Source organism: Pseudoduganella umbonata, assembly GCF_014192225.1.
Classification (GTDB): Bacteria; Pseudomonadota; Gammaproteobacteria; order Burkholderiales; family Burkholderiaceae_D; genus Rugamonas; species Rugamonas umbonata.
Genome location: NZ_JACHXS010000006.1, coordinates 1 through 113,190, shown reverse-complemented (window position 1 = coordinate 113,190; position 113,190 = coordinate 1). Strand labels below are relative to the sequence as shown.

Sequence of the window (113,190 nt, the reverse complement as noted above, 5' to 3'; positions counted from 1 at the left end):
GTGTAAATAAGAGCGACATGGACACTTTGACGCAGCGCAAGGTTGGCTGCGGAGTTTCCGAGCGGACTAAGATGACTTCCCATGCAATGGGACGGTCAGCAGCACGGTGCCGGGCTCGCTCCCCGGCTGCACCGTGCCGCCGAAACGGCGTACCAGTTTCTGTACTCCAACGTTTTCCGACAGGGCGTCGCCGGCCAGGCTGCCGGTGCCACGGCTGCGGAAGTAATCGACCAGCTTGCCGAAAAGAATTACGCCGAGGCCCTTGCCCTTCAGGTCGGAGCGCACGGCGATCGCGAACTCGGCACGCCGCTCGTCCGGATCGGCGACCGCCCGCACCACGCCCAGCGTCTCGGCGGCACCGTCCGGGCCCGGCCGGGTGGCGATGAAGGCCATCGCACGGTCGTAGTCGATCTGCGTCAGCCGTGCCAGCTGGGCCGGCGGCAACTCCCGCAACGCCGAAAAGAAGCGCAGCCGTACGTCTTCCGGATCCAGCGCGGCGAAAAACCGCAGGTGGGCCGGCGCATCCTCCGGGCGGATCGGCCGCAGCACCAGTGGCGCACCGTGCCAGTCGATTGTTTCGGCCAGCGCCTGCGGGTACGGCCGGATCGCCAGCGCCGCTTCGGGCCGTGGCGGGCCGAGCACGATACGGGCGGCCGGCGCTGCCAGCACCCAGCCCGGCGGTGCGCCATCGGCCGGCGCGGCCTCGACCAGGCGAACCGGATCGAGCTCCAGTTCGGCCACCTCGGCCAGGTCGGTCACCAGGTCCGCCACCTGCACCAGCGCGCGGCAGACGGCGTCCGCCCCGGCCAGCGCGGCGCCGGCGCGGGTGCGCGCCACGATGTCGCGCGCCAGCACCATGTTCAGCGGCGGCAGGCCGGCGGCGCGGTCGCGCGCCACGCGCCCGGCGGCGCCACCCAGCCCGAACTCCAGCGCGGGGCCGAACACGGGGTCAGTGTGCACCGCGATGCGCAGCAGCGGCGTGTCGCCGAGGCCCGCTTCGCCTACGGACGGTCCACGCGCCCCATCCGATTGCACCCCCGATTGCACCCCCGATTGCACGCCCGGTTGCACCCCATATGCCGCCAGCACGCTGGCGCATTCGCCATCGTCCAGCGCGGACCGGCCGGCCTGCCGCGCGGCGGCGACGATGGCCCGTGCCGCCGACCGTTCCGGCTCGCCGGCGGCCGGCACCCCGGCCGGTACTTCGATCAGCAAGGCCTGGTTGCGGCGGTACTGAACGATCTGCCGGAACGCCCGCACCGCCTTTTCCGGCGTGTCGTAGGTGGCCAGCCCGGCATCGGCAAACACGGCCCTGGCGTCGGCCGCCTCGTCGCCGCCCAGCCAGCACGACAGCACGGTCTGCCGGGCCGCGCGCACCAGCGGCACCAGCGCGCGGGCCACGTCGCTGCTGCCGGCCGCCGGCGTCGGCACGTGCACCAGCAGCAGCGCGTCGGCCTGCGGCTCGTCGAGCAGCGCGCGCACGGCCACCACGTGGCTGGCCGTGTCGGCGCGGGTGCCGATGTCGAGCGGGTTGGCGGCCGCCACGCCGTCCACCACCACGGCTTTCAGCGCGCGCAGCGTGCCTGGCGACAGCGGCGCCAGCTGGCCGCCGGTCCATGCCAGCGCATCGGTGGCCAGCAAGCCCAGGCTGGCCGCGTTGCTGACGACGGCCAGCCGTTCGCCCGAAAGCGGCCGGGCGCGCGCCACCGTCTGCACCGCGTCGAACAGGTCGGCAGACGAATACACGCGCAGCATGCCGGCGCGCCGGATCGCCGCATCCACCACCCGGTCGTGATGCTCCGCGCCGCGGCCCGACTTCAGTACCACCACCGGTTTGCCGCGCGCGGCGATACGGGCGGCGGACATGAATTTTCGTGCGCCGTTGCGTGCCGCGCTCACGCTTTCGATGTGCAGCACGATCGCCTGCGTGTCGGCATCGCCGGCCAGCCAGTCGAGCAGGTCGGCCACGTCGACATCGCCGCCCTCGCCCACCGAGACCACGCGCGAAAACCCGATCTGGTGCTGCTGCGCCCAGTCCAGCACGGCCGTCATCAGCATGCCGGACTGCGACACGAACGCGGTACGGCCCGGCCGCGCCCCGGTATGCGCGACGCTGGCGTTGACGCCCGCCGCCGGGCCGATCAGGCCGATACCGCCGGGGCCGAGGATGCGCAGCAGGTGCGGCCGCGCCGCCTTCAGCATCGCCGCGCGCAGTGGCGGCGGCAGCGCCGTCAGCACGACTGCCGCGCGGGTGCCGCGCGCCCCCAGTTCGGCCACCAGGCCCGGCACCGTTTCCGGCGGCGTGCAGATCACGGCCAGGTCCGGCGCGGCCGGCAGCGCCGCCACCCTGGCGTAGCAGGGAATGCCGAGCAGCGTGTCGTACTTTGGATTGACGGGCCACAGCGCACCGGCAAAGCCGCTGCCGGCCATGTTGTCGAGCACCGTGGTGCCGATCCGCCCGGGCTTGCGCGACGCGCCGATGACCGCCACCGAGCGCGGTTCGAACAGGCGGTCCAGGTGGCGGGTGCTCACGGGTTCACCAGCGCGCGAAGTGCTGTTCGGTGACGCCGGCCAGGTGGCTCACCATCCGCTGCGGCGCATCGGGCGTGCTGCGCACCCAGCCGGAAAACGTGCCGAGCGGCTGTACGTAGCGGCTGGCGGCGATGCGCAGGTTGCGGTTTTCGTGGCGTGCCGCGACCGGCGTGAACACCAGGTCGAGGCAGTCGTCCTCGGTGAACACGCGCCATGGCTCCATGGGATCGGCGGCGGCGTGGATGAAGCGGGCCGGGCCCAGCGGGAACAGGCCGCCATCCAGCCACAATGCGTTCTCATTGGCGCCGAAATAGCCGGCCTGCAGGTTGAACCCGATGCCGCCGCCATGGGCGGAGGCCCAGCGCCAGGCCGTCTGCCGCGCCAGCAAGCCATTCGAATAATCGATGCTGGCGGTGCCGCCGTGCAGCGCAAACTCGCCGCGCCACGTGCGCACTTCGCCTTCCAGCGGCAGGCCGCCGGTCTTCTGGGTGGCATGCACGGCGCCGCCGTCGACCAGGGCGGCGGCTACCAGCGCCGGCGCGGGCGCCGTGCCGAAGCTGGCGTCGATTTCCAGCCACGGGCTGCGCAGCGACAGCCCGGACGGCCCCAGGTCGATGGACACGCCGCGGCGCGCGAACGTGCTGGTGCCGCGCGCATCGGCGGCCAGGGTGGCCGACAGGCGGCCCGGCAAGCCGTCCTGCGAGAAATTGGCCAGCATGTCGCCGTCGCCGCGTTCGAAGGCGTACGCGAAACAGGTGGTCATCCAGCCCAGGTCGACGATGGCGACGGCGCAGAACATGCCTTCGCTGGCTAGCGCCACGTAATGCCAGCGCTTGTGATGCAGCCGGCGCCACAGCGCGCTGCGGGCAAGCGGCGGCGCCAGCCGCTCCCAGTCGCAGCCGCGCAGGATGCCGGCGTGGCGGCCCAGCACGGGCCGGCCATCGGCGCCGACGATGCGTTCCGGTGCCGGCGGCAGCATGGCGTGGACCGCGTTCATGCGCCGCGCTCCAAAACCGTCGGGCGGCACATCCTTTGCGGCAACATGAGGTTCAAGTCTGTCAAGGCGATCGTTCCAGTGGCAAGGCGAGTCATTCTAAGGGATGTCGGCACCCGGCCGCACCGTTCCTGCCGGCCGGGACGATTCCGGGCAGAATACGTTCAGCCAATCAATCAGCGGAGAGCCGGTGGGGACGGATGGAACGAGCGCATGGCGCAGGCTGTACCGGGCAATGCTGCTGCCGGCCTTCGCGGCCGTGGTGCTGGCGGCGATGTGGGCGGCGGTGTACGGGCAGGTGCGGCAGGAACGCGCCGCGGCGCGCCACGAAGCGCTGCTGCAGAGCCATGCGCAGGCGCGCACGCTGGCCGAGAACACCGGCTTCCTGCTGCGCCAGGTCGATCATGCGACACAGCTGTTCAAGCTGAAGTTCGAGGAAACGGATGGGGCGCTGCGCCTGCCGGAGTTCGCGCGGAAAAACGGCATGCTGGCATCGCTGCTGCCGCCCCGGCTGACGCTGCCGGTGGCGCTGTACGGACCCGACGGCCGGCTGGCCGACAGCGTGCAGGGTAGTTTCGCCGCCGAGGCGGGAGCCGCCGGCTGGTTCCGTGCGCTGGCCGGGTCGCACGGCGACATGGCGCAGTTTTCCAACCCGGCCATCGCCCCCTCGCATGAATGGCGCATCCGCATCGCCCGCCGGCTGGATGGCGCCGGCGGCCGCTTCGCCGGTGCCATCGTGATCCTGGTCGACCCGGCACTGTTCGTCGACGACTATGACCGCGTGGAAGCGGGACCGGGCGGCTATGTCGGCCTGCTGAGCCGCGACACCGGCCTGTCCACCAGCCGCGTCGACGATCGCGTGTTCAACGACGGCACCCTGGCATTCGCCGCGGTGCGCCACGGCGGGGCCGCCGATTCCGAGGAAGCGGTAGCGCGCCAGCCGGTGGACGGCATCGAACGCGTCTATGCGTTCCGCGACATGCCCCGCTACGCGCTGACGGCGGTGGTCGGCCAGGCGAAAACGCATGCGCTGGCCCGCTTCGAACGGCGCCGCACGATGTACATCTCCGCCGCCGCCGTGGCCTCCGCCGTCGTGCTGGCCTTCGTGGCCGCGCTGCGGCAGCAGGCGCGCCGCCTGCGCGACAGCACGCTGGCGGCGCATGAGGCGCAGCGCCAGTTGCGCGCCGCCGCCGATGCCAGCCTCGATGCGGTGTTTTTGCTGAAGGCGTGCCGCGACGCGTGCGGCGGCGACTTCATCCTGGTCGATGTCAACGAACGGGGCGCCGCGATCCTGGGCCATGCGCGCGCCGAGCTGCTGGGCCGCCGCATCGGCGTGCTGGTGCCGTCATGGCGCGCCGAAGGCTTCCTGGACAAGTACCGCCGCGTGCTCGACACGGGCCAGCCGCTGGAAGAGGAATTCGAAACCCGTACCGGCACGCCGCGCTGGCTGCAGCACCAGATCGTGGCGATCGACGACGGCGTGGCCGTCACCACGCGCGACATCACGGCCCGCAAGCAGGCCGAGCTGGCAAGCCGGCAGCAGCAGGCGCGCCTGCGCACGCTGGCCGACATGATGCCGGCGATGATCGCCTACGTCGACGACGACCAGGTGTACCGCTTCCAGAACCTGGTCTACGAACAGGAATTCACGCGCATGGGCGTGCAGGCCATCGGCCGGCACGCCCGCGATGTCATCGGCGAACCGCGCTATGCGCAGCTGCAGCCATGGGTGCGGCGCGCGCTGGCCGGCGAGGCCGTCACGTTCGAGGAAGACGAGGATCCCCGGCCGGACGGCACCCAGCGCAGCTTCGAGGTCCACTACATTCCCCAATGGGACGAGGAGCACCGGGCGGTCGTCGGCTTCCACGTGGTGCGCACGGACGTCACCGCGCGGCGGCGCGAGAAGCAGCACCTGCTGCGCCTGTCCACCATCGACGCGCTGACGGGCCTGACGAATCGCGCCGGCTTCATGGACCGGCTGGACGCCGCCATGGCATACAGCCGCGCGCACGATTCCCTGATGGCCGTGATGTACCTGGACATCGACCGCTTCAAGCCCGTCAACGACACCTACGGCCACGCGGTGGGCGATGCGCTGCTGAAGGCGTTTGCCGGCCGCCTGACCCATGCACTGCGCGACACCGACATGGTGGCGCGGCTGGGCGGCGACGAGTTCACCGTCATCCTCGAGCGCCTGCACCGCTGCGAGGATGCCGAGCGCAGCGCCGCCAAGCTGGTGGCCGCGGTGGCCGCGCCGTTCGACCTCGATGGCGTGCGGGCCGACATCTCGACCAGTATCGGCGTCGCGTTCTACCGCGGTGGCGATCTCGATGCGGCCGGCCTGCTGGCGCGCGCCGACCTGCTGCTGTACGAAGCCAAGCAGGCCGGGCGCAATACTTTCCGCACCGGCGGCACGCTGGCGGGGCTGCAACCGGATGTGGCGGCATGAGGGCGGCATGAGAAGCGGGCTGGCGCCTTGAAAGAGGCCTCCCGAAGCGGCCTTAACAGTGCGCCGCGGTAATGCTCATCTTTGTACACTCCCGGTGATTGCCGCATGCGGCCAGAACCCCAGGAGTCGACGATGAACGCTTTTCCCGATAACCTTCCGCTGCCGCGGCGCCGCATGCCGGCGGCACTGCGCGGCACCGCGGCCCTGCTCGTCGCGCTGGCCGGTGCTCCGGCAATGGCGGACATCTATACCGTCACGACCCATACCGCGGGTTCGACCGCGGCATTCAACCTTCCCGGACTGTTCCCGCAGGCCGATATCGTCGGCAGCCGGGCCTTCGACCTGACGGTGACGAGTGTGTTCGACAGTGCCGACGTCCTCGCCAGCGCGGACAACAACTGGATGCAGGCCACCGATGCGACGCTGCAGATCTCGCTGCAGCTGGACGGGCAGCTGTACACGCTGGACGCGACCGGCCAGGTCAGCTCGCATATCCTGTCCGACACGGACGGCACCGGCCGCACGACGAAGCGCTTCTACCAGAGCATCAGTTTCGATCCCTCGACGTTCGGCGACCTGGCAACCATCCAGCAGTACGTGTTCCTCGGCGCCGATCAATTCGCCATCGGGTCGGTATTGGAACCGGCCACCGCCTACTATGCGGACCCGCTGACGAAGGGTTTTTCGGTCTTCAACTGGCGATCGATGCCGGACGACACGCTGCGCCTGCTGGGCGACGGTACCGGCCTGGCCCAGCGGTTCGACTACCACCTGGCCGTGGCCGTGCCGGAACCGGCCACGTATGCGATGCTCGGTGCCGGCCTGGCACTGCTGGCCGGCGCGGCGCGGCGGCGGACGAAGGCCGGCTGACCCGCCACACACGCCGTCCCGCGGGCGCTACCCGCCAGGGCCGCGATGCGCTACACTGTCGCGCTTCCGGCCTGCCCTCCATCGGGCTCCGCTCCCGACTGGTACGTTCCGTCAATTCATGCGCCTGCTGCACACCTCCGACTGGCACCTGGGCCAGTCACTCCACAATTTCGACCGGCATTACGAACACCAGTGCTTCCTCGACTGGCTGCTGGAAACCATCGTTGCCGAACAGGCGGACGCGCTGCTGATCGCCGGCGACGTGTTCGACAACGCCAACCCTTCCGCCGCGTCGCAGCGCCAGCTGTACCGCTTCCTGCGGCAGGCCAGGGCCGCGGCGCCCGGCCTCGACATCATGCTGGTGGCCGGCAACCACGATTCGCCGGGCCGCATCGACGCCCCCGGCCCGCTGCTCGAGGAACTGGGCACGCGCGTGGTCGGCAATGTCGAGCGCGACGCGGACGGCGCGGTCGACGTGGCGCGCATGGTGCATCCGCTGACCAACCGCGACGGCGCGGTGGCCGCGTGGTGCCTGGCGGTACCGTTCCTGCGGCCGTCCGACGTGCCGCGCGTGGAAGGCGGCGGCGACGCCTACCTGGCCGGCATCGCCGAACTGTACCGGCTGGCGCTGGCCCATGCCGAAACGCTGCGCCAGCCCGGCCAGGCCATCGTGGCGATGGGCCACTGCCACATGGTCGATGGCCAGATGTCGGCCGACTCGGAACGCCGCATCGTCATCGGCGGCACCGAGATGCTGCCGGCCGGGATCTTCGGCCCGTCGATCGCGTACGCGGCGCTGGGTCACCTGCACCTGGCCCAGCAGATCGGCCGCCATGCCCACATCCGCTATTGCGGCAGCCCGCTGCCGCTGTCGTTCTCGGAAGTGCACTACCAGCACCAGGTGCTGCGCATCGACCTGGACGGCGATGCGTTGCGCGAGACCGTGCCGGTGCCGGTGCCGCGCGCCGTGCACCTGCTGCGCGTGCCGACCAGGCCCGCGCCGCTCGAACAGGTGCTCGACGAACTGGAAGCGCTCGACTTCCCGCTGGCCCCGGCCTATGCCCAGCCCTACCTGGAAGTGCGGGTGCGCCTCGATGCCCCCGAGCCCGGCCTGCGCGCCCGCATCGAGGCGGCGCTGGAAGGCAAGCATGTGCGGCTGGCGAAGATCGAGACCAGCAGCGGGCGGCGCGGCTCGCTCGACGAGGCGGCGGTGTCGCTGGACCAGCTGGCGCAACTGCAGCCGGCCGACGTGTTCTCGCGGCTGTACCGGCAAAAATTCGGCAATGACGCGCCGGACGACCAGATGGCCGCCTTTGCCGAGCTGCTGCTGGCGGAGCCGGCACGATGAGGATCCTGCGTATCGGCGGCCGCAACCTGGCCTCGCTGGCCGATGAATTCTCGGTCGACTTCGGCAGCGACCCGCTGGCATCGGCCGGCCTGTTCGCGATCAGCGGCCCGACCGGCGCCGGCAAGAGCACGCTGCTCGATGCGCTGTGCCTGGCACTGTACGACCGCACGCCGCGCCTCGTGCATGCGCGCGGCAAGACGCCGGATGTGGGCGACCCGATCGGCTCGGACGACCCGCGCACGCTGCTGCGCCGCGGTACGCCGGAAGGCTACGCGGAAGTCGATTTCGTCGGCAGCGACGGCATCGCCTACCGGGCGCGCTGGAGCGTGCGCCGCTCGCGCACGCGCGCGACCGGGGCGCTGCAGCCGACGGCGATGACGCTGCACCGGCTGCCCGAACTGCAGCCGATCGGCGGCACCAAGACCGAGGTGAAGGCCGAGATCGAGGCGCGCATCGGCCTGAACTTCGACCAGTTCACACGCGCCGTGCTGCTCGCCCAGAACGAGTTCGCCACGTTCCTCAAAGCGCAGGACGACGAGCGCGGCCTGCTGCTGGAAACGCTGACCGGCAGCACGATCTACAGCGACCTGTCGCGCCGCGCGCACGAGCGCCACAAGGTCGAGGCACAGGCGCTGCAGCAGGTGCACGCGCGGCTGGCGGACCAGCGGCCGCTGTCCGGCGAGGAACGTGCGCAGACGGAAGCGCAGGTGCGCGACGCCGACGCGGCGCTGGCCGTGCTGGACGGCCGCAAGGCGGCGCTGGAGACGGACCTGCGCTGGCACGAGGGTGCGGCGCGGCTGGCCGACGGCATCGCCCAGGCCGAAGCGGCGCGCCAGGCGCGCATTGCGGACGTGGCGGCGGCCGCGCCGCGCCGGGCCGCGCTCGACAAGCTCGATGCGGTCCAGGAAGCGCGGCCGCTGCACGACGCGGTGCAGCGCGTGGCACTGGAAGCGGCCGGCGCACGGGCCACGATCGCCCGCTGCGAGCAGGAGGCCGGGCAGGCCGAACGCGCGCAGGCCACCGCCGCCGCCGCGCAGCAGGCCGCCGCGCACGGCGTGGAAGCGGCCGAAGCCGCCCGGCGCGACGCCGGCCCGCAACTGGACCGGGCCAAGGCGCTCGATGCCCGCATCGAAGCGATGCAGCCGCAGCACGCGCAGGCGCGCGCCGCACGCGATGCCGCCGTGGCGGCCGTGACGGCGGCCACGGCCGCGCTGACCGACAAGCGCAACGAGCGCCGCGGCCTCGTCGCCGCGCAGGAAGCCGCACATGCCTGGCTGGAGGGACGCCGGCACTGGGCGGTGCTGGGCCAGCAGTGGCCGCGCTGGGACGGGCTGTTCGCGCAGGCGGCCCGCGCCGCCCACCAGCTTGCGGCGATCGCCACCAAACTGGCCGACGCGCAGCGCCGCGCCAGCCATCACCGCGACGAGGAAATCGCCGCGCAGTCGGGCCTGGCCGCGGCAACGGAGAAGCTGCGCGCGGCCGAGGCGGAACGGGTCGCCGCGGTGGCCGCGCTGGCCGCCTTCGACGCCGACGCGCTGGGCACGCAGCGCACGGTGCTGGAAGCGCGCCGTACCGCGCTGCAGGAAGGCGAGCGGTTGTGGCTCGACCTGGCTGCGAAGCGCGACCGCCACGCGGTGCTGGCGGCGCAGGCCGGGCAACTGGACCAGGCACGCGCCACCGCGCAGGCGCTGGCCGACACGGCCAGGGCTGACCTGGCCGCCGGCAAGGCCGCGCTGGCGCAGGCCGAACGCGCGCTGGCGCTGGCCGAGGCGGCGTGCGGCGAAAGCGTCGAGCAGCTGCGCGCCACGCTGGAAGACGGTACGCCCTGCCCCGTGTGCGGATCGGCGGACCATCCGTACCACGGCAACGACCGGCTGCGCGGCATGCTCGACGCGTTGCGCGGCGACGTGGCGCGCTGGCGCACGGCGCAGGAGCGCACGTTCGAACAGGAAGCGACGCAGCGCGCGCTGGTGGCATCGAACGCCGACCGGCTGGCGCAGGTGCGCGAGGAACTGGCCGGGCTGGCGCCGGCGCTGGCGGCGCTCGCGCAACGCTGGGATGCCGCGCTGGCCAAGCTCGACGATGGCGCCGGCGTGGCCGATGGCGCGCGCGCCGCGTGGCTGTCCGCCCGCCTGGCCGAAGCCGCCGCGGCATTGCAGGAAGTCGCGCGGCAGGAGCAGGCCATGCGGCAGGCCGCCGCCGTGCGGGACCGCGCCCAGGGTGCCTGCGAACGTGCGGCCGCGGAGCAGGCCCGCTGCCAGGCCGGCCAGGCGGGCGCCGCGACCGCGCTGGCGCAGGCGCAGGCCCAGGCCGACGCGCTGCAATCGCAGCACATCGATGCGCTCCATCACCTGGATGCGCTGCTGGACGACCTGGATCCCGCGTTTGCCGATGCGCCGGAAACGGGCACCGAGGACTGGAAGGATCACTGGCGCCAGGACCCGGGGCATTTCCATGCGCTGCGCCAGGCCGAGAGCCGCCAGTGGCAGAAGCAGCACGCCGACCTGGAGGAGCGCGCCGCGAAGATCGCGGCACTGGACATCGAGCTGGCGGCGCTGCAGGAAGCGCATGCCAGGGTGGCGGCCGAAGAACATGCGGCGCGTGCCGCGTTCCTGGCGGCCGACGAGGCGCTGCAGGCGGCGCGTGCCCAGCGCGTGGCGCTGTGGAACGGGGCGCCCGTGGGCGAAGTGGAAACGCGGCTGCGCACCGCCTGCGAAACGGCCCACGCCGCGCTGCGCGCGCAGCAGGAGGCGGGCCAGCAGGCCGCCCAGGCGCGCGCGCGCAGCGACGAGGCGCTGGTGCATGCGCGGCGCCGCCTTGCCGAGCTGGACGAGGCGGCCGGCGTTGCCCACGAGGCACTGGCCACGTGGCTGGAAACGTTCCGCCACGCCCATGCCGAGCCGGACCTGTTCGCCGCGCCCGTGGCCGGTGTCGGATCCGTGGACGAACTGCTGGCCTTGCTGGCGCATCCGCAGGACGAGATCCGCGCCGAGCGGCAAGCCCTGCAGGCCCTGGACGGTGCGGTGGCACAGGCGCTTGCCGTGCTGCGCGAGCGCGAAGCCCAGCTGGAACAGCACCGGGCCGGCGCGCCGGCCGGTGCCGAAGCCGGTCCGCAGGCCTTGCGCGAGGCGCTCGACGCATTGGCCAGCGAGCGCAACGCGGCACAGCAGGGAGCATCGGCGCTGAAGGTGGCCCTGGCGCAGGACGACGAACGCCGCCGCCGCGCCAGCGCGATGCTGGCCGAGCTGGAAAGGCAGGAAGCGGCCGAACGGCGCTGGGCCCGGCTGGCTGAACTGATCGGCTCGGCCGATGGCAAGAAATTCCGCAACTACGCCCAGCAATTCACGCTCGACGTGCTGCTCGGCTACGCCAACGCCCACTTGCGCCAGCTGGCGCCGCGCTATCAGCTGCTGCGCATCGACAACCCGACGCAGCCGTCGCTGGGCCTGCTGGTGCGCGACCTGCACATGGGCGACGACCTGCGCTCCGTGCACTCGCTGTCCGGCGGCGAATCGTTCCTCGTCTCGCTGGCGCTGGCGCTGGGCCTGGCCTCGCTGTCGTCGAATCGGGTGCGCGTGGAATCGCTGTTCATCGACGAGGGCTTCGGCAGCCTCGACGCGGAGACGCTGCGGGTGGCGATGGACGCGCTCGACAACCTGCAGGCAATGGGGCGCAAGGTCGGCGTGATCTCGCACGTGCAGGAAATGACGGAGCGGATCGCCACGCGGATCGTCGTGCAGCCCGGTGCAGGCGGCCGCAGCCACGTAAGCGTGTCCTGATAGAATGGCGGCTTAACGTTTCCCGTTCCTGAAAACATGTTCAAAGCACCACGTACCCTGACGTTCAAGTGCGCGAAATGCGCCAAGGCGGTCAAAGTGACCGTCCAGAAAGTATCCGCCTGCTCGCACATCACGCCGTATTCCGGCGTGTGCTCCTGCGGCGAAGTGAAGCTGCACGCCGTGGGGCAGCCGGATGCCGTGCAGGCATACCTGGCCTCGAACGGCCTGTGGACCCATCATCACTGATTTCCTCAAGTAATCGGCGCACATGCCGATGTAGAGGGATATCGTCAAAAGAGGCCAGCCATGTCGTCGCTCTCTCCACTCGGCACCCGCCAGTACCAGAACTCCGCCCTCGCCGGCTCGACCCAGCAGCCGGCGCGCGGCAACAGTGCCGTAGCGCAGACGGCGGCCGGCAAGGCCAGCAGCAATGTCGCCCTGTCGTCCGGCGCGGTCGACCTGCAGCAGCGCATCGATGCGCTCGGCAACGACACGATCGACCTGGCGCAGAATTTCCTGGGCAAGTTTGCCCAGCAGTTGCTGGGCGACAGCGCGAAAGGCGCGACGATCGCATTCGATTCCGTGTCGCTCGACACGTCGTCGACCTTCGCCGCCGGCACGCTGCGCAGCGAGGGCGCCGAAGGCGTGAGCAAGGCCTCCGCGTTCAGCCTGAACGAGAGCTCGCACTTCCTCGGCAAGGGCACGATCACGCTGGCCGACGGCAGCAAGTACGATTTCGAAGTGGAAGTGCAGTACGAGGCGTCGATGACCGCCGGGTTCGCCGGTAGCGAGCAGGCCAGGCCGGCGGAACAGGACGCGGCGAAGGGCTTGCCGACCTTTGAATTCCCCGAGATCGACTGGCCGGGCAGCCTGGGCGACCTGTTCAAGCTGATGGACAAGCAGGTTTCCGGCGACGTGAAGGATGGCGACAACGGCGGCATCCTGGGCAACCTGTCGGTGCGGCTGATGCAGCTCGTCAAGAACACGCAGTCGCTCGACACGTATGCGCCGCCGTCGCCCGTGAAGGCTTACCAGGTCGAATCCGGCACGGAATCTCCGTTCGGACCGGCAACCGACAAGACCCAGATGCCGATCAAGGTACCGACCGAACCGGCCGCCGAGCCCGTCGCGGAGGCGCCGGCTGCCGGGCCGGCCGACGTGCCGATCGTCAAGTCCGCCGGCGACATCCCGCTGACCATCTCGACCACGCCACCGAAAGGCGACGCCGCCTGACCTTACAGTCCGACCACGCAGTCCGACCAGCGCAGTTGTAACGCGCAGTTGTAGAGCGCAGTTGCAACGCGCAGTTGCAACGCGCAGTTGCAACGTATAATAGGTGCCGCAATCCGAAACCGCCGTGCAGGCGGTTTCGCCGTTTACCACCCCCGCAACTCCACCCTCGCAACGGAAGCACATGGACACATCCCTCCTCCACTGGACCGAACAAGGAACCGAGCGTTCCGCCCGCTGGCATTCGGAGGCGGGCATGCCGCCGCCGAAGCGCGTGGTCGTTGCCGACGACACGCTGAACGCCGATACCGCCTACCGCCTGGCCTGCGAAGGCACGGCGCTGCTGTGGCGCGGCGACTTCCAGAACGCCCGGCAATTGCTGCAGGCGCTGGCGCGGCGCGCCGACGGCAAACAGGGCAAGGCCAAGCCCGGCAAAGGCAAGAACAAGCCGGCCAAGGTCGCGGCCAGCCCGACGGAAGCGTTCCACCTGCACCGCCAGGCGCAGTCGCAGCGCGCCCGCACGCTGGCCATGCTGCTGATTCCGTTCGAACCCGGCTACACGATCCCGCTGCGCCGCGCGCCGGACGTGAAGCTGGCCTGCAACGAAGCCTATGGCCGCGGCGAGGACGCTTTCGTGATCTCGCTGCGCGAACTGCTGGGCCTGGTTGGCGCGCACGAATGGCGCAAGACCGGCGTCGAGATCCCGGCGCTCGGCGCCCGCATCCACCCGCACTACGGCGTGTTCTCGCCGGTGCGCGGCGAATACGTGCAGCTGGTGGCGGAAACCCCGCTGCCGAAGAAGACCGGCGTGGCATTCGACATCGGCGCCGGTACCGGCGTGCTCAGTGCCGTGCTGGCGCGGCGCGGCGTGCCGCGCGTGATCGCGACGGAGATGGACCGCCGCGCCCTCTCCTGCGCCCGCGACAACATCCACCGGCTGGACCTGGAAGAGCAGGTCGAAGTGGTGGAAACGGATCTGTTCCCGCCGGGGCGCGCGCCGCTGGTGGTGTGCAATCCGCCATGGGTGCCGGCACGGCCCAGTTCCTCGATCGAACACGCGGTATTCGACCCGGACAGCCGGATGCTGAAGGGTTTCCTGGCCGGCCTGAAGGACCACCTGGCCGAAGGCGGCGAAGGCTGGCTGATCCTGTCCGACCTGGCCGAGCACCTGGGGCTGCGGCCACGCGAACAGCTGCTCGAGTGGATTGCCCAGGCCGGGCTGGTGGTGCTGGGCCGGCAGGATGTCAAACCGGTCCATCCGAAGGCCGGCGATGCGGAAGACCCGCTGCATGCCGCGCGCGCCGCCGAGGTGACGTCGCTGTGGCGCCTGGGCGCGGCCTGAATCGGGGGCAACCGCCCCGTTCTTCGGGCATGGAAGAACTTCTTTCATGCCTGCTTGCAAAATCCGGCACAGGCATATATAATTCTTGCCTCAGACGCGGGGTGGAGCAGTCTGGCAGCTCGTCGGGCTCATAACCCGAAGGTCACAGGTTCAAATCCTGTCCCCGCAACCAGATTCAAAGAACCGCCGGTTTCCAGTGATGGAACCGGCGGTTTTTTCTTGCCCGGCCGTCTTACCGACCCGGCTGGCACCATCGTCTTGACGCTGCGGGACGCCATGCCTACACTCAGCCCTTTGTTGCATTTGATAAAGGAGCCGCGGTGTCGGACCAGCACGATCTTCCATCGAAACCTTCGCGCCGCCGCCTGTTCGGTGCCGCCGCCGCTGCCGGTGCCGTGGGCATCCTGCCCGCCAGCACGCCGTCCGCCGCGCCAAAGCCGCGCCAGGCGGGCGGTTCGCTCGACGCCAAACTGAAGGCGCACGTGAAGAACGTGGTCGTCATCTACCTGGAAAACCGCAGCTTCAACAACCTGTTCGCCGGCTTTCCGGGCGAGGCATCGCCGCTTGCCGACGTGCCGGCGGAACGCTACGTGCAGCGCGACTACGACGGCTCCGTGCTGCCGGAACTGCCGAAGGTGTGGGGCGGCACGCTGGCCGCGCCGCAGGAACTGGCCGGCAAGCGCTACGAACTGAAGGAAGATGACGTGAAGGGCTTGCCCAACGCGCCCTATGCATTGAAGGACGCCGGCGGCAAGCCGCTGCCCGAAGCCCTGATCACGCGCGACCTGCAGCACCGCTTCTACCAGAACCAGATGCAGATCAACGGCGGCAGGAACGACGGCTTCGTCGCGTGGACCGATGCCGGCGGCCTGGTGATGGGCCACTACGCCCAGACCAGCACCAACCTGGGCCTGTGGCAGGTGGCACGCGACTATACGCTGTGCGACAACTTCTTCATGGCGGCTTTCGGCGGCTCCTACCTGAACCACCAGTTCCTGATTGCCGGGCGCACGCCGGAGTACTTCCATGCCAAGGACACCAAGGCAAGCAAAAAGATCTGCGTGACGGCGGACGGCCCCACCGGTGCGCGCCTGGCCCTGGCGCCGGACAGCCCGAAGTCGGCGCTCGACGGCAAGCCGAAATTCGTCAACGACGGGGCCATCACGCCGGACGGCTATGCGGTCAACACGATGGCCACGCCCTACCAGCCGAGCTGGGTACGGCCGCCGCTCGATGGCGACCCGATGCTGGCCGACCCGGACGACGCCGGCGTGCTGCCGCCCCAGACCTACGACACGATCGGCGACCTGCTGTCCCGCAAGGGCGTCAGCTGGGCGTGGTATGGCGGCGCATGGCAGGCCGCGCTCGATGAACTGGGCGGCGGTTCGAAGCCGAATTTCCAGTCGCATCACCAGCCGTTCAACTACTTCAGGAGCTTCGCACCCGGCACCGCAGCGCGTGAAAAACACCTGCGCGACGGCGGCCTGGGCGACAGCCCGATCTCGAACAGGTTCCTGGCCGACGTGGTGGCCGGCAAGCTGCCCGCCGTCAGCTTCTACAAGCCGCAGGGCAACCTGAACCTGCATGCCGGCTACTCGGACATCGAATCGGGCGACCAGCACATCGTCAACGTGCTGGCCCACCTGAAAGCCTCGCCGCAGTGGAACGACATGGTGGTGGTGGTCACGTTCGACGAGAACGGCGGCTGGTGGGACCATGTGGCGCCACCGAAGGGCGACCGCTGGGGACCGGGCTCGCGGGTGCCGGCCATCATCGTGTCGCCCTTCGCCAAGCGCGGCAGCGTCGACCATAATTTCTACGACACCACGTCGATCCTGCGCTTCATCACGCGCCGCTTCGACCTGCCGCTGCTCGACGGCCTGGCCCGGCGCAACCAGGCGTTTGCCGAACGCGGCGCGCAGCCGCCGGGGGACCTGACCGCCGCGCTGGCGTTCCGCTGAAACCCGGCCGGCGCCGGCCCGCCGGCGCACAAACCCGTGGCGCTGTGTTACACTGCGCGCCGCTTCAGATGAAAAGCCCGACTGCCAAAGCCGGGCTTTTGTTTTTGCACGCCACACGATGAGAGACAAGAAAGACAACGCGACACTCGACCTGCCCGGCTTCGGCCCCGCCGAACCGATGGAGCCGGAGCCGAAGGCGCCGCCCCCGCCACGCTTGCGCGCGCGCCGCGCGCAGGCCAGGCAGGAACAGCTCGAACTGCTCGAAGCAACCGATGCCAGCGGCCTGCCGGTCTGGCAGCGCGATGCACAGCTGGACGTGACCGGCCTGCCCGTCTGGCGCAAGGACTGAGTTCTCCCCCGTGCGGCGCACCTCGGCGCCGCTCTGATAGACTGATTTACCCTTTTGCCCCACGGGCCTGCCATGACTTCCTTCGCTTCCCTGCCGCTGTCCGACGCCTTCCTGGCCAACCTTGAAACGCTGGGCTACAGCACGATGACGCCGATCCAGGCCGAGAGCCTGCCGCCGGTGCTGGAAGGCCGCGACCTGATCGCCCAGGCCCAGACGGGCAGCGGCAAGACCGCCGCCTTCGGCATCGGCCTGCTGTACACCATCAACCCGGCGTGGTTCGCCACGCAGGCACTGGTGATGTGCCCGACCCGTGAGCTGGCGGACCAGGTGGCGAACGAACTGCGCCGGCTCGGCCGCAGCATCGCCAACCTGAAGGTGCTGGTGCTGACGGGCGGTTCGCCGATGCGCCCGCAGATCGCCTCGCTGGAGCATGGCGCGCATGTCGTCGTCGGCACGCCAGGGCGCATCCGCGACCACCTGTCGCGGCAGACGCTCGACCTGTCGTCGATCCGCACGCTGGTGCTGGACGAAGCCGACCGCATGACGGACATGGGCTTCTACGACGACATCGCGGCGATCGTCAAGGAATGCCCGAAACGGCGCCAGACGCTGCTGTTCTCGGCCACCTACCCGGACGATATCCGCCACGCCACCGAAGCCTTCCTGGCCGACCCGGTGGAAGTGGTGATCGAGGCGCAGCACACGTCGCTGACGATCGAGCAGCGCTTCTACGAAATCGGCTTCGACTCGCGTGACGAGACGGTGGCGCGGCTGCTGCGGCACTTCAAGCCGGCGTCGGCGATCATCTTCTGCAATACCAAGGTGCACTGCCGCGAACTGGTCGATACGCTGCGCGCGCAGGGCTTCTCGGCGCTGGCGCTGTACGGCGAACTGGAACAGCGCGAGCGCGACGAGATCCTGGTGCTGTTCGCCAACCGCAGCTGCCAGATCCTGGTCGCCACCGACGTCGCCGCGCGCGGCCTCGATATTACCGACCTGGAAGCGGTGATCAACGCCGACGTGTCGAAGGACGCCGAAGTGCACGTCCACCGGATCGGCCGTACCGGCCGCGCCGGCGGCAGCGGCCTGTCGCTGACGCTGTGCGCGCCGAACGAAAAGAAGTGGGTCAAGCTGATCGAGGAATACCAGAACACGCCGGCCGAATGGCACGAACTGTCGGAACTGGACGAGGACGATCCCGGCCACGGCGACCCGGCGCCGATGCTCACGCTGTGCATCAGCGGCGGCAAGAAGGACAAGCTGCGCGCCGGCGACGTGCTGGGTGCGCTGACGGGCGATGCGAAACTGGCCAAGGAACACGTGGGCAAGATCAACGTGACCGAGTTCCAGACCTACGTGGCGATCGACCGGCGCATGGCGTATGAAGCGTTCGACCGGCTGAGCGCGGCCAGTAACCTGGCCGGCGACTTCGGCAGTTTCAAGGGGCGCAACTTCAAGATGCGCTTTATTGACGTATAGGCGTGAAGTGTAATTTCTACCGGCCCATCTTCGGCAGCAGTGCGGCCAGCAGGCCCAGCAGCGGCAGGAACGAGGCGATGTGGTACACCTTCTCGATGCCGGCCACGTCGGCGATGTGCCCCATGGCCGCGGCGCCGATGCCGCTGACGCCGAACATCAATCCAAAGAAGATGCCGGCGATCATGCCGACCTTGCCCGGCACCAGTTCCTGCGCGAACACGACGATCGCCGAGAACGCCGACGACATCACCAGGCCGATCACCACCGACAGCACCGCGGTCCACGCCAGGTCCGCATATGGCAGCGCCAGCGTGAACGGCGCGGCGCCCAGGATCGACGCCCAGATCACGCGCTTGCGGCCGACGCGGTCGCCGATCGGGCCGCCGGCAAACGTGCCGGCCGCCACCGCGGCGAGGAACAGGAACAGGTACATCTGCGCCGTGTCGACCGACACGTGGAACTTCTCGATCAGGTAGAACGTGTAATAGCTCGACAGGCTGGCCATGTAGATGTACTTCGAGAACACCAGCATGGCCAGCACCGCCAGTGCGGCGATCACGCGGCCGCGCGGCAGCGGCGCCACGGGCTGCATGCCCGCCTTGCGCACGGTGTTCTTCAGGTGGCCGCCATACCAGCGGCTGACGCCGACCAGCACCACCACCGCGACCAGCACGAGCAGCATGAACCAGGCGATCCTGCCCTGCCCGTGACCGACGATGATGGCGGCCGCCAGCAGCGGCCCCAGTGCCGAGCCGACGTTGCCGCCGACCTGGAACAGCGATTGGGCAAAGCCGAAGCGCCCGCCTGACGCGAGCCGCGCGACGCGCGATGCCTCCGGGTGGAACGTCGACGAACCGACGCCGATCATCGCCGCGGCCAGCAACAGCATGGCGAACGTGTCCGCGGTCGCCAGCAGGCCGACGCCGGCCAGCGTCACGCACATGCCGGCCGGCAGCAGGAACGGCAGCGGGCGCTTGTCCGTGTACAGGCCGATCCACGGCTGCAGCAGCGAGGCGGTGCACTGGAACGTCAGCGTGATCAGGCCCACCTGGGTAAAGGTCAGTGCGAACTGGTCCTTCAGCAGCGGGTAGATGGACGGCAGTACCGCCTGAACGCAATCGTTGAGCAGGTGGACGAAGGCAATCGACAGCAGGATCTGCATGACGGCGCCTTGCTGCGCCGGGGTGGTGGTTGCCGCGCCGGTGGTCGCCGTGGTGCTGTTTGTCGTGGTGTTCGTCGCCGTGGTGGTGTTTGCCGTGGTGGTGTTTGCCGTGGTGGTGGTCGCCGCGCTGGCGGCGGCCGGGGCATTGGATGCGGAAGTCATGGCTGGTATATCGATGATGGTGTGACAGTGTAAGATGTTCAGCTCGAACGCTTCTTCCAATTTTCGTCGCCTAAGTGACACTCGCCCCTTCGACGCTCTACTGCCCGAAATTCCAGGCACTGCCGCGCACGGTGACCGCCGTGCCGTCGGAAGCGCAGCATGGCGAACACGTCGTGCCGCACAGCCACGGCTGGGTGCAGCTGCTGTATGCCAGCGAAGGCGTGGTGCGGGTGCGCACGGAGCTCGGCGTCTGGATCATCCCGCCCCGGCGCGCGCTGCTGATCGCGCCCGGCATTGTGCACGAACTGACGATGCTGTCGCGCGTCAACATGCGCACACTGTACATCGATGCCGCGGCGGCCACCGGTCTCGTCGACGGCTGCCGCGTGCTGGAAGTGAGCGCGCTGCTGCGCGAGCTGATCCTGGCGCTGTCGGCTGAACCGGTCGAGTACGCCGTGCCGGGGCGCGGCGAACAGCTGGCGCAACTGATCCTGTCCGAGCTGGGCTCCATGGAAACCGTGCCGATCGCCGTGCCATGGCCGCGCGACCGGCGCCTGCGCGCGCTGTGCACCGACATCATGGACGACCCCGGCAGCCGGCGCGCCCTCGAAGACCGCGCCCAGGACGCCGGCGCCAGCGCCCGCACGCTGATCCGGCTGTTCCCAAAGGAAACCGGGCTGTATTACCGGCAGTGGGTGCAGCAGGTACACCTCGCCCACGCCTTCCCGATGCTCGCCCGCGGCGAAAGCGTGGGCGCCATCGCCGCCAGCCTCGGCTATGCCAGCCCCAGCGCCTTCACCAGCATGTTCCGGCGCCTGCTCGGCAAGACCCCGCAGCACTATTTAACCGAATGGCGCGGCCCGGGCTGATGGTCGCACCCAGGGAACGGGGACTGTCCCCATTTATTTCCAAAAACCGGGGTCAGACCCCGGTTTTTGGAAATATTGCCGCGCATCACTGAGGACTCGGGCGAAAAAAAACGCTGCGCGAGGCAGCGTTTTTGGCAGCGATGCGATCGGCTTAGTTGCGGACCACGCGCTTGTATTCGTTGGTGCGGGTGTCGATTTCGATGGAATCGTCCTGGCTGACGAACAGCGGAACCTGCACGGTGTGGCGCTTCGATTCGATCGCGTTTTCGATCTTGGCTTCCTTCAGCACGTTACCCGAGGTATTGCCCTTGACGGCCGGTTCCGAGTAAACGATCTGGCGCACGATGGTGGTCGGCAGTTCGACGGAAATCGCCTTGCCGTCATAGAACACGGCTTCGCATTCCATACCGTCTTTCAGGTAGTTCAGCGCGTCGCCCAGGTTCTCTTCTTCGATTTCGTACTGGTTGTACTCTTCGTCCATGAACACGTACAGCGGATCGGCGAAGTACGAGTAGGTCACCGGCTTCTTGTCGAGGACGACCACGTCGAACTTGTCGTCGCCGCGGAAGACGTTTTCCAGCGGTGCGTTCGTCAGAAGATTTTTCATCTTCCACTTGTAGGTGAAGCCCGTGCGGCTCGAACCGTTGACGTCGGAGCGCAGCACGATGAAGGGCTTGGCGTCAACCATGATGATGTTGCCAACACGAATTTCTTTTGCGGGTTTCATAAGAGAGAGTACCTACTAAAAATGGGTTTCACTAACCGCTCATCATATCATGTTCTCGATAAGGCGCCTACCGCATGGAACGCGCGAATGCGAGCAGGTTCGAGGCCAGGTCGCCATTTTCCAACAGCGCATTTTGCCAATTGGCAGAGCGGCATGCCAATTGGTCGAGACGGCCGGACAAGCTTTGCCAAAGGCCCGGCCAATCCGCGTTTTGTTCGACGCCGTTGAATGCCAGGGCGAATCGCTCGAGCGGCCCGGCGTCGTCGCCATACTGCGCGGCGCAATACCGCAAGAGGAAAGCCCGCAGTTTTTTATGGTGCAGGTTTTCATCCTGCGGATAAATGTGCCATGCAAATGGACGGCCCGCCCACTGTGCCCGTACGAAGGAATCCTCGCCGCGCACGATATTGACGTCGCAAGCCCACAGCAGCCGGTCATAATCGGCCTGCGGCACGAACGGCAGCACGCGTACCGTCAGCATGCCCTGCGTGCGCACGGCGCCGGCCGCCGGTTCGCCACCGAGGAAGTCGCGCACCTCGTCCTTCGCCACACCCTCCGGTACCAGGCACGCCACCGGCGCCGCTCCACGCTGCCAGGCATCGAACAGGCCCGCTACCGGCGCATGGGGATAGCAGAACAGCGAAACCTTGCATGCCGCCTGTTCGCCCGCATCAAGGCCCAGCCCGCCGAGGAAGGCGGACCGTGCGGCGGGATCGCGCTGGAACCGGTCGCGCTCGTCGAACAGGCCGGCCTCGCGCAGCAGGCCGCCTGTCCTGGCGGTAAAGCCGGGGAAGAAGAAATGCTTGGTCAGCGGCAAGCGCGGATGCATCGACGGCAACGTGTGGCAGCCCTCGACCCACTCCTCGGCCGTCAGGCCTTCCAGGTTCAGCCACACAGGCTTGACCTGACGCTGCGCCATCGCCGTCACATAGCCGGGCGGGATGTCGACCGCGAAGAATTCGATGACGATGTCGGCCACGTCTTCCGCGTAATACGTGCCGTCCTGGTCGCGCCAATGGTAAATGGACACGCCCGCCACCTGCTGGGCCGCGGCGGCTGGATCGACCTGCGGGCAAATGCGGGCAAAACTGCGCAGGTCGTCGACCCACAGCGTGACGTCGATATCATGCTCGCGCACCAGTTGCCGCGCGAGCCGCCAGCAAATGCCGATGTCGCCGTAGTTGTCGACGACCTTGCAGAACAGTGCCAGCGTTTTAGTTTGATTCATGGCGGGATCGGTGGTGTGCAAAAGGCGGAGTGAAGATGCCGGATTCAAGGAGCGGCTCAGGCGCCCTATTCAACCCTGCATTTCGGGAGCCTGGATTCGGGAGCACCATTCCAGGACTTGATACCGGGGCTTGATACCGGGGCTTGATACCGGGGCTTGATACCACGGCTTGATTCCAGATCTCGAGTCTTCGGGTTTATTCAAGAACCTGACTCGGGAACCGAACAAAAAGCCGAACAAAAAGCGAAAAACAAAAAACCGCACTGAAACTTGGCGTTTCGAGTGCGGCTCGATATTCTTGGCGTCCCCACGGGGATTCGAACCCCGGTACTCACCGTGAAAGGGTGATGTCCTAGGCCTCTAGACGATGGGGACCCTGGACTGGCTTTACGCGTTGCATAAAAACCGTCGATACACAGTCAAAACCGGGGCAGAACCCTGGTCAAAAACCGGTAAAACGACCGCATGCGAAGCTTGGCGTCCCCACGGGGATTCGAACCCCGGTACTCACCGTGAAAGGGTGATGTCCTAGGCCTCTAGACGATGGGGACGTCGTAAAAGCGTGCGCGCATTATAGCACCGGGCCCAACGCCGTTACAAGGGTGAAACCGTACTGTCCGGCAATGCCGATTGCCGGCATCGGGGCCCAACAGCGAGTATCGAGGACTGCAGGGACTACGGGGACTACGGGGACTAACGGGAGTACATGCTGCGCAGCATAAACACGTAATCGGATTCGGCCGCCATCAATCCCGCCAGCACCAGCAGTGCCGCCGGCGGAATCACGACCACGCAGACGAGCGCCAGCCTTTCCCAGCGCAGGTGCATGAACACGGCAACGATCAGCCCGGCCTTCGCCATCATCAGCGCCAGGATCAGCGTCCAGCGCAGTCCGCCCTGCACATGCAGTATGTCGACCAGGTATGACAGCGCGCTGAGCACGAACAGCAGCCCCCACACCTTCAGGTACAGCCCTACCGGATGCTGCTGGCCTTCCATCGCGCCTCCTTACCACAGGTAGAACAATGCAAAGATGAAGACCCAGACCAGGTCGACGAAGTGCCAGTACAGGCCGGCAATCTCGACGATGCCGTACCCTTTGCGTTCATACGCTCCGCGGGCGACGCGCCGCGCGACGACGGCCAGGTAGACCACACCGGCCGTCACGTGCAGCCCGTGGAAGCCGGTGATCATGAAGAAGCTGGCGCCGAATTGCGCCGAGCCCATCGGATTACCCCAGGGCCGCACGCCCTCGGCGATCAGCTTGCTCCACTCGAATGCCTGCATGCCGACGAACGAAGCGCCGAACAGGGCCGTGAGCGCCATCAGTGCCGCGCAGCGCCTGCGCTCGCCCCGGTAGGCGTAATTCACGGCCATCGCCATCGTGCCGCTGCTCGAGATCAGCACGAAAGTCATGATGGCGATCAGGATCAACGGCAGGTGCACGCCGCCGATCGTCAGCGCGAACACTTCGCTGGGATTCGGCCAGGGGGTCGTGGCCGCCATCCGCACCGACATGTAGCCGGTCAGGAATGTGCCGAAGATGAATGTGTCGCTGAGCAGGAAGAACCACATCATCGCCTTGCCCCAGGGGACGTGGAACATGGCCCGGTCGCCCGCGAGGTCGGCGGCCAGGCCGGCGAATTTGCCAGCGGACACCGTGGGCCGGCCGGCTAGTGCGCGCTTCGGCACCGGGGCATCGGGTTGCGCGGACATCGCTCCTCCCCTCAACGTGCCGGAATGCCGAGCGTGGTGCAGATCTCGCGCACCAGTTCCGGTGTCATGCCGAACAGCAGGGCGAACACCGCGCACCACAGCAGCAGCAACACATGCCAGTAGCGCGCGCACAGCGCCAGGCTTTCGCCGAACCGCACAGCGTCATCCGGCCGCCGCCGCGCCAGCACCCAGGCGGCGGCGAGCATGCCGCCCGCCACGTGGACGATGTGCAAGCCCGTCAGCATGTAGAAGAACCCGGCGGCCGGCCCCGCGGTGACGACGATCTTCTGCGCGGCCATCGCACCCCATGCCCACAGCTGGCTCCCGACGAACGCCGCGGACAACAGCCAGCCGCACATGCCGAGGCGGTACGCGCGCCGCGGCCGCCGCGCCGCCGCCCGCGCCGCCAGCGGCCATGCCGCATCGCCGGCCGCCAGCAGTGCCGTCGACAGCCACAGTTGCCACGGCACCGGCGGCAGCAGGCGCCAGTCCTCGTAGCCGATGCGCATCAGGTAGGCCGCGCCGAACAGCGCGAACAGGGTACAGACGACGCCGATGAACGCCCACAAGCCCACTTCGCGGGTACCGTAGGGCGCGGGGCCGGAACCGGGCCAGTACCCGTCCGGCTGGAACGGGCACCGCATCTCGCAGAACCACAGCATGCGCATCGTCATGTTCGCTCCCCTCCTTCGATCGGGCCTGCCGGGCCCGGCATTGGCATGCCCGCGCGCCCCGCGCCGCCATCGGCTTCGTCGGGCTCGTCGGGACCGACGTTCTGCGGCAGGTAATCGCCCTCGGGTCCGCTACGGCCATAGCCGTAAGGTCCGCGGTACACCACGGGCAGGTGCGCGCCCCAGTTGCCGTGGGCGGGCGGTGTTTGCGGCGTGTGCCATTCCAGGCTGCCGGCGCGCCAGGGATTGGCGCCGGCCGGCCGGCCGCGCCGCGCGCTCCAGGCGAGGTTGAACAGGAACAGCAACTGGGCGATGCCGACGACCAGCGCGGCCACCGTGATGAAAGCGTTCAGCGCCTGGGCCGATGGCGGAATGAAGTTGTAGTTGTCGTAGGCGTAGTAGCGGCGCGGCATGCCGAGCAGGCCCAGGTAATGCATCGGGAAGAAGATCGCGTACGCGCCCAGGAACGTGATCCAGAAATGCCATTGCGCCAGCTTCTCGTGGTACATGCGGCCCGTCACTTTCGGGTACCAGTGGTAGATGCCGCCGAACACCGCCAGCACCGGAGATACGCCCATCACCATGTGGAAGTGGGCGACGACGAAGTAGGTGTTCGACAGCGGGATGTCGACGCTGACATTGCCGAGGAACAGGCCGGTCAGCCCGCCGATCAGGAAGGTGCTGATGAAACCGAGCGCGAACAGCATCGGCGCGGTCAGGTGGATGTCGCCGCGCCACAGCGTCAGCGTCCAGTTGTACACCTTCAGCGCCGTGGGCACGGCGATCACGAGCGTACTGACCGCAAAGAAGAAGCCGAACCACGGATGCATGCCGGACACATACATGTGGTGCGCCCACACCACGAACGACAGCGCGCCGATGACCACGATTGCCCACACCATCATGCGGTAGCCGAAGATGCACTTGCGCGCATGCACGCTGATCAGGTCGGAAATGATGCCGAACGCGGGCAGCGCGACGATGTACACCTCGGGGTGGCCGAAGAACCAGAACAGGTGCTGGAACAGCAGCGGGCTGCCGCCGCTGTAGCCCAGCTGCTGCCCCATCGAGACGATCGCCGGCATGAAGAAGCTGGTGCCCAGCACGCGGTCGAGCAGCATCATCACGCCGGACACGAACAGCGCGGGAAACGCCAGCAGCGCCAGGATCGTGGCGATGAAGATGCCCCACACGGTGAGCGGCATGCGCATCAGCGTCATGCCGCGCGTGCGCGCCTGCAGGATCGTCGTCACGTAGTTCAGCCCGCCCATGGTGGCTGCCGCGATGAAGACCAGCAGCGAGACGAGCATCACGACGATGCCGGCCTCGACGCCAGGCGTACCCGGCAGGATGGCCTGGGGCGGATACAGCGTCCAGCCCGCGCCTGTCGGCCCGCCGGGCACGAAGAAGCTGGCGACCAGGATCAGCACGGCAAGCAGGTAGAACCAGAAACTCAGCATGTTCAGGTAAGGGAACACCATGTCGCGCGCGCCCACCATCAACGGGATCAGGTAGTTGCCGAAGCCGCCCAGGAAGATCGCCGTCAGCAGGTAGATCACCATGATCATGCCGTGCATCGTGATGTACTGGTAGTAGCTGGCCGGGTCGATGAAGTCGAACTTGCCGGGGAAGCCCAGCTGCAGCCGCATCAGGTCGGACAGCACGATGCCGATCACGCCCACCACCAGCGCCGTCACCGTGTACTGGATGGCGATCACCTTGTGGTCCTGGCTCCACACGTAGCGGCGCAGGAAGCCGGTGGGGGCGTGGTCATCCGCCCCTTCCCCGTGCCCGGCCGCGTCGGCGGCGTCGCCGCCTCTCGCGTGGCTTTCCTCGATTTCGTCGGACATTCTGCCTCCGGTCCCGGTCTCGGTGAACAGCTCGGTGCGCGGCGCATTGCGCGGTTCATTGCGAAGTTCAATGCGCGGCCCAGTGCACGCTTGTGTAACGGCTCAGCGCACCGTCTTGATATAGTCGACGACGGCCGCCAGCTCCGCGTCCGACAGCCCGGCCGGCGGCATCACCGGCGGGTAGCCGCGCACGATGCTGGCCTGCGGCGCGTTGATCGCCTGCCGCAGGTAGGCATCGTCCACCTTCGCCGTGCCGCCGCCTTCCAGCGCCTCGGTACTGCCATACAGGCCCTTCCACGACGGACCCACGCCACGACTGCCATCCAGGCTGTGGCAGGCGATGCAGCCCTTCTGCTGCGCCAGCAGCCGGCCAAGCTTGCCCGGCTCGGCCGGCCCGCCGGGCACTCCCGCCGTTACCGATGTTCCCGCGGCCCCGGAAGATCCGGAAGGGCCGGCGCCGCCGAACGTGGGCTGCTGCGCCAGCCAGCCGGCATAAGCCCGCGGCTCGTCGATGACGACCCAGCTGCGCATGTTCGAATGCCCGACGCCGCACAGTTGTGCACACAGTACTTCGTAGCGGCCGGTGCGCTCGGGCGTGAACCAGAACTGCGTGGTCATGCCGGGCACCATGTTCATCCGCGCGCGGAACTGCGGCACGTAGAAGTCGTGCAGCACGTCCTGCGCGCGCAGTCGCGCCAGCGCGGGACGGTCCAGCGGCAGATGCAGTTCCTGGCCCTGCACCAGCACGTCGTCCTGCCCGTGCGCATCCTGCGGATCGATGCCGAACGGATTCGCGCCGGTAATGAAGCGCGCGTCGGCCATGCCCAGCCTGCCGTCCCGCCCCGGCAGCCGGTAGTGCCATTGCCATTGCCGGCCCATCACCTCGAACACCTGCGCCCCGGCGGGCGGATCGATGAGCTGTGCGTAGACCGTCAGCCCCGGCGCCAGCAGCCCGATGATGGCGACCGTGGTGACCGCGATCAGCCACCATTCGAGCCGACGGTTGCCATGTTCGGGCGATGCCCGGTGGCCCGCCCGATGGCGGTAGCGCACCAGCGCGAAGGCCATGAACAGGTGCAGCACGACGAATGCAACGCCGGTCATCACGAACGTCAGCCACAGGGCATCGTCCATCGCATGCCAGTTCGATGCGATCGGCAACTGCTGCCACGGACTGGCGAAGTGGAACACCACCGCGCCAAAGGCGATCAACACCAGCGTCGCTGCCAGCGCGATGGTCATGGCAGCCTCAGCGCCGCCGTTCCAGCATCCGGTAGATCAGCCCCGCCATCACGCCGAACTCGACGTGACCAAGGACGGTGACCCATCCGCGCATTTCTGCAAACCACGGTAATACGCTCGTGATCACGTAAAAATTGAACAGGTACAGCAGCAGGCCGAATACGGCGCCGGCAACAACGGCCATGACCACACTGGAATCGAGATGGAATGGCGCCATCAGCGCGGCCAGCACGAGGCCGAAGAAGGTGCCGAGCAGGTAATGCACGGCGAGCGCGGCGACGAGGACTTCGAGACTGTAGCCGCCCACCTGCAGCACGGGCGAACCCAGCGCCAGTGCGGCAACCAGCCGCGGTACACGCCACGGATCCGTGCCGATGGCCGCGGCGAACGCCAGCTCCATCAGCATCACGATACCGCCGGCACCGAAGCCGGCCAGTGCGCCGATCGCCCAGTCCGGCTCGCGGGCCGTCCAGCGATGCGACTGCACGCGCATCCGGTGAAGATAGGCGTTCAGGTGCGAACCCAGACGTAAACTGAAACCATGCGTTTCCATATGCGCCTCCCCAATGCATTCACAACGAGGAACACTTTGAGTGTAGGTCGGAACCGCGCGGGAACAAGGAGAGAATTTCAAACGGCAAGGGGAACTTCGGAACAACCGGGCGGACAACAAAAAAGCCGCTCGCGGCGGCTTGATCATCGATACTGCTTTGGCGTCCCCACGGGGATTCGAACCCCGGTACTCACCGTGAAAGGGTGATGTCCTAGGCCTCTAGACGATGGGGACCTGGAACTTCCGATACTGCTGCTGTTTCTGTTGCTGCTACCGCATTTGTCTGCCCGGTGGTGGAGGTAAGCGGGATCGAACCGCTGACCTCTTGCATGCCATGCAAGCGCTCTCCCAGCTGAGCTATACCCCCTCTGGTACAGACAATCTACTGCCACTGCTACTGCTACTGCCAAACCTCTGGCGTCCCCACGGGGATTCGAACCCCGGTACTCACCGTGAAAGGGTGATGTCCTAGGCCTCTAGACGATGGGGACCCTGGACTGCTGCCTACTCTTCCAACTATTCCGCCTGCGCCTTATTGGTGGAGGTAAGCGGGATCGAACCGCTGACCTCTTGCATGCCATGCAAGCGCTCTCCCAGCTGAGCTATACCCCCGCTGGCACAGACAAAATAAAAGCCGCTCACGCGACTTTTGTTACCACTGCCGCGACCTGGCATTACTACTTGCCGCGACAGTTACAACAAACTTCGACTACCAACTACAGCTACCAACTTCAACTGCCAAAACCTTGGCGTCCCCACGGGGATTCGAACCCCGGTACTCACCGTGAAAGGGTGATGTCCTAGGCCTCTAGACGATGGGGACCCGGAACTTCCACGCGGCTTCATTACTACTGAATTACCGCGGTTACCACTTCAACTTCTTCGCCAAACTGGTGGAGGTAAGCGGGATCGAACCGCTGACCTCTTGCATGCCATGCAAGCGCTCTCCCAGCTGAGCTATACCCCCGTTTGCGAAGAGACAGAAGTATAGCAGCGGTTTGAGAAAACGCAAATACCCAGATGAAAGATTTTCAGAGGTATTTGCCGACGCGCGCCTGCACGACATCGCGGCCGAACAGCTGCAGCACGGCATCGATCGCCGGCGTCTGCAACTGGCCCGTGACGATCAGGCGCAGCGGCATCGCCAGCTGCGGCATCTTCAGGCCATTGGCGGCCAGCACTTCCTTGATCATCGCCGCGATCGCTTCCTTGCTCCACTCGACCGTGGCGATGCGTTCGGCGAACAGCGCCAGCGCCGGCTTCACGGCGTCGGTGAAATGCTGCGTCATCAGTGCCGCGTCGGGTTGCGGATCGCGGTAGAACAGCATGGCCGCGTCGGCCAGTTCGTTGATGGTATTGGTGCGTTCCTTCAGCAGCGCCAGCACGGTCGGCAACGCGGGAGCACCGTCGAACACGGCACCGGCGTCCAGCATGCGCGGCTTCGCCAGTTCGGCCAGGCGGGCATTGTCGGCCTGCTTGATCCAGTGGTTGTTCAGCCACGCCAGCTTCTCGTTGTTGAACTGCGCCGGCGACGCCGTCAGGTGCTCCAGGTTGAACCATTCGCAGAACTGCGCCATCGAGAACACTTCGTCGTCGCCATGGCTCCAGCCCAGGCGTGCCAGGTAGTTCAGCATCGCTTCCGGCAGGAAGCCCTGGGCCGGGTATTCCATCACGCTGACGGCGCCGTGGCGCTTCGACAGCTTCTGGCCGTCCGAACCGAGGATCATCGGCAGGTGGCCGTATTCCGGCAGCTGGGCGCCGATCGCACGCAGGATGTTGATCTGGCGGGGCGTGTTGTTGACATGGTCGTCGCCGCGCAGCACATGGGTGATGCGCATGTCCCAGTCATCCACCGCGACGCAGAAGTTGTAGGTCGGCGTGCCATCGGTGCGGGCGATGACCAGGTCGTCCAGCTCCTTGTTGGAGATCGTGATCGGGCCCTTCACCACGTCGTTCCACGTAACGTCGCCGTCGAGCGGATTCTTGAAGCGCACCACCGGCTTGCGGTCGGCCGGGATGGCCGGCAGCGTCTTGCCGTCTTCCGGGCGCCAGGTGCCGTCATAGCGGGGCTTTTCGCCGGCCGCGCGGAAGCGCTCGCGCATCGCCTCCACCTCTTCCGGCGTGCAATAGCAGTGGTAGGCGGTGCCGGCTTCCAGCATCTGGCCGATCACTTCGCGGTAGCGGTCCATGCGCTGCATCTGGTAGAACGGGCCTTCGTCGTGGTCCAGGCCCAGCCACTGCATGCCGTCGATGATCGCCTGCACGGCTTCCGGGGTGGAGCGTTCCAGGTCGGTATCCTCGATGCGCAGCACGAAGGTGCCGCCGAAATGGCGCGCGTAGGCCCAGGAATACAGCGCCGTGCGGGCGCCGCCCAGGTGGAGGAAGCCGGTCGGGCTGGGGGCGAAGCGGGTGCGGACCGGGGTGGCCGGGGAAGTTGCTGGTGCAGTCGTCATTTCGGTCTGAGGCAATAGCTGTAAAGGGCCTATTTTAACCCGCAACCGCCGGCCGCCCGCCCGCGCCTCGCTTATACTCGGGCGTACCGACACTCGTGGAGCCAGACCTTGAACCACCGCCTGCCATTGCTGCCATCCATCCCCTTCCTGCTGTTCGCGCTGCCCGCGCTGGGCGCCGACGACCCGGGCCTGGCGGCGCGCATCGCCGCCGTCGAAGCGGGCCTGCAGCCGGCCATCGCGATTGCCGGCGCGCCGCCCGTGCAGCGCCGCCTGGCCGATGAAATGGCCCGCCTCGGCGTGCCGGGCGCCAGCATCGCGGTGATCCATGCCGGGTCGATCGAATGGGCCAAGGGCTATGGCGTGGTGACGCCGGGTGGCGCGGCCGTCACGCCGGGAACGCTGTTCCAGGCCGGCTCGATCAGCAAGCCGGTGACGGCGCTGGCCACGCTGAAGCTGGTGGAAGGCGGCAAGCTGGCGCTGGACGCCAACATCAATGGCTACACGCAGTGGTGGAAGCTGCCGAACAACGCCGGCGATGCGCCGATCACGCTGCGCCAGCTGCTGTCGCACACGGCCGGGACCACGGTGCATGGCTTTGCCGGCTACGCGGCGGGCGCGAAGGTGCCGACACTGGTGCAGCTGCTGAACGGCGCGGCGCCGGCCAATTCGCGTGGCGTGCACGTGTCGACGAAACCGGGCACCAGGTGGCGCTATTCGGGCGGCGGGTATGAAGTCATCCAGTACGTGATCGGCGAGCGCACCAGGACCGGCTTCGCGCAACTGGTGCAGGACACCGTATTGAAGCCGCTGGCGATGAACGACAGCACGTTCGCGCAACCGCTGCCGCCCGCGCTGCTGGCGCGCGCCGCCCTGCCCCATGACGCGGCCGGCAAGCCGATCGCCGGCGGACCGCACACCTACCCGGAGCTGGCGGCGGCCGGCCTGTGGAGCACGCCGTCGGACCTGGCCAGGCTGGCGATCGACGTCAAGCTGTCGGCCGCGGGCCAGTCGAACAAGGTGCTGTCGCAGTCGATGACGCAGCTGATGCTGTCGCCGGTACGGGACAACTTCGGCCTCGGCTGGCGCATCGACGGCACCGGCCAGGCCCAGACCTTCGGCCATGGCGGCGCCAACGCGGGCTACCAGAACCTGCTGGTCGCGTATACGGAGCGGGGCGATGGCGTGGCCGTGATGACCAATGGGGACCGCGGCGGCGAGCTGGCCGGCGCCATCGTGCGCGCCGTCGCCAGCGCCTACAGCTGGCCGACGCAGCGTGCCAGGGTACGCACGGCAATCGCCTCACCCGCCGCCGCGCTGGCCGCGCTGCCCGGAAAGTACGTGATCGACGGCCTGGGCGACTTCACGATCGCCCGCAGCGGCGACAGCCTGACCGTCGCGCTGCGCGACGGCGCCTCCGAAACGCTGTACGCGGCACCCGACGGCAGCTGGTTCGTCACGTCGATGGAGGCGGAACTGCGCTTTGCCGCCGGCAACGAGCGCGGGCGCGTCATCGCGCCGGGACTGGATGCGATATTCGAGAAGGCGAAATAAGGCGCCGTGCGGCGCCTTGGAGCGTGCTCTTATTTGACGATGACGGTGATGGTCCTGCTCAGCTCAGGACCGTAGGATTGCCGCTCGCCGTTGGCGAACTGGGCGGTCAGCCGGTAGGTGCCGGCGGGCAGCCGCACCTTGTCCTCGGCCTGGCCGTTCTTCCAGTGCAGATGCATGGCGTCGGCGGGAATCGCCTGGCCTTTTGCAAACGGCGCGCCGTCGACGATCAGCACATGGTGCCCGGCATTCGGTACGTCGGCGCCGGCCCTGGTGACTTCCTTGCCGACGACATCGAGCCGCACCACGAACGGGCTCCGGACGGTGGCGCCGTCCCTGGGTTCGACAAAGGAGATGGACGGCGACTGCGCCAGCGCCGCCAGGGGACCGCAGGCCAGCGCGGCCATCACCAGAATGCGTTTCATACATTCCTCCTCATTCGCCACGTACTTGCCGCGCATCGACGTGTTTGCCGATTATCTGTCCAGCGGCGCTCCCGTGTACTTCAGCACGAGACCCTTCGGTCCGACAGCCCAGCCGGCCGTCGCCGATGCGAAGCCGACCGTGTTGACCGGCGTGCGGTCCAGTATTTTCCAGCTCTTGCCGGCATCGGCAGAATATCCCGATCCCGCCAGGCCCGCCGCCACGAACGCGTCGGCCGCGCCGCGCACCGGCACCACCACCGACATGTAGCCCGCCGGCAGCACCTGCAGCGGCGTCCAGCTGGCGCCGCCATCCTCGGTACGGGCGCCGTTAACGCCCGCCAGGGTTGTTTCCTTGTAGTCGCCGCCCGCCGCGATGCCCACTTGCGCATCCCGGAAGCCGACCGAGAACAGGCCGCGCGCCGGCGCGCCGGCGGCAACCGGCACGGGCGCGGCCTGCCACGTGCGCCCGCCATCCTTCGAGTGGAACACCCGCGGGTTCTGCGCGCCGCCGGTGGCAAACCACGCGTCGCCGTTGCCGGCCACCGTCAGGCACGTGCCGCTGGCCGCGAACGCGCCTTCGTCCGGCAATGCGCGCAGGCCCTCCTCGTCGCTGACCGGCTGCCACGTGGCGCCGCCGTCGTGCGTGACGCGCACCTGGAAGCGGCCGTCAACCGGGTCGCCGAACAGGATACCCCGGCGCGCATCCCAGAACGCGATTGCGTCCCAGAAGCCGCGCGGGTCCGGATTGATGATGGCCAGTTGCCAGGTGGCGCCCCCATCCGCGGTGCGGTAGATGCGCGATGCTTCGCCGGGCCCCGCGCTCATCGCGATCGCCGTATCGGCATCGATCGCGTGGATGTCGCGGAAATCGAGCTTGTCCGCGCCCGGCACGGCCAGCACGCGCCACGTATTGCCGTCGACAGTGCGCAGCACGGTACCCTTCGCGCCGCTGGCCCACGCCACCGTGGGGCTCACCACCGACAGGCCGCGCAATTCCACCTGCGTGCCGCTGGCTTGCGGCTGCCAGGCAGCCTGCTGCGAGACAGCCTGCCGAGCGCTGGCCCGCGCATCGGCGTGCGCGTTGGCGTGCAAGAACGCCGGCGCCGCAGCCACGACGGCGGCGAGAGCGAACGACCGGATCATCGTCCCCGCCTCAATCGTTCTTGACGACGATGGTCGGGAACTTGCTGGTCATGTCCTTGGCTTTTTCCGCCACGCGGATCGCTACCTTGCGGGCGATCTCCCGGTAGATGCCGGCTACCGCGCCATCGGGGTCGGCGACCACCGTGGGCCTGCCCGAATCGGTCTGCTCGCGGATCGACATCTTCAGCGGCAGCTTGCCCAGGAAGTCGACCTTGAAGTCCTGGGTCATCTTTTCGCCGCCACCGGCACCGAAGATCTCCTCGACATGGCCGCAGTTCGAGCAGATGTGCGTGCTCATGTTCTCCACCACGCCCAGGATCGGAATGCCGACCTTTTCAAACATTTTCAAGCCTTTGCGTGCATCGAGCAGCGCGATGTCCTGCGGTGTCGTCACGATCACGGCGCCCGTCACCGGCACCTTCTGCGACAGCGTCAGCTGGATATCGCCGGTGCCCGGCGGCATGTCGATGACGAGGTAATCCAGGTCGCGCCAGTTGGTCTGGTCCAGCAGCTGCTGCAGCGCCTGCGTGACCATCGGGCCGCGCCAGACCATCGGCTCGTCCGGATCGATCAGGAAGCCGATCGAGGACACCTGGACGCCATGGCCTTCCATCGGCTCCATCGACTTGCCGTCCTTCGTGACCGGCCGGCCCGAGACGCCCAGCATCATCGGCTGCGACGGACCGTAGATGTCCGCATCGAGCACGCCGACCGTGGCGCCTTCGGCGGCCAGCGCCAGTGCCAGGTTGACCGCGGTGGTCGACTTGCCGACGCCGCCCTTGCCGGAGGCGACGGCAATGATGTTCTTGACATTGGGCAGGGGCTTCAGGCCGCGCTGCACCGTGTGGGCAATGATCTTGCTGTAGACATTCAGGGTGACCGGCAGGCCGAAGGCCGCCAGTGCCGCCAGCACGCTGGCGCGGATCGGCTCGATCTGGCTCTTCGCCGGATAACCCAGCTCGATGTCCAGGCCGATCTGGCCATTGTCGACTTTCAGGTTGCGGACCGATTTGGTCGTGATGAAATCCTTGGTGGTGTTCGGATCGACCACCTTGGACAGGGCTGCCTTGACGTCTTCGACTGTGATGCTCATGTAAATCTCCGTGATTGAAGCGGAAGTCTAGCGCAAATCGGCTGGGGACATGAGACGAAGAGCCTGCGCGGCAACCCCGCACACCGCCGCATGGGCTGGTAAAATGGCCCTTTTATATCACTTCCTTCGCGCTGACCATGACTCGCAAGCTGTTCGTCACCACCGCCCTGCCCTACGCAAACGCAGCCTTCCATATCGGCCACATGATGGAATATATCCAGGCCGACATCTGGGTCCGTTTCCAGCGAATGCAGCGCGACGGCGTGGACGGCGAATATCGTCCGCGCGAGGTGCATTTCGTCGGCGCCGACGATACGCACGGCACGCCGATCATGATCGCCGCCGAGAAGGAAGGCATCACGCCGCAGGAATTCGTGGCGAAAATCGCCGCCGGCCGTGCCCAGTACCTGGACGGTTTCCATATCGCCTTCGACAACTGGTATTCGACGGATTCGCCGGAAAATGTCGAGCTGTCGCAGGGCATCTACCGCAAGCTGCGCGACAATGGCCTGATCCAGACGAAAACGGTCGACCGCTTCTTCGACCCGGTCAAGGGCATGTTCCTGGCCGACCGCAACATCAAGGGCGAATGCCCGAAATGCGGCGCCAAGGACCAGTATGGCGACAATTGCGAGGTATGCGGCGCCGCCTACCAGCCGACCGACCTGGTGAATCCTTATTCCGTGTTCACCAATGCCACGCCGGTATTGAAGCCTTCCGAACAATATTTCTTCAAGCTGTCCGACCCGCGCTGCTTTGAATTCCTGCGCGACTGGCTCAATACCCCGGGCCGCCTGCAGCCTGAAATGGTCAACAAGGTATCGGAATGGCTGGGCGAAGCCGGCGAAAAGCTGGCCGACTGGGACATCTCCCGCGATGCGCCCTACTTCGGCATTCCGATTCCGGACGCGCCGGGCAAGTTCTTTTATGTATGGCTGGATGCGCCGGTCGGTTACCTGGCTTCGCTGAAGAATTACTTCGGCAAGCAGGGCATCGACTACGACGCGTTCCTGCGCGATCCGGCCGCCGAGCAGATCCACTTCATCGGCAAGGACATCGTCTCGTTCCACCTGCTGTTCTGGCCGGCGATGCTGAAATTCGCCGGCCACCCGGTGATCGACAACCTGAAGGTCAACGTGCACGGCCACCTGACGGTCAACAATGAAAAAATGTCCAAGTCGCGCGGCACGGGCATTTCGCCGCTGCGTTACCTGAACCTGGGCATGAACCCGGAATGGCTGCGCTATTACATTGCCTTCAAGCTCAATTCCAAGGTGGAAGACCTGGACTTCACGGGCGAGGATTTCGTCGCCCGCGTCAATTCCGACCTGATCGGCAAATATGTGAACATCGCCAGCCGCTGCGCCGGCTTCATCGCCAAGAAGTTTGACGGCAAGCTGGCCGGTGAGCTGTCGCACCACGCACACGACTGGATCAAGCGCGCGCTGACGAATGCCGAAGGCCACGTTCGCGCCGATGCGATCGCGCTCAGTTACGAAAACCGCGAGTTCGGCAAGGCGCTGCGCGAAATCATGGAAATCGCCGACGTGACGAACCAGTACGTGGACGAAAACAAGCCATGGGTGCTGGCCAAGGATGAAACGAAGCTGGCCGAACTGCATGAAGTCTGCACGACGGCGCTGATCCTGTTCCGCCAGTTGACGATCCTGCTGTCGCCGGTGCTGCCGGGCGTGGCCGCGAACGTCAGGGCTTTCCTGAACGACGGGGCGCTGACCTGGGCCGATACGGGGCTGGAAGCGGCATCGTCGGCCATGCTGGGCCGCACCATCGGCGCGTACACCCACCTGATGACCCGCGTGGATGCGAAGATGATCGACGAGCTGTTCGATGCACCGAAGCCGGCCGCCGCCGCGCCCGCGGCCAACCCGGTCTCGGCTGCTCCAGTTTCGGCCGCGCCGGCCACCGGCGCCGGCAGCGACACGTCCATCGAACCGCTGGCGGCGGAAATCAAGATCGACGATTTCGCGAAAATCGACTTGCGGATTGCAAAGATCGTCAATTGCGAACACGTCGAAGGTTCCGACAAATTGCTGCGCCTGACGCTGGACGTGGGCGAAGGCCGCCACCGCAATGTTTTCTCCGGCATCAAGTCGATGTACCAGCCGGCCGACCTGGTCGGTAAATTGACGGTACTGGTGGCCAACCTGGCACCGCGCAAGATGAAATTCGGCATTTCCGAAGGCATGGTATTGGCCGCGTCCGCCGCGGACGAGAAAGCCAATCCCGGCATTTACATTTTGAATCCATGGCCGGGCGCCGAGCCGGGCATGCGTATCCGATAAAAGGAATCTGCTCGCCGATGAAATTCGTCGTCCGGACTGCCTCTGGCACCGACGCTTCAATAATTGCCGGCCTCACGCGCAATGCGTGGGCCGGTAAAGTGAGCGTCACTTCCAGCGGCCACCGTGAAACCGCCGTCCTCGTCGCAGAACACCTGCGCCAGGGCGGCGGTTTTATTTTGTTGACAGAAAACGAGCCGATCGGTTCCGTGCGCTGGTTGCCCCACGATACCGAACAGGATTGCTGGGAAATATTAAGGATGGGGATCCTGCCTGAGCACCGCGGCAATAGCCTGTCCCAGCATTTACTGGAAGCGATCATTCACCACGGTATCGACAGCGGCATCGGCGAATTGCGCCTCGCCGTGCGCAGCGACCAGCGCAAGCTCGTCGATTTTTATGCCGCCTTCGAATTCGAATTGGCCGAAGAGCTCGAATACTCGCACGCCAATCCGCTGGAACCTGCCCCACTCGTCATGCGCCGCACGCTGCGTTGATCGTTGCAATACGGGTGCAACAACAGCGCCGTTTCGTGGACTTTATGCCAAAAACAAGCTTGATCAGGCCTCAAGTTAGCGTGACAACCTTCAAATCCCTGGATTTTATTGTGCAGTTAACAATATTTCCCAAAAACGGGGACTGTCCCCGTTTTTTAGAAATATTTCCTGAAACCGGGGACTGTCCCCGATTTTTGGAAACTATTTTGTTGGGGCAAATAAAAAGCCGGCGCTCAGGGCCGGCTGTTTTGCTGCAGGGTTTGCTCTGCAATGGGTTTGGGCGGTTTTGGCGGTGTGGACTGGTCGCAAGCCGTGAGGAAGGTGAATAGCAGGAATTGCAGTGCGGCGATGGCGGCGAGCTTTTTATGCATGGTGCCTCCGCATTCGTGGGGACGGAGCCACCATAACAGGTCTATAACCCGCCCGGCGCACTCATGACGTCCGGCGCGATGACACGACAATACCGCCGACGATCAGCAGGAAGGCGATGCCGTGGTAAATATGCGGTGCTTCGCCAAGAAAGGCGGAAGACATCAGCGCGGCGAACAGCGGCGTGAGATTACTGAAGAAGGCGGCAATTGCCGGCCCTGCCTGCTGCACGCCGGCGCCCCAGCAGCGGAACGCAATGATTGCCGGGCCAATGGCCACATAGACGAGCGCGGCGATCAATGTGCCATTCCAGTGAATCACCGGATCCATGAATGCCCATTCGCCCGCCGCGAATAAACCGGACCATGCCACGCCAAAACCTACCTGGGCGACCAGGAACGACGCCCAATTGCTCTTCAATTCGGCGGGCTCGGAAGTTCGCGTCAGCAGCCAGCTATATAAAGACCACGCAATCGTCGCGAGGATCATGAATAAATCGCCGGCGACGAGGTGCAGGTCCAGTAAATGTTTCCATTCGCCGCGCGCGAGCACGACCAGCACGCCGCCGATCGACAATACGGCGCCGATGATCTGCTTGCGCGATACGCCCGCGCCGAAAAACAGCCAGCCGGTTGCCATCATCCATACCGGCATGCCGGCGGCGACCAGCGTGACGTTGATCGGCGTGCTGCTCTGCAGCGCCAGGTATTGCAGCGCGTTGTACATGCCCACGCCAAGCAAACCCAGCAAGGCGTACCGCCGCCAGTGCCGCCACAGCCCGCTGTCGCGGCCGAACACAGGCCCCGCCAGCGGCAGCAGGATCAGCAGGGCGAGCAGCCAGCGCAGGAAGTTCAGCGTCATCGGCGGCACCAGGTCGTGTACCAGGCGGCCCACGATGGCGTTGCCGGCCCAGAGCAGAGGCGCGAGCGTCAAAAGGCCGGCGGTGCGAAGTGTCAGGCGTGAATTCATTGCAGGAAAGAATAACCGATCCGGCAAGGCGTTGCAGCGAAGGCAGAAATGCGCGATAGAAATTCCGGAAATTCCCTTGAGCATGCCGCAGCGCGGTAGAATACCCGCTGGTTTTCACCTTTCTTTCACGATATGAAACTCCTGTTCAAACAACACCGCGGTTACGAGTCCGATCACACCCAGTTCATCAAGGCTCTCAAGGAGAAAAATCCGTCCATCGAAGCGGGCCAGCAGCAAGGCCGCTCGCTGCTGTGGGACAAGGAACCCACCTCGCTGGACGAGCAGTCGCGCCAGCGCGATTCCCGCATCGCACAACAGGCCTACGTTTACCAAAACAAGCTCTGATCCTTCGGGACGGCAGACATGCAGCCAACGGATGCGGCGGACGGCGCGGAAGGCGTCGCCACCGCGGATGTGCCGGGCACGGCTGAGGGCGGCGCCGCGGCAAGTGCCGATGGCGCCGCTTTTGCGCGCCTGTATGGCGAGCCGCTGCTGAAGCTGCCGAACGACCTGTACATCCCGCCCGACGCGCTGGAAATCTTCCTGGAAGCCTTCGAAGGCCCGCTGGACCTGCTGCTGTACCTGATCCGCCGGCAGAACTTCAATATCCTGGACATTCCGATGGCCCAGGTCACGCTGCAATACCTGAAGTATGTCGAGCAGATCCGCCTGTCCAACCTGGAGCTGGCTGCCGAGTACCTGCTGATGGCGGCCATGCTCATCGAGATCAAGTCGCGCATGCTGCTGCCGCAGCGCCCGCACGACATCGAGCTCGAAGCCGAGGATCCCCGCGCGGAACTGGTGCGCCGCCTGCTCGAATACGAGCAGATCAAGCTGGCCGCCTACGACCTGAACACGCTGCCCCAGGTCGACCGCGATTTCGTGCGCACACAGATCTTCATCGAGCAGAGCCTGGTGCCCGTGTGGCCCGACGTCAGCCCGGCGGACCTGCAGGCGGCCTGGCGCGGCCTGATGAAGCGCGCGACGCTGAAGCAGCATCACAGGATTTCGCGCGAAGAACTGTCCGTGCGCGAGCACATGACGAATATCCTGCGCCGCCTGCAATCGCAGCGCTTCGTCGAATTCGCCGACCTGTTCGATGCCGGCGCCGGCGTACCGGTACTGGTCGTGAATTTCGTGGCGATGCTGGAGCTGGCGAAAGAAACCCTGATCGAAATTACCCAGGCCGAACCGTTTGCGCCGATCTACGTGCGTCTGGCGTATTCTCCGGCATGACATGCCGCACAACTACCCGGCCAGATTTTTCGTCTGAACCAAGAACAATATTATGAAAATCATTTCCTCGATCGAAGAACTGCGCGACCAGCTCTCGGGCCAGTTGCGCACCGCGTTCGTGCCCACGATGGGCAACCTGCACGAAGGCCACCTGTCGCTGATGCGGCTGGCGCGCAAGCACGGCGACCCCGTCGTGGCGTCGATCTTCGTGAACCGCCTGCAATTCGGCCCCAACGAGGATTTCGACAAATATCCCCGCACCTTCCAGGCCGACGTGGAAAAGCTGGAAAAGGAAGGCGTCTACGTGCTGTTCGCGCCCACCGAGAAAGACCTGTACCCGGAGCCGCAGGAATACCGCGTGCAGCCGCCGGACGGCCTGGGCAATATCCTCGAAGGGGAATTCCGTCCCGGCTTCTTCAATGGCGTCTGCACGGTGGTGACGAAGCTGTTCTCGTGCGTGCAGCCCAAGGTGGCCGTGTTCGGCAAGAAGGATTACCAGCAGTTGATGATCGTGCGGAACATGGCGCGCCAGTTCGCGCTGCCGACGCAGATCATCGGCGCCGAAACGTTCCGCGCCGACGACGGCCTGGCCCTGTCGTCGCGCAATATGTACCTGTCCGCCGCCGAGCGCGCCGAAGCGCCCGCGCTGTACAACGCCCTCAATGTCGTTGCCAATGAAGTGCGCTCGGGCCACCTGGACGTGTTCCAGCTGGAGCACAAGGCAATGGACGACCTGGCCGCGCGCGGCTGGAAGCCGGACTACATCAGCATCCGCAAGCGCATCGACCTGCAGCCGCCCAACGCCGGCGACCTGGCGCAGGGCGAACCGCTGGTGGTGCTGGCCGCCGCCAAGCTGGGCACCACGCGACTGATCGACAACCTGGAAATCTGACGCCTGCGAAGTAGCGGCAGGCGCCGATTCCGAGGCGCCGATTCTGGAGAACCGTTTCAATAAAACTAAAAAACTGGTGTCTGTCACCGGTTTTGGGGAAATATTTCAAAAAAACCGGTGTCTGTCACCGGTTTTCTGGCAACAGCCTGGGTGGCCAGTGTCGTCGCCGGCTTTCAATGGTCATCCGGTGACGTTCTGCGTCCACGCCAGCGCCGACAGGTGCGCCTTGTTGACGTCTTCGGGCGTCAGTTGCAGCGATGCCGCCAGCGAGGAGACCAGGCTGGAGTTGAGTTCGCATGCCTCGGCCAGCGCCAGGTAAGGACCGAACCGCCCGCCCCGCTCCAGCAGCGCGTCGACGATTTCCGCCGATAGCGGCACCGTCGCCAGCACTTCCTTCATCGGGATTCCCAGCAACCGGTCCAGCAGGGAGAACATGCCGGCCACGAAGAGGTTCTCGGCATCGGCACGCCCCAGCGTGCCCAGGCCCAGCAGCTCGGCCAGCCGGCCCCGCACGACGGCCGTTTCCAGCAGGACCGGCGAGTACCCGCTCGTGCTTGCCGTCGCCAGCAGCAGGGTCAGCCAGCGGTACAGCGGCTGGTACCCCAGCAGCGCAATGGCCTGCTTGAGCGACTGGATTTCGCGGCCGGCACCGAAGCCGGCCGAGTTAATGTAGCGCAGCAATTTGTACGACAGCGCGGCATCGCGTTTCAGCACGCTTTCGATCTTCGGCACGTCGGCATTGGCCTGCACCATCTGCATCAGTTGCAGGATGGTCGTCTGCGCCGGGTTCATGCCCTTCACGTCGGCCCCCGGCCGCGGGGTCAGGTGCAGCTTGCCGACGAACGCATCGATGCCCAGCGCGGCACAGGCATCGAAATCTTCCCATGTCGCCACCGGCCGGCCGACCATCCGCACCGACGACTGCTTCAGCGCCGCATACGCACGCGCCTGCGCCGCCACGTCGGCGCCGGTGAAGCGCACCTCGACGAACGAGGCGATCATCGGCAGCCGGTTGCCCGCGCGGGCCAGGTCGCAATTGCGCAGCAGGATACCCACATTGCCGGCGCGCAGCGCGCGGACGGCGGCCAGCGTGTCGGGATTGGCCAGTTCGGCCGTGCGGATCGACAGCACCGTGTGCTCCGGCGGCAGGTCGTGCAGCGCATCCGTCGACAGCATGCCGGGCACCGCTTGCAGGAACAGGGTCTTGTTGCGCAACAGCCAGCCGCGTTCGGCATCGTTGACGTGGGCGGCCACGAAGCCGACCAGGTCTTCCAGGTCGGCCAGCGCGGGCGTCGCGCTGGCGTCGTGCTGCCACGCGAGTTCATAGCCGACCACGCGCTGCTGCGGGTCCAGCAGGGGCTCGCGAACGAGGAAATTCGTCTGGTGCATGGGAATGGGGGAAAGCGGGCCGCGAGCCCGCCCGGGATCAGAAACCGAGACTGTCGAGCAGGTCGTCGACCTGGCTCTGGTCGGCCACCACGCCTTCTTTCGCCTTGTCGATCTGCGGCCCGTTGAGCAGGCCGTTGTCGATCTCCTTCTTCAACTGCTCGGGGGCGAAGTCGATCAGCGTCTGCACCAGCTGCTGCTCGAGATTCTGCGCGATGGCGGTGACGCGCTTGATCACCTGGCCCGTCAGGTCCTGGAAGTCCTGCGCCATCATGATGTCCATCAGATGGCCCTTGGTCGCGCCGGTGGCCTCGGTGGTGGCGGCCAGCGCGGCGACGGTGCGCTGTGCCAGCGCGCGCCACTCGGCGTTGGCCGCATCGCCCGCCGGTCCGTCCAGCAGCGCCTGCCATGCGCCGGACAGTTCCTTGGCATCGCTGCAGATGCGGTCCTGCAGCGGGCCTGCCTCGTCGGTGGCATTGAGCACCTTCTGCGCCGCGTCTTCGGAAAGGCGGGCAACGTAGTCGAGTCGATCGCGGGCGTCGGGGATATCCTCGGCCGCCTTTTCGATCAGCTTGTCCAGCCCAAGCCCGCGCAGGTTCTCGTGCAGCGCACGGGTCATGTGACCGATGCGCGTCAGGAACTCCTCATGCGGGTCCACGCCATTCGCGACGACGCCGCCGGCTTGCTCGACCATGGGATCAGGCTCCCAGTTTTTCAAAGATCTTGTTCAGCTTTTCGTCCAGCGTGGCCGCCGTGAAAGGCTTGACGACATAGCCGTTGGCGCCGGCCTGGGCCGCCGCGATGATGTTTTCCTTCTTCGCCTCGGCGGTCACCATCAGCACCGGCAGCTTGGCCAGCGCGGGATCGGCGCGGATGTTCTGCAGCATCGTCAGGCCATCCATGTTCGGCATGTTCCAGTCGGACACGACGAAGTCGAACTGCTCCGAGCGCAGCTTGGCCAGGGCCATCACGCCGTCCTCGGCTTCGTCGACATTGGCATAACCCAGTTCTTTCAACAGATTCCGGACAATGCGGCGCATCGTCGAGAAGTCGTCTACTACCAGAAATTTCATCTTTGGATCAGCCATGAATTGCTCCGTTGTTTCTCTACGCAGTTATAAATAATGAGTGTCGGTTTGGGTCGCGCCACCAGCATCATTAAAGGATAGCATTTAAGTTGCCTCTAGGGAATGAAGCAACCCCATTTGCGCCTGAAAAAGCCACATCCGTATCGAATCCGTAACTAAACGCCACGCGCGATCCGATCTTGTTCGGTCTTGATCCAATCGTATGCCCGGTCGCATGCCATACAGTATCCACCGGCAGGCCCGACAGGCCCTGTTCTTTACGCATGCATTGCAACCCGCATCGACACGCGCCGCATCGGCACGCGCACTCATACGCGCATTTATACGCACACTTCTACGCGCACTTCTACGCAAACCTAGACGCGCAACGCGCGCATTCCGTGCTGCGCCAGGTAACCCAGCACCATGCCCGGCAGCGCCTGCAGCGCACCCACCTCGTGGGTCGCGCCGACGGCGATCGCCTCGCGCGGCATGCCGAACACCACGCAGCTGGCCTCATCCTGGGCAAAATTATACGCCCCGGCCGTTTTCATCTCCAGCATGCCGGCCGCGCCATCCTTGCCCATGCCGGTCAGGATCACGCCCACCGCGTTCTTGCCGGCGTGCTGCGCGGCCGAGCGGAACAGCACGTCGACCGAGGGCCGGTGCCGGTTCACGGGCTCACCGCCGTCGAGCCTGGTCATGTAGTTTGCGCCGGACCGCGCCAGCAACAGGTGCGAGTGACCGGGGGCGATGTAGGCATGGCCCGGCAGCACGCGCTCGTTGCCTTGTGCTTCCTGCACGGAGATCCTGCACAGCGAATCCAGGCGCTTCGCGAACGAGCGCGTGAATCCTTCCGGCATGTGCTGCGTGATCAGGATGCCCGGGCAGTCGGACGGCATCTGCATCAGGAATTCCCGGATCGCCTCCGTTCCGCCGGTCGAGGCACCGACGATGATCAGTTTTTCGGACGACATCAGCGGATTGCGTAATTGTGGCAGGGGCGCGTGCCCTTCGGCGCCCGCTTGGGGCAGCGTACGCGCCCGGATGCGTGCCTTGGCCGCGCCACGGATTTTATCGGCGATCAGGTCGGCATAGTCGCGCATGCCGGTCTGGATCGAAATCTTCGGCTTCTGGACGAAATCCACGGCGCCCAGTTCCAGCGCGCGCATCGTGATTTCCGAACCGCGCTCGGTCAGCGACGATACCATCACCACCGGCATCGGCCGTAGGCGCATCAGCTTTTCAAGGAAGTCCAGGCCATCCATCTTCGGCATTTCCACGTCGAGCGTCAGCACGTGCGGATTGGTCTGCTTGATCAGTTCGCGCGCGACCAGCGGGTCGGGTGCGGTGCCGACCACTTCCATGTCCGGCTGGCTGTTGATAATTTCCGTCATCACGCTGCGGATCAGCGCGGAATCGTCGACGACGACGACCTTGATTTTCATAAGTACCTCGTAACAGCGTCAGAACAGTTCGATTTCGCCGGCGACCGGCTGTTTCTTCAGGCGGCTGGCGTATTCGATTTCGCGTTTGGCCAGCGTGTCGTTGTGCGACTGCATCAGCTTTTTCACCAGCACCTTGCCGCTGCGGGGAAAGAAATACACCTTGCGCGGATACACGTCATTCAGGTCCTCGGCCACCACGCGGATCCGCTCGTTGCGCAGGAACGTCTGCACGAATGCCGCGTTGCGCTCGCCCACGTTCATCGCCGTAAAACCCTTCAGCACCGCGCCGCCGCCGAACACCTTGGCTTCCAGGTTGTCGCGCCGGGCGCCCGATTTCAACAGGCTGTTGATGAGGATTTCCATGGCATACGTGCCGTAGCGGGCCGATGCCGACACGGGGCTGTTCGCATCCGCGCCGCCGTCCGGCAGCATGAAGTGGTTCATGCCGCCCAGGCCCGACACGCGGTCGCGGATACAGGCCGACACGCACGATCCCAGCACGGTCACGATCAGCATGTCCTTGTGCGTGAAGTAGTACTCGCCCGGCAGGATCTTCGCCGCCTCGCAATCGAATGTGCGGTCGTAATAGACGTTGGTGGCGATGTGTTCGTTGTCCATCATGTGTCTTTCATTGGCAGGGGCGCCATCAGGCCCGCTGCTGCACGGATGCCCGTGCGGTGGTATCCAGTTCGTACACGGTTTTCCCGCGCAGCTTCAGCGAGTCCGACACATACAGGAAATTCTCCGAGTGGCCGGCGAACAGCAGGCCGTCGGGTTTCATCAGCGGCACGAAGCGCGACAGGATCTTGCGCTGCGTGGCCTTGTCGAAGTAGATCATCACGTTGCGGCAGAAGATCACGTCGAACGGCCCGCGAATGTCCCACCGTTCTTCCAGCAGGTTCAGCGGGCGGTAGGTGATCAGCTGGCGCAGCTCCGGGCGCGCGCGCACCATGCCGGCCTTGTCGCCCTTGCCTTTCAGGAAAAAGCGGCGCTGCTGCTCGGCCGTCAGCTTCTCGATCCGTTCCAGCGGGTAGATGCCGTTGGCGGCCGTGGCCAGCACATTGGTGTCGATGTCGGTGGCGATGATGTGCACCGGTGGCGTCAGCGTGTTCAGCGCCTCGCACACGGTGATCGCGATCGAGTACGGTTCCTCGCCGGTGGAACTGGCCGAGCACCAGATGTTGAGCGTTTCACCCTTGTGCTTCTTGACGTGTTCGGCCAGCAGCGGGAAATGGTGCGCCTCGCGGAAGAACGACGTCAGGTTCGTCGTCAGCGCGTTGGTAAACGATTCCCACTCGGCGGGCATGCGCCCCGCTTCCAGATCGTCCAGGTATTTCGCGAACGATGTGATGCCGGTCGCGCGCAAACGCCGCGCCAGGCGCGAGTAGACCATTTCCTGCTTGCTGTCGGCCAGCGAAATGCCGGCCCGCTTGTAGATCAGCCCACGCACGCGCTCGAAGTCGCGGCTGTTGAAGTCGAATTCCTTGACGGTATCTCTGGACATCATCGCTCCCGGGGCCTCAGAACTCTTCCCAGTCGCCGCCTGCCGGCGCCGCTGTCTTCGCCGGCGCCTTGGCCATCGTCACGGCCTGGACGGGCCTGGCCGCCGGCTTGGCGGCCGGCCTGGCGGCAGACGTGATGGCCGGCTGCAGCGCCGCCTTCAGCGCCGGACGCGCCGCCGCCGCGGGTTCGCCGCCCAGCTTGAAGATCGCCACCGCCTCGGCCAGGCGCTGCGCCTGGTCCTGCATGCTCTCGGCCGCGGCCGCGGCCTGTTCCACCAGCGCCGCGTTCTGCTGCGTCATGTCGTCCATCTGCGCGATGGCGAAGTTCACTTCCTCGATGCCCTGGCTCTGTTCCTGCGTGGCCGCGGTGATCTCGCCCATGATGTCGGCCACCTGGCGGATCGACGTGACGATCAGCTCCATCGTCTGCCCCGCTTCGTCGACCAGCTTGCCGCCGGCGTCGACCTTGGTCACGGAATCGTCGATCAATGCCTTGATTTCCTTGGCCGCGCTGGCCGAACGCTGCGCCAGGCTGCGCACTTCGGAAGCCACCACCGCGAAGCCGCGGCCCTGCTCGCCGGCCCGCGCCGCCTCGACCGCGGCGTTCAGCGCCAGGATGTTGGTCTGGAACGCGATGCCGTCGATGACGCCGATGATGTCGACGATCTTCGACGAGCTGGCCTTGATCGAGCCCATCGTGTCGACCACCTGCGAGACGACCTGGCCACCCTTCTCGGCCACCGACGAAGCGGAAACCGCCAGCTGGTTGGCCTGCCGGGCGTTGTCGGCGTTCTGTTTCACGGTCGAGGTGAGCGTACCCATCGACGATGCCGTTTCGCCCAGCGAGCCGGCCTGCGTTTCGGTGCGCGCCGACAGGTCGGCATTGCCCGAAGCGATTTCCTGCGATGCCAGCGCGATGGTCTCGGTACCGCTGCGCACTTGGCCGACGGTCTTGACCAGGCTGTCGTTCATGTCCTTCAGCGCCTGCAGCAGTTCGCTGGTTTCATCCTTGCCCTCGACGACGACGCGCGAAGTCAGTTCGCCGGCGGCGACACGCTGCGCCACTTCGACGGCGCCGGCCAGCGGCACGGTGATCGAGCGCGTGATGAAGATCGCGCACACGACGCCGACGGCCACGCCCAGCGCGCCCAGCAGCAGCGTCAGCATCAGCACGCGGTTATCCGCTTCCACCGAACGCTCCTGCAGCGTCTTCATTGCCGCGTGCTGGATGTCGACCAGGCGGTTCAACGCTTCCAGCGCGCGGGTGTTCAGCGGATCGATGCGGCCGGAGATGATCTTCGTCGCGCCTTCCGCGTTGAAGGCCATGACCTGCGCCATCGCGTCCCTGAACGCCGCATCCACATCCTTGTCCAGCACGGCCAGGTCGGCCAGCACTTTTTTCTCGGCGTCGTCCAGGCCCAGCTTCTCCAGCCTGCCCAGCGCTTCCGCATAGCGGACCTGCTGCGCCTTGACCTTGGCTTCCTCTTTCTGCATCAGCTCCACGTCCGACTGCAGGCCGATGTTGCGCATGGCGATGCCCGATTCCAGCATCGCGCCCTTCATTGCGATGGCGGCGCGGTTCTTCGCGCTGGTCAGCTCCAGCCCCTCGTTGAGCTGCGACTTGTTGCGGTGATTCAGTCCGTTGGCGGTCAGCACCAGCGCCACCAGGATCAGCAGGATGATGCCAAACCCGATGCCGAGGCGCGTACCAATCTTGAAATTGCGTACGTTCATATATAGTCCCGTTCCTCATTTATGTTGGCACGTCCTCTTGCCGGAACGCTGGCCTGCTTGTTGCATCGCAGTGATATTCAAGGGACCTCGAGAAACCGTAGCGAGCGGTGTCAGACCTGGTTGAGAAGCGGAAGCGTACTTTAGTACGCTCGGTCCGCCGCAGCGGAGCATCGGAGACCAGCGGCTGGCGCCGCGCAGTAGGTTTATCGAGGTTCCCTCACGCTGCGGTTTTGTCCATCAAGCCCATTTCCGGGCTCGACATCAGCTTGTCGATGTCCATCAGGATCAGCATCCGTTCACCAACGGTGCCCAGGCCGATCATGTACTCGGACGAGAACACGGTACCCATTTCCGGCGACGGCTTGATCTGGTCCGGCTCCAGCGTGGTCACGTCGGACACGCTGTCCACCACCATGCCGACCACGCGGCCGTTGATGTTCAGGATGATCACCACGGTGAACTGGTCGTACACCGGTTCGCCCAGGCGGAACTTGATGCGCATGTCCACCACCGGGATGATGATGCCGCGCAGGTTGATCACGCCCTTGATGAATTCAGGCGCGTTGGCGATGCGGGTCACCGCCTCGTAGCCGCGGATCTCCTGCACCTTCAGGATGTCGATGCCGTATTCTTCCTTGCCCAACGTGAAGGCCAGGAACTCGTGGCCCGCGATGTCGGCATGCTGGTTTGCGTCTGCCATGTTGTATCCTTTGCTATTCAGGTAGTTCAATTCGGTAGTTCGATTCGGTACTTCAATTCGGTCGTTCAGTCAGCCCAGCGCATTCAGCGTGGCTTCGCCGACCAGCTGGCGCGACGAGCGGATCAGCGCCGCCACGTCCAGGATCAGTGCCACGCCGCCATCGCCGAGGATGGTGGCGCCGGAGATCCCCGCCACCTTGCGGTAATTCGATTCCAGGTTCTTCACCACGACCTGCTGCTGGCCGACCAGTTCGTCGACGAACAGGCATGCCTTCCGGCCTTCGGTTTCCAGGATCACCAGGATCCCTTCCCACGGTTCGGCAAAGCGCGGCACGATGCCGAACATCTGGTACAGCGGAATCAGCGGCAGGTATTCCCCGCGCACCTTGACCACGCGGCCCTTGCCGGTGATCTCGCGCACATCCTTCCGCTCGGGCTGCAGCGATTCGACCACGAAGCCCAGCGGCAGGATATACACCTCATCGCCGACCCGGATCGACATGCCGTCCAGGATCGCCAGCGTCAGCGGCAGCGAGATCGAGATCGTCGTGCCGAAGCCTTTCGCCGAGCGGATGTCGACGGTGCCGCCCATCGCCGTGATGTTGCGCTTGACGACGTCCATGCCGACGCCGCGGCCGGAAACGTCGGTCACCTGCTCGGCCGTCGAGAAACCCGGCGCGAAGATCAGCTGCCACACGTCGGCGTCCGGCATCGTGTCCGATACCGGCAGGCCGTTCTGACGTGCCTTGGCCAGGATGCGTTCCCGGTTCAGGCCACCGCCATCGTCCGATACCTCGATGATGATGTTGCCGCCCTGGTGGGAAGCCGACAGGAACAGCCGGCCGGCGTCGGCCTTGCCGGCCGCGCGCCGCACGTCGGGCATCTCGATGCCGTGGTCGATGCTGTTGCGCACCAGGTGCGTCAGCGGGTCGACGATGCGCTCGATCAGGCCCTTGTCCAGTTCGGTGGCCGCGCCGTTGGTGATGAAGTCGACCTTCTTGCCCAGCTTGTGCGCCAGGTCGCGCACCATGCGCGGGAAGCGCGAAAACACGAAGTCCATCGGCATCATGCGGATCGACATCACCGCTTCCTGCAGGTCGCGGGTGTTGCGCGTCAGCTGGCCGACCGAGGCCAGCAGCTTCTCGTGCACCATCGGGTCCAGCGCATCGACGCGCTGCTCGATCATTGCCTGCGTGATCACCAGCTCGCCGACCAGGTTGATCAGCTGGTCCACCTTTTCGATCGACACGCGGATCGACGACGATTCGGCACCGGGGCCCTGTGCGACGGCGGCGGCCGCCTTCTCCACTTCCTTCTTCAGGACCTTCCTGTCCTCGGCCACCTGCTCGGCCACCGGCGTGTCCTTGATGCCGGCGGCGGCGCGGATCTGCTCGACCGGCTGGAAGAAGCCGTAGCCGCGCGCGTCATCGCTGCCGCTGGCGGCGCTGGCACGGATCTCTTCCAGCGGCTGGAAGAAGCCATACCCGTCGCCGGCCTGCGTGGCGGTCTTTTCCGCGTCCGACAGCGGTTCGAAGAAGCCATAGCCGAGGTCGTCCTCGACTTCCCTGCGCGCCGCCTGTTCCAGCGCCGCCTGCTCGTCCGTCAGCGGCGGCAGCTCGGCGATGTGCATGTCTTCCGTGTTCAGCACGAACGAGCAGATCGCCACGATATCGTCCAGGCTTTCATGCGTCGTGACGACCATGGCGTTGCGCTCGCCGTCGATCGGCGTGACGACCACGTGGGCCAGCAGGCCCAGCTCGGCCGCCAGCGCCGTGACCTCGCGGTGTGCCATCTTCGGCAGTTCGAGGCGCCAGCGGCGCCCGCCGCTATGGTCGACCGTTGCGGTTTCCGCGGCGGCGCCCTGGAAGGCCGGCGCCACGTGGGCGATCGCTTCCACCTGCACGTCCTGCGCCAGGTGCTGCAGCATCATCCGCACGTCGCCGACGGCGTCCTGGTCGACCGGAGTGCCCAGCCGGTGGCCGTCGAGCTGCATCTTCAGCGCGTCCTTGGCGGCCAGGAAGGCATCGACATGGTCGAGCGTGAGCGCCATTTCGCCCTTGCGGATCCGGTCCAGCAGGGTTTCCAGGATATGGGTGACTTCGGTCATGTCGGTCAGGCCGAACGTGCCGGCACCGCCCTTCACCGAGTGGGCCGTGCGGAAGATCGCGTTCAGGTCTTCCTCGGTCGGCGCGTCGATGTCGACCGCCAGCAGCAGCCGTTCCATTTCAGCCAGCAGTTCCTCGGCCTCGTCGAAGAAGACCTGGAAGAACTGGCTAATGTCGATGGTCATGGCGCAACTCCGCGTCTGCTGTTTGCCAGGCTTGCGGCACGCATGATCAGCCGATGACCTTCTTGACCACCTCGATCAGGCGCTGCGGATCGAACGGCTTGACCAGCCAGCCGTTGGCACCGGCGGCGCGGCCCTTGGCCTTCATCTCGTCGGACGATTCGGTGGTCAGCATCAGGATCGGCGTCTTCGCGTACGCCGGCAGTTCGCGCAGGCTCTTGATGAGCTGCAGGCCATCCATCTTCGGCATGTTCTGGTCGGTCAGCACCAGGTCCACCGCGCCCTGCTTGGCTTTTTCCAGGCCGTCCACGCCGTCGACGGCTTCCACCACCTGGTAGCCGGCGGCCTTCAGGCTGAACGCCACCATCTGGCGCAGGGAGCTGGAATCGTCAACTGCAAGAATCGTTTTAGCCATGTTGTTATCTCACTTATCTACTGATTACTGAATGTCGGGCACTTGGCGGCCCGCTGTGGTTTCTATCGGTATTGCGTCCGGGAACCGGTTTGGAAAGGCTCGCCTAGAACAGTTCGATGTCGCCGCTCTCGAGGTGCTTCTGGCTGACGGCCTTGCGCAGCACATTGCGCAATTCCAGGCTCTGGATCGCCAGCGCCATGCTGACCTTGCCCAGCAATTCCACCATCTCGTCGTTGTCGCTGTCCGGGTTCATCTCGGCGCCATGCGCGCCCAGCGTGGCGAGGAATTCGCGCAGGCCGGTCACGCGTTTCAGCGTGCGGTCGATCAGCTGGCTCGTCATGTCCTGGAACTGCATGCTGGTGATCGCCGCGTTGACGTACGTGCCGACCTGCTCGTTCATCGCCTCGAGCTTTTCCTTGGCGTCGAGCGACGGCGTGCCGCCGTCGAGCAGCAGGCGGATCGTGCCCTGCTGGTCGTTGACGGCCGAGTGGATCGCCATGAAGTTCTGCGACAGCTTCTCGATTGCCTCTTCCAGCAGCAGGTTGGTCTGCAGCAGGTCGGTCTCCACTTCCGTCAGGTGCCGCTTGCCGTGGTCCGATACACCGGACAACAGGCGCTTCACGTGGGAGCCGAGGATTTTTTTTCTGTTCATGTGCTTCTCGCGTTGACTCTTCTTGCGTGGTTGCTCGGGATCGCTGCCGCGGCGCGGTGCCGTCAGCGCCCTGCCGGCGCCGCCAGTGCCGCCGCGTCCTGCGTGGCCTCCGTGCCGGTACCGATCTCGAGCTTGCCGGCATCGCGCATCAGGCCCTCTTCCGTTTTCTTGTTCATCACGATGATGCTGATGCGCCGGTTGATCGGGTTGAACGGATCCTTGCGGTCCAGGTTCACGGCCGATCCCAGGCCCACCACGCGCATCACCTTATTGTCCTGCATCCCGCCCTGGACGAGCGCGCGCCGCGATGCGTTCGCGCGGTCGGCCGACAGTTCCCAGTTGCTGTAGCCGTTTTCCGAGAAGTACGGCGTGGCGTCGGTGTGGCCGGAAAGGCCGATCTTGTTCGGCACGTCGTTCAGGATCGGGCCGATCTCCTGCAGGATCTCGCGCGTATAGCCGGCCAGCTCGGCTTTCGCACTGGGGAACATCGGCCGGTTCTGCTCATCGACGATCTGGATCCGCAAGCCTTCGCTGGTAAAGTCGAGCAACAGCTGGTTCTTGAACTTCTGCAGCGCCGGCGAATTCTCGATCTTCTGCTGCAGCCTTTCCTTCAGCCCTTGCAGGCGCTGCGTTTCTTCCCGTTCCATCGCCTGCTTCGCCGCGGTCAGGTTGAAGGTCTTCTTCGTGGTGGCCGGGTCGTCGCCGCCCTTCACCTGGCCATCCTTGCGTGTCAGGTCCTTGCCGCCGCCGGGAATCACGGACGAGCTGTCGCCGCTTCCCGAGCCGCCCTGCATCGCCACCTTCAGCGGCGTCTTGAAGAATTCCGAGATCCCGTTCAGGTCGCCCTTGGTCGTCGAACCGAGCAGCCACATCAACAGGAAAAAGGCCATCATCGCCGTCACGAAGTCGGCGTACGCGATCTTCCAGGCGCCGCCGTGGTGACCGCCGCCGCCTTTCTTGATGCGCTTGACGATAATGGGCCGCAGGCCTTCGTCAGCCATGATGCTTACTCCACTGCAAGTTGATCTTGCCTGTCATGGACCTCGAGAAACCGTAATGAGCGGCGCCAGACCTGGTTGAGGCACGCAGTCGCACTTTAGTACGGCCGGTCCGCCGATGCGGAGTACCGCAGACCAGCGTATGGGGCCGCGCAACAGGTTTATCGAGGTCCATTATTTGGACTTGGACTTCTTGATGTGATCTTCCAGCTCGGCGAACGTGGGGCGTTCGGTCGAGTACAGCACCTTGCGGCCGAACTCCACGGCGAGAGCGGGCGCGTAGCCGTTCAGGCTGGCCAGCAGCGTGACTTTTACGCACTGGAACATCTTGGTCGACTCTTCGAGCTTCTGCTCGATCAGATTGGCCAGCGGGCCCACGAATCCGTAGGCCAGCAGGATACCGAGGAACGTGCCGACCAGCGCCTTGGCGATCAGGATACCCAGTTCGGCCGGCGGCAGGCCGACCGATTCCATCGTGTGCACCACGCCCATCACCGCCGCCACGATGCCGAATGCCGGCAAGCCGTCGCCCAGTTTGGCCAGCACGTGCGCAGGCACGGCCCCCTCATGGTGGTGGGTTTCCAGTTCGTTATCCATCAGGTTCTCGATCTGGAACGCATCCATGTTCCCCGACACCATCAGGCGCAGGTAGTCGGTCATGAATTCCACGACGTGGTGATCCTCCAGCACCGACGGGTACTTGGAGAACAGCGGGCTCTGTTCCGGCGTTTCGATATCGCCCTCGATCGACATCAGGCCTTCCTTGCGCACCTTGGAGAGGATGTCGAACAGCAGCGACATCAGGTCCATGTACAGTTCCTTGGTGTACCGCGAGCCTTTGAACAGCGTAGGCAGGGCCGCCAGCGTGGCCTTGATGGCCTTGCTGTTGTTGCCGACGAAGAATGCGCCAAGCGCGGCGCCGCCGATCATCAGCAGTTCCAGCGGCTGGAACAGCACTGCGACGTGCCCGCCCGACATCACGAATCCGCCGAATACGCTGAAACAGACGACAACGTAACCAATAATAACTAACAAGCCTGTTATCTCCTATGAGCTCGGCAAACCAAAATGATTCCACAGGGAACTACAATAGCGTGAGAATGGCAGCCTCGCAAGAGAAAGCCAATCAAAACACCCAAACAAATAGCGGCGGTGCTCCCTCTGTGGTAAAGATGGTCTTGTCCGGCTTGAAACCCGGGATATTAAATTCGTAACTGACTAACAAACTGCCAACTTTCATTTCCCGGCGCGCCTTATCAAATAAACCTGCCATTACCGCCGGTGATAAATAAGCAAACACCAGGTCATAGTCGCCGAAGTGAATCTTTTCATAATCGCCGCGGAGGAACCGCGCGCGGCTGCCGAGCATTTTTGCGCGCAATGTCGAATACAGATACGGCAATGGCGCCAGTTCGATGCCGGCGCATTCCGCATCCGGCCGCACCCGCGCCAGGTGCAGCGTAAAGCCGCCCAGGCCGCTGCCGACATCGATCGCCCGCACGCCGGCCCGGCGTGGCAGCAAGGCTTCGACGGCATGCCACACAGCCGGGTTGGACGGGAAATACGGCACCTGCGTACGGAACGTGGACCAATACCAGCCCAGCAGCACGACAAACACGACGAGGAACAGCACGGGCGGCAGGCGCAGCGCCAGCGCCGCCAGCAACGCAACCGGGAACAGCAGCTGGATGATGCGCCACCACGGTGCCAGGCCGATTTTCCATGTAATCAGCATGGCGATGGCGCCTTGCAGCGCGGCTGCCTCCAGCAACGTCAGGCCGCGGCCGAAGGCATCGAGCCCGACGCCCAGCGCGGCGGTGGGCAGCAACGCGACCAGTTGCGCCAGCAAGGCCCGCACGGCCGGCAAATGAAAAAGCCGGGGTCGCGTCATGCGCCACCCCGGCTTTCAGGAACGGAACGTCGAGGAACGGTCACGCAGCGACGGCCTCTTCTTTGGCTTTACGGGTCTTGCCGGCCCGCGACGGCATGTGGCACAGGCCACAGTGGTAATCGCCGTTCAGGTCCATGCCGTTGACGATGAACTTGCCCTGGCATTTCCTGCACGCCTTCAATTCCAGCATCCGGCTGCCGAAGAAGCGGACCAGCGTCCAGGCGCGCGTCAGCGACAGCAGCGGCTCTTCGCCCGGCGCCGGCGGCATCTGCTCCAGGTACAGCTGATACGCCTTCATCACGGCGTGGATGCCGCTGGCGCCCGCATGGCGCACCAGGAAGTCATGGATGTTGATGAACAGGGAGGCGTGGATGTTCGGCTGCCAGGTCAGGAACCAGTCGGTCGAGAATGGCAGCATGCCTTTCGGCGGCGACACCCCTTTCAATTCCTTGTAAAGCTTCAGCAGGCGTTCGCGCGACAGCGACACCTCCGATTCCAGCAGTTGCAGCCGCGCGCCCAGGTTGATCAACTCGATCGCGAGCCCGATTTCCTGCGCTTCGCTGACGACGCTTTTTTTGCCGGCATTGCTCATATTATTTCCCCGTCCAACGTGATAGGTCAGTGTACCGCTCAGGCGATTTCTTCGACGCCCTGTCCAGCCATCAGGATCGCCGCATGCGACTGCGCCAGCGAACGGTCCTTGTTGTAATTGGTGAGCATGCCGAGGATCGCGCTGTCGTCGAAGCGGAAGCGGGCCAGCATCATGTTGCCACCCGCCAGTTTCAGGATCTGGGCATTGCTCATGCCTTCGATCAGGTCGGCGATGTCGACCGAGATGCCCAGGCGGAAGATGGCGGTCACCTTGTCCGCGCGGATCATCTGCTGGGCCAGCATCAGGTAGGAGAGGTTCGCGTCGCGGATCTCGGCCATCATGTCGTTCGCAGTCATTGTGTGCTCCTCAAATCGTTTCCGTTGAGACACATTCTGCTGTAGCGTCGGGAGCACGAGAAGAGGCTGACGTCTGTATTTGCGGTAGGGAAATGACGATCGCACCCTGTCGGCGTTTGTCTGACAAACACAGGGTGATCATAGCGGCGCGCCAGAGCTGGCGCGGCTTTGCTGGTTGTGGCGGCGGCCGGAAAAACTGCTCAACCGCTCGCTGATTCAAATGCCGGGGTGACGCTTTTTAGCGACATCTGAACCATTAACGGCAGCCCTTTTGGAAACTTTAGGGTGATCAGCAAAAAATTTTAAGATTTTTTCCTGTCATCCAATGCAACGAACAGAAGGGCTTTTCCGGGCATCTGGATGGGGTAACGGCGCGGGCGACGGGAACTTTAGGGTTTTTTAAAAATAATCTTGATTTTCTTCCCGGGATTCCGCTGCAATAATAACAACTGACATTTGATTAACTAACATTTGATCAACTGCTTTTTTATCAATTGAATTATTAATCACTTCGTCCAGGATTTATCTTGCGCATCGGCAGTGTCTATATGACATCGCCACTATGCTACACTCCCGCCTTCGTCCGACAAGCGAGTTGCCATGAATTTCTCCCGTACCGATTGCCTCGCCCGCGATGCCGCCGATTCGCTGGCCCCGCTGCGCGAAGCGTTCGACTTGCCGGCCGGTGTCATTTACCTGGATGGCAATTCGCTGGGCGCGCGCCCGAAAGCCGCGGCTGCCCGCGCCGCGCAGGTCATCGCCGACGAATGGGGCAAGGACCTGATCACCAGCTGGAACACGGCCGGCTGGTTCGACCTGCCGAAGCGGCTGGGCGACAGGCTGGCGCCGCTGGTCGGCGCGCAGCCCGGTGAAGTCGTCGTGACGGACACCACGTCGGTCAACCTGTTCAAGGCGCTGGCCGGGGCGCTGGCAATGCAGTCGGCGGACCCGCGCCGTACGGCGATCGTTACCGAACGCAGCAATTTCCCTACCGATATCTACATGGCCGAAGGCCTGGCCGGCTGGCTGGCGCGGGGCCATACGGTGCGCCTGGTCGACAGTCCCGCCGAGATTCCGGCCGCGCTGGGCGACGACACGGCCGTGCTGCTGCTGACCCATGTGAACTACCGCACCGGCCACATGCACGACATGGCGGCGCTGACGGCGCTGGCCCATGAACATGGCGCGCTGACGGTATGGGACCTGGCCCACTCGGCCGGCGCCGTGCCCGTCGACCTGCATGGCGCGCAGGCCGACTTCGCGGTCGGCTGCACCTATAAATACCTGAACGGCGGCCCTGGCGCGCCCGCCTTCATCTGGGTGCCCGGCCGGCACCAGGCCGCGTTCACGCAACCGCTGTCCGGCTGGTGGGGGCATGCCACGCCGTTCGCGATGGCAGCGTCGTTCGCGCCGTGCGCCGGCATCGGCCGCGCACTGTGCGGCACCCAGCCGGTGGTGTCGCTGGCCCTGGTCGAGTGCGGACTGGACGTGTTCGCCCGCACCGACATGGCGGCATTGCGCGCCAAGTCGCTGGCGCTGACCGACCTGTTCATCGCGCTGGTCGAGCGGCACTGCGCCGGCCATTCGCTCGAACTGGTGACGCCGCGCGAGCATGCGCGGCGCGGCAGCCACGTCAGCTTCACCCACCCGCACGGCTACGCGGTGATGCAGGCGCTGATCGCGCGCGGCGTGATCGGCGACTACCGCGAGCCGCACATCATGCGCTTCGGCTTCACGCCGCTGTATACCAGCTTCACCGAGGTGTGGGATGCGGTGGACATCCTGAAGCGGATCCTCGACGACGCTGCGTATGACGTCAACGCCGCACGCGGCGCGGTAACCTGAAGGCGACGGGCATGGACGACGACAAGAACAAAGACACGAACGAAGACAAGAACAACGACGTGAGCGCAGCGCAATGGCACGGCGCGCAGATGGATTTCTCGAAGTCGATGAGCTACGGCGACTATCTGGGCCTGGAACAGATCCTGAACGCGCAGCATCCGCTGTCGCCGAACCACAATGAACTGCTGTTCATCGTCCAGCACCAGACCAGCGAACTGTGGATGAAGCTGATGCTGCACGAAATGCACGCGGTGCGCGAGCACATCCGCCGCGACGACCTGCCGCCGGCCTTCAAGATGCTGGCGCGCGTGGCCCGCATCATGGACCAGCTGGTGCACGCCTGGGACGTGCTGGCGACGATGACGCCGCCCGAGTACACGGCGATCCGCCCCTACCTGGGCGCGTCGTCCGGGTTCCAGTCCTACCAGTACCGCGAGATCGAATTCATCCTGGGCAACAAGAACGCGCAACTGCTGGCCGTGCACGAGGTCGCGCCGGCCACCCATGACATCCTGCACCGGGCGCTGCACGAACCCTCCGTGTACGACGAAGCGATCCGGCTGCTGGCGCGCCACGGCCTGCCCGTGTCGGGCGCCCGGCTGGCGGCCGATCCCACGCTGCCCACCGCGGCGGACGATTCCGTCAAGGCGGCATGGCTGGAGGTGTACCGCGACCCGGCGCGGCACTGGGCACTGTATGAACTGGCCGAAAAGCTGGTAGACCTGGAGACGGCATTCCGCTTCTGGCGCTTCCGGCACGTGACGACCGTCGAACGCATCATCGGCTTCAAGACGGGCACGGGCGGCACGGCGGGCGTCAGCTACCTGCGCAAGATGCTCGACGTGGTGCTGTTCCCGGAGCTGTTCGCGTTGAGAACTGAACTGTAAGGAAAACTGGTGTCAACAATGAAACATGCAATCCCCCGCGCCGCCCTGCTGCTGGCCGCGGCACTGCTGTGCGGCGGCGCCGCCGCGGCCAGGAACAAGGCCGTCGGCACGCCGGGCGAATTCGACTATTACGCGCTGGCGCTGTCGTGGTCGCCCTCGTACTGCGCCACCAACGGCGATCGCGACCCGAACCAGTGCGGCACCGGCCGCCGGCTCGGCTTCGTGCTGCACGGCCTGTGGCCGCAGTACGAAAACGGCTATCCGCAGAGCTGTTCGCGGGAACCGCTGCCGGAACCGCTGCGCCGCAAGTACGAACACATCTACCCGTCGCCAAAGCTGATCGGGCACGAATGGAAAAAGCACGGCACCTGCTCCGGCCTTGGCCCGGAGCAGTACCTGGCGATGTCGGCAAGGCTGAAGGATGGCGTGGTGGTACCGGCGGCCTACCGGGCGCCGGAGCAGCCGGTCCGCGTGACGGCGGCCCAGTTCAAGGATGCGTTCCGCGCCGCCAACCCGAAGCTGGCCGCCGATGCCATCGTGCCGTTCTGCGGCGGCGCCGGGCGCTTCCTGCGCGAAATCCGGGTGTGCTACCGCAAGGACGGCACGTCGCGCAGTTGCGGACAGGCGGAAATCAAGCTTTCGCAGAAAAGCTGCGGCCAGCCGTCGTTCCTGCTGCAAAGCGTGCGTTGACCCGGTATTGCGCTTTGATCTTGCGCAGCAGCGCGTGTTTGCCGGTAGAATTCTGTCCATGACACAGGCAAGCCCCACCATAGACCTCGGCAGTTGCGAGCGCGAACCGATCCGCACGCCGGGCAGCATCCAGCCGCACGGCTGCGTGCTGGCATTGTCGGCCGAAGGGATCGTCGTGCAAGTGAGCGACAACGTCGAGCGCTGGATGGGCGTCGCGCCGTCCGCCGCGCTAGGGCGCCCGCTGCACGAAGTGATCGATGCCGGGGCCGCGGCCCGGCTGGCGCCGGAACTGCCGGCGGCCGGCGAACGGCCGTCGTTCGCCGCCACCGTGCGGCTGCCGGGCGGCGTCTTCGACGTGCTGGTGCACCGCTACGACGCCCTGCTGATGCTGGAATTCGAAGCCGTGCAGCGCACCGGCGCCGCTGACTTCCGCCACCTGTATCCGCTGGTCGGCAATTTCCTGCAGCAACTGGACGATAGCGATCCGGTCGAAACGATGAGTGCCCGGGCGGCGGACGAGATCCGCGGCATCACCGGTTTCAACCGCGTGCTGGTCTACCGGTTCGACGCGGAAGGCCACGGCCACGTGCTCGCCGAGAGCAACGACGGGCAACTGCCCTCCTACCTGGGCCAGCGCTTTCCCGCTTCCGACATTCCCCGCCAGGCCAGGGAACTGTACGCGTCGAATCGCATCCGGCTGATCCACGATGCGGATTACGCGCCGTCGCGCCTGGTTCCCGCCGAAAACCCGCTGACCGGCGCACCGAACGACCTGTCGTTCGCGGCGCTGCGCAGCGTGTCGCCGGTACACCTGCAATACATGCGCAACATGGGCACGCTGGCGTCGATGTCGGTGTCGCTGATGGTCAAGGGCCAGCTGTGGGGCCTGATCTCCTGCCACAATGCCGCGCCGCGCCACGTCACGTTCGACAAGCGCACGGCCTGCGAGCAGCTGGGACAGATCCTCGCGCTGCGCGTGGAAAGCCGCGAAGTGCGCGACGAGCTGCAGTTCCGGCTGGACGTGCGGCGCATCATGGTGACGGTGCTGGCCGGCCTCACGCAGGGCGCCAATTTCATCGACAACATGGGCAGCGTGTTCCCCGAGCTGCTGCATTTCGCGCGGGCCGGCGGGGCGGCCATCATCGTCGACGACCGCATCGTCAGCTACGGCGACACGCCGGACGAGGCGCAGCTGCGCGAGCTGATCGCGTGGCTGCAGGCGAACAGCCACGAAGACCTGTATCACACCGACCGGCTGAGCGCCGAATTCGCACCTGCCGCGGCTTACCGGCAAAGCGCCAGCGGGCTGCTGGCGATGCCGATTTCACGCATCCACAAGCATTACCTGCTGTGGTTCCGGCCCGAATTCGTCTACACGATCGACTGGGCCGGCAATCCGCACGCGAAGGACGCCGTACCCGGCGCGCCGACGCAGCTCAGCCCCCGCACCAGTTTCGACTCGTGGCGCGAAACGGTGCACGGCACCTCGGCGCCATGGCACCCGGGCGAGATCGAGATGGCGCTGGAGTTTCGCACGGCGCTGCTGGGCATCGCGCTTGAGCGTGCCGAGCAGATGGCCGAGCTGGCCGAGGAGCTGGGCCGCGCCAACAAGGAACTGGAAGCGTTTTCGTACTCGGTATCGCACGACCTGCGCGCGCCGCTGCGGCACATCGTCGGCTTTTCCGACCTGCTGCTGGAAGCGGGCGGTGCGGGCTCGCCGGAAAAGCAGCAGCGCTTCCTCGTCAACATCAAGGAATCGGCGCGCCTGGCCGGCAAGCTGGTGGACGACCTGCTGAGCTTTTCGCAGATGGGCCGCGCCTCGCTGCGGCCGGTCCAGGTCGACATGAACGAACTGGTGCGCTCCTGCATCGACAAGATGGCGCTCGATATCGGCAGCCGCCGCATCGAATGGCACGTGGCCGACCTGCCGCCGGTGGCGGCCGATCCCACCTTCATCCAGCTGGCGCTGTACAACCTGCTGTCCAATGCGGTGAAGTTCACCAGCCAGAAAGATCCGGCCGTGATCCGCATCGACGGCCGCCGCGAGGCAGGCGTGACGGTGTTCACGGTGGCCGACAATGGCGTCGGCTTCAACATGGACTACGTGCACAAGCTGTTCGGCGTCTTCCAGCGCCTGCACCGGATGGAAGACTTCCAGGGCACCGGCATCGGCCTGGCGAACGTGCGCCGCATCGTCGAACGCCATGGCGGCGCAGTCACCGCCGCCGCCGTGCCCGGCCAGGGCGCAACATTCACCTTTTCCATTCCCAACTCGCTACCGACCGTATGTTAAAGCCCATCCTGCTCGTGGAAGACAATCCCCACGACCTCGAACTGACCCTGATCGCGCTGGAGAAGAGCCAGCTCGCCAACGAGGTGATCGTCGTGCGCGACGGCGCCGAGGCGCTCGATTACCTGTTCTGCCGGGGCGAGTTCGCGCAACGGCAGAAGGGCAATCCCGCCGTCGTGCTGCTCGACCTGAAACTGCCGAAGGTCGACGGCCTCGAAGTGCTGCGCGAAATCCGCGAGGCGCCGGAGCTGAAGCCGCTGCCGGTGGTGATGCTCACCTCGTCGCGCGAAGAGCAGGACCTGATCCGCAGCTATGCGATGAACGTCAATGCTTACGTGGTGAAACCGGTCGAGTTCAAGGAATTCGTGCGGGCCATCTCCGACCTGGGCATTTTCTGGGCGGTGCTGAACGAACCGCCACCAGGGTCGCAGCGCTACGTGCGGCCGATCGGCTGACCGGGACCAAAACCGGTGACAGACACCGGTTTTTTTGCAACATTCCAGGAAAACCGGTGACAGACACCGGTTTTTTTGCAACATTCCAGATTAACTGGTGTCTGTCACCGGTTTTGCCTGCAGGTTCTTCAGGCTCAGGCAGCCTTGCGCCGCCGCAGCAAATGCCGGATGCGCGCGCTCAGCACGTCCGGGCTGTACGGCTTCGGCAGCAGGCTGATGCCGGGATCCACCTTGCCTTCATGGGCCAGCACGCCTTCCGCGTAGCCGGAAGTAAAGAGGATCTGCACGTCAGGGCAATGGCGGCGCACCATGTCGGCCAGCTCCGTGCTGCTCATCCTGCCGGGCATGATCACGTCCGTGAACAGCAGGTCGACGCGCACGCCATTCTCGACGATGCGCGCGGCGTGGTCCGCATCCTGCGCCTGCAGCACGTGGTAGCCCAGCGCCAGCAATAATTGCGCGGTGGCGTCCCGCACATCGTCCTCGTCATCCACCACCAGCACGGTCTCGATGCCACCGAACAGCGGCGTCGGCGCGCCATCGTCGTCGGCCGGCTCGGCCTCGGTCGCGCTGCGGCGCAGGAAGATGCGCACGCTGGTGCCGTCGCCGGGCGCGCTTTTCAGCACGATCTCGCCGCCGGACTGCTTGACGAAGCCGTAGGCCATCGACAGTCCCAGCCCGGTGCCCTGCCCGGTCGGCTTGGTGGTGAAGAACGGCTCGAAAGCGCGCTGCAGCACCTCGGGCGGCATGCCGTTGCCGGTATCCGCCACTTCGATCATCACGTATTCGTCCTGGCCGACCTCGGCAAGCTCGGGCGACCCGGCCGGCACGTTGCGGGCGCGCAGCGTCAGCGTCCCGCCGTGCGGCATCGCGTCGCGCGCATTGATTGCCAGGTTCAGGATCACGTTGTGCAGCTGGCTCGGATCGACGGCGGTATTCCACACGCCGGGCGCGATATCGGTCTGGATGCGCGCCTGCGGGCCGAGCACGCGGCGCAGCATTTCCTCCATGTCGCCCAGCACCACCGAAGGATCGATGACGACCGCCTGCAGCGGCTGCCGCCGGGCAAAAGCCAGCAGGTGCGACGCGAGCCGCCCGCCACGCTCCACGCCGGCCAGCGCCGCATCGACGCGTCCCCGTGCATTGTCGTTCAGGCCGCCCATCAGCTTCACCAGTTGCAGGTTGCCGCCGATGATCTGCAACACATTGTTGAAGTCATGCGCGACGCCGCCCGTCAGCTGGCCGATCGCCTCCATTTTCTGCGCCTGGTGCAGCGCGGCCTGGCTGGCGCGTAATTCTTCCTGGCTGCGCGCCAGCGATGCGAAGGCTTCGTCGCGCTGGCGGCGCGCCGTGCAGGCGGCACTGTGGTAACGCAGCCGCGCCACCAGCTCGCGCGCGTCCGGCCATTTGACGAGGTAATCGTTGGCGCCGGCGGCGAACGCCTGCACCTTGACCTGCGCATCGTGCTCGGACGACAACATGACGATCGGAATGTGCTCGGTGCGGGAATCGGCGCGCAGGCTGCGCACGACGCCGAAACCGTCGGTGCCGGGCATGCGCAGGTCCACCAGCACTACGGTGGCATCGACTTTCAGTGCCAGCTCGACGGCGCGCTCGGCGCAGTGCTCGTAGCACAGGGCAACGTCGGCATGTGTTTCCAGGCAATGCAGCAGGTAATCCTGCGCCAAGGGCTCATCGTCGATGAGGAGGACGGAACAGGAACTGGATTGCATGGCGCGTGCGGCGCTCCCGGATGAATTGTAAACAAAAGGCAAGATTGCATTCTACTATAATCCCGGCGCATATTTTTGACTGCGATTTCAACCGTGCGCGGCGCCGGAGTGCGCCGGGCAGTCCGAAGCTGTCGAGGTATTTGACAGCTCATCCGTAATGACGGGCACGCGCATTTGCCAAGTCCTTGATTCTGCAATGACTGCGCATGCAGGCGCGCGACTTGCTTGTTCAGCTTCTCCACACATAAGGAGACTCGTATGAACACCGCAATGTTGCAACGGGTAACAAAGGGCTGCGCCGCCCTCGCGCTGGGCCTGGCATCGATGTCCGCCAGCGCCGATGTCTTTACGTACACCGCCACGCTTTCCGGCGCGATCGAAGAGCCGCCAAATGCCTCGCCCGGCACCGGCACGGTCAGGGTGGACTTCGACACCGACAACCATCTGCTGACCATCAATACCACCTTCTCCGGCTTGCTGGGGCCCACCACGGCCGCGCACATCCACTGCTGCACCGCCGTGCCGGAAACGGGCACCGCCGGCGTGGCCACGGAACTGCCGACCTTTACCGGATTCCCCATCGGCGTCACCTCCGGGACCTATTCGCATACGTTCGATACCACGCTGGCGGCAACGTGGAACCCGAGCTTCGTCACCAGCTTCGGCGGCGGCACCATCGCCGGTGCCGAAGCGGCCTTCCTGGCCGGGCTCGATGCCGGCACCGCCTATCTGAACCTGCATACGGAATTCGCCCCGGGCGGCGAAATCCGCGGCTTCCTGCAACCGGTGCCGGAACCCGCAACGTTCGCACTGCTGGCGCTTGGCGCGCCGGTGGTGCTGCTGGCTGCACGACGCCGCCGCGGCAAGCAGTAACACGCGACCAGCCAGGCGACCAGCGGGCACCGGGGCTGCGATGCCCGGTGCCCGTAACCGTCAATGTTCAGGCGGCAGTCCTGTCCAGGTAGCGCGGCGCCGGCGTGCCGTGGGCGAAGCGCTGCGCCAACGCCTTGCGGCCGGCTTCATAGTCGAGCCAGTCCTTATCGTCCTGCAGCGGCGGGATCGTAACGACCTCGCCCGCATCCAGGCCGGCCAGCGCGGCATCGACCATATCCTCCGCGCGCATCACCATCCCGCTCGGCAGGTTGGTGTGCGCCAGCCCGGCGGTATCCCAGAAATCGGTGGCGGTGGCGCCCGGCAGCACGGCCTGGGCGCGGACGCCCTTTGCCGCGAGTTCGTGGTGCAGCGATTGCGTCAGCGCCAGCACATAGGCCTTGCTGGCGCCGTACACGCCATTCAGGATCTCCACGCCGATGCCGACGATCGAGGCGATGTTGACGATCGTGCCGCCGCCGCGTGCCACGAAGGCCGGCGCCGCCGCATAGGCCAGCCGGGTCGGCGCGGTCACGTTGATGTCGATCATCCGCGCCATCCGCTCCACGTCGGATTCGAGCAGCGGCGTCACGGCGCCGAAGCCGGCGTTATTGACCAGCAGCGTGATCGACGGATCGGTCTTCAGGATCTGCTCCACGCCGGCCAGATCGTCGCGCTGGCCCAGGTCGGCCTGCACGATCGTCACGGCGCGGCCGTGGGCCTGCTGCACGCGGTCCGCCACGCCGCGCAGCCGCTCTGCGTTGCGTGCCACCAGGATCAGGTCGTAGCCGCGGGCCGCCAGCCGGTCCGCATAAATGGCGCCGATGCCGGACGATGCGCCGGTGATCAGGGCGGTACCCTTGTTCGTAGTCTGGTTCTGGTTCATGCTGTTCTCCTCGATGTGTGGGATGGTGTTTCGTTTGCTGTGAGTACATTATGGCTGCGCGTACCAGCGGCCGAAACGACCAAAAACCCTCTTTTCCGGACATTTCGTCTTCTCCCATCCGGCCCGTGCACGAACCCGTCCGCTACGGCTACAATCGCCAGGCAGTATTCCCAGAACCGTCAATCCCTCATTCCAGGACATCATGGCCGCCCGCATCGCTCTCGTCGTGTTCCCCGGTTTCCAGATCCTCGACTTCGCCGCCCTGACCGCGTTCGAGATCGCCAACAAGATCCATGGCAGCCCGCGCTATAGCGTGGAGACGGTCTCGCACAGCGGCGGCATCGTTATCAGTTCGGCCGGCGTACCGGTCGACACGAAGCCGATCGGGCGGCGCGCCTACGACACGCTGCTGATCGCCGGCCCCACGGTCGTCACGCCCCCGGAGCCGGAACTGCTCGATGCGCTGCGCCGCGCCAGTCCGCGCGCGCGCCGCACCGCCTGCCTGTGCACGGGCGCGTTCGTCGCCGCCGCAGCGGGCCTGCTCGCCGGCCGCCGCGTGACCACGCACTGGGCGCTGGGCCACGAACTGAAGAAGCTGTATCCCGACATCGAACTGGACGACGACAAGATCTTCGTCAACGATGGTCCGATGTGGACGTCGGCGGGCATGAGCGCCTGCATCGACCTGGCGCTCGGGCTGGTGGGCGAGGACCTGGGCACCGAAGTATCGAAGGCGGTGGCGCGCATGATGGTGGTGTACCACCGCCGCACCGGCGGGCAATCGCAGTTTTCGTCGCTGTCGCAAATGGACGGCGGCTCGGACCGCATCCGCAGCGCGCTGCTGTTCGCCAGGGAGAACCTGCGCCAGGAACTGTCGGTGGAGCGGCTGGCCGAACACGTGCACTGGAGCCCGCGCCACTTTTCCCGCGCATTCCGCGAACAGACCGGCCACTCGCCGGCCAAGGCGATCGAGAAACTGCGGCTGGAAGCGGCCCTGTCGCTGCTCGAGGATGGCCATGACGCCATCGGCAGGATCGCCGCGCAGACCGGCTTCGGCGACGAGGAACGGATGCGGCGCGCCTTCGTGCGCACCTATGGCAAGTCGCCGCAGGCGATGCAGAGGGAAGCGCGGCAGCGGACCGGCTACGACATGCCTGAAATGGCGCATTAAACATGGACAAGCATGCGATACCCAGGCCGCCCCCCAACCTCAACCTGCTGCGCTCCCTGGACGTACTGCTCGACACGCGCAACCTGACGGCGGCTGCCGGTGTGCTCGGCCTGACGCAGTCCACGCTGAGCCGCCAGCTGGCCCAGTTGCGCAGCCAGTTCGGCGATCCGCTGCTGGTCCGCGAAGGCCAGCGCTTCCTGCTGACGGAGCGCGCCCGGGCGCTCCGCACGCCGCTGAAAGTCCTGCTCGAGTCGCTCGACGCAGTACTGAGCGAACCGGTATTCGACCCCGCCGCGTGCACGCGGCGTTTCGCGATCGCCGGCTCGGATTACCTGGCCGACCACATGCTGCCCGTGCTGGTCGAGGCGATCGGGCGTGAAGCGCCGCGCGCGGAAATCGCGTTCCGCCTGTGGGAGCCCGGCTACTATCGGCTGCTCAGCGACGAGGGCATCGACCTGGTGGCCACCATCGCCGACACGCTGCCGGACAACCTGCATGGCCGGGCAATGGGAAAGGACCGCCCGGTATGCGCCATGCGTGCCGAACATCCATTGGCCTGCCAGGACCTTGCCCTGGCCGACTACCTGCAGTGGCCGCACCTGCGCGTCACGGGAGGCAGCGACAAGGACAGCTTCGTCGACCAGTATCTGGCCGCAAGCGGGCTGCGGCGGCACGTGCGCGCCGCAGTGCCGTTCTTCTCGTCCGCCCTGCGGATCGCCGGTAACGACGACCTGCTGTGGACCTTGCCCGAACACATGGCGATCACCCTGTCCCGGCAGGCGCCGCTGGTATGGAAACCCTTGCCGTTCTACGTGCCGGACTATCAGTACTGGCTGCTGTGGCATGCGCGCAGCCACCACGATCCGGTCCATCAATGGTTCCGCCGCCATGTGTTCAGGGTGCTGCACGGTTTCGACCACGGTGTCACCCAGTACGGCATGCAAGCGGCGCATGGCAGCCATGCGCCATCCGCCATTGTTGGGAAAGTAGCCGGCCCGTAGACTGGCGCCATCTCTTCCAGGGTACTCGCCGATGACATGCCATTCCCTCCTGCGCGCCGCCGCATTGTCGCTTGCCATGCTGGCCATGGCGCCGTGCCGGGCGGCTCCAGCTTCGCACTGGGTCGCCACCTGGGGTGCCGCGCCCGATTCGGCCGGCCCCGCGCTGGCGCCGCAGACGCTGCGCCAGGTCGTGCGCACCAGTCTCGGCGGGACGGCCGTGCGGCTGGCACTGTCGAACGAATATGGGACCGGGCCGCTGGCAATAGGGTCGGCGCAGGTGGCCGTGCGCCGCACTGGCGCCGACATCGTGCCGGGAACCAGCCGCGCCGTGACGTTTGGCGGCGCGACGACGGTAACGCTGGAAAAAGGCGCCACCATCGTCAGCGATGCGATCGATCTGCCCGTCGCACCGCTGCAGGAACTGGCGATCAGCCTGCACCTGCCCGCCGGCAGCGCTGCCTCGACGATCCATGGCGCCGCCATGCAGACCGCGTACATTGCACGGGGCATCGATGCCACCGCCTCGGAAGTGTTCCCGGCCGGGCCAACCGATGACAGCCGCCATTTCATCACCGGTGTCGATGTCGCGGCGCATGGCGGGGCCGGCGCCATCGTCGTCGTCGGCGATTCCATCGCCGACGGCATCGGCTCCACGGAGGATGGCAACGCCCGCTGGCCGGACGTTCTTGCCCGGCGCCTAGATGCCGCCGCGGTGCCGGCGGGGGTCGTCAATGCCGGCATCGCCGGCAACCGCATCGTTCGCAATGCGGCCAGACCCTTCGCCGGACCCGCCGCCCTGGCGCGGCTGGAGCGCGACGCGCTGGACAAGCCGGGCGTGAAGTGGATCGTGCTGGCGCACGGCATCAACGACATCACGGCGGGCGACATGCTCGCGGCTCCCGCCGAAAAAGTCACGGCGCAGCAGATCATCGATGCCATGCAATCGCTGGTGCGGCGCGCCCATGCGCGCAACGTCAGAGTGTGCGGCGCCACCCTGATGCCGCTGGCGGGAGTACGGCGCCCGTTCGTGCATTCGGCCGCCGGGGAAGCCGCGCGCCGGCAAGTCAACGCCTGGATCCGCGGCGGCGCCCCGTTCGACGCCACGGTCGACCTGGACCGCGCCATGCGCGATCCGGCCGATCCCGGCCGCCTGCTGCCCCGCTTCGACAGCGGCGACCACCTGCATCCGAACGACGCCGGCTATGCCGCCATCGCCGAGGCGGTGCAGGCTGCATGCCTGAAGTGAAGCGCATTGACTGCGCGGGCCGCGTCCGCAGGATCGAACGGACGTAAAAAGGCGCGGTGCCCGGTGCATCGGGCATCAAGGCTGGGTTATCGGCGCCGGCTGAACAGCGAAAGCGGTGTGAATCATGTTGTGCGGGAGCGGCGAAGACCACTTCATTCTTGAAGCAGGAAAAACGGGCCGTGCATCACGCATCCAATGGGTATTGAAGATGGTCCATGCCTTCCAGGGCAGCCCAGGTGGCAGCGTTTTCTCGTTACTTTTGGAGAGATTCAGAAGCTTGCGTAGCGATACAATCGCTTCGCACCACGACCTTTCATGAGCTTGCCATCCCAACCAGTCGAAAGGAACACAATGCGATCGCTTCCCGTCATCTGTTCACTACTATTTGCCATTGCCGCGACGCCGGCAAGCGCTTACGAGGTCACCGTAGAGTACAAGGTCCAGGTCAAGACACTGAATGAATTCGGTGATGTAGGCTACGTTCAACACAGCGATTGGCTCGGCTTCGATCTATCTGTCGGCGATGTCGTCACGGGATACTTTACCTACGACACGACAACGCCGCTCATCAGAGAGACGCACGATATGTGGGCGCTAGATGAAAATTTTCAGCAATCGGTTGTATTCGAGAATGCGTCGGGACCGATAGATCTCAACTACCTCGCCGGGCTCAGGGCGTGGGAACTCGACGTGCTCGACATCAACACACATAGCTCCAGCGGACCTGATGGCACGGCTACCATGGCGGCCAGTTTCGTCGACGAATCGCCATACAGGCCACTCAACTTCCACTTGCCGGCCGCGAACCAGTGGTCGAACTTTTCGCCAAGCCTGTCGTCCTTCAACTATTACCAGGGAGGGCTCCACGTTGCGGGGAACATGACGTCCTTCCGCGTCGTTCCAGTTCCCGAGCCAGGCACCCACATGATGCTGGCTGCGGGCGGCATGGTGCTGCTCGCCGCTCGCCGCAAGCGCCGTCCATCCTAGAAGCCTCGCGCACTGCAACCTCGGCCAGCGCGGCATCGGCCATGCCGTTCGCGCATAGTATCCGGTCGACGAGGCGAACCAGGACGCGCATGCCGGCGACGAGATTCGCGATGCGGCGTTCGTCGTCACCACCTGGCACGACGATGAGCAGCTGCCGGAAGTATTCTGGTTTGCCAGGCATGTGGTGGAGCACCCGAGGCTGGCGCTGGACCGGGTGCTGATCGTGCATATCGCCGCCGAGCCGCGCGAACAGGCATGGCGCGGCGCTTTAGTGCAAGCCTGAAGCGGACGCCGATGCGGCAGGGGCCGTGCCCGCTGGCGCGGACACGGCCCCTGCAACGACCGGACAGCCGGCGAACCCGCCGGAACGGTTACGTTGGCACGGTTACTTCAGCAGCATCTCGTTCATCCGCTTCACGAACGCCGCCGGATCTTCCAGCGTGCCGCCTTCGGCCAGCAGGGCCTGGTCGAACAGCAGGTGCGACCAGTCGCCGAACTTGCCGCTCTCCTCGTTCTCGTACTTCAGGCGCGTGACCAGCGGGTGGTTCGGGTTGATCTCGAGGATCGGCTTGGATTCCGGCGCGTTCTGGCCGGCGGCCTTCAGCATGCGCAGCAGGTTGCCGGACAGTTCGTGCTCGTCCGCCACCAGGCAGGCCGGCGAATCGGTCAGGCGGAACGTCACCCGCACGTCCTTGGCCTTGTCGCCCAGCGCGGACTTCATCTTCTCGACGAGTTCCTTGTACTGCGCCTCGGTTTCCTCGTGTTCCTTCTTCTCGGCTTCGTCTTCCAGCTTGCCCAGGTCCAGGCCGCCCTTGGCCACGGACACCAGTTCCTTGCCATCGAACTCGGTCAGGAACGACAGCATCCATTCATCGACGCGGTCGGTCAGCAGCAGCACTTCGACGCCCTTCTTGCGGAAGATTTCCAGGTGCGGGCTGTTCTTCGCGGCGGTGAAGCTTTCGCCGGTCGCATAGTAGATCTTCTCCTGGCCTTCCTTCATGCGCGCCACGTAGTCGGCCAGCGCCACGGTCTGATCAAAGGAGTCGGTGTGCGTGGAAGCGAAGCGCAGCAGCTTGGCGAGACGGTCCTTGTTGGCGTGGTCTTCGCCGACGCCTTCCTTCAGCACCTGGCCGAACTCGGTCCAGAAGGCGGCGTACTTGTCCTTCTTTTCCTGCTCGTCGGCGTTGGCCAGTTCTTCCAGCATGCCGATCACGCGCTTGGTCGAACCCTCGCGGATCGCCTTCACGTCGCGCGACTCCTGCAGGATTTCACGGGAGACGTTCAGCGGCAGGTCGGCCGAGTCGATCACGCCCTTCACGAAGCGCAGGTACGTCGGCATCAGCTGCTCGGCGTCGTCCATGATGAACACGCGCTTCACGTACAGCTTGATGCCGCCGCGCTTGTTGCGGTCCCACAGGTCGAACGGCGCCTTGGCCGGGATGTACAGCAGCTGCGTGTATTCGCTGCGGCCTTCCACGCGGTTGTGCGTGTAGGTCAGCGGCGCGCCGAAGTCGTGCGACACGTGCTTGTAGAATTCCTCGTACTGCTCCGGCGTGATGTCGCTCTTGGAGCGGGCCCACAGCGCGCTGGCCTGGTTGATGGTCTCGGGTTCGTCCTTCGTGACCATCTCCTTCTTCTCTTCGTCCCACTCTTCCTTGGCCATCTGGATCGGCAGCGAGATGTGGTCGGAATACTTGGTGATGATCGACTTCAGCTTCCAGGCCGACAGCAGTTCATCCTCGCCTTCGCGCAGGTGCAGGATGATGTCGGTGCCGCGGCTGGTCTTCTCGATGGCCTCGACGCTGTAGTCGCCCTCGCCGGTCGATTCCCAGCGCACCGCTTCATTTGCCGCCAGGCCGGCGCGGCGGGTTTCCACCGTGATCCGGTCGGCCACGATGAAACCGGAATAGAAGCCGACGCCGAACTGGCCGATCAGCGCGGCATCCTTTTGCTGGTCGCCGGACAGCTTGCCGAAGAATTCCTTGGTACCCGACTTGGCGATCGTGCCCAGGTGGCTGATGACTTCGTCGCGGCTCATGCCGATGCCGTTGTCGGAAATCGTGACCGTGCGCGCCGCCTTGTCGAACGCCACCCGGATCTTCAGTTCGTGATCGTTGCCGTACAGGGCGTCGTTGTTGATGGCTTCGAAGCGCAGTTTGTCGGCCGCGTCGGAGGCGTTGGAGATCAGCTCGCGCAGGAAGATTTCCTTGTTCGAGTACAGCGAGTGAATCATCAGCTGCAACAGTTGCTTCACTTCCGCCTGGAAGCCCAGGGTTTCTTTATTATCAGACATCGTTACCTCTATAGTCTTGTTAGCCGGAAATTTTCGGTTTCAGCGATATGGGACTGGTGATTTTATCTTTCAAGAGCTTTTTGACAAAGCCCCGGGCGCTTTTTCCCGCAGTTCTTTCTCCCGCAGTTCCTTTTCAAGAAATCGCCAGATCGCCGGATCCTGCATCGCCGCCACGTTCAGCCGCATGAACGTCGACGGCAGCTGGCTGGGCGAAAACAGGCTGCCCGGGGCCAGCAGGATACCCTGCGCCATGGCCCGCTCGGCCAGCACATTGGTATCGCAGCCCGCATCGGCCCAGACGAACATGCCGGCCGGCGGGGCCATGTTGATCTGCAGGCCGACGCGCTCCATCTGGCGCACCGTGCGCGCGCGCAGGCCGTCGAGCCGCGTACGCATACGCTCGGCATGCTTGCGGTACGCGCCTTCGGACAGGATCTTGTAGACGGCGCGCTCGCCGATGTCGCTGGTGGTCAGCGTCTGCAGCATCTTGCGGTCGGCAAGCCGCCGCGCCAGCTCCGGCGACGTGGCGATGAAGCCGACCCGCAGGTTGGCCGCCATCGTCTTGGAAAAGCCGGACAGGTAGATCACCCGCTGCAACTGGTCCAGCGCGGCCAGCCGGGTGGCCGGCTGCACGGCGCTGCCGGGATGCAGGTCGCAATAGATGTCGTCCTCGACGACCGTGATGTCGTGTTCGGCCGCGATCCGCAGCACCTGGTAAGCCTTGGCGGCCGACAGCGACGTCGAACTGGGGTTGTGCAGCACCGAGTTGATCACGTACAGCTTCGGCTTGTGCAGCGCGGCCAGCTCGGCCAGCCGGGCGATATCCGGTCCGTCGGCAAGCCGCGGCACGCCCACCACGCGCGCGCCCAGCGCCGCGAACGAACCGAACATCAGGAACCAGGCCGGGTCGTCGACGAAGACCGTGTCGCCCGGCCGGGTGAATTCGCGTGCCACCATGTCCAGCCCCTGCGTCACGCCGGCCGTCGTGACGATCTGCTCGGGCGCGGCGCTGATTTCCAGCTCGGCCAGCTTGCGCTGCAGTTGCTGGCGCAGCGGCACGAAGCCTTGCGGCACGCCATAGTTCAGCAACAGGCTGGCATTCTGGCGGCCGATCGCGCGCAGCGCATTGGCCACGCTGTCGCCATCGAGCCACTCGCTGGGCAGCACGCCGGTGCCCGGCATCTGCTGGTGGGGCATCTGGCGAAACATGTTACGCACCAGCCAGACCACGTCCAGCGAGTGCCCGGCGACTTCCGTCTCGACCGCCGGCATGGTGGCCACCGGCGCCGCACTGCGCAGCGGGGTGCGTTCGCGGATGAAGAAGCCGGCGCCGCGGCGCGATTCCAGGTAGCCGCGAGCGACCAGCTTGTCATAAGCCGCCACCACGGTGAACGGCGACACGCCGTGGCTTTCCGCGAAGCGCCGGATCGACGGCATCCGGCTGCCGCTGCGCAGCATGCGCTCGTCGATCCTTGCCGCGACGGTACGCACGATCTGGTCGGTCAGGGACTCGCCCGCCGCACGGCTGAGTGTGGCAACGGAGGCGGAAGACGGGGTGGGCGGGTCGGGCAGGGTCGTCATGGGCTTGCCGGTTACATGTGTATTGGGAAATCGACCATCACAGTAATTCAAATCATGCGGATCAGTGTATTGGCACTGTACTGGCCAATTCTTCTACGATACACCTGATTCCACTAGAAAGCCAAGATCATGAAAGCACTCTCCGCCGTTTCCCGTGCACGTTGCGTCGCCCTTTCCGATCGCTGCGCCGCCAACGCGCAAGGCCGGTATCGGGAACACCCATGAGCGGCCCATCCGTCGCCGTGCCACTCCCTGCCGCCACCGGCCGGCGCCGTTCCGACGAGACCACCGGCATGCTGCTCGGCCTGGCGGGCGTGGCCATCTTCAGCCTGACGCTGCCGTTCACCCGGCTCGCCGTGGCCGACCTGAGCCCGATGTTCGCCACGATGGGGCGCGCCGTCGTGGCCGCACTGCTGGCGGGCCTGTGGCTGTGGCGGCAGCGCGCGCCGCTGCCCGGCCGCGCTGCGCTGCCGGGTCTCGCCATCGTCGCGGCCGGCTGCGTGATCGGTTTTCCACTGCTGACATCGATCGCGATGCGCACGCTGCCGGCATCGCACGGCGCCGTACTGGTCGGCATCCTGCCGCTGGCCACCGCGCTGTTTGCCGCGCTGCGCGGCCAGGAGCGGCCGTCGGCCGGGTTCTGGTGCGTGGCGCTGGCCGGATCGGCCCTGGTCGTCGGCTTCGCGCTGAGCCAGAGCGGCGGCACGCTGCACGTGGCCGATGTGCTGATGCTGGGCGCCGTGCTGTCTGCCGCCTGGGGCTATGCCGAAGGCGGGCGCCTGTCGCAGGCGCTGGGCGGGCAGCAGGTGATCAGCTGGGCACTGCTGCTGTCGCTGCCGGTCGCCCTGCCCCTTGCCGTGTGGGACCTGTGGCGGCATGGCGGCACGCTGGGCAATGTCGGGCCCGCGGCCTGGGCCGGCTTTGCCTACACCTGCGTATTCTCGATGTTCGTCGGCTTCATCTTCTGGTACCGCGGCATGGCCAAAGGCGGCGTGGCCCGCGTCGGCCAGGTGCAGTTGCTGCAGCCGTTCCTCACGCTGCTGGGCGCCGCCGCCGTGCTGGGCGAGCCGCTGCAGGCGGCGCACCTGCTGTTCGCGCTGGCTGTGATCGGCACCGTGGCGCTGGGCCGCAGGATGGCCATCAGGCGATAGCGCAGCGCCGGGCGCATTGAGCGAAGCGCGCCGCTGGTCGTACAATACGCCGATTGCAGCTCTGGCTTTTCGCACTTTTTACACTCTTTTTCACATTCTTATTACAACCCATCTGGAGACCCCATGTCCGTCTACGAAAAACTGAAGTCGCTCGATATCACCCTGAAGGCCCCCGCCACGCCGGCAGCCGCCTACGTCATGCACGTGCAGACCGGGAACACCGTGTTCCTGTCCGGGCACATCGCGAAGAAGCCGGACGGCGCCGTGTGGGTGGGCCAGCTGGGCAAGAACATCGAGACGGCCGAAGGCAAGCAGGCGGCGCGCGCGATCGCGATCGACCTGCTGGGCACGCTGCAGGAAGCCTGCGGCGGGGACCTGAACCGCGTGAAGCGCATCGTCAAGGTGATGAGCCTGGTGAACTCCACGCCGGACTTCACCGAGCAGCACCTGGTCACCAATGGCGCTTCCGAGCTGCTGGGCGAAGTGTTCGGCGACGCCGGCAAGCACGCCCGCTCCGCATTCGGCGTGGCGCAGATCCCGCTGGGCGCCTGCGTCGAGATCGAGCTGATCGCCGAAATCGCGTAATCACAGCATTCATTGAATCAAGGGCGCGGCCTACCCGGCCGCGCCTCCATGAGCCGCCACAAGCGCGCTGTTCCAACGGTGGGCGCCGCCCGCCACCCTTTCTCCGAGAGAGTCGTATGAAAATCGAAAACCCGAATCCGATCCAGTGGCGCTTTTCCGAACGCGCCCAGCAGCTGCAAAGTTCGTTCATCCGCGAGATCCTGAAGATCACGCAGCAGCCGGAAATCATTTCGTTCGCGGGCGGCCTGCCGTCGCCGGCCACGTTCCCGGTGGAAGAAATGAAAGCGGCGTTCGACAAGGTGCTGTCGACCACCGGCAAGACCGCGCTGCAGTACGGACCGACGGACGGCTACATGCCGCTGCGCCAGTGGATCGCCGATTCGCTCTCGAAGGATGGCGCGCGGATCGCGCCGGAACAGGTGCTGATGGTGTCCGGATCGCAGCAGGCGCTCGACCTGCTGGGCAAGGTGCTGATCGACGAAGGCAGCCGCGTGCTGGTCGAGACGCCGAGCTACCTGGGCGCGCTGCAGGCGTTTTCCGTCTACCGCCCCGAGTTCGCGTCGGTCCTGACCGATGACGACGGCCTGGTGCCCGCGTCCATCGCCCCGGTGGCGGAGGGCGCCCGCCTGCTGTACTCGCTGCCGAACTTCCAGAACCCGACCGGCCGCACGCTGTCGATCGCGCGCCGCCAGGAACTGGTGGAAACCTGCGCCCGCCTCGGCCTGCCGCTGATCGAGGACGATCCCTACGGCGCGCTGTCGTACAAGGGCGAGCCGCTGCCGAAGATGGTGGCGATGAACCCGGACGGCGTGATCTACATGGGCTCGTTCTCGAAAGTGCTGACGCCGGGCATCCGGCTGGGCTACGTGGTGGCGCCGCTGCCGCTGGTGCGCCGCCTCGAACTGGCCAAGCAGGCCGCAGACCTGCACACCGCCCAGCTGACGCAGATGGTGGTGCACGAAGTGATCAAGGACGGCTTCCTGGAACGCCACATTCCGACCATCCGCGAACTGTACGGCAACCAGTGCCAGGCCATGCTCGATGCGATGGCCGAGCACTTCCCCGCCGGCGCGACGTGGACGAAGCCGGAGGGCGGCATGTTCATCTGGGTCACGCTGCCGAAGCACATCAACGCGATGGAACTGCTCGACGAAGCCATCAAGCAGAAGGTTGCGTTCGTGCCGGGCGCGCCGTTCTATGCCAACGAGCCGGAAACCAACACGCTGCGCCTGTCGTTCGTGACGGTGCCGCCGGAGCGCATCCGCCAGGGCATCGCGGTGCTGGGCAAGCTGATCGCGGCACGGATGTAAGGCTGCCATCCCGCAGGCGGCAAGCCTGCGGGCAATGCTTTCAGTTCCGCGGCGGATACCCGGTAATCGCCGCAATCTCCTCATACATGGGCCGCAGCCGCCGGTACATGCGCAGGTAGACGCGCCGGTACAGCTGGTCGTAGATGCGCCGGCTGGCGGCATCCGGGATGAAAACCCGCCCGGTGCGCGTCATCGCCGCCACGGCGCCGGCGAAGTCGCGGTGCAGGCCCAGGCCGACGGCGCCGGCGATCGCCGCGCCCAGGCCGGAAGCTTCGTAGACGTGGGCACGCACGGCGGGCAGGCCGAAGATGTCGGCCGTCAGCTGCATCGCCGCGTCGCTCTGCGAGCCGCCGCCGGCCACGCGCAGCTCGGTGATGCGCGTTCCGCTGCGCCGCTCGATGCGTTCCTTTCCTTCGCGCAGCGCATATGCCAGGCCTTCCAGGATTGCCCGGTACATGTGGGCGCGCGTATGCACGTCGCCGAAACCGATCATCGCGCCCTTCGCTTCCGGACCCGGCACGCGGATGCCCGGGCTCCAGTAGGGTTGCAGCATCAGGCCCATCGATCCCGGCGGCACCGCCTCCACCAGCCGGTCGAACAGCGCTTCGGGGGCCAGGCCGCGTTCCGTGGCGGCCGCCAGTTCGCGGTCGCCGAACTGCTCCTTGAACCAGTTCACCATCCAGTAGCCGCGAAAGATCTGCACCTCGATGCTGTAGGCGCCCGGCAGCGCGGCCGGGTATGGCGGGATGAACCGCGTGACCTCGACATATTTCGCGCTGGTGGTGTTGATCGTGGCCGTGGTGCCGTACGACAGGCAGCCGATGTGCGGCGCCAGCGCACCGGCGCCGATCACTTCGCAAGCCTTGTCGGCCGCCGCGGCGATCAGCGGCAATCCCGCCGGGATGCCGGTCGCCGCGGCAGCTGCGGGCGTGACGGCGCCGATGACGGTGCCGGGCGGCACCAGCTCGGGCAGCATGTCCGGCCGGATCGCCAGCGCCTGCCATTTCCAGTCGCGCGCGCCAGCCCAGCGGTGGCGCCGGTAATCGAAGGGCACATAGCCCACCTGCGAGCCGGTGGAGTCGGCGAAACGGCCGCACAGCCGGTAGTTCAGGTAGCCCGACAGCAACAGGAACTTGTGGGTGCGCCGCCAGGTGTCGGGCTGGTGGACGGCGATCCAGTTGATTTCGGCCTCGCGCTGGAAATAGCGCAGCGTGCCGTCGACGCGGGCCAGCCGGAACGCGGCGCGCCAGAACGGGCCGACCCGCGGTACCTGCGCCAGGTCCGTGCGGCGCTGGTCCAGCCACGTGATGGCGGGGCGCAGCGGCCGCCCGTCTTCATCGACATTGACGACCGTGCCGCGCTGCGTGGTCACGGCGACACCGGCGACGCGCCCGCGCTCGGCCGGGGCGACCAGCCACAGACGGCGGCAGGCTTCGCACACCGCATCCCAGTAGCCTTCCGCCTTGTGCTCGGCCCATCCCGGCCGGTCGGCGTAATACGGCTGCAGCGGCACCTGCGCCTTTGCCACCAGTTCGCCGCGCAGGTCGAACAGCAGCGCGCGCACGCTCTGCGTGCCGTTGTCGATGGCAAGGATGCAGGGGCCGGTCATGGGACGCGGTTGATGCAGGGACCGGTCATGGGACGCGGTTGACGACACGCCGCTCATGGGACCGTCGGGCATCGACTGCGAGCGGCGAGCTTGCCGGACCAGGCGTCAGCGGGGTGCCTCGGCGGCCTCCTTCAGCTGTGCCAGGCCCTGCTCGAAATCGGGGCCGGCCATGTCTTCGACGCTGGTGAACACCTCGACCAGCTTCATCACGAACGGCCGGTTGCCGGACATCGACCAGCTCACCGCGGTGCCTTCCGGCCGCGGCGTCAGCACGAAGCGCACCTGGTTGTGCGATTCGAACGGCTGCACGAAGTCGAGCCGGATGCCGACCGTGCTCGGTGGCGTGCTCTCGACGATTTCCATCCTGCCCTGCCCCACGTCCTCGTTGCCGCTCCACGTGTAGATGGCGCCCGTTCCGCTCGCCGCGCCGCTGTAGGCGCGCTGCATCGCCGGATCGAAGCGCTCCCACGGCGACCATGCGGGCCATTGGCGAAAGTCGTTCAGGTAGGCGAACACCCGCTCCGGCGGCGCCTTGATCAGGGCGGTGCGTTCGATCCGGAACGTATCGGGCTGCATCAGAGCGAGAGCGCTGACGACAGCGCCGATGATGACGACGGCGAGCAGTAACCTCTTCCACATGGCGGCCTCGGAGCGTGCGCTTGGCGCGATGGCTCAAGGCTAGCACAGAGCACGTGGCGCTCCGCGCCGCGTTCGCGGGGACATTGCCCGCCCGGACCAGGCGACACCCGTTCGCAGGCTCAGCTCACGAAGTCGAGCAGGCGCACGCCGGCCAGCAGCCGGGTAAAGACGTCGAGGACGGCATACACGCCGAACAGGCCTGGCAGCAGTGCCGCGAACATCAGCGGCGACTTCATGCGGCAAAAGTACACGGTGCTGGCCGCGGCCAGCAGGCCGGAAGCGATCGTGAGCACGAACACGGCCAGGTACTTGGGCGAACTCATCACGGAGAGCAGGACCGCCAGTCCGCCGGCAAGCATTGCCAGCCCGAACGTTACGTAAGGCATGCCGATCATCATCGTCTCCTTGCCGATATTCAGAAGCTCAGCGGATAGTCGATTCGATTAACCATAAAATGAACGATGCACGAGAAAAACCCGCCAGCCATATTGGCTGAACCGGCAGCCGGAAATATTATTTCGTTATCTGAAAACGTCATAAAATCAGCCAGTTGGCATATGTTCTTTACGGTACATAAACACGCTGGATATTCCGCCACCATGAAACCGATAATACAGCAAAGATTTAAAGGAAATCTCACACATTATCGCCACACTGCGGCAATAAAAGGGCCGGAAATCCGTGCAGGAAACCCGGGGGCTGACAATACCAAGCAGGCAAACGCGGCAATCCGAACGGGGCAAGCAACCAGACGCATGCAAAGGGACGTGCCCATGCATCCCGCGCGCGCGGGATGTGAGCAGCAGGGAACAAAAAGCCGCGGCGGGTGCCGCGGCGGTGGCGCTTATCCGGCCTCGGGATACAGCACGACCTGGACGTAGTTGTCGAAGTCGAAGTAGCGCTGCGCGGCGGCCTGCACGTCGGCCGGCGTCACGGCGGCGGCGCGCTCTTCGAAGCCCAGGATGGACTCCGGTGCAAAGCCGTTCAGTTGCGCCGCCTGCAGCTGGCCGATCCAGAAGGCATTCTCGCGCAGTGCGCGGCGGTGGCTGGTCAGCCAGCTCTGCTTGACCTTCGCCAGGTCCGCCGCCGCCGGGCCGTTTTCCTGCAGCTTGCGGATTTCCGCGAACGCGGCGGCGATCACCCTGTCGACATTTTCCGGCCCGCAAGGCAGCGCCAGCGCCACCGAATAGTTCGGATACGGCAGCTTTCCGACACCGCCGCTGGCGCCGCCGCCGTAGATCAGGCCGAGCTGTTCGCGCAGCACCTCGGTCAGCTTGATGTTCAGCACTTCGACGAGTGCCTGCATGCGCAGCTGCTCGGCCTGGGAAAACGCGGCATCGCCGGTAAATGTGATCGAGACATTGCTCTTCGGTTCCTTGCCGCGGCGTACCTCCTTCTTCACCACGCCGCGCACCGGGCGCACGCCCGTGTCGCGGTAGGCCACCGGGATATCCCCCACCGGCAGCGTTGCCAGGTAGGTGGCCAGCAGCGGTTTCAGCTTCGCGGCATCGACACTGCCGACGAAGTAGAACGTCATGCCCTTGGCGCTGGCAAAGCGCTCGCGGTAGATCTGCTGGACGCGGTCGAGCTGCACCTTGTCGAAGTCTTCCGGCCGGGGCGTGCGCGCCACGCGCGGGTGGTCGCCATAAAGGGTGGTGCGTACCGTGTCCGAGAATTCCGCTTCCGGGCGCGCCAGCGCGTTGCGCGCCATGTCGCGCTGGCGGGCGATGAAGGAATTGAACAACATTTCGTCGCGGCGCGGCTGCGTGAGCTTCACGTGTATCAGCTGCAGCAGCGTTTCGATGTCGGCACTGCCGGCGCTGCCGGATACGTTGTCGGACAGGTCGGACAGCGTCGCACCCGCACTCACGCTCTTGCCGGCCAGGACCTTCTGCAGGTCCGCCGGCGAATAGTTCAGCGCGCCCATCTGCGCGGCCAGCGCGCTGGCATAGCGGGCATTGAAGATGTCCGCGTCGCCGAACAGCGACTGGCCGCCGAAGCGCACAGCGCTCATCAGCACCTGGTCGTTGCGGAAATCGGTGGGCTTGAGCACCACCTTCACGCCATTCGACAGCGTCAATTCGGTCGTGCCGAGCGCCTTGTTTTCCTGCTCGGCGACGATGCGGCCGGGTGCCGGCGGCTTGTCGAGCAGGCTGCTGGCATAGGCCTTGTCCTCGCGCGCGGTCACGGTCTGCCGGTGCGCCTGGTCGATGGCGGCCAGCAGTTCGGTGCCGGTCGGCGGCGCGCGGTCCTTCAGGGCGCCCATCAGGATGACCAGCTTCTTGTCGTCCGACGGGATGGCCGCGCGCACCGCCGCATTCACTTCTTCCAGCGTGATGCCGGGCACCAGCGCCTGCGCATAGGCATACTCGTTCTGCATGCCGGGCATCGGCTCGCCCTCGAGGAAATTGCGGATGTATTCGGCCACGAACGCGGCCGAATCGGTCTTGTCGCGCTCGGCGTACATGCGTTCGTAGTTGCGCAGCATGGTTTTCTTCGCGCGGTCCAGTTCCGAGGCCGTGAAGCCGAACTGGCGCGCCCGCTCGCCTTCCTGCACCAGCGCATTGATCGCCGGCACATGCCCGCCCTTGCCCAGCAGCGCCGTGGCGGAGAACGAGCGGTAGCCGCGCACCACCTTGCCCGTGCCGCTGCCGCCCTGGATGAACGGCGGGTCGGCCTGCTGCGTCAGCTCCATGATGCGCTGGCTCAACATCGCGCCGTACAGCTTTTCGACCAGGTCGCGCCGGTAGCCGGCATAGGTGGGGTCTTCCGGCTGCGGCACGATCGGGTAGCGGATGTACAGCACGTCGGCAGGCGCTTCGCGGTCCGTGATCACCAGCCCTTCGTCGGTCTTGCGCTCGGGGATCGCGGCATACTCGCGCGGGCGCGCATTGGCCGGATTCTTCAGCTTGCCGAAATGCGCCTTGACCAGCTTTTCCGCCTCGGCCGGATCGATGTCGCCGACCACCATCACGGCCATCAGGTCGGGCCGGTACCAGTCGCGGTAGAAGCGCCGGATCGCTTCGGGCTTGAAGGTGCGCAGCACGTCGGCCTTGCCGATCGGCAGGCGCTCGGCATAGCGCGAACCGTTGAACAGTTTCGGATACAGCACCTGGTTCATGCGGTCGCTGGCGCCCTTGCCCATCCGCAGTTCCTCGAGCACGATGCCGCGCTCGCTCTCGATGTCCTCGTCGTTGAACGTGATGCCGCTGGCCCAGTCCTCCAGCACGAGAAAGCCCTTTTCCACGGCTTCCTTCGAATCGGTCGGGATCGGCAGCATGTAGACGGTCTGGTCGAAGCTGGTGTAGGCATTCAGGTCGCGCCCGAACTTGACGCCGATCGACTGCAGGTACGACACCAGTTCGTGGCGCTTGAAGTGGGTGGAACCGTTGAACGCCATGTGCTCGGTGAAGTGCGCCAGGCCCAGCTGGTCTTCATCTTCCAGGATCGAACCGGCCTTGACGACGAGCCGCAGTTCGAGGCGCTTTTCCGGACGCCCGTTGCGCTGGATGTAATAGGTGAGCCCGTTCGGCAGCTTGCCGACCTTGACGTGCGGCGCCACCGGCAACGTGTCGCCGGGCGCCGGCAGTGGCGCGGCGTGCGCCAGCAGGGAAGCGCCGAGCAGCGCGGCGGCGGTGGCAAGCTTGAATGAACTCAACTTCATGGAGGGGCACGGTCGGGTGGGCGAAGCGCCACGATACACCAGAACCGGAACGCTCTGCTACAATCGCCGCGCCCGCCGCACGGTGCGGCCGGGCCTACTGTTAATTTACGTCTTCGGGGCGGGGTGCGATTCCCCACCGGCGGTATGGCCGTCAAGCCGAGCCCGCGAGCGCCCGTGATGATTCCATCATCGCGGGGTCAGCAGATCCGGTGAGATGCCGGAGCCGACGGTATAGTCCGGATGAAAGAAGATGTGCGTTGTACGTGCATGCCTGCACGCGTTGGGTGCCTGTCGCCCGCCGCGTTTACGGGTGCGTGCGTGTTCGCTTTGCCCTGGAGCGTTTTTCGCCATTGCGAGGAGCGTTTCAATGTCTGTCCAAGAACTTTTCCCTGTTAATTCCCCTGCCCTGCAAGGCGGCGACCTCTCTGCCCGTATCGGCGCGGCGCTCGATGCCATGCGCGCCGGCGTGCCCGTCATCCTGCTCGACGATTTCGACCGCGAGAACGAGGCCGACCTGATCGTCGCCTGCGACCGCCTCACCGTGCCGACCATGGCGCTGATGATCCGCGAATGCAGCGGCATCGTCTGCCTGTGTCTGACGGCCGACCGGGTGCGCGAACTGGAGCTGCCGCCGATGGCCAGTGAAAACGGCAGCCGCTACGGCACGCCGTTCACCGTGTCGATCGAGGCCCGCCACGGCGTGACCACCGGCGTGTCGGCCGCCGACCGCGTGGCCACGATCCGCGCCGCCACCGCGCCGGGCGCACAACCGCACGACCTGGTGCGGCCCGGCCATGTATTCCCGCTGCGCGCCACGCCGGGTGGCGTACTGGCCCGCGCCGGCCATACCGAAGGGTCGGTGGACCTGGCCGTCATGGCCGGCCTGGCACCGGCCGCCGTGCTGTGCGAACTGATGAACCCGGACGGCACGATGATGCGCGGCGACGCCATCGAACGTTTCGCCGCGCAGCACGGCATGCCGATCCTGACGATCGCTGAGATGATCGCCTGGCGCAAGCTGCACGGCTGACCGCCGGTCTACTCCACCGCGCCGGCCGCGAGCGCGCCGTTGGTGGCAGGTTGCACGCGGCGGTAAATCGCGACGCAAGCCAGTGCATAGGCCGTCGCGATAGCCACATAGGCGATGGCCAGCCGCGCGCCCCACACCGGCACCGTATGCAGGATGGTGCCGGCGCCTGCCACGCCGAGCAGCGCGCCGATCTGGCGGCTGGCGTTCAGGGCCGCCCCGGCGGCGCTGGCGTTGTCCTTGCCGCCGGCCCCCATCACGGTCGACGTCATGGCGGGAATCGCATAGCCGACCGCCAGGAACATCAGCGTGCCGCCGGCGATCACCAGCCAGGGCGGCGTGCCGGCGCCGGCCTGGGCCAGCAGCAGCGCCGCCACGGCGCCTCCGCCCATTCCCGTCAGCAGCGGCAGCCGCGCGCCATGCCTGGCCACGGCGCGGCCGGACAGCACATTGCCCACGCCGGCTCCGGCCGTCATCGGCAGGATCGCCAGCCCGGTACCGAGCGCGCCGCTGCCGTGGGCGCCCTGCATCCACAGGCTGACGACGAACATGTGGCCGAACGTGCCGACATTGATCAGCATGCCCGTCAGCACGGCGGCGCGGAACGGCGCGATGCCGTACAGCGCGCGTGGCAGGATGGGCTGCGCGGCATCGCGTTCGCGCAGGATCAGCAGTACCGCCAGCAGCACCGCCGCGGCCAGCGCGCCCAGCACGGGCGCCGATGACCAGCCCAGCACCGGCCCCTCGATCAGCACGAACGCCAGTGCCGCCAGCGCACCGGCGCCCAGGCCGTGGCTCAGCAAGCCCAGTATCCGGGCGTGGGGCGCGGGTGCCGGCGCCTTTGCCTGCGCCAGCACGATGCCCAGCAGGCCGAGCGGCAGGTTCAGCCAGAAGATGCTGCGCCAGCCGAACGATTCCACCAGCAGCCCGCCGGCCACCGGCCCGACGGTGGCGGCGGCGCTGACGATCGCCGCCCATCCGGCGAACATCTTCGCGCGGCGTTTCGGGTCGTCCTCGGCGTGCGTCAGCAGGGCCAGGGAACTGGGCATGAACAGCGCGGCGCCGGTGCCCTGCAGCAGCCGAGCCGCCACCAGCGCCACGCCGGACGGCGCCAGCGCGCACAGCACCGACCCCAGCACGAACAGCGCCAGCCCACCCTGGTAGACGCGCCTGGCGCCGTATCGGTCGGCCAGCGCCCCGCCGGCCAGCAGCAGCGCGGCGAACGTCAGCGTATAGGCGTCCACCACCCACACCAGCCCTTCCAGCGGCACGCCAAGGTCGGCGGAAATGTCGGACAGGGCCGTGTTCACGGCCGTCACGTCGATCATCGCCATCACGAAACCGATGGCGAGGGTAAACAGCAGCATGGTGCCTCCTTGTATAGCGATGCTGAAAGATAGCGATGCAGGAAGGTTAAGCCCCTTGCCTGATGCAGTAAACATGCATAACATCAGCATCCTGATGCAATATTGCATCAACGGAGAACGCATGGACTGGGACGACGCCCGCATATTCCTCGGCATCTACCGCGCCGGTACGCTGCGCGGCGCCGCCGCGCAACTCGGCATCGACCAGGCCACGGCGGGCCGGCGGCTGGCGGCGATGGAGACGGCGCTGAACGCGAAGCTGTTCCTGCGCACGCCCTCCGGCTACGTGCCCACGCCGGCCGGCGAGACGGCGGCGCGGCCGGCGGAAAGGATGGAGCAGGCGGCCCACCAGCTGGAGCGCGAAATGCAGGGCATCGACCACCGGCTGTCCGGCACGGTGCGGGTCGCCACCACCGACACGATGGCGCAGTACTTCGTGATGGACGCGATCCGCGCGCTGCATGCCGAACATCCGGACATCCGCGTTGTGCTGCACGTGACGACGGCGGTGGCCAGCCTGACGCGCCGCGAAGCCGACCTCGCCGTGCGCACGCTGAAACCCACCGATCCCGATCTGGTGTCGCGCCACCTGGCCCGGCGCACTTCCGGCCTGTACGCCAGCAAGGCCTACCTGCGCAGGCGCGGCATGCCGGCGGCGGACACCGGGCTGGCCGGCCATGACCTCGTCATCTACCATGCCTCGGTGGCGCCGCGCCAGGCCAGCCACGTGGCCGGCATGCCGGTGGCCGGCGCACGCATCGCGCTGGAGGTGAATACCGGCCTGATGCTGATGGAAGCGGCACGCGCCGGCATCGGCATCGCCGAGCTGCCGGTGCACATGGCGGACCAGGATGCGCGGCTGGTGCGCATCTTCCCGGACCGCGTGCACCAGTACGACATGTACCTGGTGATGCACGGCGACCTGCACCGCAGCGCGCGGGTGCGGGCCGTGGCCGATGCGATCGTGTCGCAGTTCGGTCATCCTGTACCGTAGCCGCCGTTACAGGATGATAAGATCGCAATATGTCCACCAATGTATCGCTCTTCCCGTCGCTGGCGCGGCTGCACCGCGCCACGATGATCTGGCTCACCAGCTGGTGGCGCCTGCTGCAGTTCGCCGCGCTGATCCTGGCGCGCGGCGCCGCGCCGTCCACCTACCGCCGCGACAACCACCGTGCGCTGGCCAGCCACCTGGTGCTCGGCACCGCGCCGAACCTGCTGTGGTTCTGCGTGCTGTCGGCGCTGATCAGCCTCGTCATCATCCGCATCGTCGTCGTCACCGCCACGTCGTACGGCCTGTCCGGCTATGCGCTGGAAATGGTGGTGCGCGTGCTGGTGCTCGAACTGATTCCGCTGACGGCGGCACTGTTCGTGGCGCTGCGCAGCACACTGCCGGCCGGCGTCGAATTCGCGCAGCGGCGGCTCGCCGCGGCGGCAGCGGCACCGGCGGGATCGGCCGGTGCGGCAGCCGATCCCGGCGAGGCGCTGCGCCGCGAGTTCTATCCGCGCGCCTCCGCCGGCATCTTCGCCGTGTGGCTGCTGGCCGCCGTCAGCTGCATCCTCACGCTGGTGCTGGCCTACCTGATCATCTACGGCTTCACGCCGTATGCGCTGCCGGGCTATACCCGCGTGGTGGGGCAGATCTTCAACCCGGCCGTGGCATTGATCCTCATACTGAAGATCTTCTTTTTCTCGCTGGCGGTCGGCATCATTCCACTGGCTTCCTCCTATTACGACGCGGCGGCCAACCCGTTCGCGGCGCGCCTGCGTTCAACGCACGGGCTGTCCGACATGGTGCGGATGTTTTCCGTGGTCCTGCTGATCGAGGCCGCCTCCCTGATGGGCAATTACTACTGAACCGATTCGACTGAGCGAACATGACTGACACCTCTCCTCCCGTCCCGGCCGCGCCTTCGGAACCGGCACCGGTGCGCAACGCCGAGATCAAGGCCGCGCTGCTGCTGATCCTGATGGTGGCGCTGATTGCCGGCGCCGGCCTGTACCTGCTGTACGCGCGCGGCGCGTTCGAACCCACGCAGCGCCTGGTGCTGACGGCCGACGATTCCGAAGGCGTGGCGGTCGGCATGGACGTGACGTTCGCCGGCTTCCCCATCGGCCGCGTGCGCAGCATCGAACTGTCGCGCGAAGGCAAGGCCCGCGTGCTGGTCGACGTGCCCGAGAAGGATGCGCACTGGCTGCGCTCGAGCAGCATCTTCACGCTGGAAAAAGGCATCGTCGGCGGCGCGAAACTGCGCGCGTTCACGGGCATCCCGACCGATCCGCCATTACCGGACAAGGCCGAGCGCCCGCTGCTGGTGGGCGACGTGGCGGCCGAGATTCCACGGCTGCTGTCGGCCGCGCGCGACATCCTCACGAACGTGACGGCGCTGACCGCCGCCGACTCCTCGCTCGGCCAAAGCCTGGCCAACGTGCAGGGCGTGACCGAGAAGCTGAACGGCCCGGGCGGCGCGATGGGCTTCATTGCCGGCGAAGACCGCAAGGCGCGCGAACTGCTCGCCAATGCGAACTCGCTGATCGTGCGCGCCGACCGGCTGGTGGGCAATGCCGACAGCAAGGTATTCGGCGACAAGGGCGTAGCCAACGATGCGCAGGCCGCGATCGTGCAGCTGGACGGCCTGCTGGCCGATGCGCGCGCCAGCATGAAGAAGCTCGATGCGGTGCTGGCGGAAGCGCAGGCGGTCGGCAAGAATGCCCGCGTGGCCACCGAGGACCTGGGCGCGCTGCGCGCCGATGTCGACGCCAACCTGCGCAAGATCGAGCAGCTCGTCAACGAGATCAACCGGAAGTGGCCGTTCAAGCGCGAAGCGGAGATCAAGCTGCCATGAAGCCATGCCTCATCCTCGCCGTCCCCGTGCTCCTGGCCGCCTGCAACAGCGGGCCACCCGTTCCCGACTGGAAGATGAATGCGCAAAGCGCGCTGGAACGGTCCACCGGCGCCTACATGGGCGGCCGCGACCTCGTCGAGCAGAACGAATTCGCCCATGCCCGCGACGACATTGCCGCCACCGGCAAGGTGGACCTGGTGATCCGCGCCGAATTGATCCGCTGCGCCGCGCGCACCGCCGCCCTGGTGTTCGACGAATGCACCGGCTTCGCGGCGCTGCGTGCCGACGCCACGCCGGCCGACATCGCCTATGCCGACTATCTGGCCGGCCGCGCCCGTCCCGCCGACGCGGCGCTGCTGCCCGAACCGCAGCGGGCCGTGCTCGCCGCCGCATCCGACAGCGCCGCCGCCACGGCCGTGAAAGGCATCGCCGACCCGCTGTCGCAACTGGTCGCCGCCGGCGCCCTGTTCAAGGCCAACCGCGCCACGCCCGAGCTGATCGGACAGGCCATCGCCACGTCGTCCGACCAGGGCTGGCGCCGGCCGTTGCTGGCCTGGCTGAACGTGCAAGCGCTGCGCGCCGACAAGGCCGGCGACGCCGACGAAGCCACCCGCATCCGCCGGCGCATCGCCCTGGTCGAGAACCAGCCCCGCTAATCTCCCAACCGCCGAGCCCGTTGGTTGTTTTACAACACCGGGGGCACGGCAGGGGTTTCGCGGAGCATGCTCCGCGCCGGCCAAGCGGTAATGGCATGCTTGCCACTACTCCTTTCAGACCCCGAATTCTGGAAATTATTGCCAAAAACCGGGGTCAGACCCCGGTTTTTGGCAACATTTCTCGGAGTAGTCCCGGGTAGTTATCGCAGCAGCCGGGCGACGGCGGCGCGGGCGTCGGCGGCGAGTTCGCGCAGGTCGAGGCCGGGGATGGCGTCGTGTTCGACGACGGGCTTGCCGGCCACGGTGAGCAGCCGCAGCGCGGGGCGCCCGCCCGAGGCGACAGGGCCGATGGCGATGTCGTGCAGGCCGAAGTAGCGCGGGTCGTCGAGCGAGTAGACGGCGATGTCCGCGGCCATGCCCACTTCGAGCGTGCCCAGGCCATCGAGGCCGAGCACGCGCGCGCCGCCGCTGGTGCCCCAGCGCACGACATCCTCGACGGTGGCGGCGTCGGCACCGCCTTCGAAGCTGCCGCCGCGGTGCGTGGGCCGCGCGTCCTGCCCGCCGCGCGCACGCTGCATCAGCCAGGCGGCGTGCGTTTCGGAGATCATGTCCGCCGCCTCGTTCGACGCGGCGCCGTCGACACCGATCGAGATCGCGGCGCCGGCCGCTTCCAGCTGGCGGATCGGCGCGATGCCGCTGCCGAGGCGCCCGTTGCTCTGCGGGCAGTGCGCGACGCCGGTGCCGGTGGCGCCCAGCAGCGCGATCTCCTCGTCGTCCAGCTTGACGAGGTGGGCGAACCAGACGTCGCTGCCCAGCCAGTCCTGCTCGGCGGCGAAGCGCACCGGCGTGGTGCCGTACTTGCCATGCGCGGAATTCTGGTATTCGACGGTTTCGGACAGGTGGCTGTGCAGCCGGATGCCCAGCCGCCGCGCCTCGGCCGCCACGGTGCGCAGCTCGCCCGGCGTCATCGAGTAAAGAGGCGTGGTCGGCGCCATCACGACGCGGCGCATGGCATCCGGCGCGGGATCGTGCCAGCGTTGCGCGATGCGCTCCATGTCGGCCAGGTAGCCGTCCAGCGTTTCCGGCCGCAGGCAGGCGGGCAGGTCCGCTTCCAGCTGGCGCGTCTGGGTGGCGCCGCCGCGGCACAGCACGAAACGCATGCCCAGCCGCTCCGCCTCCTCGAACAGGATCGCCGAACCGTCGAACGGCATGCCGGGCCAGTACAGGTAATTGTGATCGGCCACCGTGGTGCAGCCGGAGCGCAGCAGCTCGACGAGCCCGATGCGCGCGGCGAGGCGGAACAGCTGTTCGTCGAATGCCGCGCGGAAGCGGTAGGGCGTGGCGGCCAGCCAGGCCGTCAGCGGCAGGTCGATGCCGGCCGCGTCGCCCTTCAGCAGCGACTGGAACAGGTGGTGGTGCGTGTTCACCCACGCCGGATAGACGACGCAGCCGGTGGCGTCGACCACACGCTCGCCGGGCAGCGGGTCGAGCCGGCCCAGTGCGGCAATGCGGCCGTTGGCGACACGGATGTCCGGGCCGGCATGGCGTGCCGCCTCGCCTTTCACTCCGGTCACGATCGCGGCGGCGTTCCTGATCAGTAAATCATTCATCGGTTTTCCTTTTCAAAGATCCAGCACCAGCAGCGGCGTCCTGGAACGCGAGCAGCATGGCAGGAAACGGTCGCCCAGCGCCCGCTCGGTATCGGTGAGGTAGCAATCCTGGTGATCCGGTTCGCCTTCCAGCACGGTGGTGAGGCAGCTGCCGCACACGCCCTGCCGGCACGAAACCGGAATCGCCACGCCATGCTCCGCCAGGCAATCGACGACGCTCTGCCCGGCCGGCACGGCGATGGTCCTGCCGGTACTGGCCACGCGCACCTGGAATGCGGACGACGACGCCACATCCACCACCGTGTTGGCGTTGGCGAAGTGCTCGACGTGGATGCGCTCCGCCGCCACGCCATGCGCCAGCGCTGCCTGCTGCACCATCGCGATGAAGCCGGCCGGCCCGCACACGTACAGGTGCGTGTCCGCGCCGGCACCGGCCAGCAGCGCCGGCAGATCGAACCGCTGCGTCGCGGGTCCATCGTCGGCATGCACGTGCACGCAGTGTCGATAAGGCGCCTCGCGCAGGCTTCCGGCGAAGGCCGCTGTACCCATCGAACGCACACAATAATGCAGGGCGAACTGCCGGTCGAGTATGTTCAGCCGTTCCGCCATCGACAGTAGCGGCGTGATGCCGATGCCGCCGGCGACCAGCAGCGAGCGCCGCGCGCCGGTGTCGAGCTCGAAATGGTTGCGCGGCGCGCCGATCGTGACGTGCGCGCCCTCTTCCAGCGCATGCATCGCCTGCGACCCGCCGCCGTCCTGCAGCAGCACGGCGATGACGTAGCGCGCCGTATCGCGCGGGTCGTTGCACAGCGAGTACTGGCGCACCAGCCCACCCGGCAGGTGGACGTCGACGTGGGCGCCGGCCGTGAACGGCGGCAGTGCCGCGCCATCCGGATCGCGCAGTTCGAAGGCGTGGACGCGTTCGGCCTCGCGCCACTTGCGGGCTATCCGCACCTTGAAGGTCGTATTCATGCCTAGGCCTCGCTTTCGTGCCAGTGCTTCAGCGAGAAGCGCGCCAGTGCCGACATCAGCGCGAACAGCAGCACGCCCGTGACGGTGATCATGAACAGCGCCGCGAACAGCCGCGGGATGTTCAGCTCGAAGCCGGCCTGCAGGATCTGGTACGCCAGCCCGGTGCTGCTGCCGCCGGTGCCGGCAACGAATTCGGCCACGACCGCGCCGATCAGCGACAGGCCGCTGGCGATGCGCAGGCCGCCGAAGAAGCTGGGCAAGGCACTGGGCACGCGCAGCCGCACCAGCACCTGCCAGCGCGTGGCGCGGTTCAGCCGGAACAGGTTCAGCAGGCCGGGATTCACGCTGCGCAGGCCCAGCACCGTGTTCGAGATGATCGGGAACACGGCCATCATGGTGGCGCAGATCGTCAGCGCGGCGGCCGGCGTCTTGACCCAGATGATGATCAGCGGCGCGATCGCCACGACGGGCGTGACCTGCAGCAGGATCGCGTAAGGGAACAGGCAGGCTTCCAGCAGCTTGCTCTGCACGAACAGGAACGCCACGGCCACACCGACCACGGTGGCCAGCGCGAACGCGAAGAACGTGATGCGCAGCGTGACGAGCAGCGCGTCGAACAGCAGCGACCAGTCTTCCAGCAAGGTGCCGGCAATGGCGGCCGGCGACGGGACCAGGTAGACCGGCACCTGCAGCGTCACGCAGACTGCCTGCCATACCGCCAGCAACAGCAGGCCGAGTGCCAGCGGCGCCAGCGCGCGGCGCACGCGCGCATCGTCGATCAGGGGTTTTTCCAGCATGGCGGATCTCCTTCAGTGATGGCCGTTGGCCTCGACCAGCAGGTCGGACAGCTGCTTGCAATAAGCCATGAATTGGGGCGAGATGCGGAACTCGTCGTCGCGCACGCGCGGCCCGTCGATCGGCACGTCGGCGATCACCCTGCCGGGCCGCGCCGCCATCACCACCACGCGCGACGACAGGTACACGGCCTCGTAGATGCTGTGGGTGACGAACACCACGGTCAGGTCGCGCCGGGCCCACAGGTCGCGCAGGTCGGCATCGAGCCGGTTGCGGGTGAATTCGTCGAGCGCGCCGAACGGCTCGTCCATCAGCAGCAGGTTCGGCTCCGTGGCCAGGGCCCGGGCGATCGACGCGCGCATCTGCATGCCGCCGGACAGTTCGCGCGGGTAGACATGGCCGAACTTCGCCAGGCCCACCAGGTCCAGCGCCTGCTCGACGCGCGGCATCGCCTGCGCGCGCGGCACGCCTTTCAGGTCGAGCGGCAGCCGCACGTTGTCGAGCACCTTCGCCCACGGCATCAGCGTCGCTTCCTGGAACACCATGGCCAGCGTGCGGCCGGGCGTATCGACGGTGGCCATGCCCTCGCCCCACCAGCGAACGTGGCCGGCCGACGGGCTTTCCAGTCCGGCGAACATCTTCAGCAGCGTGCTCTTGCCGCAGCCGGACGGTCCCAGCAGCGACACGAACTCGCCGCGCCCGATGCGCAGCTTCACCGGGTCCAGTGCATGGGTGCCGTTCGGGTAGGTTTTTTCCACGCCGTTGGCATACAGCACCGCCGGCTCCGGGGAAGCCGCCGGCGCAGCAGGCGCCAGCAGCGGATCTTCGTCGCGTTTCATCATGCCTCCGGCGGGTTGTGCACTTCGCTTTCGCCATGCCGCGTCAACAGGTCCATCAGCATGCGGCGCATCATCAGGCCCGGCTTGTCGGACTCCATGTGGAATTCGACGCGGCGCCGCGTATCGACGCAGGCATCGGGATCGGTGGCTTCCAGGATGTCGCGGTCTTCGGACGTGATCGGCCGGTCCCAGTCGATCAGTTCCTGCGTCGAGCAGGCTTCCTCGCTGTCGTTGCGGTACAGCCATTGCACCAGCATCAGCTTGCCGTCGTCGATCGGCGTGGCGCAGTTGTAGATGATGTGATGGATGCCCGATGCCGGGTACACGCAGCCGAAGCGCCGCGAGAACGGCATGTACCAGCGGTTCGTCAGGTGCCGCTCGGTCACCGGCTCGGTAGTGCCGGTGATGCGGAAGCTCGCCTCCGGATTGCGCACCGGCACGTGGGTCTCCGCTTCGAAGCCCCAGTCGTTGGGCCGGAACTCGTATTTGGCCGGCACCGGGTTGTCGATCATGCCGAAGTTCGCCTTGTGCACGAAGCTGAAGTGCGAATTGTCGAACGAGTTTTCCATCACGCGCAGCGGCGACGTCTTCCATTCTTCGTAGAACTGCAGGATGCGGCGATAGCCGGGCGCTTCCTCCTCGGGGAAGTAGGGGATCGGCTGCAGCGGGTCTTCCAGCGCCACCCACACATAGCCGTAGCGCTCGTCGCAGTGGTAGGCCGTCACGCGCGCGCCGGCCGGAATGCTGCTGTCGGGGCTTTGCGGGATGCGCACGCAGGTACCGGAACAGTCATAGGTCCAGCCGTGGTAGCCGCATACGATGTTGCCGTTCTCGACGAAGCCTTTCGACAGCTTCGCGGTGCGGTGGCAGCAGCGGTCGCGCAGCGCGGCCGGCTTGCCGTCCGCGCCCTTCCACACGACGATGTTCTCGCCCAGCAGCGTAAATGGCTGCGGGCCGGCGTCCAGCGCGGACATCGGCATCAGCGCATACCAGAATTTACGCAGGACTTTTTGTTGGGTGACGAGCATGGTTGACTCCTGTTGCAAGGGTGGGCCGGCGTGCCAGAATGGTCGCCTTCGCCCGGTATCACGTTATTGCGATATGACGGTGGGGCGGCTGATCAGGGCAGCACTTTCAGGTCCTTGACGAACTGGGTGGTGTAGGCCTGCTTCCAGTCGGTTTCCTTCTTCAGCAGGCCGGCCGACACCATGAATTCATAGGTGCGCTGCCAGCGCGCATCGGTCATCGTGCCGATACCCTGCTGCGCCGCATCGCCGCCCGTGACGAAGCTGTATTCCTTCAGCTTGCCCACGGCGTAGGCCAGCTGGTCGTCCTTCATGTTCGGGTTTTCCTTCTTGATCAGCGCATTGGCCGGGGCCGGATTGGCCAGGTAGCTCTTCCAGCCTTCCATCGATGCACGCACGAAGCGGGCGACCAGGTCCGGCTTTTCCTTGACCAGCTTCTGCATTGCGACCACGGTGGTGCCGTACGGCGGGTAGCCGTCCTTGGCGAACAGGTAGAAGTTGGTCTTCGCGCCGGCCTTGGCGGCCTGGAACAGCTCGGACGACGGGTAGGCCTGCTGGGCCAGGTCGGGATCGGCCAGGAAAGGCTGCAGGTTGAACGTGTACGGGCGTCCCTGCGCCTCGGTCAGGCCATACTTTGCCTTCAGCCACGGCCACCACGTGGTGCGCCCGGACGTCGATACCAGCACCGTCTTGCCGTTCTTCAGGTCGGCCAGTCCCTTGACGTCGGTGTGCGTCATCATGCCCTGCGCATCGGTCTGGAAGCTGGCGGCGACGGTGGTGGCGGGAATCCCCTGCTCCACGCTTTTCAGCACCTGCAGGTCGTAGCCCATGAAGAAGTCGGCCTGGCCGCTGGCCAGCAACTGCATGCCGTTCACCTGCGGGCCGCCCATCCGGATCGTGACGTCGAGGCCGTGCTTGCGATAGATGCCCTCGGCCACGGCCTGGTAGAAGCCGCCGTGTTCGGCCTGGGCGTACCAGGAGGTGAGGAACGTGACCTTGTCGGCGGCGGCCGCATTGCCGGCGAATGCGCCGAAGGCGGTGACGAGGCAGAAGGCCAGTGCGGCGCGGCGCGCCGGTTGCAGGACTGGGATGGATTTCATGGGCACTCTCTGGGGTTGGAAAGGCTGGAGGACGCAATGCGGAATGCAGCCGGCCTGCCGGACGAAGGGCATGCGCGGCCGTGCATTGCGGGAAAATGAAACCGGGAGGAACGCCGCGCGGCTGCGGCGGATCATGCGAATCGGACTTGCGAAAATCGGGCTGGCGAAACGATGCAGCATGGCGTTCTCTCTTGAGGTCTGTAAAAAACAGATGCACATCCCGTCGGGGACGTGTCCACAAGAGCAATGCCCCATGTTTTCCGCTGGCGACATTGCGTCGCCGGAAAACACTAGCCGCTTCTACTCATACGACAGTTAATGCAAACGCCGTGCCAGCATTTCCTGGCCGCCTGGGCGCCGGCCGGAGGACCTTGGGCGCCCGCCGCGCACCATCGTGGAGCACGACGGCGCCGGCGGAGCACCAGCGCGGATGGCACGCTTCGTTGTTGTGCAGCTTATGTTGTGCAGCTCATGTTATGCAGCGTGATGCGCCGCTTACGCCGACGGCTTGGCGGCGGCCTCGCGCAGCTTGTCCTTCTTGCTCTTGCGCTTGCCCTTGACGCCGCCGTTCGGGTCGGCCACCGGCGCGGCGGCGGCCGCCGCGATGGCCGCTTCCGACGGCTCGAAGCCGGCGATGCGCTCGCGCGGCACGCGCCTGCCCTGCCGTTTCTCGATCAGCCGGAAGTGCGCCTCGGCATCCGGCGTGATGAAACTGACGGCGATGCCGCTGGCGCCCGCGCGGCCGGTGCGGCCGATGCGGTGCGTGTAGTCGGCAGCGGCGCGCGGCAGGTCGAAATTGACGACGACCGGCAACTGCGCGATGTCGATGCCGCGCGCGGCGACGTCGGTGGCGACCAGCACCGTCATGCGGCCGGCCTTGAAATCGGCCAGCACCCCGGTGCGCGCCCCCTGGCTGAAATCGCCGTGGAAGGTTTCGGCCGCCAGGCCATTGCGGCGCAGCTTGTCGGCCACGTGCTCCGATGCATACTTGGTGGCGACGAACACGAGGACCTGCTGCCAGCCGTGCTCCTTGATCAGGTGCCTGAGCAGCTGCAGGCGGCGCGCCCCGTCCACTTCGATGGCGCGCTGGGCGATGTCCGGCTCGTCCGCCGCGTCATCCGTCAACTGTGCCCGCACGGGATCGTGCAGCAGCGACGTGGCCAGCGCCTGGACGGCGGCCGGGAACGTGGCGGAGAAGAACAGGTTCTGGCGCCTTGCCGGCAGCAGCGCGAGGATTTCCGCGATCTCGTCGGCAAAGCCCATGTCGAGCAGCTTGTCCGCTTCGTCCAGCACCAGCGTGGCGACGCCGTCCAGCTTCACGGCATTGTGGCGTGCCAGGTCGAGCAGGCGGCCCGGCGTGGCGACGATGATGTCGGTACCGCCGCGCAGCGCCATCATCTGCGGGTTGATCGACACGCCGCCAAACGCGATCGACACCTTGATCGTGGACGGCAGGTGCTGCACCAGTGCGCGGATCGCGTCGCCCACCTGCGCGGCCAGTTCGCGCGTCGGCACCAGCACCAGGCCGTGCAGGCCGCGGCGGGTACCCTGGCGCGCCAGCAGCGCGTGAAGCATCGGCAGTGCGAACGCCGCCGTCTTGCCGGACCCGGTCTGCGCCGCGCCCAGCACATCCCTCCCCTGCAGCGCGGCGGGAATGGCGGCCGACTGGATGGCGGTCGGGGTGTCGTGGCCGATGGCGGCCACGGCATCGAGCAGGGCGGGCGCGAGGCCCAGGGAAGCAAAGGACATGGGAAGTGCAGGCAGGTGAATGAGCGCGCAGTATAAAGCACGCGGCCAGCCGGGCCGCCGCGCGCCGATTCGCCATACAGCACCGGCATGCTGCGCCGTTATATTTACATGCCCACGTCGCCGTAGGGCCCGGCGATGACGACCACGTAGCCATCCGGGTCGCGCAGCCAGATCTCGCGGTGCTGCGCGTTGCGGTTTTCCTTCGGGCCTTCCAGCACCGTGGCGCGCGCCTCGGCGATGCGGTCGACGGCGTCGTCGAAGTCGTCGCTCCAGAACCACAGCAGCACGCCGTTGCCATATGGCCGGCATTGCGGGTCGCCGATGTGCGCATGGTGGTGCGCATCCCAGCGGTGCAACTGCAGGATCATGCGGCCGTCGAACGTCAATTGTTCATACTCGCCGCCGCCGTGGGCACTCCTGCAATCCAGGATGGCCTGGTACCAGCGGCTGGCCGCTGCCACGTCGGACACGGCGATCAGGGGTTGCGCTTGCATGGACACCTCCCGTGAAGTTGAGGGCACAGCATAGCACCGGGCAGCTCAGCCGCGCGGTCCGTTTCCCGTGCCGCCCTGGCGGCCCCTGACTGGCAGCCACTGCACCACGCCCCAGGCCAGCTCCGGCACGATGAACAGCCACAGCATCGGCATGCCCGTCTGCGCCAGCGTCCAGGCCATCCACAGGCTGAAGCCGAAACGGCCGGCGCCGTCGTAGCGGCCGAAGCGGGGTTGCGGATCGCCGATGCGCAGGACGGACCACAGCACCACCACGGTGCCCATCAGGCAGGCGAACAGGATATGCAGCGGTGTGAAGGCGGGCAATGGCGCACCGCCCAGCGCCATGTTGACGGACGAAAGCTGGCCGTGCAGCAGCGCGAACGTCCATGGCGTGGCAAACGGCGCGGTGACGAGCAGGTCGTAGATCCCGCTGGCGCGGACGATGCGTGAATAGGTACTGGTGTGCACGGCGGCTCCCTGAAGATGGTGACCCGATGCTAAAGGCTGGAGTACACTCCATGGTCAACCACTATTTCGGGGGCGTGATGAGGATCGGCGACATTGCGCAGGCGACCGGCATCAGCCGGGATACGCTGCGCTTCTACGAGAAACGCGGCCTGCTGACGGCGCGGCGCAGCGGCAACGGCTACCGCGACTACCCGCCCGAGGCGGTGCAGTGGCTGGGCTATATCCGCACCGCGCAGTCGCTCGGCTTCACGCTGGCCGAAATCGAGGCCGACCTGCCGCTGCTGGCAGATCCCGGCGCGTCGTCGGAGGCGATCCGCGGAGCGCTGCGCGCCAAGCTGGCCGAGATCGACCGGCGTATCGATGGCCTGGCGGCCCTGCGCGCGGACCTGGCGGCGCGGCTCGACGACGCAGGCGACTGCCCGCTGCGGACCGCGGCCACGAGCGCGATGGCCGGCCCCGCGCGCACCGGTACCTGACCGCGGGCATGGTCACCGCCACCTTCCGCTTCGACGCGGCGCTGGACTTCTTCCTGCCGCGCAGCCAGCGCGGGCATGCGCTGGCCACGCCGTGCGCGCGCGCGGCCACCGTCAAGCACATGGTCGAGGCGCTGGGCGTGCCGCACACGGAGATAGGCGAGGTATGCGTCAACGGGCACCCTGCCCCGCTCGACGTGCTGCTGGAAGACGGCGACGACGTGGTGGTGCCGCCGGCCCCGCCGGTGGTGCTGGCGCCGCACGAGGCGCGCTTCGTGGCCGATGCCCACTTGGGCGGACTGGCCCGGCTGCTGCGGATGGCCGGCTTCGACACGCTGTACGACAACGACATCGGCGACGGCGAGGTGGAAGCCTTCGCGGAGCACGGCGGCCGCGTCGCGCTGACCCGCGACCGGGAACTGCTGAAGCGCCGCGGCGTGCTGCGCGGGTGCTACGTGCGGGCGCTGAAACCCGAACAGCAGTTGCGCGAGGTGGTGGCGCGCTTCGGCCTGCGGGAAACGATGCGCCCGTTTTCGCTGTGCCTGGCCTGCAACGTGCCGCTGCGGCCGCGCACCAGGGCGGAGGTGCTGGACCGTCTGCCGCCCTCGGTACGGGACAGCCAGGATACGTTCCTGGGCTGCCCGCGCTGCGGCGGCGTGTTCTGGCAGGGCTCGCACTGGCGCCGCATGCGCGCGCTGCTGGACGGCGTGCAGTGAAGCCCCGTCGCCCGGGTTGCCGCGGGCGAACCGGCCGCACGCGGGCTATAATGGCCGGCTGACCGTTCATGCATCACCAGAAAACACGCACAGACGTGCGCCTTTTTGAGATCCTACGTGAATCCATTACTCGACAAGCTGCACCCGTATCCGTTTGAAAAACTGCGCCTGCTGTTCGACGGCGTGACGCCCGATCCGGCCCACCGCGCCATCAGCCTGGGCATCGGCGAACCGAAACATCCGACGCCGCGGTTCATCTGCGAAGCGCTGGCCGACAACCTGGCCGGGCTGGCCGTCTACCCGGCCACCGTCGGCACCGAAGCGCTGCGCGGCACGATCGCCGCATGGCTGGAACGCCGCTATGGCCTGCCGCCGCTGAATCCCGCCACGCAGGTATTGCCCGTCAACGGTTCGCGCGAAGCCTTGTTCGCGTTCGCCCAGGCCGTGATCGACCCTGCCGCGGATGCGCTCGTGGTGTGCCCGAATCCTTTCTATCAGATCTACGAGGGCGCCGCGTTCCTGGCCGGCGCCGAGCCGTATTTCGTGAACTCGGACCCGTCGCGCAATTTCGGCTGCGACTACGACAACGTGCCGGCCGACGTGTGGGCGCGCGTGCAATTGCTGTACCTGTGCTCGCCGGGCAACCCGACCGGCGCCGTGCTGTCGCTGACGGACTGGGAAAACCTGTTCGCACTGTCCGAGCGCCATGATTTCATCATCGCCGCCGACGAGTGCTACTCCGAGATCTACCATGGCGACGAGCCGCCGCTGGGCGCGCTGCAGGCGGCCCACATGCTGGGCCTGTCCACGATCGACAAGCCGTATGCGCGGCTGGTGGTGTTCTCCAGCCTGTCGAAGCGCTCGAACGTGCCGGGCCTGCGCTCGGGCTTCGTGGCCGGCGACGCGGACGTGCTGAAGAAATTCCTGCTGTACCGTACCTACCACGGCGGCGCCATGAGCCCGCCGGTGCAGGCCGCATCGATCGCGGCGTGGAACGACGAGTCCCATGTCGCGGAAAACCGCGCGCAATACCGCGCGAAATTCGATGCCATCACGCCGCTGCTGGCCGACGTGCTCGACGTGGCACTGCCGGACGCCGGCTTCTACCTGTGGGCCGACGTCAGCCGTACCGGCCTGTCGGACACCGAGTTCGCACGGCGCCTGTACGCCGAATATAATGTCACGGTCCTGCCGGGCAGCTACCTGGCGCGCGAAGCGCACGGCACCAACCCCGGCCGCAACCGCATCCGCATGGCGCTCGTGGCGGAAACGGCCGAAGGGCTGGAAGCCGCGCAGCGCATCGTGCAGTTCTGCAAATCCCTCACTACTGAAGACGCATCATGACTCAACAACTCCAGCAAATCATCGAACAGGCATGGGATAACCGCGCCGAGATCAACCCGTCGAACGCCAGCGCCGAAGTGCGCGACGCGGTCAACCACGTACTGGCCGGCCTGGACGACGGCAGCCTGCGCGTGGCGCAGAAGGACACCGGCACCTGGGTGGTGAACCAGTGGATCAAGAAGGCCGTGCTGCTGTCGTTCCGCCTCGAGAACAATGTGGTGCTGCCATCGGACGGCACCATGCAGTTCTACGACAAGGTACCGACCAAGTTCGCCAACTACACGCCGGAAGATTTTGCCAAGGGCGGCTTCCGCGTGGTGCCGCCGGCCGTGGCCCGCCGCGGTTCGTTCATCGGCAAGAACGTGGTGCTGATGCCTTCCTACGTGAACATCGGCGCGTATGTCGACGAAGGCGCGATGGTCGATACCTGGGCAACCGTGGGTTCGTGCGCGCAGATCGGCAAGAACGTCCACCTGTCCGGCGGCGTGGGCATCGGCGGCGTGCTGGAACCGATGCAGGCCAACCCGACGATCATCGAGGACAACTGCTTCATCGGCGCGCGCTCCGAGATCGTCGAAGGCGTGATCGTCGAAGAGAACTCGGTGATCTCGATGGGCGTGTACATCGGCCAGTCGACCAAGATCTACGACCGCGCCACCGGCGAAGTGAGCTACGGCCGCATCCCGTCCGGCTCCGTGGTGGTGTCCGGCTCGCTGCCGTCGGCCGACGGCAAGTACAGCCTGTACTGCGCGGTCATCGTCAAGCGCGTCGATGCGCAGACGCGTGCAAAGACCGGCATCAACGAACTGCTGCGCGGCGTTTAAGCCTTTCAAACCAGTGCCAGGCACCCGGCCCGAGGCCGCTGCCCGGCACCATGCCTGCACGAGGTGTCTGCCATGATGGACCGGCTGTTCCAGCTGATGAAAGAGAAGAACGCGTCCGACATGTTCTTCGCGGTGAACTCGCCGGTGCACCTGAAAATCAACGGCAACCTCATTCCGGTCAACCAGCAGAAGCTGGAGCCGGAAAACATCGATGCGCTGCTGGCCGAGATCTGTTCGACCGAGCAGATCCGCGAACTGGCGCGCAGCAATGAACTGAACATGGGCATTTCCGTGCCCAGCCTGGGGCGCTTCCGCCTGTCGGCATTCCGGCAGCGCGGCACGATTTCCGCCGTGTTCCGCTATGTGCCCGCCAATATCCCCGCGCTGGATGAATTGAGCCTGCCGGCGATCCTGGCCGAACTGATCATGGAAAAGCGCGGGCTGATGCTGGTGGTCGGCTCCACCGGATCGGGCAAGTCGACCACGATCGCGGCGATGCTGGACCACCGCAACGAACTGCGTTCCGGCCACATCCTCACGCTGGAAGACCCAATCGAGTACCTGTTCAAGAACAGGAAGGCGATCGTCAACCAGCGCGAGATCGGCAGCGATGCCAAGGATTTCGAGACCGCGCTGCGCAACTCGATGCGCCAGGCGCCGGACTGCATCCTGATTGGCGAAATCCGCGACCGCGAAACCATGGCCGCCGCGCTGGCCTACGCGCAGTCGGGCCACCTGGTGCTGGCCACGCTGCACGCCAACAACAGCTACAACGCGCTGAACCGCATCATCGGTTTTTATCCGATCGAGAACCGCCCTGCCCTGCTGCAGGACCTGTCGTCGACGATCCGCGCCATCGTGTCGCAGCGGCTGGTCCGCTCGAGCGGCGGCGGCACGCGCACCCCGGCCGTCGAGGTGATGGTCAACACGCGCTATGTGTCGGACCTGATCGAAAAAGGGGAAATCGGGCAGATCAAGGAAGCGCTGGACCGGAGCCTGTCGCCCGGCTCGCAATCGTTCGAGCAGGCGTTGTATAAACTGGTGCAGGAAGGCCGCATCACGCAGGAAGAAGCGCTGGCCAATGCCGATTCGGCGACCAACCTGCTGTGGCTGCTGAACAACGGGCCGGACAGCCGGCAGGTGGCGGACGAGGCGGAACGCAGGAGCGCCCCGCCCGAAGCGTCGTTTACAGAATTTACGCTGAACGGCTGATGGCGGCCGCGGCCTTGCGGCGGCGCGCCAGCGCGACGATGCCGAGACCCAGGCCCAGCATGCCGTACGCGGCCGGTTCCGGCACGGGGCTCAGCAGCATGACACCACCGGCACCATTCCCATACTCATCGGTACCGCCGCCATAGGCGAGAATCTGGCCATGGTCATTGACTCCCGAGGCATAGAAGTACCACCAGTCGCCGGGCACCAGGTCGTCGACGTCATAGGTTCCATCATGGGTCGCCAGTATCGCGGGGGCCCTTACGCCACCGTAGGTACCAATCATGTAGCCGTTGGCCATATCGTCGATCCCTCCCGGATAGTTGTCGGACGGCCAATGCGCCCGCTGCAGTACAGCACCGTGGTAAGGTATGTCGTCCAGTTCATACGTGGACCTTCCGAAAATCTCCCCGTTCGGCCCGAATCCATAGACTATTTCGTCATGGCCGAGCGTGGACTGGATATCGGTCATCACGCCGTCCTTGTACAGGAAGGTGTGCCATGCGCCGGACGCGGTCTGCGCGCGGCCCAGGATTTCACCGGTCTCGCTGACATCGTACGCTTCGCTGCTGGCACCGCCGAGCGTGCCGATATCGCGCATGCCGCCGTCCTCGGTGTAGAAAAATGCACGGGTCCCGCCACCGGCGATATCGGAAGTGCCCGCCACCATGCCCGAACTGTTGATGCCAACGGCGTCACTGTTCGTACCACCGAGTGTGCCGAGATCCCGCATTGCTCCGTTCGCATAAACGAAGGCGTGGGCGGACGCATTCCCTGCCAGCGCCGACTGGCCCACCGCCATGTTCGAGTCGTTCAATTCCCTCGCATAGGCATACCTGCCGCCGAGCGAACCGAGATTGATCGTCTGCCCGGCGCCCACCATCAACGCCACCCTGCCGTCGTCGGGTTCGTTAGCGCCGGCATTGGCCTGTACCAGTGCCACGCCATTGTTATTCAGATCACCGGCGGCGTAAAAGCTCCCAAGGAGCTGATAATTGTATCGAGGAATGTCGGCAAGGACGGACAGCGGGAAGGCGGCAAGGGCAAGCGATAAAACAAGGCGCTTCATGTGTGAGATCTCCAGGTCGATGTGGAAGGACGCTGGCAGCATTGCACCCGTGAGATCCGGACCTGCTGCCGGGGGGCGACCGAGCGGCTCGAATGTGACTTGAAATAGCAGCGCGGGTCGCCCGACGATCATATCGGACTTGCGCGGCGAAGATGCAAATAATGCAATAACTATCGAACAGCAAGTTGCATGCATGACGGTGGCGTCGATGCCAGGCTCGACTGGCGAGCGCCATCCGTCGGACCTGATCGAAAAGCGAAAACCGGCACATCAAGGAAGCGCTGGACCGCAGCCTGTCGCCCGGCTCGCAATCGTTCGAGCAGGCGTTGTATAAACTGGTGCAGGAAGGCCGCATCACGCAGGAAGAAGCGCTGGCCAATGCCGATTCGGCGACCAACCTGCTGTGGCTGCTGAACAACGGGCCGGACAGCCGCAGGCCGATGCCGGGGCGGAACGCAAGGCGGCTCCGCCCGAAACGTCGTTTACCGAATTTACGCTGAACGGCTGATAGCCGCGGCCCTGCGGCGGCGCGCCAGCGCGACCACGCCGAGTCCCAGGCCCAGCATGCCGTACGTGGCCGGTTCCGGGACTGGGCTCAGCAATACGTTGGCGCAAAATTCGTCATCGCCGTAGTAGCACCCCCAGGCCAGCACCTGGCCGAGGTCGTTGACGCCCTCGGCGTGATGGAATGACCAGCCGTCGCCCGCCAATTCGTTCAGGGACCAGGTACCGTCTCTCGAGCTCAGGTACGTGATCGTGCCGTTCCAGTCCCAGCCGACCATGTAGCCATCGGCCATGGCGGACGCGGTGGCGACCCCGGGCTGCCAGTCGGACCGGTAGATCACGAGTTCAGGCAGATCCCGCCATCCAACTACCGAGCCGAAGATCTCGCCGTTCGGACCGAAACCGTTCAGCTCGCCTCTCCAGCTGTCGATGTCCGTCATGGCGCCGTCCTTGTACAGGTAGTTGTGCCATTCGCCGGAAGCCGTCTGGGAATAGCCCAGCACTTCGCCGCTTTCGCTGACGTCGGAGACCATGGTCTGCGCACCGCCCAGCGTGCCGATATCGCGCATGCCGCCCTGCGCCGTGTACACGAAGCCACGGGTGTCGCCGCTGGCGTTTTCAGCGTTGCCGACCACCGTGCCGGCATCGTTGATGGCCACGGCCCTGCTGTCGGTACCGCCGAACGTGCCGAGATCGAGCATGGAACCGTTGGCGTACACGAAGGCATGCCTTGCCGTGTTGCCGGCCAGCGTGGAGGTACCGGCGACCACCCCGGCGTTGTTGATCGCGCTGCTGCTTGTCATGGTTCCGCCCAGCGTGCCGAGATCGACACTGGAGCTCGTCGTCGTCAGGTAGGTGCGAAAATCGTCATTGGACGGGGCGCGGACGATCAGCGCCTGGCCGGCATTATTGAGGGCACCGGAACCATTGACGCCTTCCCGGTCAAGGATGTCGATCCGGTAGGCGGGGGCGGCGGCGGTTCCAAGCAAAGGCACTGTGGCGAGCAGCATCGCGAGCATTTTCATCTTCATCGTTATTCCCTGATAGCGTTGATCGGTTCGACCAAGCGCGATCACAGCACTCCGGCGCCGGTTCGCGGCACATTGTAGACAGTCTTTACGAATAATGCACTTATGACAATAACTTGCAAGGCGTAAGCCGGCAGCGCGGTGCGCGTGCGTTGCCGGGCACCGGGCGGGCGGGAACCGTGGTGACCGGATGAGGAGCGGACGATGCCTGAACGGCTATAATGGCGCACTTTAGCCGGCATCCACCGCCGTGCGCCCATCCGAATATCCATGATCACTCTCTACGGCATCCCCAACTGCGACACGGTGAAGAAAGCCCGCGTCTGGCTGGCCGGCCAGCAGCAGGAATTCACCTTCCACGATTTCAAGAAGCAGGGCCTCGACGCCGCCACGGTGCAGCACTGGCTGAAGCACGTTGACTGGGAAACCCTCGTCAACAAGAAAGGCACGACGTGGCGCGGCCTGCCGGACGAGCGCAAGGCCGCCGTCACGGACGCGGCCAGCGCGACCGCGCTGATGCTGGAGAATCCTTCGGTGATCAAGCGCCCAGTGCTGCGAACGGCAACGGCGTGCCACGTGGGCTTCAAGCCGGAACAGTACCAACAGATTTTTACCAACCAAGACCAATGACCGAATCCCGTACCCTCGCGCTGACCGAAAAACTGATCGGCCGCTCTTCCGTCACTCCCGAGGACAAAGGCTGCCAGCAGCAGCTGATCGAACTGCTCGAGCCGCTCGGTTTCCGCTGCGAGACGATCGTCTCGGGCGACGTCACGAACCTGTGGGCGCGCCGCGGCACCGAGCAGCCCGTGTTCGTGTTCGCCGGCCACACCGACGTGGTGCCGACCGGCCCCGTCGAGCAATGGACGTCGGAGCCGTTCTTCCCCACCATCCGCGACGGCAAGCTGTACGGCCGCGGCGCGGCGGACATGAAGACGTCGATCGCCGCAATGGTGGTGGCGTGCGAGGAATTCATCGCCGCCCACCCGGACCACAAGGGTTCGATCGCCTTCCTGCTGACCAGCGACGAGGAAGGCCCGGCCACCGATGGCACGGTCATCGTCTGCAACAAGCTGAAGGAGCGCGGCGAAGCGATCGACTACTGCGTGGTGGGCGAACCCACGTCGAGCGCGGTGCTGGGCGACATGATCAAGAACGGCCGCCGCGGCTCGATGTCCGGCTGCCTGACGATCAAGGGCATCCAGGGCCACATCGCCTATCCGCAGCTGGCCAGGAACCCGATCCACCAGGCCGCGCCGGCACTGGCCGACCTGGTCGCCGAAGTGTGGGACGAGGGCAACGAATACTACCTGCCCACGTCGTGGCAGATGTCGAACGTGAAGGCCGGCACGGGTGCGAACAACGTCATCCCCGGCCAGATGGTGATCGACTTCAATTTCCGCTTCTCGACCGCCAGCACGGCCGAAGGCCTGCAGCAGCGGGTGCATGCGATCCTCGACCGGCACGGCCTCGAATACGACCTGAAATGGACCATCTCCGGCTACCCGTTCCTGACGCCGCGCGGCACGCTGTCGACGGCACTGTGCGACGCAATCAGAGGCGAAACCGGCATCGAGACGGAACTGTCGACGACGGGCGGCACGTCGGACGGCCGCTTCATCGCGCAGATCTGCCCGCAGGTGATCGAATTCGGCCCGCCGAACGGCAGCATCCACAAGATCGACGAACACGTGGAAGTGCGCTTCATCGATCCGCTGAAGAACATCTACCGGCGCACGCTGGTGAATCTGCTCACCTGATCGCCCAAGCTCCCGCGTAACCAGAGGAACATCATGACCACCATTTTTGCCACGCCCCGCGACCTGCTGCGCTATGCGACCACCCGCTTCAACACGGAAAAACTGTTCTTCGGCCACGGCAGCGCCGAGGCCTTCGACGAGGCGGCCTACCTGATCCTGCACACGCTGAAGCTGCCGCTCGACAGGCTCGATCCGTTCCTGGATGCGCGCCTGCTGCCGGAAGAAATCCAGCGCGTCCTGGACGTGATCGAGCGCCGCGCCACCGAGCGCGTGCCGGCCGCCTACATCACCAACGAGGCATGGCTTGGCACCTACCAGTTCTACGTGGACGAGCGCACCATCGTGCCGCGCTCCTACATCGCCGAACTGATTCCCGACTACTTCGCGCCATGGGTGAACAACCCGGAAGGCATCGCCAACGTGCTGGAACTGTGCACCGGATCCGGCTGCCTGGCGATCATGATGGCCGACGCATTCCCCGACGCGCAGGTCGATGCCGTCGATATTTCGCCGGATGCGCTGGAAGTGGCGCGCCGCAATGTCGAGACGTACAAGCTGGAAGACCGCGTGAACCTGATCCAGTCGGACCTGTACGCGAACGTGCCGCTGAAAAAATACGACCTGATCGTCACCAACCCGCCGTACGTGAATTCTGGCTCGATGTCGCGGCTGCCGCAGGAATACCGCCACGAACCGCAGATCGCGCTGGACGGCGGCGTCGACGGCATGGACCTGGTGCGCCGGATCGTGGCCGGCGCGGCCGAGCGCCTGACGGACGATGGCCTGCTGATCGTCGAGATCGGCAACGAGAAGGCATTCGCGGAAGCGGCCTTCGGCGACATGGGCCTGACGTGGCTGACCACCAGCCAGGGCGATGACATGGTCTTCCTGCTCACCGCCGACCAGCTGAAGCTTTAACCGGCTTCCGTACATGCGAACGATCCGCCCTGCCCATTTGGCGGCAGGCCGGACACCGGGGTCTTCCCGACCACCGACCAATTGAAGCTTTGAAGAACCAAGAATGATTCGTCTCGAACAAGTAAGCCTGATGCGGGGCGTGAAGCCGCTGCTGGAAAACGTCGACCTGACGCTGAACCCCGGCGACAAGATCGGCCTGATCGGCGCCAACGGCGCCGGCAAGTCCAGCCTGTTCGCGATGCTGCGCAACGAGCTGCATCCGGACCAGGGCAACATCGATTTCCCCGCCAAGTGGCGCATGGCCTACGTGGCGCAGGAAACCCCGCCGCTGCAGCGCAACGCGCTCGATTACGCGATCGATGGCGACGTCAACCTGCGCAAGCTGCAGGCGGAACTGGAGCGGCTGGAAGCGCTGCCCGACTCCGCGGAACAGGGTCTCGCGCTGGGCAATGCCCACGTGGCGCTGGCCGATGCGGACGCCTACACGGTGCAATCGCGTGGCGAACAGCTGCTGCTGGGCCTGGGCTTCACGCTGGACCAGATGCAGCAGCCGGTGGCCAGCTTCTCCGGTGGCTGGCGCATGCGCCTGAACCTGGCGCAGGCGCTGATGTGCCCTTCCGACCTGCTGCTGCTCGACGAACCGACCAACCACCTGGACCTGGATGCGATCATCTGGCTCGAGGACTGGCTGAAGCGCTATGCCGGCACGCTGATCATCATTTCGCACGACCGCGATTTCCTCGACGAAATCGTGAATGTGGTCGTGCACATCGACGACCGCAAGCTGAAGCGCTACTCCGGCAACTACTCGAGCTTCGAGCGCCAGCGCGCCGCGCAGATGATCCTGATGGCCGGCGCCGCCGAAAAGCAGGCGCGCAAGAAGGCGCACCTGGAATCGTTCATCGACCGCTTCAAGGCCAAGGCGTCGAAAGCCAAGCAGGCGCAGAGCCGCATGAAGGCGCTGGCCAAGATGGAAGAGCTGGCGCCGCTGCGCGCCGCCGCCGAGTTCTCGTTCGAATTCCGCGAGCCGCTGTCGGCGCCGAATCCGCTGCTGGTGATGGAAGACGTCGATGCCGGCTACCGCAGCGAAGATCCGGAGACGTTCGAGGTCAAGGAAAAGAAGATCGTCAACGGCATCAACTTCAGCCTGCAGACGGGTCAGCGCATCGGCCTGCTGGGCGTGAATGGGGCCGGCAAATCCACGCTGATCAAGACTGTTGCCGGCGATCTCGATCCGCTGGCCGGCACGGCAACGATCGGCAAGGGCCTGATCATCGGCTACTTCGCCCAGCACCAGGTCGAGATGCTGCGCCACGACGAATCGCCGCTGTGGCACCTGCAGAAGATCGCGCCGACGGTGCGCGAGCAGGAGCTGCGCAACTTCCTGGGCGGCTTCAACTTCCCGGGCACGATGGTGACCAGCTCGATCGCGCCGTTTTCCGGCGGCGAAAAGGCACGCCTGGCGCTGGCATTGATCGTGTGGCAGCGTCCGAACCTGCTGCTGCTCGATGAACCGACCAACCACCTGGACCTGGAAACGCGCGAGGCGCTGACCGAAGCGCTGGCGCAGTTCGAGGGCACGCTGGTGGTGGTATCCCACGACCGCCACCTGCTGCGCGCCACGACCGACGAGTTCATCATCGTCGCCAATGGCAAGCTGCAGCCGTTCGACGGCGACCTGGACGACTACAAGGACTGGCTGTTCAAGACCAAGCTGGGCAAGGGCACCGACGTGCTGCCCGCGGCCGGCAAGGAGCACAAGACGGCGTATCCGTCCACCTCGCCGGTGGCACCACCGACAGCTGCGCCGACCGTGGACAAGCGCGAACAGAAACGGGTGGAAGCCGAGCAGCGCCAGCGCCTCGCGGCCCAGCGCAAGCCGATCGAGAACAAGATCAAGCGGCTGGAAGAGCAGATCGCCAAGCGCAACGCGCAGAAGGCCGATGTCGATGCGCAGCTGCAGGAGCCGGCGATCTATGAGGCAGCCAACAAGGCGAAGCTGAAAACGCTGCTGGCGGACCAGGCCTTCTACACGAAGGACCTGGCACAGCTGGAAGAAGAGTGGCTGGGCCTGCAGGAGCAGCTCGAGGCGCTGGCCGTCTGAGCGGGGAAAGCGGCCGCACTAAGGCCGCAAGTCATAGAAAAGAAAGCGCCGCCCTCGGGCGGCGCTTTCTTTTCTTGAACCCATCATGCCGCGGCGCCGAGCCTGTCGCGCGTCACGCGCCGGATGGCCATCAGCTTGTCGATGTCGACCACGATCAGCCGGCGCTGGCCCGTTTCGGCCAGCCCCAGCAGGTAATCGACATTCGGGGCGACTTCCGCTGCCAGGTTCGGGATCGGCCTGATGTCGCGGCCGGCCAGCATGACGAGGTCCGTCACGCCGTCGGTCACCATGCCCATCACGCAGGAAGAAAGCTTCAGGATGATCACGTCGGTGCGCGGATCGTGCGCCGGCGGCCGGGGACCGAATGCGATGCGCATGTCGACGATGGGCATGATGATGCCGCGTGAAACGGCCACGCTGCTGATGATTTGCCCGTCCGCGGCAAAGCGTTCGAGCGCCTGCAGCGGCCGCAGTTCCTGCACGTTCCGGTAATCCAGCGCATATTCCAGTCCGCCGAGACGGAAGGTGAGGTACTGCCGTACCTCGGTGTCGCCCTGCGGGCCGGGACTCCGTGCCTGCAGCGGTTCGGACGCGTCCATTATTGCCGGCGTGTGATTGGTTTGCATGAGATTCCTTTCTTCCGTCTTGCGGTAAATTTAGGCATTTCCCATGCTAAGGACGGCTCGCGTCAGGGTGTTGAGAACGCTCAATGTTTCCTGCTGGGATTATTCCGACACTCCATGCGTATTTTTCTTTGGCTTATGACGCTCTATTGCGCCGATGACCAGTCGAGCACGCCGTCGGCCGCATGCAGCACCGGCACGTGGCTCCATGAACCGGCCCGCAGGTGCCCCTTGATTTCCTTTGGTGCCAGCCCGTATGGCGGCCCGGCGTCGGGGTGGTACAGCATGGTGCGCAGGACCGTATCGCCATCCACCCGCTTGACCCTGCACGTCGCGGCGATCGCGATCTCGCTGCGGCACTGGCGCGCCGTGGCCAGTTGCGCCTGCAGGCGGGCGTGCTGCACGCGCGCCGCGTTGCCGGCGAGCGACAGCCTGGCCAGCTCGGTCAGTGCCGGCCCGACTTTTTTGGCCATCCTGTTGTAAAGCACCTGCTGGGTGCCCGTCAGCGTGACCTGCTTCGCGCGCACATGGGCCGATAGCGCCAGGTAGCTGCGCACATCGTCGCGGCTGGCAATCGCCTGCGAGGCACTGCCGCAGGCGCTTGCCTCGGCTTCGGCCTTGCCCGCGCGTGCCGCGAGATCGGCGATGGCTTCGTCATGACGGCGCGTATCGGGCAGCAGCGCGAACAGCAGCATTTCGGTGCCCTTGCGGGGGCCCGCCCCCCCAAGCACGATATTGCGCCCGGCGATCGCGCACCCGCTGGCAATACCGATCTCCACCTCGTCGGCCAGGATCTCGCAGTTGGACGCTTCGCCGATCATTACCCTGGCAGCGCTGATCACGCAGTTCTGCGCCTTGCGCACCCTCACCTCGCCGCCTTTTGCCTGCAGCACCGCGTTGGACGCCACGCCGCCGACACGGATCGCGCCAGCGGCATTGACGACAGTCCCGCCCATCAGGTTGCGCTTCAGGTGCACCGTGCCGCCACGCGATGCAATGCGGCCGAACACGTCGCCGTGGATCGTCATGCCGCCCCCTGCGACGACCCGGTTTTCCTGCACATCGCCGAATTCCTCGTATTCGCCATGCAGTTCCAGGTTGCCGGTGGTACGCGCACTGACGCCGTCGCGGCCGATGATCTTCGGTCCGATCGACACGCGGCCACTCTTCCTGTCGACATTGACGAAGCCTTCGACGGCGGCCACCAGGTAGTCGTGATCATCGACTTGTTCGACCATGGTGCCTTCGCCAGCTACGCCCGCCAGCGCGATGTCGCTGCCGGCCTCCGCTTCGACCGGCATGCCGCACAGCGTGAAGCCGGGTGTTCCCATGGTGCGCGGTTCCTTGCGCAGCAGGCGCACCCCCGCCTTCACCTGCGGAAAGCGGTTCTCGAAAGTGTGCAGGTCGAAACGACCGTTACCCAGCTCGCGCGGTGCGTTGGAGCGGTGCAGGTCTTCCGACACTTCGACGATCGCGGCATCCCGTCCCCGCACCGGGTCGAGGCGGCGCGCCACCACGCGGCGCCTGGTCTGGCGGCGGCGATTGCTTCCCGCACGGCGGCCGCATCGATGCCGAAACGCACGCCTTTTACCCACAGGTCGGCCACGAACTCATCGAAGTCCAGCGTGGCCGCCTGCGGTTCGCCTGCACCGGTTTCAAGGAACACCGGCTCGAAAAAATAGTCCGCCGCGCCGGTGACGATCTTGACGGATTTGTAGAGCCCGCGGCGACCCGGCTGGAAGGGGACGATGGCGTCGGCTACCCGCACCAGCGCAGTTCCCGGCATCGCGGCCGGTAGTCCGGGCTCCACGGAGCAGCCGCCGTACACCATGCGCAGGAACACCGCATAGTCGAGCCCCGCCAGGAAGGAACCGGACAGGAACAGGCTGCCGATGGCGGCCCGCAAACGCTGCGGCGCCCCGTCGGCGCGCATCCACACGCCCTCCTCGCGTCCCACGATGAGCGCGGCTTCTCCGTCGGCCGGCAAGCCGGACAGTAACGTGTCGTTCTCCACTGGCATCCGCATATTGCCCACCATCAACAGTTCGAATGGCTAATTTAAGAAGGTTTGCCAGGAAGGGATTTGATCGCGCACAAGGCCAGGCACCGACCAGGGTGGGTTTGGAACGCCAGCAACGATAGCGTTTCGCAAGGCACCCGGAGGACCGGCGAGTGGGGACGCCGAAGTGGGAACATCAAAGCAGCGCCCCAATGAAAAGGCAATGGGATGGACGCCCCCTCCGAAACGGCATCGATGTGCCAAAGTGGAAGTGTCAACAAGCCACGATATCGAGGGAGGCGTCATCATG

General features: G+C 66.1%; 101 protein-coding genes, 9 tRNA genes, 1 pseudogene and 1 riboswitch. Of the genes and pseudogenes, 48 read left to right on the top strand and 63 right to left on the bottom strand.

All coding sequences use genetic code 11. From position 1 onward, the window contains the following. Window positions 1-66: 66 nt before the first annotated feature. On the bottom strand, window positions 67-2,532 hold the full coding sequence (locus FHS02_RS16660) for a bifunctional acetate--CoA ligase family protein/GNAT family N-acetyltransferase (RefSeq protein ID WP_175424800.1): 2,466 nt from the start codon (window positions 2,530-2,532) through the stop codon (window positions 67-69). Between the two features lie 4 nt (window positions 2,533-2,536). Next, a complete protein-coding gene (locus tag FHS02_RS16655) occupies window positions 2,537-3,529 on the bottom strand; it encodes a DUF2804 domain-containing protein (RefSeq protein ID WP_229422617.1) in 993 nt (330 codons plus the stop codon). A 187-nt stretch (window positions 3,530-3,716) separates the two neighbouring features. Between FHS02_RS16655 and FHS02_RS16650 the strand changes: the two genes are divergently transcribed. From FHS02_RS16650 to dbpA, 11 genes are all read left to right on the top strand, one after another. After that, the gene (locus FHS02_RS16650) at window positions 3,717-5,975 is read left to right on the top strand and encodes a bifunctional diguanylate cyclase/phosphodiesterase (RefSeq protein WP_229422618.1); all 2,259 of its coding nucleotides are present in this window, start codon (window positions 3,717-3,719) and stop codon (window positions 5,973-5,975) included. A 132-nt stretch (window positions 5,976-6,107) separates the two neighbouring features. Next, window positions 6,108-6,845 carry a PEP-CTERM sorting domain-containing protein gene (locus FHS02_RS31605; protein WP_229422620.1) on the top strand — a complete coding sequence of 246 codons (738 nt, stop codon included), beginning with the start codon at window positions 6,108-6,110 and terminating at the stop codon, window positions 6,843-6,845. Window positions 6,846-6,963: 118 nt separating this feature from the next. Further along, a complete protein-coding gene (locus FHS02_RS16640) occupies window positions 6,964-8,193 on the top strand; it encodes an exonuclease SbcCD subunit D C-terminal domain-containing protein (RefSeq protein ID WP_137313811.1) in 1,230 nt (409 codons plus the stop codon). After that, window positions 8,190-11,972: an AAA family ATPase gene (locus FHS02_RS16635; protein WP_137313812.1), complete on the top strand. Its 3,783-nt coding sequence runs from the start codon at window positions 8,190-8,192 to the stop codon at window positions 11,970-11,972. Before FHS02_RS16640 ends, FHS02_RS16635 begins: the two co-directional genes overlap by 4 nt. Window positions 11,973-12,008: 36 nt before the next feature. After that, on the top strand, window positions 12,009-12,218 hold the full coding sequence (locus FHS02_RS16630; protein ID WP_137313813.1) for a hypothetical protein: 210 nt from the start codon (window positions 12,009-12,011) through the stop codon (window positions 12,216-12,218). Window positions 12,219-12,278: 60 nt separating this feature from the next. Continuing rightward, window positions 12,279-13,205, top strand: coding sequence for a hypothetical protein (locus tag FHS02_RS16625; RefSeq protein ID WP_137313814.1), 927 nt, complete (start codon window positions 12,279-12,281; stop codon window positions 13,203-13,205). A gap of 181 nt (window positions 13,206-13,386) precedes the next feature. Continuing rightward, on the top strand, window positions 13,387-14,544 hold the full coding sequence (locus FHS02_RS16620; RefSeq protein ID WP_137313815.1) for a methyltransferase: 1,158 nt from the start codon (window positions 13,387-13,389) through the stop codon (window positions 14,542-14,544). A gap of 95 nt (window positions 14,545-14,639) precedes the next feature. Beyond that, window positions 14,640-14,716, top strand: a tRNA-Met gene (locus FHS02_RS16615). A gap of 148 nt (window positions 14,717-14,864) precedes the next feature. Then, window positions 14,865-16,505 carry an acid phosphatase gene (locus FHS02_RS16610; protein WP_137313816.1) on the top strand — a complete coding sequence of 547 codons (1,641 nt, stop codon included), beginning with the start codon at window positions 14,865-14,867 and terminating at the stop codon, window positions 16,503-16,505. 118 nt (window positions 16,506-16,623) lie between these two features. After that, window positions 16,624-16,854: a hypothetical protein gene (locus tag FHS02_RS16605; protein WP_137313817.1), complete on the top strand. Its 231-nt coding sequence runs from the start codon at window positions 16,624-16,626 to the stop codon at window positions 16,852-16,854. 72 nt (window positions 16,855-16,926) lie between these two features. Continuing rightward, complete coding sequence (gene dbpA / locus FHS02_RS16600) at window positions 16,927-18,333, top strand: ATP-dependent RNA helicase DbpA (protein ID WP_137313818.1); 1,407 nt, start codon at window positions 16,927-16,929, stop codon at window positions 18,331-18,333. Window positions 18,334-18,349: 16 nt separating this feature from the next. On the opposite strand, the gene FHS02_RS16595 is transcribed toward dbpA, so the two are convergent. Further along, window positions 18,350-19,495: an MFS transporter gene (locus FHS02_RS16595; protein ID WP_137313819.1), complete on the bottom strand. Its 1,146-nt coding sequence runs from the start codon at window positions 19,493-19,495 to the stop codon at window positions 18,350-18,352. On the opposite strand from FHS02_RS16595, the gene FHS02_RS16590 reads away from it, so the two are divergent. Continuing rightward, window positions 19,494-19,682 carry a hypothetical protein gene (locus FHS02_RS16590; protein ID WP_137313820.1) on the top strand — a complete coding sequence of 63 codons (189 nt, stop codon included), beginning with the start codon at window positions 19,494-19,496 and terminating at the stop codon, window positions 19,680-19,682. The genes FHS02_RS16595 and FHS02_RS16590 overlap by 2 nt on opposite strands. Before the next feature lie 49 nt (window positions 19,683-19,731). After that, window positions 19,732-20,526, top strand: a complete 795-nt coding sequence (locus FHS02_RS16585; RefSeq protein WP_137313821.1) for an AraC family transcriptional regulator — start codon at window positions 19,732-19,734, stop codon at window positions 20,524-20,526. A gap of 151 nt (window positions 20,527-20,677) precedes the next feature. On the opposite strand, the gene FHS02_RS16580 is transcribed toward FHS02_RS16585, so the two are convergent. The 17 genes from FHS02_RS16580 to gltX all read right to left on the bottom strand — a co-directional run bounded on the left by FHS02_RS16580 (window position 20,678) and on the right by gltX (window position 30,966). Then, window positions 20,678-21,253, bottom strand: a complete 576-nt coding sequence (locus tag FHS02_RS16580; RefSeq protein WP_137313822.1) for an elongation factor P — start codon at window positions 21,251-21,253, stop codon at window positions 20,678-20,680. Between the two features lie 67 nt (window positions 21,254-21,320). Beyond that, the gene (gene earP, locus FHS02_RS16575; RefSeq protein ID WP_137313823.1) at window positions 21,321-22,481 is read right to left on the bottom strand and encodes an elongation factor P maturation arginine rhamnosyltransferase EarP; all 1,161 of its coding nucleotides are present in this window, start codon (window positions 22,479-22,481) and stop codon (window positions 21,321-21,323) included. A 299-nt stretch (window positions 22,482-22,780) separates the two neighbouring features. Next, a tRNA-Glu gene (locus FHS02_RS16570) sits at window positions 22,781-22,856 on the bottom strand. Window positions 22,857-22,956: 100 nt separating this feature from the next. After that, a tRNA-Glu gene (locus tag FHS02_RS16565) sits at window positions 22,957-23,032 on the bottom strand. 142 nt (window positions 23,033-23,174) lie between these two features. Continuing rightward, on the bottom strand, window positions 23,175-23,480 hold the full coding sequence (locus tag FHS02_RS16560) for a cytochrome C oxidase subunit IV family protein (RefSeq protein WP_137313824.1): 306 nt from the start codon (window positions 23,478-23,480) through the stop codon (window positions 23,175-23,177). Window positions 23,481-23,489: 9 nt separating this feature from the next. Continuing rightward, complete coding sequence (locus FHS02_RS16555; protein WP_137313825.1) at window positions 23,490-24,197, bottom strand: heme-copper oxidase subunit III family protein; 708 nt, start codon at window positions 24,195-24,197, stop codon at window positions 23,490-23,492. An 11-nt stretch (window positions 24,198-24,208) separates the two neighbouring features. Further along, a complete protein-coding gene (locus FHS02_RS16550) occupies window positions 24,209-24,871 on the bottom strand; it encodes a cytochrome c oxidase subunit 3 family protein (protein ID WP_229422622.1) in 663 nt (220 codons plus the stop codon). Next, complete coding sequence (ctaD, locus tag FHS02_RS16545) at window positions 24,868-26,718, bottom strand: cytochrome c oxidase subunit I (protein ID WP_137313826.1); 1,851 nt, start codon at window positions 26,716-26,718, stop codon at window positions 24,868-24,870. The genes FHS02_RS16550 and ctaD overlap by 4 nt, the downstream gene beginning before the upstream one ends. 102 nt (window positions 26,719-26,820) lie before the next feature. Next, the gene (locus FHS02_RS16540) at window positions 26,821-27,954 is read right to left on the bottom strand and encodes a cytochrome c oxidase subunit II (RefSeq protein WP_137317403.1); all 1,134 of its coding nucleotides are present in this window, start codon (window positions 27,952-27,954) and stop codon (window positions 26,821-26,823) included. Between the two features lie 13 nt (window positions 27,955-27,967). Next, a complete protein-coding gene (locus tag FHS02_RS16535) occupies window positions 27,968-28,513 on the bottom strand; it encodes a hypothetical protein (RefSeq protein WP_229422624.1) in 546 nt (181 codons plus the stop codon). A gap of 158 nt (window positions 28,514-28,671) precedes the next feature. Then, window positions 28,672-28,747, bottom strand: a tRNA-Glu gene (locus tag FHS02_RS16530). 57 nt (window positions 28,748-28,804) lie between these two features. Next, window positions 28,805-28,880 (bottom strand) — tRNA-Ala (locus tag FHS02_RS16525). Between the two features lie 48 nt (window positions 28,881-28,928). After that, window positions 28,929-29,004 (bottom strand) — tRNA-Glu (locus tag FHS02_RS16520). Between the two features lie 45 nt (window positions 29,005-29,049). Continuing rightward, a tRNA-Ala gene (locus FHS02_RS16515) sits at window positions 29,050-29,125 on the bottom strand. Window positions 29,126-29,260: 135 nt separating this feature from the next. Next, window positions 29,261-29,336 (bottom strand) — tRNA-Glu (locus FHS02_RS16510). 68 nt (window positions 29,337-29,404) lie between these two features. Continuing rightward, window positions 29,405-29,480, bottom strand: a tRNA-Ala gene (locus tag FHS02_RS16505). A 64-nt stretch (window positions 29,481-29,544) separates the two neighbouring features. Further along, the gene (gene gltX, locus FHS02_RS16500; protein ID WP_137313827.1) at window positions 29,545-30,966 is read right to left on the bottom strand and encodes a glutamate--tRNA ligase; all 1,422 of its coding nucleotides are present in this window, start codon (window positions 30,964-30,966) and stop codon (window positions 29,545-29,547) included. A 108-nt stretch (window positions 30,967-31,074) separates the two neighbouring features. Between gltX and FHS02_RS16495 the strand changes: the two genes are divergently transcribed. After that, a complete protein-coding gene (locus FHS02_RS16495; protein WP_137313828.1) occupies window positions 31,075-32,517 on the top strand; it encodes a serine hydrolase domain-containing protein in 1,443 nt (480 codons plus the stop codon). Between the two features lie 29 nt (window positions 32,518-32,546). Here FHS02_RS16495 and FHS02_RS16490 read toward each other — a convergent pair whose 3' ends face one another. Genes FHS02_RS16490 through apbC form a run of 3 tightly spaced genes read right to left on the bottom strand, consistent with a single transcriptional unit; the run spans window position 32,547 to window position 35,175 of the window. Further along, window positions 32,547-32,939 (bottom strand): DUF4399 domain-containing protein, encoded by a 393-nt coding sequence (locus FHS02_RS16490; RefSeq protein WP_137313829.1) that lies wholly within the window; start codon window positions 32,937-32,939, stop codon window positions 32,547-32,549. Window positions 32,940-32,990: 51 nt separating this feature from the next. Beyond that, a complete protein-coding gene (locus tag FHS02_RS16485; RefSeq protein WP_137313830.1) occupies window positions 32,991-34,082 on the bottom strand; it encodes a WD40/YVTN/BNR-like repeat-containing protein in 1,092 nt (363 codons plus the stop codon). A gap of 10 nt (window positions 34,083-34,092) precedes the next feature. Continuing rightward, entirely contained in the window at window positions 34,093-35,175 is a 1,083-nt protein-coding gene (gene apbC, locus FHS02_RS16480; protein ID WP_137313831.1) for an iron-sulfur cluster carrier protein ApbC, read from the bottom strand. Between the two features lie 137 nt (window positions 35,176-35,312). Between apbC and metG the strand changes: the two genes are divergently transcribed. Beyond that, window positions 35,313-37,478, top strand: coding sequence for a methionine--tRNA ligase (gene metG / locus FHS02_RS16475; RefSeq protein WP_137313832.1), 2,166 nt, complete (start codon window positions 35,313-35,315; stop codon window positions 37,476-37,478). 17 nt (window positions 37,479-37,495) lie between these two features. Next, window positions 37,496-37,972: a GNAT family N-acetyltransferase gene (locus tag FHS02_RS16470; RefSeq protein WP_137313833.1), complete on the top strand. Its 477-nt coding sequence runs from the start codon at window positions 37,496-37,498 to the stop codon at window positions 37,970-37,972. A gap of 233 nt (window positions 37,973-38,205) precedes the next feature. Here FHS02_RS16470 and FHS02_RS16465 read toward each other — a convergent pair whose 3' ends face one another. Beyond that, entirely contained in the window at window positions 38,206-38,343 is a 138-nt protein-coding gene (locus FHS02_RS16465) for a hypothetical protein (RefSeq protein WP_175424801.1), read from the bottom strand. Between the two features lie 61 nt (window positions 38,344-38,404). After that, window positions 38,405-39,310, bottom strand: coding sequence for a DMT family transporter (locus FHS02_RS16460; protein WP_137317405.1), 906 nt, complete (start codon window positions 39,308-39,310; stop codon window positions 38,405-38,407). A 132-nt stretch (window positions 39,311-39,442) separates the two neighbouring features. Here FHS02_RS16460 and FHS02_RS16455 point away from each other — a divergent pair, with 132 nt between their 5' ends. The 3 genes from FHS02_RS16455 to panC are packed head-to-tail and all read left to right on the top strand — an operon-like array spanning window position 39,443 to window position 41,438. Continuing rightward, window positions 39,443-39,655 carry a DUF3460 family protein gene (locus tag FHS02_RS16455; RefSeq protein ID WP_137313834.1) on the top strand — a complete coding sequence of 71 codons (213 nt, stop codon included), beginning with the start codon at window positions 39,443-39,445 and terminating at the stop codon, window positions 39,653-39,655. Between the two features lie 18 nt (window positions 39,656-39,673). Next, a complete protein-coding gene (locus FHS02_RS16450; RefSeq protein WP_137313835.1) occupies window positions 39,674-40,546 on the top strand; it encodes a segregation and condensation protein A in 873 nt (290 codons plus the stop codon). Between the two features lie 52 nt (window positions 40,547-40,598). After that, complete coding sequence (panC, locus tag FHS02_RS16445; RefSeq protein WP_137313836.1) at window positions 40,599-41,438, top strand: pantoate--beta-alanine ligase; 840 nt, start codon at window positions 40,599-40,601, stop codon at window positions 41,436-41,438. A 180-nt stretch (window positions 41,439-41,618) separates the two neighbouring features. Here the strand turns inward: panC and FHS02_RS16440 are convergent, their stop codons facing one another. The 16 genes from FHS02_RS16440 to flhD form a co-directional block, all read right to left on the bottom strand. Further along, a complete protein-coding gene (locus tag FHS02_RS16440; protein ID WP_137313837.1) occupies window positions 41,619-42,827 on the bottom strand; it encodes an EAL and HDOD domain-containing protein in 1,209 nt (402 codons plus the stop codon). Window positions 42,828-42,864: 37 nt separating this feature from the next. Then, window positions 42,865-43,518 (bottom strand): protein phosphatase CheZ, encoded by a 654-nt coding sequence (cheZ, locus tag FHS02_RS16435; protein ID WP_137313838.1) that lies wholly within the window; start codon window positions 43,516-43,518, stop codon window positions 42,865-42,867. 4 nt (window positions 43,519-43,522) lie between these two features. Further along, window positions 43,523-43,912, bottom strand: coding sequence for a chemotaxis response regulator CheY (gene cheY, locus FHS02_RS16430; RefSeq protein ID WP_131144818.1), 390 nt, complete (start codon window positions 43,910-43,912; stop codon window positions 43,523-43,525). A 356-nt stretch (window positions 43,913-44,268) separates the two neighbouring features. Further along, window positions 44,269-45,339: a protein-glutamate methylesterase/protein-glutamine glutaminase gene (locus FHS02_RS16425; RefSeq protein ID WP_137313839.1), complete on the bottom strand. Its 1,071-nt coding sequence runs from the start codon at window positions 45,337-45,339 to the stop codon at window positions 44,269-44,271. Between the two features lie 18 nt (window positions 45,340-45,357). Continuing rightward, window positions 45,358-45,957 carry a chemoreceptor glutamine deamidase CheD gene (gene cheD, locus FHS02_RS16420; RefSeq protein ID WP_137317406.1) on the bottom strand — a complete coding sequence of 200 codons (600 nt, stop codon included), beginning with the start codon at window positions 45,955-45,957 and terminating at the stop codon, window positions 45,358-45,360. A 28-nt stretch (window positions 45,958-45,985) separates the two neighbouring features. Next, window positions 45,986-46,846: a CheR family methyltransferase gene (locus tag FHS02_RS16415; RefSeq protein ID WP_137313840.1), complete on the bottom strand. Its 861-nt coding sequence runs from the start codon at window positions 46,844-46,846 to the stop codon at window positions 45,986-45,988. A gap of 13 nt (window positions 46,847-46,859) precedes the next feature. Beyond that, complete coding sequence (locus tag FHS02_RS16410) at window positions 46,860-48,575, bottom strand: methyl-accepting chemotaxis protein (protein ID WP_137313841.1); 1,716 nt, start codon at window positions 48,573-48,575, stop codon at window positions 46,860-46,862. A 217-nt stretch (window positions 48,576-48,792) separates the two neighbouring features. Continuing rightward, the gene (locus tag FHS02_RS16405) at window positions 48,793-49,275 is read right to left on the bottom strand and encodes a chemotaxis protein CheW (protein ID WP_137313842.1); all 483 of its coding nucleotides are present in this window, start codon (window positions 49,273-49,275) and stop codon (window positions 48,793-48,795) included. 69 nt (window positions 49,276-49,344) lie between these two features. Next, window positions 49,345-51,564 (bottom strand): chemotaxis protein CheA, encoded by a 2,220-nt coding sequence (cheA, locus tag FHS02_RS16400; RefSeq protein ID WP_137313843.1) that lies wholly within the window; start codon window positions 51,562-51,564, stop codon window positions 49,345-49,347. 46 nt (window positions 51,565-51,610) lie between these two features. Continuing rightward, on the bottom strand, window positions 51,611-51,976 hold the full coding sequence (locus FHS02_RS16395) for a response regulator (RefSeq protein WP_131144812.1): 366 nt from the start codon (window positions 51,974-51,976) through the stop codon (window positions 51,611-51,613). Window positions 51,977-52,079: 103 nt separating this feature from the next. Beyond that, a complete protein-coding gene (locus FHS02_RS16390) occupies window positions 52,080-52,628 on the bottom strand; it encodes a chemotaxis protein (protein WP_137313844.1) in 549 nt (182 codons plus the stop codon). Window positions 52,629-52,690: 62 nt separating this feature from the next. Further along, a complete protein-coding gene (gene motB, locus FHS02_RS16385; RefSeq protein ID WP_137313845.1) occupies window positions 52,691-53,629 on the bottom strand; it encodes a flagellar motor protein MotB in 939 nt (312 codons plus the stop codon). Between the two features lie 171 nt (window positions 53,630-53,800). Then, window positions 53,801-54,661, bottom strand: a complete 861-nt coding sequence (motA, locus tag FHS02_RS16380; RefSeq protein WP_137313846.1) for a flagellar motor stator protein MotA — start codon at window positions 54,659-54,661, stop codon at window positions 53,801-53,803. A gap of 91 nt (window positions 54,662-54,752) precedes the next feature. Next, window positions 54,753-55,517, bottom strand: coding sequence for an SAM-dependent methyltransferase (locus FHS02_RS16375; protein ID WP_137313847.1), 765 nt, complete (start codon window positions 55,515-55,517; stop codon window positions 54,753-54,755). A 40-nt stretch (window positions 55,518-55,557) separates the two neighbouring features. Beyond that, entirely contained in the window at window positions 55,558-56,109 is a 552-nt protein-coding gene (gene flhC / locus FHS02_RS16370; RefSeq protein WP_137313848.1) for a flagellar transcriptional regulator FlhC, read from the bottom strand. 38 nt (window positions 56,110-56,147) lie between these two features. Then, window positions 56,148-56,465: a flagellar transcriptional regulator FlhD gene (gene flhD, locus FHS02_RS16365; protein WP_137313849.1), complete on the bottom strand. Its 318-nt coding sequence runs from the start codon at window positions 56,463-56,465 to the stop codon at window positions 56,148-56,150. 600 nt (window positions 56,466-57,065) lie between these two features. Here flhD and kynU point away from each other — a divergent pair. Genes kynU through FHS02_RS16340 form a run of 5 tightly spaced genes read left to right on the top strand, consistent with a single transcriptional unit; the run spans window position 57,066 to window position 62,632 of the window. Further along, window positions 57,066-58,310, top strand: a complete 1,245-nt coding sequence (gene kynU / locus FHS02_RS16360) for a kynureninase (protein ID WP_137313850.1) — start codon at window positions 57,066-57,068, stop codon at window positions 58,308-58,310. Between the two features lie 11 nt (window positions 58,311-58,321). Beyond that, window positions 58,322-59,197, top strand: coding sequence for a tryptophan 2,3-dioxygenase (kynA, locus tag FHS02_RS16355; RefSeq protein ID WP_137313851.1), 876 nt, complete (start codon window positions 58,322-58,324; stop codon window positions 59,195-59,197). An 18-nt stretch (window positions 59,198-59,215) separates the two neighbouring features. Continuing rightward, entirely contained in the window at window positions 59,216-59,887 is a 672-nt protein-coding gene (locus FHS02_RS16350; protein ID WP_137313852.1) for a ribonuclease T2 family protein, read from the top strand. 58 nt (window positions 59,888-59,945) lie between these two features. Continuing rightward, entirely contained in the window at window positions 59,946-62,180 is a 2,235-nt protein-coding gene (locus tag FHS02_RS16345) for an ATP-binding protein (RefSeq protein WP_137313853.1), read from the top strand. Next, entirely contained in the window at window positions 62,174-62,632 is a 459-nt protein-coding gene (locus FHS02_RS16340; protein ID WP_137313854.1) for a response regulator, read from the top strand. Before FHS02_RS16345 ends, FHS02_RS16340 begins: the two co-directional genes overlap by 7 nt. Window positions 62,633-62,766: 134 nt before the next feature. Here FHS02_RS16340 and FHS02_RS16335 read toward each other — a convergent pair whose 3' ends face one another. After that, entirely contained in the window at window positions 62,767-64,365 is a 1,599-nt protein-coding gene (locus FHS02_RS16335) for a response regulator (RefSeq protein ID WP_137313855.1), read from the bottom strand. Between the two features lie 258 nt (window positions 64,366-64,623). Between FHS02_RS16335 and FHS02_RS16330 the strand changes: the two genes are divergently transcribed. Beyond that, complete coding sequence (locus tag FHS02_RS16330) at window positions 64,624-65,238, top strand: CHRD domain-containing protein (RefSeq protein ID WP_229422626.1); 615 nt, start codon at window positions 64,624-64,626, stop codon at window positions 65,236-65,238. A gap of 67 nt (window positions 65,239-65,305) precedes the next feature. Here FHS02_RS16330 and FHS02_RS16325 read toward each other — a convergent pair whose 3' ends face one another. Next, window positions 65,306-66,121: an SDR family NAD(P)-dependent oxidoreductase gene (locus FHS02_RS16325; RefSeq protein WP_137313856.1), complete on the bottom strand. Its 816-nt coding sequence runs from the start codon at window positions 66,119-66,121 to the stop codon at window positions 65,306-65,308. Between the two features lie 202 nt (window positions 66,122-66,323). Between FHS02_RS16325 and FHS02_RS16320 the strand changes: the two genes are divergently transcribed. From FHS02_RS16320 to FHS02_RS32185, 5 genes and pseudogenes are all read left to right on the top strand, one after another. Beyond that, entirely contained in the window at window positions 66,324-67,292 is a 969-nt protein-coding gene (locus FHS02_RS16320) for a GlxA family transcriptional regulator (protein ID WP_137313857.1), read from the top strand. A gap of 2 nt (window positions 67,293-67,294) precedes the next feature. Continuing rightward, window positions 67,295-68,293, top strand: coding sequence for a LysR family transcriptional regulator (locus FHS02_RS16315; RefSeq protein WP_137313858.1), 999 nt, complete (start codon window positions 67,295-67,297; stop codon window positions 68,291-68,293). 31 nt (window positions 68,294-68,324) lie between these two features. Beyond that, window positions 68,325-69,539 carry an SGNH/GDSL hydrolase family protein gene (locus FHS02_RS16310; protein WP_137313859.1) on the top strand — a complete coding sequence of 405 codons (1,215 nt, stop codon included), beginning with the start codon at window positions 68,325-68,327 and terminating at the stop codon, window positions 69,537-69,539. A 351-nt stretch (window positions 69,540-69,890) separates the two neighbouring features. Then, window positions 69,891-70,526 (top strand): PEP-CTERM sorting domain-containing protein, encoded by a 636-nt coding sequence (locus FHS02_RS16305; protein ID WP_175424802.1) that lies wholly within the window; start codon window positions 69,891-69,893, stop codon window positions 70,524-70,526. Window positions 70,527-70,602: 76 nt separating this feature from the next. Next, a pseudogene (locus tag FHS02_RS32185) lies at window positions 70,603-70,809 on the top strand (DUF7684 family protein); the annotation flags it as partial. Window positions 70,810-70,911: 102 nt separating this feature from the next. Here FHS02_RS32185 and htpG read toward each other — a convergent pair. Both htpG and FHS02_RS16295 read right to left on the bottom strand, forming a co-directional pair. Continuing rightward, complete coding sequence (gene htpG, locus FHS02_RS16300) at window positions 70,912-72,819, bottom strand: molecular chaperone HtpG (protein WP_137313861.1); 1,908 nt, start codon at window positions 72,817-72,819, stop codon at window positions 70,912-70,914. 69 nt (window positions 72,820-72,888) lie between these two features. After that, on the bottom strand, window positions 72,889-74,400 hold the full coding sequence (locus tag FHS02_RS16295) for an aminotransferase-like domain-containing protein (protein WP_137313862.1): 1,512 nt from the start codon (window positions 74,398-74,400) through the stop codon (window positions 72,889-72,891). 221 nt (window positions 74,401-74,621) lie between these two features. Between FHS02_RS16295 and FHS02_RS16290 the strand changes: the two genes are divergently transcribed. The 3 genes from FHS02_RS16290 to FHS02_RS16280 all read left to right on the top strand — a co-directional run bounded on the left by FHS02_RS16290 (window position 74,622) and on the right by FHS02_RS16280 (window position 77,446). After that, on the top strand, window positions 74,622-75,551 hold the full coding sequence (locus FHS02_RS16290; RefSeq protein WP_229422628.1) for a DMT family transporter: 930 nt from the start codon (window positions 74,622-74,624) through the stop codon (window positions 75,549-75,551). Between the two features lie 123 nt (window positions 75,552-75,674). Then, entirely contained in the window at window positions 75,675-76,136 is a 462-nt protein-coding gene (locus FHS02_RS16285) for a RidA family protein (protein ID WP_137313863.1), read from the top strand. 116 nt (window positions 76,137-76,252) lie between these two features. Next, window positions 76,253-77,446, top strand: coding sequence for an aminotransferase-like domain-containing protein (locus FHS02_RS16280; protein ID WP_137313864.1), 1,194 nt, complete (start codon window positions 76,253-76,255; stop codon window positions 77,444-77,446). Window positions 77,447-77,486: 40 nt separating this feature from the next. On the opposite strand, the gene FHS02_RS16275 is transcribed toward FHS02_RS16280, so the two are convergent. The 4 genes from FHS02_RS16275 to FHS02_RS16260 form a co-directional block, all read right to left on the bottom strand. Continuing rightward, window positions 77,487-79,055: an FGGY-family carbohydrate kinase gene (locus tag FHS02_RS16275; RefSeq protein ID WP_137313865.1), complete on the bottom strand. Its 1,569-nt coding sequence runs from the start codon at window positions 79,053-79,055 to the stop codon at window positions 77,487-77,489. 105 nt (window positions 79,056-79,160) lie between these two features. Next, complete coding sequence (locus FHS02_RS16270; RefSeq protein WP_137313866.1) at window positions 79,161-79,694, bottom strand: SRPBCC family protein; 534 nt, start codon at window positions 79,692-79,694, stop codon at window positions 79,161-79,163. A gap of 119 nt (window positions 79,695-79,813) precedes the next feature. After that, window positions 79,814-80,092 carry a hypothetical protein gene (locus tag FHS02_RS16265; protein ID WP_137313867.1) on the bottom strand — a complete coding sequence of 93 codons (279 nt, stop codon included), beginning with the start codon at window positions 80,090-80,092 and terminating at the stop codon, window positions 79,814-79,816. Window positions 80,093-80,538: 446 nt separating this feature from the next. Then, entirely contained in the window at window positions 80,539-83,358 is a 2,820-nt protein-coding gene (locus tag FHS02_RS16260) for a M16 family metallopeptidase (RefSeq protein WP_137313868.1), read from the bottom strand. 105 nt (window positions 83,359-83,463) lie between these two features. Then, window positions 83,464-83,614, top strand: a riboswitch (FMN riboswitch). A gap of 111 nt (window positions 83,615-83,725) precedes the next feature. Between FHS02_RS16260 and ribB the strand changes: the two genes are divergently transcribed. Beyond that, window positions 83,726-84,388: a 3,4-dihydroxy-2-butanone-4-phosphate synthase gene (ribB, locus tag FHS02_RS16255; RefSeq protein ID WP_137313869.1), complete on the top strand. Its 663-nt coding sequence runs from the start codon at window positions 83,726-83,728 to the stop codon at window positions 84,386-84,388. Between the two features lie 8 nt (window positions 84,389-84,396). Here ribB and FHS02_RS16250 read toward each other — a convergent pair whose 3' ends face one another. Next, window positions 84,397-85,752, bottom strand: coding sequence for an MFS transporter (locus tag FHS02_RS16250; protein WP_137313870.1), 1,356 nt, complete (start codon window positions 85,750-85,752; stop codon window positions 84,397-84,399). Between the two features lie 121 nt (window positions 85,753-85,873). Here FHS02_RS16250 and FHS02_RS16245 point away from each other — a divergent pair, with 121 nt between their 5' ends. The 4 genes from FHS02_RS16245 to FHS02_RS16230 are packed head-to-tail and all read left to right on the top strand — an operon-like array spanning window position 85,874 to window position 89,254. Continuing rightward, a complete protein-coding gene (locus FHS02_RS16245) occupies window positions 85,874-86,746 on the top strand; it encodes a LysR family transcriptional regulator (protein WP_137317409.1) in 873 nt (290 codons plus the stop codon). A 29-nt stretch (window positions 86,747-86,775) separates the two neighbouring features. Further along, window positions 86,776-87,609, top strand: a complete 834-nt coding sequence (locus FHS02_RS16240) for an MlaE family ABC transporter permease (protein ID WP_137313871.1) — start codon at window positions 86,776-86,778, stop codon at window positions 87,607-87,609. A gap of 20 nt (window positions 87,610-87,629) precedes the next feature. Beyond that, window positions 87,630-88,598, top strand: a complete 969-nt coding sequence (locus FHS02_RS16235) for an MlaD family protein (RefSeq protein ID WP_137313872.1) — start codon at window positions 87,630-87,632, stop codon at window positions 88,596-88,598. Further along, complete coding sequence (locus FHS02_RS16230; protein WP_137313873.1) at window positions 88,595-89,254, top strand: hypothetical protein; 660 nt, start codon at window positions 88,595-88,597, stop codon at window positions 89,252-89,254. Before FHS02_RS16235 ends, FHS02_RS16230 begins: the two co-directional genes overlap by 4 nt. Before the next feature lie 200 nt (window positions 89,255-89,454). Here the strand turns inward: FHS02_RS16230 and FHS02_RS16225 are convergent, their stop codons facing one another. The 9 genes from FHS02_RS16225 to FHS02_RS16185 form a co-directional block, all read right to left on the bottom strand. Further along, complete coding sequence (locus FHS02_RS16225; protein WP_137313874.1) at window positions 89,455-90,864, bottom strand: amidohydrolase family protein; 1,410 nt, start codon at window positions 90,862-90,864, stop codon at window positions 89,455-89,457. Between the two features lie 12 nt (window positions 90,865-90,876). Then, window positions 90,877-91,836: a PDR/VanB family oxidoreductase gene (locus tag FHS02_RS16220; protein ID WP_137313875.1), complete on the bottom strand. Its 960-nt coding sequence runs from the start codon at window positions 91,834-91,836 to the stop codon at window positions 90,877-90,879. Between the two features lie 2 nt (window positions 91,837-91,838). Then, window positions 91,839-92,633: an ABC transporter permease gene (locus tag FHS02_RS16215; protein ID WP_137313876.1), complete on the bottom strand. Its 795-nt coding sequence runs from the start codon at window positions 92,631-92,633 to the stop codon at window positions 91,839-91,841. A 12-nt stretch (window positions 92,634-92,645) separates the two neighbouring features. Continuing rightward, window positions 92,646-93,470, bottom strand: coding sequence for an ABC transporter ATP-binding protein (locus FHS02_RS16210; RefSeq protein WP_371861481.1), 825 nt, complete (start codon window positions 93,468-93,470; stop codon window positions 92,646-92,648). Further along, window positions 93,470-94,498 (bottom strand): aromatic ring-hydroxylating dioxygenase subunit alpha, encoded by a 1,029-nt coding sequence (locus FHS02_RS16205; protein ID WP_137313878.1) that lies wholly within the window; start codon window positions 94,496-94,498, stop codon window positions 93,470-93,472. The genes FHS02_RS16210 and FHS02_RS16205 overlap by 1 nt, the downstream gene beginning before the upstream one ends. A gap of 92 nt (window positions 94,499-94,590) precedes the next feature. Continuing rightward, a complete protein-coding gene (locus tag FHS02_RS16200; protein ID WP_137313879.1) occupies window positions 94,591-95,595 on the bottom strand; it encodes an ABC transporter substrate-binding protein in 1,005 nt (334 codons plus the stop codon). 495 nt (window positions 95,596-96,090) lie between these two features. Further along, complete coding sequence (locus tag FHS02_RS16195; protein ID WP_137313880.1) at window positions 96,091-97,344, bottom strand: DEAD/DEAH box helicase; 1,254 nt, start codon at window positions 97,342-97,344, stop codon at window positions 96,091-96,093. A 104-nt stretch (window positions 97,345-97,448) separates the two neighbouring features. Next, window positions 97,449-97,838, bottom strand: a complete 390-nt coding sequence (locus tag FHS02_RS16190; protein ID WP_137313881.1) for a VOC family protein — start codon at window positions 97,836-97,838, stop codon at window positions 97,449-97,451. Between the two features lie 45 nt (window positions 97,839-97,883). Further along, on the bottom strand, window positions 97,884-98,306 hold the full coding sequence (locus tag FHS02_RS16185) for a hypothetical protein (protein WP_137313882.1): 423 nt from the start codon (window positions 98,304-98,306) through the stop codon (window positions 97,884-97,886). Between the two features lie 77 nt (window positions 98,307-98,383). Between FHS02_RS16185 and FHS02_RS16180 the strand changes: the two genes are divergently transcribed. The 5 genes from FHS02_RS16180 (at window position 98,384) to FHS02_RS16160 (ending at window position 102,875) form a co-directional block, all read left to right on the top strand. Further along, entirely contained in the window at window positions 98,384-98,782 is a 399-nt protein-coding gene (locus tag FHS02_RS16180) for a MerR family transcriptional regulator (protein ID WP_137317410.1), read from the top strand. An 8-nt stretch (window positions 98,783-98,790) separates the two neighbouring features. Continuing rightward, window positions 98,791-99,495, top strand: a complete 705-nt coding sequence (locus tag FHS02_RS16175; RefSeq protein ID WP_137313883.1) for a Mut7-C RNAse domain-containing protein — start codon at window positions 98,791-98,793, stop codon at window positions 99,493-99,495. Window positions 99,496-99,612: 117 nt separating this feature from the next. Beyond that, the gene (gene dapC / locus FHS02_RS16170) at window positions 99,613-100,839 is read left to right on the top strand and encodes a succinyldiaminopimelate transaminase (protein ID WP_137313884.1); all 1,227 of its coding nucleotides are present in this window, start codon (window positions 99,613-99,615) and stop codon (window positions 100,837-100,839) included. Next, on the top strand, window positions 100,836-101,663 hold the full coding sequence (dapD, locus tag FHS02_RS16165) for a 2,3,4,5-tetrahydropyridine-2,6-dicarboxylate N-succinyltransferase (RefSeq protein WP_131144772.1): 828 nt from the start codon (window positions 100,836-100,838) through the stop codon (window positions 101,661-101,663). The genes dapC and dapD overlap by 4 nt, the downstream gene beginning before the upstream one ends. A 75-nt stretch (window positions 101,664-101,738) precedes the next feature. Then, complete coding sequence (locus tag FHS02_RS16160; RefSeq protein WP_137317411.1) at window positions 101,739-102,875, top strand: PilT/PilU family type 4a pilus ATPase; 1,137 nt, start codon at window positions 101,739-101,741, stop codon at window positions 102,873-102,875. Here the strand turns inward: FHS02_RS16160 and FHS02_RS16155 are convergent. Further along, window positions 102,859-103,944, bottom strand: coding sequence for a PEP-CTERM sorting domain-containing protein (locus FHS02_RS16155; RefSeq protein ID WP_175424803.1), 1,086 nt, complete (start codon window positions 103,942-103,944; stop codon window positions 102,859-102,861). The two genes, FHS02_RS16160 and FHS02_RS16155, sit on opposite strands and share 17 nt — an antisense overlap. Before the next feature lie 326 nt (window positions 103,945-104,270). Between FHS02_RS16155 and FHS02_RS32105 the strand changes: the two genes are divergently transcribed. Beyond that, a complete protein-coding gene (locus FHS02_RS32105) occupies window positions 104,271-104,444 on the top strand; it encodes a hypothetical protein (RefSeq protein WP_371861467.1) in 174 nt (57 codons plus the stop codon). Here the strand turns inward: FHS02_RS32105 and FHS02_RS16145 are convergent. After that, entirely contained in the window at window positions 104,436-105,479 is a 1,044-nt protein-coding gene (locus FHS02_RS16145) for an HAF repeat-containing PEP-CTERM protein (protein ID WP_137313886.1), read from the bottom strand. The genes FHS02_RS32105 and FHS02_RS16145 overlap by 9 nt on opposite strands. A gap of 267 nt (window positions 105,480-105,746) precedes the next feature. On the opposite strand from FHS02_RS16145, the gene FHS02_RS16140 reads away from it, so the two are divergent. The 4 genes from FHS02_RS16140 to FHS02_RS16125 all read left to right on the top strand — a co-directional run bounded on the left by FHS02_RS16140 (window position 105,747) and on the right by FHS02_RS16125 (window position 110,258). Further along, window positions 105,747-106,106 (top strand): ArsC family reductase, encoded by a 360-nt coding sequence (locus tag FHS02_RS16140; RefSeq protein WP_137313887.1) that lies wholly within the window; start codon window positions 105,747-105,749, stop codon window positions 106,104-106,106. Continuing rightward, complete coding sequence (gene dapE, locus FHS02_RS16135; protein WP_137313888.1) at window positions 106,103-107,236, top strand: succinyl-diaminopimelate desuccinylase; 1,134 nt, start codon at window positions 106,103-106,105, stop codon at window positions 107,234-107,236. The genes FHS02_RS16140 and dapE overlap by 4 nt, the downstream gene beginning before the upstream one ends. 33 nt (window positions 107,237-107,269) lie before the next feature. Next, entirely contained in the window at window positions 107,270-108,154 is an 885-nt protein-coding gene (gene prmB, locus FHS02_RS16130; protein ID WP_175424804.1) for a 50S ribosomal protein L3 N(5)-glutamine methyltransferase, read from the top strand. Window positions 108,155-108,257: 103 nt separating this feature from the next. Beyond that, window positions 108,258-110,258 (top strand): ATP-binding cassette domain-containing protein, encoded by a 2,001-nt coding sequence (locus FHS02_RS16125; protein ID WP_137313890.1) that lies wholly within the window; start codon window positions 108,258-108,260, stop codon window positions 110,256-110,258. A gap of 83 nt (window positions 110,259-110,341) precedes the next feature. On the opposite strand, the gene FHS02_RS16120 is transcribed toward FHS02_RS16125, so the two are convergent. After that, entirely contained in the window at window positions 110,342-110,884 is a 543-nt protein-coding gene (locus FHS02_RS16120) for a chemotaxis protein CheW (RefSeq protein ID WP_229422631.1), read from the bottom strand. A gap of 143 nt (window positions 110,885-111,027) precedes the next feature. Continuing rightward, window positions 111,028-112,395, bottom strand: a complete 1,368-nt coding sequence (locus FHS02_RS16115) for a flagellar assembly protein A (RefSeq protein ID WP_175424805.1) — start codon at window positions 112,393-112,395, stop codon at window positions 111,028-111,030. Between the last annotated feature and the right edge of the window lie 795 nt (window positions 112,396-113,190).

Excerpts from the sequence above, each read along its gene's own strand:
- cheZ (WP_137313838.1), bottom strand. The coding sequence starts at position 43,518 with ATGGTCGAGCAAGCCGGCGGCGTCGTCGCGAATGGCGTGGACCCGCAT.
- FHS02_RS16315 (WP_137313858.1), top strand. The coding sequence starts at position 67,295 with ATGGACAAGCATGCGATACCCAGGCCGCCCCCCAACCTCAACCTGCTG.
- motB (WP_137313845.1), bottom strand. The coding sequence starts at position 53,629 with ATGGCTGACGAAGGCCTGCGGCCCATTATCGTCAAGCGCATCAAGAAA.
- FHS02_RS16375 (WP_137313847.1), bottom strand. The coding sequence starts at position 55,517 with ATGACGCGACCCCGGCTTTTTCATTTGCCGGCCGTGCGGGCCTTGCTG.
- FHS02_RS16345 (WP_137313853.1), top strand. The coding sequence starts at position 59,946 with ATGACACAGGCAAGCCCCACCATAGACCTCGGCAGTTGCGAGCGCGAA.
- FHS02_RS16260 (WP_137313868.1), bottom strand. The coding sequence starts at position 83,358 with ATGAAGTTGAGTTCATTCAAGCTTGCCACCGCCGCCGCGCTGCTCGGC.
- FHS02_RS16290 (WP_229422628.1), top strand. The coding sequence starts at position 74,622 with ATGAGCGGCCCATCCGTCGCCGTGCCACTCCCTGCCGCCACCGGCCGG.
- FHS02_RS16470 (WP_137313833.1), top strand. The coding sequence starts at position 37,496 with ATGAAATTCGTCGTCCGGACTGCCTCTGGCACCGACGCTTCAATAATT.
- FHS02_RS16410 (WP_137313841.1), bottom strand. The coding sequence starts at position 48,575 with ATGAACGTACGCAATTTCAAGATTGGTACGCGCCTCGGCATCGGGTTT.
- FHS02_RS16230 (WP_137313873.1), top strand. The coding sequence starts at position 88,595 with ATGAAGCCATGCCTCATCCTCGCCGTCCCCGTGCTCCTGGCCGCCTGC.
- FHS02_RS16340 (WP_137313854.1), top strand. The coding sequence starts at position 62,174 with ATGTTAAAGCCCATCCTGCTCGTGGAAGACAATCCCCACGACCTCGAA.
- dbpA (WP_137313818.1), top strand. The coding sequence starts at position 16,927 with ATGACTTCCTTCGCTTCCCTGCCGCTGTCCGACGCCTTCCTGGCCAAC.
- FHS02_RS16270 (WP_137313866.1), bottom strand. The coding sequence starts at position 79,694 with ATGTGGAAGAGGTTACTGCTCGCCGTCGTCATCATCGGCGCTGTCGTC.
- FHS02_RS16295 (WP_137313862.1), bottom strand. The coding sequence starts at position 74,400 with ATGACGACCCTGCCCGACCCGCCCACCCCGTCTTCCGCCTCCGTTGCC.
- FHS02_RS16210 (WP_371861481.1), bottom strand. The coding sequence starts at position 93,470 with ATGAAACGCGACGAAGATCCGCTGCTGGCGCCTGCTGCGCCGGCGGCT.
- FHS02_RS16280 (WP_137313864.1), top strand. The coding sequence starts at position 76,253 with ATGAAAATCGAAAACCCGAATCCGATCCAGTGGCGCTTTTCCGAACGC.
- dapE (WP_137313888.1), top strand. The coding sequence starts at position 106,103 with ATGACCGAATCCCGTACCCTCGCGCTGACCGAAAAACTGATCGGCCGC.
- FHS02_RS16175 (WP_137313883.1), top strand. The coding sequence starts at position 98,791 with ATGGTCACCGCCACCTTCCGCTTCGACGCGGCGCTGGACTTCTTCCTG.
- FHS02_RS16235 (WP_137313872.1), top strand. The coding sequence starts at position 87,630 with ATGACTGACACCTCTCCTCCCGTCCCGGCCGCGCCTTCGGAACCGGCA.
- FHS02_RS16155 (WP_175424803.1), bottom strand. The coding sequence starts at position 103,944 with ATGAAGCGCCTTGTTTTATCGCTTGCCCTTGCCGCCTTCCCGCTGTCC.
- FHS02_RS16180 (WP_137317410.1), top strand. The coding sequence starts at position 98,384 with ATGAGGATCGGCGACATTGCGCAGGCGACCGGCATCAGCCGGGATACG.
- flhD (WP_137313849.1), bottom strand. The coding sequence starts at position 56,465 with ATGACTGCGAACGACATGATGGCCGAGATCCGCGACGCGAACCTCTCC.
- FHS02_RS16490 (WP_137313829.1), bottom strand. The coding sequence starts at position 32,939 with ATGAAACGCATTCTGGTGATGGCCGCGCTGGCCTGCGGTCCCCTGGCG.
- FHS02_RS16310 (WP_137313859.1), top strand. The coding sequence starts at position 68,325 with ATGACATGCCATTCCCTCCTGCGCGCCGCCGCATTGTCGCTTGCCATG.
- FHS02_RS16595 (WP_137313819.1), bottom strand. The coding sequence starts at position 19,495 with ATGCAGATCCTGCTGTCGATTGCCTTCGTCCACCTGCTCAACGATTGC.
- FHS02_RS16620 (WP_137313815.1), top strand. The coding sequence starts at position 13,387 with ATGGACACATCCCTCCTCCACTGGACCGAACAAGGAACCGAGCGTTCC.
- kynU (WP_137313850.1), top strand. The coding sequence starts at position 57,066 with ATGAATTTCTCCCGTACCGATTGCCTCGCCCGCGATGCCGCCGATTCG.
- FHS02_RS16195 (WP_137313880.1), bottom strand. The coding sequence starts at position 97,344 with ATGTCCTTTGCTTCCCTGGGCCTCGCGCCCGCCCTGCTCGATGCCGTG.
- FHS02_RS16640 (WP_137313811.1), top strand. The coding sequence starts at position 6,964 with ATGCGCCTGCTGCACACCTCCGACTGGCACCTGGGCCAGTCACTCCAC.
- FHS02_RS16450 (WP_137313835.1), top strand. The coding sequence starts at position 39,674 with ATGCAGCCAACGGATGCGGCGGACGGCGCGGAAGGCGTCGCCACCGCG.
- FHS02_RS16265 (WP_137313867.1), bottom strand. The coding sequence starts at position 80,092 with ATGATGATCGGCATGCCTTACGTAACGTTCGGGCTGGCAATGCTTGCC.
- FHS02_RS16580 (WP_137313822.1), bottom strand. The coding sequence starts at position 21,253 with ATGAAACCCGCAAAAGAAATTCGTGTTGGCAACATCATCATGGTTGAC.
- FHS02_RS16190 (WP_137313881.1), bottom strand. The coding sequence starts at position 97,838 with ATGCAAGCGCAACCCCTGATCGCCGTGTCCGACGTGGCAGCGGCCAGC.
- FHS02_RS16325 (WP_137313856.1), bottom strand. The coding sequence starts at position 66,121 with ATGAACCAGAACCAGACTACGAACAAGGGTACCGCCCTGATCACCGGC.
- FHS02_RS16405 (WP_137313842.1), bottom strand. The coding sequence starts at position 49,275 with ATGGCAGACGCAAACCAGCATGCCGACATCGCGGGCCACGAGTTCCTG.
- FHS02_RS16285 (WP_137313863.1), top strand. The coding sequence starts at position 75,675 with ATGTCCGTCTACGAAAAACTGAAGTCGCTCGATATCACCCTGAAGGCC.
- FHS02_RS16440 (WP_137313837.1), bottom strand. The coding sequence starts at position 42,827 with ATGCACCAGACGAATTTCCTCGTTCGCGAGCCCCTGCTGGACCCGCAG.
- FHS02_RS16635 (WP_137313812.1), top strand. The coding sequence starts at position 8,190 with ATGAGGATCCTGCGTATCGGCGGCCGCAACCTGGCCTCGCTGGCCGAT.
- FHS02_RS16560 (WP_137313824.1), bottom strand. The coding sequence starts at position 23,480 with ATGGAAGGCCAGCAGCATCCGGTAGGGCTGTACCTGAAGGTGTGGGGG.
- FHS02_RS16220 (WP_137313875.1), bottom strand. The coding sequence starts at position 91,836 with ATGAATACGACCTTCAAGGTGCGGATAGCCCGCAAGTGGCGCGAGGCC.
- FHS02_RS16320 (WP_137313857.1), top strand. The coding sequence starts at position 66,324 with ATGGCCGCCCGCATCGCTCTCGTCGTGTTCCCCGGTTTCCAGATCCTC.
- FHS02_RS16275 (WP_137313865.1), bottom strand. The coding sequence starts at position 79,055 with ATGACCGGCCCCTGCATCCTTGCCATCGACAACGGCACGCAGAGCGTG.
- FHS02_RS16225 (WP_137313874.1), bottom strand. The coding sequence starts at position 90,864 with ATGAATGATTTACTGATCAGGAACGCCGCCGCGATCGTGACCGGAGTG.
- FHS02_RS16250 (WP_137313870.1), bottom strand. The coding sequence starts at position 85,752 with ATGCTGCTGTTTACCCTCGCCATCGGTTTCGTGATGGCGATGATCGAC.
- FHS02_RS16425 (WP_137313839.1), bottom strand. The coding sequence starts at position 45,339 with ATGAAAATCAAGGTCGTCGTCGTCGACGATTCCGCGCTGATCCGCAGC.
- FHS02_RS16120 (WP_229422631.1), bottom strand. The coding sequence starts at position 110,884 with ATGCAAACCAATCACACGCCGGCAATAATGGACGCGTCCGAACCGCTG.
- FHS02_RS16350 (WP_137313852.1), top strand. The coding sequence starts at position 59,216 with ATGAAACATGCAATCCCCCGCGCCGCCCTGCTGCTGGCCGCGGCACTG.
- flhC (WP_137313848.1), bottom strand. The coding sequence starts at position 56,109 with ATGAGCAATGCCGGCAAAAAAAGCGTCGTCAGCGAAGCGCAGGAAATC.
- FHS02_RS16485 (WP_137313830.1), bottom strand. The coding sequence starts at position 34,082 with ATGATCCGGTCGTTCGCTCTCGCCGCCGTCGTGGCTGCGGCGCCGGCG.
- FHS02_RS16395 (WP_131144812.1), bottom strand. The coding sequence starts at position 51,976 with ATGGCTAAAACGATTCTTGCAGTTGACGATTCCAGCTCCCTGCGCCAG.
- FHS02_RS31605 (WP_229422620.1), top strand. The coding sequence starts at position 6,108 with ATGAACGCTTTTCCCGATAACCTTCCGCTGCCGCGGCGCCGCATGCCG.
- panC (WP_137313836.1), top strand. The coding sequence starts at position 40,599 with ATGAAAATCATTTCCTCGATCGAAGAACTGCGCGACCAGCTCTCGGGC.
- FHS02_RS16305 (WP_175424802.1), top strand. The coding sequence starts at position 69,891 with ATGCGATCGCTTCCCGTCATCTGTTCACTACTATTTGCCATTGCCGCG.
- cheD (WP_137317406.1), bottom strand. The coding sequence starts at position 45,957 with ATGGACAACGAACACATCGCCACCAACGTCTATTACGACCGCACATTC.
- FHS02_RS16460 (WP_137317405.1), bottom strand. The coding sequence starts at position 39,310 with ATGAATTCACGCCTGACACTTCGCACCGCCGGCCTTTTGACGCTCGCG.
- FHS02_RS16125 (WP_137313890.1), top strand. The coding sequence starts at position 108,258 with ATGATTCGTCTCGAACAAGTAAGCCTGATGCGGGGCGTGAAGCCGCTG.
- FHS02_RS16335 (WP_137313855.1), bottom strand. The coding sequence starts at position 64,365 with ATGCAATCCAGTTCCTGTTCCGTCCTCCTCATCGACGATGAGCCCTTG.
- cheY (WP_131144818.1), bottom strand. The coding sequence starts at position 43,912 with ATGGCTGATCCAAAGATGAAATTTCTGGTAGTAGACGACTTCTCGACG.
- apbC (WP_137313831.1), bottom strand. The coding sequence starts at position 35,175 with ATGAGCATCACAGTCGAAGACGTCAAGGCAGCCCTGTCCAAGGTGGTC.
- prmB (WP_175424804.1), top strand. The coding sequence starts at position 107,270 with ATGACCACCATTTTTGCCACGCCCCGCGACCTGCTGCGCTATGCGACC.
- FHS02_RS16630 (WP_137313813.1), top strand. The coding sequence starts at position 12,009 with ATGTTCAAAGCACCACGTACCCTGACGTTCAAGTGCGCGAAATGCGCC.
- FHS02_RS16465 (WP_175424801.1), bottom strand. The coding sequence starts at position 38,343 with ATGCATAAAAAGCTCGCCGCCATCGCCGCACTGCAATTCCTGCTATTC.
- FHS02_RS16240 (WP_137313871.1), top strand. The coding sequence starts at position 86,776 with ATGTCCACCAATGTATCGCTCTTCCCGTCGCTGGCGCGGCTGCACCGC.
- dapD (WP_131144772.1), top strand. The coding sequence starts at position 100,836 with ATGACTCAACAACTCCAGCAAATCATCGAACAGGCATGGGATAACCGC.
- FHS02_RS16205 (WP_137313878.1), bottom strand. The coding sequence starts at position 94,498 with ATGCTCGTCACCCAACAAAAAGTCCTGCGTAAATTCTGGTATGCGCTG.
- FHS02_RS16140 (WP_137313887.1), top strand. The coding sequence starts at position 105,747 with ATGATCACTCTCTACGGCATCCCCAACTGCGACACGGTGAAGAAAGCC.
- gltX (WP_137313827.1), bottom strand. The coding sequence starts at position 30,966 with ATGACGACTGCACCAGCAACTTCCCCGGCCACCCCGGTCCGCACCCGC.
- FHS02_RS16555 (WP_137313825.1), bottom strand. The coding sequence starts at position 24,197 with ATGTCCGCGCAACCCGATGCCCCGGTGCCGAAGCGCGCACTAGCCGGC.
- FHS02_RS16625 (WP_137313814.1), top strand. The coding sequence starts at position 12,279 with ATGTCGTCGCTCTCTCCACTCGGCACCCGCCAGTACCAGAACTCCGCC.
- cheA (WP_137313843.1), bottom strand. The coding sequence starts at position 51,564 with ATGACCATCGACATTAGCCAGTTCTTCCAGGTCTTCTTCGACGAGGCC.
- metG (WP_137313832.1), top strand. The coding sequence starts at position 35,313 with ATGACTCGCAAGCTGTTCGTCACCACCGCCCTGCCCTACGCAAACGCA.
- ctaD (WP_137313826.1), bottom strand. The coding sequence starts at position 26,718 with ATGTCCGACGAAATCGAGGAAAGCCACGCGAGAGGCGGCGACGCCGCC.
- FHS02_RS16550 (WP_229422622.1), bottom strand. The coding sequence starts at position 24,871 with ATGACGATGCGCATGCTGTGGTTCTGCGAGATGCGGTGCCCGTTCCAG.
- htpG (WP_137313861.1), bottom strand. The coding sequence starts at position 72,819 with ATGTCTGATAATAAAGAAACCCTGGGCTTCCAGGCGGAAGTGAAGCAA.
- FHS02_RS16145 (WP_137313886.1), bottom strand. The coding sequence starts at position 105,479 with ATGAAGATGAAAATGCTCGCGATGCTGCTCGCCACAGTGCCTTTGCTT.
- FHS02_RS16605 (WP_137313817.1), top strand. The coding sequence starts at position 16,624 with ATGAGAGACAAGAAAGACAACGCGACACTCGACCTGCCCGGCTTCGGC.
- FHS02_RS16245 (WP_137317409.1), top strand. The coding sequence starts at position 85,874 with ATGGACTGGGACGACGCCCGCATATTCCTCGGCATCTACCGCGCCGGT.
- FHS02_RS16590 (WP_137313820.1), top strand. The coding sequence starts at position 19,494 with ATGACGGCGCCTTGCTGCGCCGGGGTGGTGGTTGCCGCGCCGGTGGTC.
- kynA (WP_137313851.1), top strand. The coding sequence starts at position 58,322 with ATGGACGACGACAAGAACAAAGACACGAACGAAGACAAGAACAACGAC.
- FHS02_RS16390 (WP_137313844.1), bottom strand. The coding sequence starts at position 52,628 with ATGAACAGAAAAAAAATCCTCGGCTCCCACGTGAAGCGCCTGTTGTCC.
- FHS02_RS16215 (WP_137313876.1), bottom strand. The coding sequence starts at position 92,633 with ATGCTGGAAAAACCCCTGATCGACGATGCGCGCGTGCGCCGCGCGCTG.
- FHS02_RS16160 (WP_137317411.1), top strand. The coding sequence starts at position 101,739 with ATGGACCGGCTGTTCCAGCTGATGAAAGAGAAGAACGCGTCCGACATG.
- ribB (WP_137313869.1), top strand. The coding sequence starts at position 83,726 with ATGTCTGTCCAAGAACTTTTCCCTGTTAATTCCCCTGCCCTGCAAGGC.
- FHS02_RS16455 (WP_137313834.1), top strand. The coding sequence starts at position 39,443 with ATGAAACTCCTGTTCAAACAACACCGCGGTTACGAGTCCGATCACACC.
- FHS02_RS16415 (WP_137313840.1), bottom strand. The coding sequence starts at position 46,846 with ATGATGTCCAGAGATACCGTCAAGGAATTCGACTTCAACAGCCGCGAC.
- FHS02_RS16535 (WP_229422624.1), bottom strand. The coding sequence starts at position 28,513 with ATGGAAACGCATGGTTTCAGTTTACGTCTGGGTTCGCACCTGAACGCC.
- earP (WP_137313823.1), bottom strand. The coding sequence starts at position 22,481 with ATGAATCAAACTAAAACGCTGGCACTGTTCTGCAAGGTCGTCGACAAC.
- FHS02_RS16655 (WP_229422617.1), bottom strand. The coding sequence starts at position 3,529 with ATGAACGCGGTCCACGCCATGCTGCCGCCGGCACCGGAACGCATCGTC.
- FHS02_RS16200 (WP_137313879.1), bottom strand. The coding sequence starts at position 95,595 with ATGAAATCCATCCCAGTCCTGCAACCGGCGCGCCGCGCCGCACTGGCC.
- FHS02_RS16330 (WP_229422626.1), top strand. The coding sequence starts at position 64,624 with ATGAACACCGCAATGTTGCAACGGGTAACAAAGGGCTGCGCCGCCCTC.